General features: G+C 63.4%; 103 protein-coding genes and 1 pseudogene (2 of these 104 cut by a window edge). 52 read left to right on the top strand and 52 right to left on the bottom strand.

From position 1 onward, the window contains the following. The 3 genes from NKH78_RS17640 to NKH78_RS17650 form a co-directional block, all read left to right on the top strand. On the top strand, window positions 1–68 hold the 3' portion of the coding sequence (locus tag NKH78_RS17640; RefSeq protein ID WP_352883370.1) for an alpha/beta fold hydrolase. It extends 1,486 nt beyond the left edge of the window; only the last 68 of its 1,554 coding nucleotides appear in the window; its start codon lies off the left edge, out of view; it ends in the stop codon at window positions 66–68. 111 nt (window positions 69–179) lie between these two features. Continuing rightward, on the top strand, window positions 180–653 hold the full coding sequence (locus tag NKH78_RS17645; RefSeq protein ID WP_352448517.1) for a carboxymuconolactone decarboxylase family protein: 474 nt from the start codon (window positions 180–182) through the stop codon (window positions 651–653). Between the two features lie 85 nt (window positions 654–738). Next, the gene (locus NKH78_RS17650; RefSeq protein ID WP_352448516.1) at window positions 739–1,101 is read left to right on the top strand and encodes a nuclear transport factor 2 family protein; all 363 of its coding nucleotides are present in this window, start codon (window positions 739–741) and stop codon (window positions 1,099–1,101) included. A 435-nt stretch (window positions 1,102–1,536) separates the two neighbouring features. On the opposite strand, the gene NKH78_RS17655 is transcribed toward NKH78_RS17650, so the two are convergent. Both NKH78_RS17655 and NKH78_RS17660 read right to left on the bottom strand, forming a co-directional pair. Beyond that, a complete protein-coding gene (locus NKH78_RS17655) occupies window positions 1,537–2,037 on the bottom strand; it encodes an MmcB family DNA repair protein (protein ID WP_352739413.1) in 501 nt (166 codons plus the stop codon). A 77-nt stretch (window positions 2,038–2,114) separates the two neighbouring features. Next, window positions 2,115–2,414: a DUF1330 domain-containing protein gene (locus NKH78_RS17660; RefSeq protein ID WP_352476053.1), complete on the bottom strand. Its 300-nt coding sequence runs from the start codon at window positions 2,412–2,414 to the stop codon at window positions 2,115–2,117. A 153-nt stretch (window positions 2,415–2,567) separates the two neighbouring features. Between NKH78_RS17660 and NKH78_RS17665 the strand changes: the two genes are divergently transcribed. The 4 genes from NKH78_RS17665 to NKH78_RS17680 all read left to right on the top strand — a co-directional run bounded on the left by NKH78_RS17665 (window position 2,568) and on the right by NKH78_RS17680 (window position 4,266). Further along, a complete protein-coding gene (locus tag NKH78_RS17665) occupies window positions 2,568–2,894 on the top strand; it encodes a GYD domain-containing protein (protein WP_352739356.1) in 327 nt (108 codons plus the stop codon). Between the two features lie 160 nt (window positions 2,895–3,054). Next, window positions 3,055–3,183, top strand: coding sequence for a hypothetical protein (locus NKH78_RS17670; RefSeq protein WP_023676389.1), 129 nt, complete (start codon window positions 3,055–3,057; stop codon window positions 3,181–3,183). Then, on the top strand, window positions 3,184–3,309 hold the full coding sequence (locus NKH78_RS17675; RefSeq protein WP_023676388.1) for a hypothetical protein: 126 nt from the start codon (window positions 3,184–3,186) through the stop codon (window positions 3,307–3,309). It begins immediately after the preceding gene. A 339-nt stretch (window positions 3,310–3,648) separates the two neighbouring features. Beyond that, window positions 3,649–4,266 carry a L,D-transpeptidase gene (locus NKH78_RS17680; RefSeq protein WP_352739354.1) on the top strand — a complete coding sequence of 206 codons (618 nt, stop codon included), beginning with the start codon at window positions 3,649–3,651 and terminating at the stop codon, window positions 4,264–4,266. 156 nt (window positions 4,267–4,422) lie between these two features. Here the strand turns inward: NKH78_RS17680 and NKH78_RS17685 are convergent, their stop codons facing one another. From NKH78_RS17685 to NKH78_RS17705, 5 genes are all read right to left on the bottom strand, one after another. Continuing rightward, window positions 4,423–4,992, bottom strand: a complete 570-nt coding sequence (locus tag NKH78_RS17685; RefSeq protein ID WP_023676386.1) for a NifU family protein — start codon at window positions 4,990–4,992, stop codon at window positions 4,423–4,425. A gap of 278 nt (window positions 4,993–5,270) precedes the next feature. Continuing rightward, window positions 5,271–5,762: a universal stress protein gene (locus NKH78_RS17690; protein ID WP_023717912.1), complete on the bottom strand. Its 492-nt coding sequence runs from the start codon at window positions 5,760–5,762 to the stop codon at window positions 5,271–5,273. A gap of 183 nt (window positions 5,763–5,945) precedes the next feature. Further along, window positions 5,946–7,022, bottom strand: coding sequence for a tryptophan--tRNA ligase (gene trpS, locus NKH78_RS17695; RefSeq protein WP_352739352.1), 1,077 nt, complete (start codon window positions 7,020–7,022; stop codon window positions 5,946–5,948). Between the two features lie 281 nt (window positions 7,023–7,303). Next, entirely contained in the window at window positions 7,304–8,902 is a 1,599-nt protein-coding gene (gene murJ / locus NKH78_RS17700) for a murein biosynthesis integral membrane protein MurJ (protein ID WP_352739350.1), read from the bottom strand. 46 nt (window positions 8,903–8,948) lie between these two features. Then, window positions 8,949–11,747, bottom strand: a complete 2,799-nt coding sequence (locus NKH78_RS17705) for a [protein-PII] uridylyltransferase (RefSeq protein ID WP_352739348.1) — start codon at window positions 11,745–11,747, stop codon at window positions 8,949–8,951. 228 nt (window positions 11,748–11,975) lie between these two features. On the opposite strand from NKH78_RS17705, the gene NKH78_RS17710 reads away from it, so the two are divergent. The 3 genes from NKH78_RS17710 to NKH78_RS17720 all read left to right on the top strand — a co-directional run bounded on the left by NKH78_RS17710 (window position 11,976) and on the right by NKH78_RS17720 (window position 15,855). After that, complete coding sequence (locus NKH78_RS17710) at window positions 11,976–14,480, top strand: heavy metal translocating P-type ATPase (RefSeq protein ID WP_352739346.1); 2,505 nt, start codon at window positions 11,976–11,978, stop codon at window positions 14,478–14,480. Window positions 14,481–14,523: 43 nt separating this feature from the next. Beyond that, window positions 14,524–14,910 (top strand): CopM family metallochaperone, encoded by a 387-nt coding sequence (gene copM / locus NKH78_RS17715; RefSeq protein WP_352455040.1) that lies wholly within the window; start codon window positions 14,524–14,526, stop codon window positions 14,908–14,910. Window positions 14,911–15,009: 99 nt separating this feature from the next. Continuing rightward, window positions 15,010–15,855, top strand: a complete 846-nt coding sequence (locus tag NKH78_RS17720; RefSeq protein WP_352739344.1) for an aldo/keto reductase — start codon at window positions 15,010–15,012, stop codon at window positions 15,853–15,855. Between the two features lie 85 nt (window positions 15,856–15,940). On the opposite strand, the gene mutS is transcribed toward NKH78_RS17720, so the two are convergent. Next, window positions 15,941–18,589: a DNA mismatch repair protein MutS gene (mutS, locus tag NKH78_RS17725; RefSeq protein WP_352777921.1), complete on the bottom strand. Its 2,649-nt coding sequence runs from the start codon at window positions 18,587–18,589 to the stop codon at window positions 15,941–15,943. Window positions 18,590–18,791: 202 nt separating this feature from the next. Between mutS and NKH78_RS17730 the strand changes: the two genes are divergently transcribed. Then, entirely contained in the window at window positions 18,792–21,071 is a 2,280-nt protein-coding gene (locus NKH78_RS17730) for an NADP-dependent malic enzyme (RefSeq protein ID WP_352476062.1), read from the top strand. A 14-nt stretch (window positions 21,072–21,085) separates the two neighbouring features. Here the strand turns inward: NKH78_RS17730 and NKH78_RS17735 are convergent, their stop codons facing one another. Next, entirely contained in the window at window positions 21,086–22,078 is a 993-nt protein-coding gene (locus tag NKH78_RS17735; RefSeq protein WP_352644526.1) for an adenosine kinase, read from the bottom strand. Window positions 22,079–22,286: 208 nt separating this feature from the next. Between NKH78_RS17735 and NKH78_RS17740 the strand changes: the two genes are divergently transcribed. Both NKH78_RS17740 and NKH78_RS17745 read left to right on the top strand, forming a co-directional pair. Beyond that, window positions 22,287–23,177, top strand: a complete 891-nt coding sequence (locus NKH78_RS17740) for a DMT family transporter (protein ID WP_502899816.1) — start codon at window positions 22,287–22,289, stop codon at window positions 23,175–23,177. Window positions 23,178–23,260: 83 nt separating this feature from the next. Beyond that, window positions 23,261–23,956 (top strand): sulfate transporter family protein, encoded by a 696-nt coding sequence (locus NKH78_RS17745; protein ID WP_352738681.1) that lies wholly within the window; start codon window positions 23,261–23,263, stop codon window positions 23,954–23,956. On the opposite strand, the gene NKH78_RS17750 is transcribed toward NKH78_RS17745, so the two are convergent. The 4 genes from NKH78_RS17750 to NKH78_RS17765 form a co-directional block, all read right to left on the bottom strand. After that, entirely contained in the window at window positions 23,953–24,951 is a 999-nt protein-coding gene (locus NKH78_RS17750; RefSeq protein ID WP_352738679.1) for a proline racemase family protein, read from the bottom strand. The genes NKH78_RS17745 and NKH78_RS17750 overlap by 4 nt on opposite strands. A gap of 14 nt (window positions 24,952–24,965) precedes the next feature. Next, the gene (locus NKH78_RS17755; protein WP_352506934.1) at window positions 24,966–25,769 is read right to left on the bottom strand and encodes an isocitrate lyase/PEP mutase family protein; all 804 of its coding nucleotides are present in this window, start codon (window positions 25,767–25,769) and stop codon (window positions 24,966–24,968) included. Window positions 25,770–25,846: 77 nt separating this feature from the next. Then, complete coding sequence (locus NKH78_RS17760; RefSeq protein ID WP_352738678.1) at window positions 25,847–26,704, bottom strand: hypothetical protein; 858 nt, start codon at window positions 26,702–26,704, stop codon at window positions 25,847–25,849. A gap of 75 nt (window positions 26,705–26,779) precedes the next feature. Continuing rightward, window positions 26,780–27,190 (bottom strand): SRPBCC family protein, encoded by a 411-nt coding sequence (locus tag NKH78_RS17765; RefSeq protein ID WP_254816146.1) that lies wholly within the window; start codon window positions 27,188–27,190, stop codon window positions 26,780–26,782. 81 nt (window positions 27,191–27,271) lie between these two features. Here NKH78_RS17765 and NKH78_RS17770 point away from each other — a divergent pair, with 81 nt between their 5' ends. Then, on the top strand, window positions 27,272–27,856 hold the full coding sequence (locus tag NKH78_RS17770) for a TetR/AcrR family transcriptional regulator (RefSeq protein WP_352738676.1): 585 nt from the start codon (window positions 27,272–27,274) through the stop codon (window positions 27,854–27,856). Between the two features lie 26 nt (window positions 27,857–27,882). On the opposite strand, the gene NKH78_RS17775 is transcribed toward NKH78_RS17770, so the two are convergent. The 3 genes from NKH78_RS17775 to NKH78_RS17785 form a co-directional block, all read right to left on the bottom strand. Then, window positions 27,883–28,539 (bottom strand): HAD family hydrolase, encoded by a 657-nt coding sequence (locus NKH78_RS17775; protein ID WP_352738674.1) that lies wholly within the window; start codon window positions 28,537–28,539, stop codon window positions 27,883–27,885. Then, window positions 28,539–29,024 (bottom strand): dUTP diphosphatase, encoded by a 486-nt coding sequence (gene dut, locus NKH78_RS17780; RefSeq protein ID WP_254816143.1) that lies wholly within the window; start codon window positions 29,022–29,024, stop codon window positions 28,539–28,541. The genes NKH78_RS17775 and dut overlap by 1 nt, the downstream gene beginning before the upstream one ends. Before the next feature lie 84 nt (window positions 29,025–29,108). Then, window positions 29,109–29,579, bottom strand: a complete 471-nt coding sequence (locus NKH78_RS17785) for an Lrp/AsnC family transcriptional regulator (protein ID WP_254816142.1) — start codon at window positions 29,577–29,579, stop codon at window positions 29,109–29,111. A 115-nt stretch (window positions 29,580–29,694) separates the two neighbouring features. Here NKH78_RS17785 and NKH78_RS17790 point away from each other — a divergent pair, with 115 nt between their 5' ends. Then, on the top strand, window positions 29,695–29,910 hold the full coding sequence (locus NKH78_RS17790; RefSeq protein WP_352738671.1) for a DUF6356 family protein: 216 nt from the start codon (window positions 29,695–29,697) through the stop codon (window positions 29,908–29,910). A gap of 173 nt (window positions 29,911–30,083) precedes the next feature. Then, complete coding sequence (locus NKH78_RS17795) at window positions 30,084–31,457, top strand: amidase (RefSeq protein WP_352738688.1); 1,374 nt, start codon at window positions 30,084–30,086, stop codon at window positions 31,455–31,457. Here the strand turns inward: NKH78_RS17795 and NKH78_RS17800 are convergent. Beyond that, window positions 31,451–32,527: an NAD(P)/FAD-dependent oxidoreductase gene (locus NKH78_RS17800; protein ID WP_352738668.1), complete on the bottom strand. Its 1,077-nt coding sequence runs from the start codon at window positions 32,525–32,527 to the stop codon at window positions 31,451–31,453. The genes NKH78_RS17795 and NKH78_RS17800 overlap by 7 nt on opposite strands. Before the next feature lie 117 nt (window positions 32,528–32,644). Here NKH78_RS17800 and NKH78_RS17805 point away from each other — a divergent pair, with 117 nt between their 5' ends. The 3 genes from NKH78_RS17805 to NKH78_RS17815 all read left to right on the top strand — a co-directional run bounded on the left by NKH78_RS17805 (window position 32,645) and on the right by NKH78_RS17815 (window position 35,845). Then, entirely contained in the window at window positions 32,645–33,235 is a 591-nt protein-coding gene (locus tag NKH78_RS17805) for a TetR/AcrR family transcriptional regulator (RefSeq protein ID WP_352702454.1), read from the top strand. A 4-nt stretch (window positions 33,236–33,239) separates the two neighbouring features. After that, window positions 33,240–34,166 (top strand): haloalkane dehalogenase, encoded by a 927-nt coding sequence (locus NKH78_RS17810; RefSeq protein ID WP_352702456.1) that lies wholly within the window; start codon window positions 33,240–33,242, stop codon window positions 34,164–34,166. A gap of 86 nt (window positions 34,167–34,252) precedes the next feature. Next, the gene (locus tag NKH78_RS17815) at window positions 34,253–35,845 is read left to right on the top strand and encodes a peptide chain release factor 3 (protein WP_352738665.1); all 1,593 of its coding nucleotides are present in this window, start codon (window positions 34,253–34,255) and stop codon (window positions 35,843–35,845) included. Window positions 35,846–36,016: 171 nt separating this feature from the next. Here NKH78_RS17815 and NKH78_RS17820 read toward each other — a convergent pair whose 3' ends face one another. Further along, the gene (locus NKH78_RS17820) at window positions 36,017–36,490 is read right to left on the bottom strand and encodes a VOC family protein (protein ID WP_352702460.1); all 474 of its coding nucleotides are present in this window, start codon (window positions 36,488–36,490) and stop codon (window positions 36,017–36,019) included. Window positions 36,491–36,783: 293 nt separating this feature from the next. Here NKH78_RS17820 and ilvD point away from each other — a divergent pair, with 293 nt between their 5' ends. From ilvD to NKH78_RS17835, 3 genes are all read left to right on the top strand, one after another. Beyond that, window positions 36,784–38,628, top strand: coding sequence for a dihydroxy-acid dehydratase (gene ilvD, locus NKH78_RS17825; RefSeq protein WP_352777907.1), 1,845 nt, complete (start codon window positions 36,784–36,786; stop codon window positions 38,626–38,628). A gap of 27 nt (window positions 38,629–38,655) precedes the next feature. Further along, window positions 38,656–39,930, top strand: coding sequence for an amidohydrolase family protein (locus tag NKH78_RS17830; RefSeq protein WP_352506947.1), 1,275 nt, complete (start codon window positions 38,656–38,658; stop codon window positions 39,928–39,930). A 218-nt stretch (window positions 39,931–40,148) separates the two neighbouring features. Further along, window positions 40,149–41,072 (top strand): DMT family transporter, encoded by a 924-nt coding sequence (locus tag NKH78_RS17835; RefSeq protein WP_352506948.1) that lies wholly within the window; start codon window positions 40,149–40,151, stop codon window positions 41,070–41,072. On the opposite strand, the gene NKH78_RS17840 is transcribed toward NKH78_RS17835, so the two are convergent. Next, on the bottom strand, window positions 41,069–41,971 hold the full coding sequence (locus tag NKH78_RS17840; RefSeq protein WP_352506949.1) for a phosphotransferase: 903 nt from the start codon (window positions 41,969–41,971) through the stop codon (window positions 41,069–41,071). The two genes, NKH78_RS17835 and NKH78_RS17840, sit on opposite strands and share 4 nt — an antisense overlap. Window positions 41,972–42,076: 105 nt before the next feature. Here NKH78_RS17840 and NKH78_RS17845 point away from each other — a divergent pair, with 105 nt between their 5' ends. Next, entirely contained in the window at window positions 42,077–42,709 is a 633-nt protein-coding gene (locus tag NKH78_RS17845) for a class I SAM-dependent DNA methyltransferase (RefSeq protein WP_352506950.1), read from the top strand. An 18-nt stretch (window positions 42,710–42,727) separates the two neighbouring features. Here NKH78_RS17845 and NKH78_RS17850 read toward each other — a convergent pair whose 3' ends face one another. From NKH78_RS17850 to NKH78_RS17860, 3 genes are read right to left on the bottom strand one after another with little or no spacing between them, the layout of a single operon-like run. Then, the gene (locus NKH78_RS17850) at window positions 42,728–45,181 is read right to left on the bottom strand and encodes a GcvT family protein (RefSeq protein ID WP_352738659.1); all 2,454 of its coding nucleotides are present in this window, start codon (window positions 45,179–45,181) and stop codon (window positions 42,728–42,730) included. Beyond that, the gene (locus NKH78_RS17855; RefSeq protein ID WP_352479885.1) at window positions 45,178–46,062 is read right to left on the bottom strand and encodes a phosphotransferase; all 885 of its coding nucleotides are present in this window, start codon (window positions 46,060–46,062) and stop codon (window positions 45,178–45,180) included. The genes NKH78_RS17850 and NKH78_RS17855 overlap by 4 nt, the downstream gene beginning before the upstream one ends. Before the next feature lie 36 nt (window positions 46,063–46,098). Then, window positions 46,099–46,308, bottom strand: coding sequence for a hypothetical protein (locus tag NKH78_RS17860; RefSeq protein ID WP_352738658.1), 210 nt, complete (start codon window positions 46,306–46,308; stop codon window positions 46,099–46,101). A 189-nt stretch (window positions 46,309–46,497) separates the two neighbouring features. On the opposite strand from NKH78_RS17860, the gene NKH78_RS17865 reads away from it, so the two are divergent. The 7 genes from NKH78_RS17865 to NKH78_RS17895 all read left to right on the top strand — a co-directional run bounded on the left by NKH78_RS17865 (window position 46,498) and on the right by NKH78_RS17895 (window position 54,032). Then, complete coding sequence (locus NKH78_RS17865) at window positions 46,498–47,274, top strand: DeoR/GlpR family DNA-binding transcription regulator (protein ID WP_352479861.1); 777 nt, start codon at window positions 46,498–46,500, stop codon at window positions 47,272–47,274. A 66-nt stretch (window positions 47,275–47,340) separates the two neighbouring features. Beyond that, window positions 47,341–48,267: a LysR family transcriptional regulator gene (locus NKH78_RS17870; protein WP_254816127.1), complete on the top strand. Its 927-nt coding sequence runs from the start codon at window positions 47,341–47,343 to the stop codon at window positions 48,265–48,267. Between the two features lie 202 nt (window positions 48,268–48,469). Then, on the top strand, window positions 48,470–49,624 hold the full coding sequence (locus NKH78_RS17875) for an ABC transporter substrate-binding protein (protein ID WP_352738655.1): 1,155 nt from the start codon (window positions 48,470–48,472) through the stop codon (window positions 49,622–49,624). 189 nt (window positions 49,625–49,813) lie between these two features. Next, a complete protein-coding gene (locus tag NKH78_RS17880) occupies window positions 49,814–50,809 on the top strand; it encodes an ABC transporter ATP-binding protein (protein WP_352738653.1) in 996 nt (331 codons plus the stop codon). 14 nt (window positions 50,810–50,823) lie between these two features. Further along, the gene (locus NKH78_RS17885; RefSeq protein WP_352738687.1) at window positions 50,824–51,774 is read left to right on the top strand and encodes an ABC transporter permease; all 951 of its coding nucleotides are present in this window, start codon (window positions 50,824–50,826) and stop codon (window positions 51,772–51,774) included. After that, a complete protein-coding gene (locus tag NKH78_RS17890) occupies window positions 51,764–52,579 on the top strand; it encodes an ABC transporter permease (protein WP_352479858.1) in 816 nt (271 codons plus the stop codon). Before NKH78_RS17885 ends, NKH78_RS17890 begins: the two co-directional genes overlap by 11 nt. Before the next feature lie 25 nt (window positions 52,580–52,604). Then, window positions 52,605–54,032 (top strand): gamma-aminobutyraldehyde dehydrogenase, encoded by a 1,428-nt coding sequence (locus NKH78_RS17895; RefSeq protein WP_352738651.1) that lies wholly within the window; start codon window positions 52,605–52,607, stop codon window positions 54,030–54,032. Between the two features lie 44 nt (window positions 54,033–54,076). Here the strand turns inward: NKH78_RS17895 and nhaA are convergent, their stop codons facing one another. The 5 genes from nhaA to NKH78_RS17920 all read right to left on the bottom strand — a co-directional run bounded on the left by nhaA (window position 54,077) and on the right by NKH78_RS17920 (window position 60,966). Further along, window positions 54,077–55,270, bottom strand: a complete 1,194-nt coding sequence (gene nhaA / locus NKH78_RS17900) for a Na+/H+ antiporter NhaA (protein ID WP_352738648.1) — start codon at window positions 55,268–55,270, stop codon at window positions 54,077–54,079. 93 nt (window positions 55,271–55,363) lie between these two features. Further along, window positions 55,364–55,927, bottom strand: coding sequence for an ActR/PrrA/RegA family redox response regulator transcription factor (locus tag NKH78_RS17905; RefSeq protein WP_023676342.1), 564 nt, complete (start codon window positions 55,925–55,927; stop codon window positions 55,364–55,366). 63 nt (window positions 55,928–55,990) lie between these two features. Beyond that, complete coding sequence (locus NKH78_RS17910) at window positions 55,991–57,316, bottom strand: ActS/PrrB/RegB family redox-sensitive histidine kinase (RefSeq protein WP_352479855.1); 1,326 nt, start codon at window positions 57,314–57,316, stop codon at window positions 55,991–55,993. A gap of 100 nt (window positions 57,317–57,416) precedes the next feature. After that, a complete protein-coding gene (gene hrpB / locus NKH78_RS17915; protein ID WP_352738646.1) occupies window positions 57,417–59,999 on the bottom strand; it encodes an ATP-dependent helicase HrpB in 2,583 nt (860 codons plus the stop codon). Between the two features lie 76 nt (window positions 60,000–60,075). Continuing rightward, window positions 60,076–60,966: a DMT family transporter gene (locus NKH78_RS17920; RefSeq protein WP_352738644.1), complete on the bottom strand. Its 891-nt coding sequence runs from the start codon at window positions 60,964–60,966 to the stop codon at window positions 60,076–60,078. 27 nt (window positions 60,967–60,993) lie between these two features. On the opposite strand from NKH78_RS17920, the gene NKH78_RS17925 reads away from it, so the two are divergent. From NKH78_RS17925 to dhaK, 14 genes are all read left to right on the top strand, one after another. Continuing rightward, window positions 60,994–61,683: a PIG-L deacetylase family protein gene (locus NKH78_RS17925; protein WP_352738643.1), complete on the top strand. Its 690-nt coding sequence runs from the start codon at window positions 60,994–60,996 to the stop codon at window positions 61,681–61,683. Between the two features lie 208 nt (window positions 61,684–61,891). Further along, window positions 61,892–63,223 (top strand): ABC transporter substrate-binding protein, encoded by a 1,332-nt coding sequence (locus NKH78_RS17930; RefSeq protein WP_352738641.1) that lies wholly within the window; start codon window positions 61,892–61,894, stop codon window positions 63,221–63,223. A 128-nt stretch (window positions 63,224–63,351) separates the two neighbouring features. Further along, a complete protein-coding gene (locus NKH78_RS17935; protein ID WP_302893612.1) occupies window positions 63,352–64,299 on the top strand; it encodes a carbohydrate ABC transporter permease in 948 nt (315 codons plus the stop codon). Next, a complete protein-coding gene (locus tag NKH78_RS17940; RefSeq protein WP_254816115.1) occupies window positions 64,296–65,246 on the top strand; it encodes a carbohydrate ABC transporter permease in 951 nt (316 codons plus the stop codon). The genes NKH78_RS17935 and NKH78_RS17940 overlap by 4 nt, the downstream gene beginning before the upstream one ends. Continuing rightward, window positions 65,243–65,443 (top strand): hypothetical protein, encoded by a 201-nt coding sequence (locus NKH78_RS17945; protein ID WP_023676334.1) that lies wholly within the window; start codon window positions 65,243–65,245, stop codon window positions 65,441–65,443. The genes NKH78_RS17940 and NKH78_RS17945 overlap by 4 nt, the downstream gene beginning before the upstream one ends. 3 nt (window positions 65,444–65,446) lie before the next feature. Then, a complete protein-coding gene (locus NKH78_RS17950; protein WP_352738639.1) occupies window positions 65,447–66,559 on the top strand; it encodes an ABC transporter ATP-binding protein in 1,113 nt (370 codons plus the stop codon). Further along, window positions 66,552–67,565 carry an ABC transporter ATP-binding protein gene (locus tag NKH78_RS17955; RefSeq protein ID WP_352448469.1) on the top strand — a complete coding sequence of 338 codons (1,014 nt, stop codon included), beginning with the start codon at window positions 66,552–66,554 and terminating at the stop codon, window positions 67,563–67,565. The genes NKH78_RS17950 and NKH78_RS17955 overlap by 8 nt, the downstream gene beginning before the upstream one ends. Window positions 67,566–67,632: 67 nt before the next feature. Continuing rightward, window positions 67,633–69,276 (top strand): dihydroxyacetone kinase subunit DhaK, encoded by a 1,644-nt coding sequence (locus NKH78_RS17960; protein WP_352469939.1) that lies wholly within the window; start codon window positions 67,633–67,635, stop codon window positions 69,274–69,276. Window positions 69,277–69,357: 81 nt separating this feature from the next. Continuing rightward, a complete protein-coding gene (dhaL, locus tag NKH78_RS17965) occupies window positions 69,358–69,960 on the top strand; it encodes a dihydroxyacetone kinase subunit DhaL (protein WP_352469938.1) in 603 nt (200 codons plus the stop codon). Beyond that, complete coding sequence (gene dhaM, locus NKH78_RS17970) at window positions 69,957–70,346, top strand: dihydroxyacetone kinase phosphoryl donor subunit DhaM (protein ID WP_352469937.1); 390 nt, start codon at window positions 69,957–69,959, stop codon at window positions 70,344–70,346. Before dhaL ends, dhaM begins: the two co-directional genes overlap by 4 nt. Before the next feature lie 22 nt (window positions 70,347–70,368). Beyond that, complete coding sequence (locus tag NKH78_RS17975) at window positions 70,369–70,671, top strand: HPr family phosphocarrier protein (RefSeq protein ID WP_023676329.1); 303 nt, start codon at window positions 70,369–70,371, stop codon at window positions 70,669–70,671. Then, window positions 70,655–72,271, top strand: a complete 1,617-nt coding sequence (ptsP, locus tag NKH78_RS17980) for a phosphoenolpyruvate--protein phosphotransferase (protein ID WP_352738637.1) — start codon at window positions 70,655–70,657, stop codon at window positions 72,269–72,271. The genes NKH78_RS17975 and ptsP overlap by 17 nt, the downstream gene beginning before the upstream one ends. 8 nt (window positions 72,272–72,279) lie before the next feature. Next, entirely contained in the window at window positions 72,280–72,702 is a 423-nt protein-coding gene (locus NKH78_RS17985) for a hypothetical protein (RefSeq protein WP_352738634.1), read from the top strand. Window positions 72,703–72,728: 26 nt separating this feature from the next. Then, window positions 72,729–73,715, top strand: coding sequence for a dihydroxyacetone kinase subunit DhaK (gene dhaK / locus NKH78_RS17990; protein ID WP_352738632.1), 987 nt, complete (start codon window positions 72,729–72,731; stop codon window positions 73,713–73,715). Window positions 73,716–73,998: 283 nt separating this feature from the next. Here the strand turns inward: dhaK and NKH78_RS17995 are convergent, their stop codons facing one another. Next, a complete protein-coding gene (locus NKH78_RS17995) occupies window positions 73,999–74,796 on the bottom strand; it encodes a DUF2259 domain-containing protein (protein ID WP_352738630.1) in 798 nt (265 codons plus the stop codon). A 172-nt stretch (window positions 74,797–74,968) separates the two neighbouring features. Between NKH78_RS17995 and NKH78_RS18000 the strand changes: the two genes are divergently transcribed. After that, window positions 74,969–76,876: a propionyl-CoA synthetase gene (locus tag NKH78_RS18000; protein WP_352738628.1), complete on the top strand. Its 1,908-nt coding sequence runs from the start codon at window positions 74,969–74,971 to the stop codon at window positions 76,874–76,876. Between the two features lie 130 nt (window positions 76,877–77,006). Next, window positions 77,007–77,771: a metallophosphoesterase family protein gene (locus tag NKH78_RS18005; RefSeq protein ID WP_352738626.1), complete on the top strand. Its 765-nt coding sequence runs from the start codon at window positions 77,007–77,009 to the stop codon at window positions 77,769–77,771. A 15-nt stretch (window positions 77,772–77,786) separates the two neighbouring features. Here the strand turns inward: NKH78_RS18005 and NKH78_RS18010 are convergent, their stop codons facing one another. The 6 genes from NKH78_RS18010 to NKH78_RS18035 form a co-directional block, all read right to left on the bottom strand. Continuing rightward, on the bottom strand, window positions 77,787–80,207 hold the full coding sequence (locus NKH78_RS18010; protein WP_352883388.1) for a polysaccharide biosynthesis tyrosine autokinase: 2,421 nt from the start codon (window positions 80,205–80,207) through the stop codon (window positions 77,787–77,789). A gap of 149 nt (window positions 80,208–80,356) precedes the next feature. Continuing rightward, window positions 80,357–81,253, bottom strand: coding sequence for a UTP--glucose-1-phosphate uridylyltransferase (locus NKH78_RS18015; RefSeq protein WP_352649782.1), 897 nt, complete (start codon window positions 81,251–81,253; stop codon window positions 80,357–80,359). Window positions 81,254–81,323: 70 nt separating this feature from the next. Beyond that, window positions 81,324–82,274: a glycosyltransferase family 2 protein gene (locus NKH78_RS18020; RefSeq protein ID WP_254816101.1), complete on the bottom strand. Its 951-nt coding sequence runs from the start codon at window positions 82,272–82,274 to the stop codon at window positions 81,324–81,326. After that, window positions 82,264–83,214 (bottom strand): glycosyltransferase family 2 protein, encoded by a 951-nt coding sequence (locus NKH78_RS18025; RefSeq protein WP_352738686.1) that lies wholly within the window; start codon window positions 83,212–83,214, stop codon window positions 82,264–82,266. The genes NKH78_RS18020 and NKH78_RS18025 overlap by 11 nt, the downstream gene beginning before the upstream one ends. Next, window positions 83,214–84,206, bottom strand: coding sequence for a glycosyltransferase family 2 protein (locus NKH78_RS18030; protein WP_352506975.1), 993 nt, complete (start codon window positions 84,204–84,206; stop codon window positions 83,214–83,216). Before NKH78_RS18030 ends, NKH78_RS18025 begins: the two co-directional genes overlap by 1 nt. 11 nt (window positions 84,207–84,217) lie before the next feature. After that, a complete protein-coding gene (locus tag NKH78_RS18035) occupies window positions 84,218–85,390 on the bottom strand; it encodes a glycosyltransferase family protein (protein WP_352506976.1) in 1,173 nt (390 codons plus the stop codon). 302 nt (window positions 85,391–85,692) lie between these two features. On the opposite strand from NKH78_RS18035, the pseudogene NKH78_RS18040 reads away from it, so the two are divergent. Beyond that, window positions 85,693–86,745, top strand: a pseudogene (locus NKH78_RS18040) (polysaccharide pyruvyl transferase family protein); the annotation flags it as partial. A gap of 222 nt (window positions 86,746–86,967) precedes the next feature. On the opposite strand, the gene NKH78_RS18045 reads toward NKH78_RS18040, so the two are convergent. The 8 genes from NKH78_RS18045 to NKH78_RS18080 form a co-directional block, all read right to left on the bottom strand. Continuing rightward, a complete protein-coding gene (locus tag NKH78_RS18045) occupies window positions 86,968–88,431 on the bottom strand; it encodes a lipopolysaccharide biosynthesis protein (RefSeq protein ID WP_352883391.1) in 1,464 nt (487 codons plus the stop codon). Beyond that, window positions 88,428–89,597 (bottom strand): glycosyltransferase, encoded by a 1,170-nt coding sequence (locus NKH78_RS18050; protein ID WP_352738618.1) that lies wholly within the window; start codon window positions 89,595–89,597, stop codon window positions 88,428–88,430. Before NKH78_RS18050 ends, NKH78_RS18045 begins: the two co-directional genes overlap by 4 nt. A 187-nt stretch (window positions 89,598–89,784) precedes the next feature. After that, complete coding sequence (locus NKH78_RS18055) at window positions 89,785–90,864, bottom strand: glycosyltransferase (protein WP_352479830.1); 1,080 nt, start codon at window positions 90,862–90,864, stop codon at window positions 89,785–89,787. Window positions 90,865–90,895: 31 nt separating this feature from the next. Then, window positions 90,896–92,227: a UDP-glucose dehydrogenase family protein gene (locus NKH78_RS18060; RefSeq protein WP_254816094.1), complete on the bottom strand. Its 1,332-nt coding sequence runs from the start codon at window positions 92,225–92,227 to the stop codon at window positions 90,896–90,898. 85 nt (window positions 92,228–92,312) lie between these two features. After that, window positions 92,313–93,179, bottom strand: a complete 867-nt coding sequence (exoK, locus tag NKH78_RS18065; RefSeq protein WP_352479829.1) for an endo-1,3-1,4-beta-glycanase ExoK — start codon at window positions 93,177–93,179, stop codon at window positions 92,313–92,315. A gap of 132 nt (window positions 93,180–93,311) precedes the next feature. Then, window positions 93,312–93,713: a hypothetical protein gene (locus NKH78_RS18070; protein ID WP_352506980.1), complete on the bottom strand. Its 402-nt coding sequence runs from the start codon at window positions 93,711–93,713 to the stop codon at window positions 93,312–93,314. A gap of 269 nt (window positions 93,714–93,982) precedes the next feature. Continuing rightward, the gene (locus NKH78_RS18075; RefSeq protein WP_352506981.1) at window positions 93,983–95,005 is read right to left on the bottom strand and encodes a glycosyltransferase family 2 protein; all 1,023 of its coding nucleotides are present in this window, start codon (window positions 95,003–95,005) and stop codon (window positions 93,983–93,985) included. 455 nt (window positions 95,006–95,460) lie between these two features. Then, window positions 95,461–95,781, bottom strand: coding sequence for an exopolysaccharide production repressor protein (locus NKH78_RS18080; RefSeq protein WP_352506982.1), 321 nt, complete (start codon window positions 95,779–95,781; stop codon window positions 95,461–95,463). A 559-nt stretch (window positions 95,782–96,340) separates the two neighbouring features. Here NKH78_RS18080 and NKH78_RS18085 point away from each other — a divergent pair. Further along, complete coding sequence (locus NKH78_RS18085) at window positions 96,341–97,018, top strand: sugar transferase (RefSeq protein ID WP_352479827.1); 678 nt, start codon at window positions 96,341–96,343, stop codon at window positions 97,016–97,018. A 171-nt stretch (window positions 97,019–97,189) separates the two neighbouring features. Then, the gene (locus NKH78_RS18090; protein WP_254816387.1) at window positions 97,190–98,437 is read left to right on the top strand and encodes a polysaccharide biosynthesis/export family protein; all 1,248 of its coding nucleotides are present in this window, start codon (window positions 97,190–97,192) and stop codon (window positions 98,435–98,437) included. Between the two features lie 77 nt (window positions 98,438–98,514). Here NKH78_RS18090 and NKH78_RS18095 read toward each other — a convergent pair whose 3' ends face one another. Beyond that, window positions 98,515–99,786 carry an O-antigen ligase family protein gene (locus NKH78_RS18095; RefSeq protein ID WP_352738616.1) on the bottom strand — a complete coding sequence of 424 codons (1,272 nt, stop codon included), beginning with the start codon at window positions 99,784–99,786 and terminating at the stop codon, window positions 98,515–98,517. 329 nt (window positions 99,787–100,115) lie between these two features. On the opposite strand from NKH78_RS18095, the gene NKH78_RS18100 reads away from it, so the two are divergent. Continuing rightward, window positions 100,116–100,868, top strand: a complete 753-nt coding sequence (locus tag NKH78_RS18100) for an SDR family NAD(P)-dependent oxidoreductase (protein ID WP_352738614.1) — start codon at window positions 100,116–100,118, stop codon at window positions 100,866–100,868. Window positions 100,869–100,908: 40 nt separating this feature from the next. On the opposite strand, the gene NKH78_RS18105 is transcribed toward NKH78_RS18100, so the two are convergent. Next, a complete protein-coding gene (locus tag NKH78_RS18105) occupies window positions 100,909–101,490 on the bottom strand; it encodes a DUF1349 domain-containing protein (RefSeq protein WP_352506985.1) in 582 nt (193 codons plus the stop codon). A 38-nt stretch (window positions 101,491–101,528) separates the two neighbouring features. After that, window positions 101,529–102,965, bottom strand: coding sequence for an aldehyde dehydrogenase family protein (locus NKH78_RS18110; protein ID WP_352507006.1), 1,437 nt, complete (start codon window positions 102,963–102,965; stop codon window positions 101,529–101,531). Between the two features lie 176 nt (window positions 102,966–103,141). Between NKH78_RS18110 and NKH78_RS18115 the strand changes: the two genes are divergently transcribed. Beyond that, window positions 103,142–104,173 carry a hydroxyacid dehydrogenase gene (locus tag NKH78_RS18115; RefSeq protein WP_352738613.1) on the top strand — a complete coding sequence of 344 codons (1,032 nt, stop codon included), beginning with the start codon at window positions 103,142–103,144 and terminating at the stop codon, window positions 104,171–104,173. Between the two features lie 26 nt (window positions 104,174–104,199). Here the strand turns inward: NKH78_RS18115 and NKH78_RS18120 are convergent, their stop codons facing one another. The 5 genes from NKH78_RS18120 to NKH78_RS18140 all read right to left on the bottom strand — a co-directional run bounded on the left by NKH78_RS18120 (window position 104,200) and on the right by NKH78_RS18140 (window position 111,821). After that, a complete protein-coding gene (locus NKH78_RS18120; protein ID WP_352738611.1) occupies window positions 104,200–104,685 on the bottom strand; it encodes a hypothetical protein in 486 nt (161 codons plus the stop codon). 103 nt (window positions 104,686–104,788) lie between these two features. Further along, the gene (locus NKH78_RS18125) at window positions 104,789–107,650 is read right to left on the bottom strand and encodes a nitrate reductase (RefSeq protein ID WP_352738609.1); all 2,862 of its coding nucleotides are present in this window, start codon (window positions 107,648–107,650) and stop codon (window positions 104,789–104,791) included. Between the two features lie 3 nt (window positions 107,651–107,653). After that, window positions 107,654–107,983 (bottom strand): nitrite reductase small subunit NirD, encoded by a 330-nt coding sequence (gene nirD / locus NKH78_RS18130; protein WP_352738607.1) that lies wholly within the window; start codon window positions 107,981–107,983, stop codon window positions 107,654–107,656. 66 nt (window positions 107,984–108,049) lie between these two features. Beyond that, window positions 108,050–110,500, bottom strand: coding sequence for a nitrite reductase large subunit NirB (gene nirB, locus NKH78_RS18135; RefSeq protein ID WP_352738605.1), 2,451 nt, complete (start codon window positions 110,498–110,500; stop codon window positions 108,050–108,052). A gap of 19 nt (window positions 110,501–110,519) precedes the next feature. Next, the gene (locus NKH78_RS18140) at window positions 110,520–111,821 is read right to left on the bottom strand and encodes an MFS transporter (protein ID WP_352738603.1); all 1,302 of its coding nucleotides are present in this window, start codon (window positions 111,819–111,821) and stop codon (window positions 110,520–110,522) included. A gap of 163 nt (window positions 111,822–111,984) precedes the next feature. On the opposite strand from NKH78_RS18140, the gene NKH78_RS18145 reads away from it, so the two are divergent. Beyond that, a complete protein-coding gene (locus NKH78_RS18145; RefSeq protein ID WP_352506991.1) occupies window positions 111,985–112,176 on the top strand; it encodes a hypothetical protein in 192 nt (63 codons plus the stop codon). A gap of 281 nt (window positions 112,177–112,457) precedes the next feature. Here NKH78_RS18145 and NKH78_RS18150 read toward each other — a convergent pair whose 3' ends face one another. Further along, on the bottom strand, window positions 112,458–113,255 hold the full coding sequence (locus tag NKH78_RS18150; protein ID WP_352479817.1) for an ABC transporter ATP-binding protein: 798 nt from the start codon (window positions 113,253–113,255) through the stop codon (window positions 112,458–112,460). An 11-nt stretch (window positions 113,256–113,266) separates the two neighbouring features. Then, window positions 113,267–113,908: the 3' portion of a nitrate ABC transporter permease gene (gene ntrB / locus NKH78_RS18155; protein WP_352506992.1), read on the bottom strand. It continues 255 nt past the right edge of the window; only the last 642 of its 897 coding nucleotides appear in the window; the start codon falls outside the window, past its right edge; the stop codon is at window positions 113,267–113,269.

The following is a 113,908-nucleotide window of genomic DNA, read 5'->3' on the forward strand; positions in this document are numbered from 1 at the left end:
TGGACCTGCCGTCGCGGGCGGCGGCGGCGGCGTTCTCGGCTCGGCACGCTGGCCCGCACGGGCCATAGGAGCCATGGCGCTTTCGGGCGAAGCGGCCGGGCATGCGTAAGCGCTATCACTTCGTCCCATGCAGGCCAGGCGGATGTCGCCGGGAAAGGCGCTGCGAAGGGAGGAATAAAATGCTGAAGTCGACACTCAAATCACTGGTGCTGGCGGCAGGCGTTGGCGCGCTGTTGGCGATCGTTCCTGCCAAGGCCGAAGACGCCTCGGCGACGGCTGCCTACAAGGACATCCAGGCAACGCTCGGCTCGGTACCGGACATGTTCAAGACGCTGCCGGACGTCGCCGTTGCCGGCGCCTGGGCCGAGATCAAGGGCGTGCAGCTCAACCCGAACACCGCGCTCGACGGCAAGACCAAGGAATTGATGGGCCTCGCCGTCGCCTCGCAGATCCCCTGCCAGTACTGCATCTATTTCCACACGCAGGCGGCCAAGCTCAATGGCGCCAGCGACGAGGAGATCAAGGAGGCGGTGGCGATGGCGGCGATCGTGCGCCACTGGTCGACGATGCTCAACGGCAGCCAGGTCGATCTCGCCACCTTCAAGAAGCAGTCCGACGAGGTGTTCGCGGCCGTCAAGGCGAAGTCGCAGTGAAGAAGCCACTGCCCGGCGGCGAGCGCCGGGCAGTGCCTGATCAAGCAACCACCCGATCCGAGAAAACGGGCCTATGGAGGAAAAAATGCTGACCAAGACACAGACGATAGACGGCGCTGCGATCAAGAAGGCGATTGAGGGCCGTGATGGAAAATTGCTGGCGAGCTTCTATGCCGACGACGCATTGGTGCGGGTGATCGACCGCAACAACCCGCCGAGCAAGCCGCGCGAAATCCGCGGGCGCGCTGCGATCACTACATTCTGGGACGACATCTGCAGCCGGGCGATGACCCACAAGGTCGACACCACCATCGCCGACGGCAACAACCTCGCCTTCACCCAGGCCTGCTCCTATCCGGACGGGACCAAGGTATTCTGCGCGGCAATGCTGGAGCTGAAGAACGGCCAGATCGCGCGGCAGACCGTCGTGCAGGCCTGGGACGAATAAGGAAGCGGCGATGTTCAGTGCCAGATGGCAGATCGACGCCAAGTTCGGCCACAAGCAGACCGTGCTCGAACTGTTAAAGAATGAGAACGCGAGATCGGCTCGCAGGTCGGTCTCGACGACCTCAACTTCCAGATCATGACCGGATCGACCGGCGCGCGGGAAGCGACGGTCGGGTCACATACCAGGTCGAAAGCCTCGCCAGTTGGAGGCGTTCTTCGCCAGGATCGGCAAGATCGCCGCGCACGCCAAATGGGGCAAGGAGATGGAGCCCTATGTCGTGTCGGGCACCAGCCTATGGAACATCTACCGCATCGTGGAATAGCGGTTCTCATCCTCGCTTCCGCACGGCTATCGCATTTGGGAAGATGCCCCCTCACCCGCGCAGCGGCCGGATGAGGGGCAGCGCGACGTCTGAAATCACGACGAGCGCACCCCCTACTCGCTCTCGCCGTCCAGTGCCGGCACCGACACGCCGGCAAGCTCGGCGGCGAGCAGCCGCGACGCACCGGCGCGTGCGATCCGCAGCATCAGCGCCTTGCGCGTCACAGCTGCCATGCGGTGCTCGGGCGCATCGCGCAAAATCTCGGCACCGTAGCCGTCGGAGAGAATGAAGCCGCACTCCTCCGGAAAGATCTCCTGGGGTACGCCGGGATGGGTGGCGAAGAAGAAGCGGTCGGAATGCAGCCGGTAGTCCGGCCATTTGCGGTCGACCCTGAAATCCTCGATCGAGGATTTGATCTCGATGATCCAGATGTCGCCCTGGCGGGTCAGCGCCACGAGATCGGCGCGCCGGCCGGTGGCCAGCGACAGTTCGGGCAAGACATGCGCGCCCATCTGCCTGAGCAGCCGCTGCACGCCACGCCTGACCAGCATGGCGCGCTCCGACTGGCGGCCGTCGATGAGCGGATTGAGGGGTAGAGGTGAGATGATCGGCATGGCGACACCATGCCAGATTTTGTTCACGGTTTGAACCCGGTTTTTCAGGGTGATTTATCCGACTGGCCAGCCCGGCCTTAACTAACCGGCATCAAGCCCTCCAGAGCAATAATTCTCGTCTTTGCGCAGCGTTCGCGGATGGCTTTGAGGCGGCCGTATTCTGGAGAGTCGTACCATGCCAGGAGGGAAGCCATGTCCGGGAATTCGACAATGACGAGGCGATGAGGTTCCCAATCGCCTTCCAGAACTTTGGTGGCTCCGCCGCGAGCGATGTACCTCCCCCCATAGCGGGCTTCGGTTGCCGGCACATCCCGGCGGTATTCCTCGAAAACGGCGGCGTCGGTTATATCTACATCAGCAATGAGATATGCGGCCATTGACCTTACTCCCCTTGGGAAAGGCAATTGAAACAGGTCCATTAGCGGCCCTGCAACTAAGCCAGCGGTACTACGCCTCGGAAACGACTCGCGTTCTCCCGAATTGGGGCGCTTAACTGTCTTCGTGGGGGCAGCTCTGGGAGGAGACGAACCATGCCGATGTATCTCACGCGATTCAGCTACAGGCCCGAAACCTGGGCGCGCTTGATGGATAATCCCGAGGATAGACGCGAGGCTGCCCGGTCCTACATCGAGTCGGTCGGCGGAAAGCTGCACGGGTTCTGGTATGCCTTCGGAGAGTACGATGGCTGGAACCTGTGGGAGGCGCCGGACAACGTGTCGATGGCATCCGTCATGCTGGCCATCGGTGCGGGAGGCGCACTCAGCTCGTACCAGACCACCGTGCTGTTAAGTGTCGAAGAGACGATGGAGGCGCTTGGGAAAGCCAAGTCGATCCGCTATCGCCCACCGGGATCGTGACCGCCGCCCGCGCTTTGCGGAGTGTGGAAGGCTAGGTAACGCTTGCTCGCGAACGGCGCACGTTCCTAAACTTTTGCGCAAAAGAGTCCACTGCGGCTCTTGGCAGCGCCGGCAGCTAGCGCTTTCAATGTCGGCTACGGTGTTTTACGAGGAACATTAGATGACGGAAGATGACGACCGGAAATCGGCGACGCCGGAGGAAATCCGCCCGGCTATCAGAGGATGGGCGGTGCTTGGGGCAATTATCGTTGCCGTGTTTGGTGCGGCCTACGTCATGATCGATAGTTGAATGGCCGACGGTCCTGGTCGCCCCGATGGACTGCCTGAAACGATCGGCACGGTCCTTGGTGCATTGGTGGTGATCGGCACGTTCGGGCTTCTGGCCTGGACCGTGCTTCGCGGCGTCCTTTATTAAAACCCGGCCCGTCTGGACTTTCCCCTGCGGCGGCCGCGTCTCAGGCCGATCTCCTCGTAGCAACGGATGGTCTTGGCCGCAGGCCAGAGCGCCGGGCAGCGTCACCGACATTCATGGGTGATGTCCTCGTCTCCTGGTTCTTGTTCTTGGCCCATTGATTTTGCAACATAATCCTGCGGGGGCTGTTGCCGAAATACCATAGTCGCAGGTTTACCAGCACGCAAGTCCAAGGATATAGGCATCGCCCGCTTGGCAAGCAAAGCAAATGCCAGCATGAATGAAGATGAAAAAAGCGGCCGACTCGAGCCGCTGTTGTTTGGGCAGGCATCGGACCTTTTCATGCGCATGAAGTCACTTGCAATCGTCGCGGCCCTGGCGCTGTCGACGGCTGTCGCCGGTTGCAGCACCATCGGCTCGCAGATCTTCACCAACAACTACGGCGCGGTGACCGACGCCGGCTATCACCTGCCGCGCGTTCCGATCGAAAAGGTGCCGTTCAAATACCGCCGGCAGATCGTCGACTACGACACCAGGGAAAAGCCGGGCACCATCATCGTCGATACGCAGAACAAGTTCCTCTTTTTCGTCATGGGCGACGGCGAAGCGATGCGCTACGGCATCGGCGTCGGCCGTGAGGGTTTCGAATGGCACGGCACCGCCCGTATTGCGCTAAAGCGCGAATGGCCGACCTGGACACCGCCTTCGCAGATGATCAAGCGCCAGCCGGAGCTGGCCAAGTTTGCCGGCGGCATGGAGCCGGGGTTGAAGAACCCGCTCGGCGCGCGCGCCATGTACCTGTTCAACAAAGGCGGCGACATGGGCTACCGCCTGCATGGCAGCCCGGAATGGAATTCGATCGGCAAGGCGATGTCGTCGGGCTGCATCCGGCTAATGAACCAGGACATTATCGACCTCTACGACCGCACCTCGGTCGGCGCCAAGGTCATCGTTCTGTAAGACCATGATCAGTGGGATTCCGGACAAGACCATGGTCAGACAAGAAGAGCTTTATACGCGGACCGTCTAGGCAACAACACAGACGTCGCAAACAGAAAACCGGGCACTTTGGCCCGGTTTTTTGTTGTCTATCGACGTTGACGATGGAACGGTGCGTCAGGAGACCTGTTCGACGTGCTGCACTTCCGGCACAAAGTGCCGGAGCAGGTTCTGGATGCCGTGCTTCAGCGTCGCCGTCGACGACGGACAGCCGGCGCAGGCGCCCTTCATGTGCAGGAACACGGTGCCGTTCTCAAAGCCGCGGAAGGTGATGTCGCCGCCATCCTGGGCCACCGCTGGGCGCACCCGCGTGTCGAGCAGCTCCTTGATGGTGACGACCAACTCCTCGTCGGCCTTGTCGTAGAATTCGCCGGTCTGGCTGGTCTCGGCGGCGGGGCCGGCCTTGGCCATCACCGGGGCGCCGGACATGAAATGCTCCATGATGGCGCCGAGGATAGCCGGCTTCAGATGCTGCCAGTCGGGGCCGTCCTTGGTCACGGTGATGAAATCATAGCCGAAGAAGACGCCGGTGACGCCGGGGATTTCGAACAGCCGGCCGGCGAGCGGCGAAGCCGTCGCGGCGCTATCGGCATCGCGGAAATCGGCGGTGCCTTCTTGCAGCACTTCCTTGCCGGGCAGGAATTTCAGCGTCGCCGGGTTTGGCGTCGACTCGGTCTGGATGAACATGGCCGTCTCCGTGCCCATTTCGGGCAACTAGTTTGGAATAGTTCTAATTAGGCTTTATCCGCCCGACATTCAAGCGAAAGGCATCGCGGGGAACGGCTGGCTGGCGGAATGTTTTGCTAGCGCCCTGAAACGCTTGGAGATGTGTTGAGATTCAGGTCAGGCCGAGCCGAAAATGGTGGGTTCCGAGAACCGGAGCGGAGCGTACTTTTGGTACGTGAGCACCGGAAGCGCAGGAAGCCGCCAATTGCAGGCCGGCCTCACCTGAATATCAGCGCATCTCAGGCGAGGCTGTCGATCTCTTCGTCCGACAGGTTCTGCGGCACCACCGTGACGGGAATCGGAAAGGCGGCGCCCTTGCCGGCGACCGCGCCGACCAGCGGCCCCGGCCCCTCCTTGCCGGCGCCTGCCGCCAGCACCAGGATGGCGATGTCCTGGTCTTCCTCGATCAGCTTGTGAATCTCTTCGGTCGGCTTGCCTTCGCGCACCACCAGTTCCGGCTCGATGCCGAGCTTCTGGCGCACCTTGTTGGCATAGCTGTCGAGTGCGGCACGCGCCGTGGCGGTCGCCTCCTCGCGCATGATCTTCTCGACGCCCAGCCAGTGCTGGAAATCATCCGGCTCGATGACATAGAGCAGCACCAGCACGCCGCCTGTGCTTTGCGCCCGCTTCGAGGCATAGGCGACGGCGCGCTCGCATTCCGGCGTGTCGTCGATGATCGCCAGGAACTTACGGCGATGACCGGCTTCGCGGCTGAGGCGTTTGGAGACCATATTCACCCTGTTCGATGGTTTCGGTCGCAATCTGCCACCGCCACAGCCCGCCCGCAAGCGACAGGCGGCGGTGGCGATATTGGTGCGGCTTGAAGCGCGTCGCGTTCGACCAGCGACGCGCTTCAGGTTCTTGTTTTATGCATGTCGTTATCGCAAACCGCTACACACTTTGCGCGACATGCATCAGCCTTGCAGCAGGCCGATAATGTCGCGCACGGTCTTCATGGTCGCTTCGGCCAATGTGCCGGCACGCTCGCCGCCATCCCGCAGCACCGCGTCGACATAGGCGCGGTCGCCGGAGATGCGGCGCATCTCACCGGCGATCGGCGCCAGCTTTTCCACGGCGAGATCGGCAAGCGCCGGCTTGAACACCGAAAACTGCTGGCCGCCGAACTCTTGCAGCACCGCCTCTTTCGATATTTCGGCGAGGCCGGCATAGATGCCGACGAGGTTCTCCGCTTCCGGCCGGCCGGCAAGGCCGTCCAGTTCGCCGGGCAAAGCCTCCGGGTCGGTCTTGGCCTTGCGGATCTTCTTCGAGATGGCGTCGGCATCGTCAGTCAGGTTGATGCGCGACAGGTCCGACGGATCGGATTTCGACATCTTCTTCGAACCGTCGCGCAGCGACATGATGCGCGCCGCCGGGCCGCCGATGACCGGCTCGGTCAGCGGGAAATAGCCGTTCACCGTCTCTTCGCCGACCTGCATCTCGACGCCGACGCCAAGCGCTGCGATGCGGTCCGAAAAGTCGTTGTTGAATTTCTGCGCGATGTCGCGGGTCAGCTCCAGATGCTGCTTCTGGTCGTCGCCGACCGGCACGTGGGTGGCGCGGTAGACGAGGATGTCGGCGGCCATCAGGGAGGGATAGGCGAGCAGGCCGAGCGAGGCGTTCTCGCGGTCCTTGCCGGCCTTGTCCTTGAACTGCGTCATCCTGTTCATCCAGCCGATGCGCGCCACGCAGTTGAAGATCCAGGCAAGCTCGGCGTGCTGCATCACCCGCGACTGGTTGAAGACGATGTGCTTGGTCGGTTCGATGCCGGAGGCGAGAAACGCCGCGGTGATCGACCGCGTCTGGTCCTGCAGATCCTGATGGACGAGCTGTGCGGTCAGCGAATGCAGGTCGACGACGCAGTAGATGCAATCGGAGGTGTCCTGCAGGGCGACGAATTTCTTGATGGCGCCGAGATAATTGCCGAGATGCAGATTGCCGGTTGGCTGGACGCCGGAAAAGACGAGCTGTTTGAAGGCGGGCTGATCGGTCATGGTGTTTCCCTGGCTTGTGGAGGGCCGTTTCGCGCGCGGCGAAAGTCTTGCGACGGCGCGCTTATGGACGAGAGCGAGGAGACGATCAAGAGGGGCGTTGGCCAGGGCGCGCAGGCTTTGACGTCGGCCGAACAGACGGCTGTTTGAGGGATGGCGCCGACCAGAAATAAAAACCCGCCTCGGTGGGCGGGTCGTTGGAGCCAATTAGCACCATACCGAGATTAGTAGCATAGCTGCCGGCACAAAGCAAGAACAAAATTGGCGCTGATGAATTTTCCCCCTCACGGATCCGGAGAGTGCTCCTTGACCGGCTGGGACGCCTTCCGCCCGATATTGCGGCGGATCATGCCGAAATCGGCGCCGCCGGTGGCGAAGGCGGTGACGAAGTAAAGCAGCGCGCCGCCGGCGACGAGCGCAAGCAAGGTTACCGCCTTGATCACCAGCGGCGAGCCGGAGCCGAGACTTGCGGCGAACCAGTGTTCGGCAAAATAGAGCGCCGCGGCCATCACCGCCGCCGACAGCACCAGCCGCGGGATGCGTTTCATGAGCGGCACGTCGCGGCCCCAATGGCCGCGCCGGATCAGCACGGCGAGCAGCATCGCCGCATTGACCCAGCCGGCGACGGCGGAGGCAACGGCAATGCCGGGCGCGCCCATGATCGGAAACAGCGTCAGCGCCGTCGTAATGTTAACCGCCACCGAGATGGCGGCAAAAATCATCGGCGTGCGCGTGTCCTCGCGGGCGAAATAGCCTGGGGTGAACGCCTTGATCAGCACGAAGGCCGGCAGGCCGAGGCCGAAGATCGCCAGGATTGCCGCGACCGTCGGCGTCGAATTGTTGGCGGCGAAGGCGCCGCGCTCATAGACCAGCCGCACGATCGGCTCGGACATGACCAGCAGCGCGGCCGCCGCCGGCAACGTCATGAACAGAGTGAACTCGACCGAGCGGTTCTGCAGATTGGCGGCCTCGACCAGATTGCCCGATTTCAGCGCCCGCGACAGTTCCGGCAGAAGCACGATGGCGACGGCGACGCCGACGACGCCCAACGGCAGCTGGTAAACGCGGTCGGCATAGGCCAGCGACGACACCGCGCTGTCCTGCGCCGACGCGATCGCCGTGCCGATCAGCTGATTGATCTGGGTGATGCCGCCGGTGATAGCCGCCGGCAGCGCCAGGATCAGCAGCCGCTTGACGTTCGGCGTCATCTTCGGCCGGCGGAAGCCGATCGAGATGCCGGCATGGCGCACCGCCGCCCAGACGATCGCCAGTTGCACCAGGCCGGCCGCCAGCACACCCCAGGCCAGGCCGAAACCAACGGTGCGGGCGTCCGAACCCTTGTACCAGGCATAGGCGAGCACGGCGATGAGGATGACGTTGAGGAACACCGGCGCCACCGCGGCGGCGAAATAGCGGCGCAGCGAATTCAGCATGCCGGCCATCATGGCGCCGAGCGACATGCAGATCAGGTAGGGGAACATCACGGTCGCCAGTGCCACCGTCGTTTCGAATTTTCCCGGCGTGTCGGCAAAGCCCGGCGCCACCAGGTAGCGCACGATCAGCGGCATCGCCAGTTCCATGGCGATGGTCAGCGCCAGAAGCGCGGTGAACAAGACGCCGAACACCTCTTCGGAAAAGCGCTTGGCGCCGTCGGTGCCGTGCGTCTCGATCTCCTTGGCGAACAGCGGCACGAAGGCGGCGTTGAAGGCGCCTTCGGCGAACAGCCGGCGAAAGGTGTTGGGGAACTGGAAGGCGGCGTTGAAGGCGTCGGCGATCGGCCCGGTGCCGAGTGCGGCGGCCATCAGCATCTCGCGGCCGAAGCCGAGGGCGCGGCTCATCAGCGTGCCGGAAGCGACCGTGGCGAATTTCTTGACAAGGCTCATGCGCTTGAAGACTGCCTGTGGGATTGGGGCAAATGGAAGGTAACAGTCACTCGGCGGCCGTTTTGGTCTTGCCGCGCTCGGACGCCGTGCCCTCGAGCACCGCGATCAGCCTGTTGCGGATGGTCGCCGTACGCGACGGGCTGTCGATCTTCTGGCCGGTGAGATCGGTGACGTAGAACGTGTCGATGACCTTTTCGCCGAAGGTGGTGATGTGGGCCGAGGCGATGTCGAGCGACAGGTCCGACAACATGCCGGTGATCTCCGACAGAAGGCCCGGCCTATCCAGCCCCTCGACCTCGATCACCGAGAACCGGTTCGACAGCGTGTTGCGGATCTCGGCGCGTGGCGGGATGCGGAAAACCTTGGCGCCGCGCCGCGGCTTGGTGCGCTTCTCGATCATTTCAGGCAGCCAGCTCTTGCCCGACAGCACGTCCTCGATCAGCCGGCCGACGCGCTCGGCGCGGCGGCGCTCGTCCTCGTCGCGGTCGAACTCCCTCGAGATCAGGATGGTGTCGAGCGCGCGGCCATCCGAGGTGGTGAAGATCTGCGCGTCGACGATGTTGCCGCCGGCCGCGGCACAGGCGCCGGCAATCACCGAGAGCAGGCGCGGATGGTCCTGCGCCAGCACGGTGATCTCGGTCACCGCCTCGAACTGGTGGGTTTTCACCATGGTGGCGAGCTTCTTGCCGGCATGGTCGGCTTCGCGGATGAATTCGGCATGGCGGAGCTGGTCGGGAAGATCGACCGCCAGCAGATAGTTCTCGTAGTGCTGGCCGACATAACGCTTGCGGGCCTTTTCCGGCCAGTCGGCAAGCGCCTCGGCCAGTTCTTCGCGCGCCGCCGCCGTCCGTTTGGCGCGCGACACCTCCGAAAACCCGCCGGTCAACAAAAGCTCGGTCTCGTAGTAGAGCGTGCGCAGCAACTGGCCCTTCCAGCCGTTCCAGACACCAGGCCCGACGCCACGGATATCGCAGACGGTGAGCACCAAAAGCATCTTCAGCCGTTCGACCGACTGCACGGTGGCGGCAAAGTCCTCGATCGTCTTGCGGTCGTTGAGATCGCGGGTCTGCGCCGTCATCGACATGACGAGGTGGTTCTCGACCAGCCAGGCAACCGTTTCGGTGTCGGCCGGCGAGAGCCCCATATGCGGGCAGATGCGCCGGGCGATCCTGGCGCCGGCTTGCGAATGGTCCTCCGGCCTGCCTTTGGCGATGTCGTGCAGCAGCACGGCGACATAGAGCGCCTCGCGGCTCTTCTTCAGCCCCGGCATCAGCGAGTGGGAGAGCGGATGGACCTTTTCGCCGTCGCCGCGTTCGATCTCGGCCAGCACGCCGATGCAGCGGATCAAATGCTCGTCCACCGTGTAGTGGTGGTACATCGAGAACTGCATCATGGCGACGATCTTGCCGAAGTCCGGGATCAGCTTGGCAAGCAGTCCGGCCTCGTTCATGCGCCGCAAATTGAGCTCGGCATTGCGGTCCGAGGTCAAGATGTCGAGGAACAGCCGGTTGGCCTCCTCGTCGCGCCTGAGCGCCTTGCCGACGAGGCCGAGCGAACGCGTGAGAAGCTTCAGCGCATCAGGGTGGAATTCCAAGCCGTGCCTGTCGGCAAACCAGAACAGCCTGAGCAGGTTGACCGGATCGCGCTCGAACACCTCGTCGTCGGCAATGTTGATGCGGTGGTTGTCGACGATGAAATCGGCCGTGCCGGCGAGCTTGCGTTTGCGCCGCGAGAAGGTGAGGAAAATGCGGTTGAAGCCCGGCACATGCTTGGCCTGCTCCTCCTCGAGCGCGGCGCAGAAAATGCGGGTCAGGTCACCGACGTCCTTGGCGACGAGGAAGTAGTGCTTCATGAAGCGCTCGACCGCCGACAGGCCGGGATGGGTGGTGTAGCCGAGCCGCTCGGCAATGTCGCGCTGGATGTCGAAATGCAGCCGCTCCTCGGCCTTGCCGGTGAGGAAATGCATGTGGCAGCGCACCGCCCACAGGAAGTCCTCGGCCTTCTGGAATTCCCTGTATTCGGCGTCGGTGAAGACACCCTTGTCGACCAGTTCCTCGCCGGTGCGCACCCGGTAGAAATATTTGCCGATCCAGAACAGCGTCTGCAGGTCGCGCAGGCCGCCCTTGCCGTCCTTGACATTCGGTTCGACCAGATAGCGGCTCTCGCCGGCCTTGGCGTGGCGCTCGTCGCGTTCGGCGAGCTTGGCCTGGACATATTCGGGGCCGGTGGTGCGCACCACTTCGTGGTCGAAGCGCTGCAAAAGCTCGTCATAGAGTTTTTGCTCGCCCCATAGGAAACGCGCTTCCAGGATCGAGGTGCGGATGGTGACGTCGGTGCGCGACAGCCTGAGGCATTCGTCGATGTTGCGCGTGGCGTGGCCGACCTTCAGCCCCAGATCCCACAGCATGTAGAGCATGTATTCGACAATCTGCTCGCCCCACGGCGTCTGCTTGTAGGGCAGCAGGAACAGGAGATCGATGTCGGAGCCCGGCGCCAGCGTGCCGCGGCCGTAGCCGCCGACGGCGACGACCGCCATGCGCTCGGCGGATGACGGGTTTTTCACGCGATAGACGTGGGTGCCGGCGAAATCGTAGAGCGCGCGGATGATCTCGTCCATCAGATGCGACAGCCGGGCGGCGCAGGCGGTGCCGCTGCCGTCGTCCATCAGCATGCGTTCGGCGACCGTGCGGCCGTCGGCGAGTTGGCTTTTGAGGAGCTTGAGAACACCGCTGCGCGCGGCCTTGCCCGAACCGTCGCCTGCCATGGCCGCGGTCACTTCGGTCATCTCGCGACGCAAGGCCTCGCCGTCGACCAATTCCTCGAGCTTCAGTGATATTCTTGCCATAGATGCCGTTCGGCCTCGCCGTTTCGGCGGCGTCTATAGCGCGTTTTCGCGGCGCTGGGTATGGGGCTGACGGACGCGTTCTCCGCAGCGGTGGAACTGGACGATCGTCTCGTGCCCGCAGCCGGTTCGGTTTGGGATTGGCTGCGAAAAATCGAAAATCGGCCCTTGACCTTCCAGTTACTGGAAGCACTACCTCCGCCGCAACATCGAAATACAGGGGCTTTCGGCATGACGCATTCCGACCACCATCATCACGCCCATGGCAGCTGTTGCTCGGCAAAAGGCGCCACCTCTGCTGCGGACGCCGTCGTCCGCGATCCGGTCTGCGGCATGACCGTCGATCCGGCTGCCGGCAAGCCGACCGCCGAGCATGGCGGCCATCGCTATCATTTCTGCAGCGAAAGCTGCCGCTCGAAATTCATCGCCGAGCCGGAAAAATACCTGACGGCCACCGATCCCGTCTGCGGCATGAGCGTCGACCGCGCCACGGCCAGGTACTTTTTGCGGCACGCGGGCCAGGGTTTCTATTTCTGCTCCGCCGCTTGCCAGGCGAAGTTCGAGGCCGAGCCGGCAAAGTATCTCGGCGACAGGCCGGCGCCGCAGGCGATGCCGAAAGGTACGCAATACACCTGCCCGATGCACCCGGAAATCATCCGCGACAAGCCCGGCTCCTGCCCGATCTGCGGCATGGCGCTGGAGCCGATGGGCGTGCCGACCGGCGACGAGGGACCGAACCCCGAACTGGTCGACTTCACCAGGCGTTTCTGGGTGAGCGCAGTGCTGTCCGTGCCGTTGCTGGTCATCGCCATGGCACCGATGCTCGGCCTGACGTTCCAGGCTTTCATCGACGACGGTGCGAAGGTCTGGCTGGAACTGGCGCTGGCCAGTCCCGTGGTGCTGTGGGCGGCATTCCCGTTCTTCCACCGCGGCTGGGATTCGATCCTGAACCGCAGCCCCAATATGTGGACGCTGATTTCGCTCGGCGTCGGTGCCGCCTATCTCTACAGCGTCGTCGCCACCCTGTTTCCGGGCCTCTTTCCGCACCAGTTCCGCGGCCATGACGGCACCGTGCCGGTCTATTTCGAGGCGGCGGCGGTGATCGTCGCGCTGGTATTCCTCGGCCAGGTGCTGGAATTGCGTGCCCGCGAGAAAACCGGGTCGGCGATCCGTGCGCTGCTCGACCTGGCGCCGAAGACGGCGCGGCTGATCGGCGCGGACGGTTCCGAAAACGACGTGCCGCTCGATACGATCAAGGCCGGCGACCGCTTGCGCATCCGCCCCGGCGATGCCGTGCCGGTCGACGGCATTGTGCTCGAAGGACGCTCCTCCATCGACGAATCGATGATCACGGGCGAGCCGCTGCCGGTCGAAAAGACCGAAGGCGACAACCTCACCGGCGGCACGCTCAACAAGAACGGCTCCCTGGTCATGCGCGCCGAAAAGATCGGCGCCGAGACGACGCTGGCACGCATCGTCGAGCTGGTCGCCAAGGCGCAGCGTTCACGCGCACCGATCCAGGGGCTGGCCGACCGCGTCTCGTTCTACTTCGTCCCGGCTGTCGTGCTGGTTGCGATCATTGCGTTCGTCGCCTGGGCGATCATCGGACCGCAACCCAGCCTGGTCTTTGCCATCGTCGCGGCGGTCTCGGTGCTGATCATTGCCTGTCCGTGTGCGCTCGGCCTTGCCACGCCCATGTCGATCATGACCGCCACCGGACGCGGCGCGCATGCCGGCGTGCTGATCAAGGAAGCGGCGGCGCTCGAACGTTTTGCCTCGGTCGACACGCTGATCGTCGACAAGACGGGAACGCTGACGGAAGGCCGGCCGCGACTGACCGACGTCGTCGCCGTCGAAGGCATGGCACAAGACGATCTGCTGGCGCTCGCCGCCGGGCTGGAAAAAGGCTCGGAGCATCCGCTGGCCGAGGCTATCGTCGACGGCGCCCACGAACGCGACGTGAAGGTCCCCGACGCGAGCGGCTTCGAGGCCGTCACCGGCAAGGGCGTTTCCGGCACGGTCTCGGGACAGAAAGTGGCGCTCGGCAATGCCGCGATGATGGCCGATCTCTGCATCGACACGGCATCGGTCCTGGCCAGTGCCGAGGCGCTGCAGGCCGATGGCAAGACCGCGATGTTCGTCGCTGTCGCAGGCAAGCTCGCCGGCCTCGTTGCCGTCGCCGACCCGATCAAGGCGACGACCGCCGAGGCGATCAGGGCGCTGCATGACAGTGGGCTGAAGATCGTCATGGCGACCGGCGACAATGAGCGCACCGCCAAGGCCATCGCAGCCAAGCTCGGCATCGACGCGGTGCGTGCCGGGCTTTTGCCCGAACAGAAGAACGCGCTGGTCGAGGAATTGCGTGCCGGCGGTGCGGGCATCGCCATGGCCGGCGATGGCGTCAATGATGCGCCCGCACTTGCCGCCGCCGATGTCGGCATCGCGATGGGCACAGGCGCCGATGTTGCGGTCGAAAGTGCGGGGATAACGCTGGTCAAGGGCGATCTCAACGGCATCGTCAGGGCCAGGACGCTGGCCCGCGCGACGATCCGCAACATCCGCCAGAACCTGTTTTTCGCTTTCCTCTACAATGTGCTTGGCGTGCCGGTCGCTGCCGGCGTGCTCTATCCGCTCACCGGCACGCTGTTGTCGCCGATGCTCGCGGCGGCGGCGATGAGCCTGTCTTCGGTTTCGGTCATCGCCAACGCATTGCGGCTCAGGACGTTGAAACTCTGAGTAAAACTTCCAGATAGACCCTGTTCAAAAAAGGAGACGATGAATGACCTTGGCCAAGAAGATCGTGCTGCTGATGATGGCGGCGGGAATGCTGCTTGCTGTTTTCCTCGAAAGCGTTCCGGCACAAGCCGAGGAGATGAAGCACGACATGGGCGCAATGGGCGCGCAGAGCCCCTCGACCGAGGGCTACAAGGCGGCGATGGACAAGATGCATACCGACATGATGGCAATCGAATATTCCGGCAATGCCGATGTCGATTTCGCCCGCGGCATGATCCCGCATCACCAGGCGGCCATCGATATGGCCAAGATCGAGCTCGCCAATGGCAAGGATCCGGAAATCCGCAAGCTGGCGGAAGCAGTGATCGCCGCGCAGCAAGCCGAGATCAAGCAGATGCAAGACTGGCTCGCCGCCCATCCGGTGAAGTAGGCGTCACGCTGTCGGCGAGAGGCTTCACCTGGATTTCTGCTACACCTGGATTTCCCTAGGCGGCTATGGTGCTATCCGGGCCTCGGACTGGAGCATGCCATGGCATCGACGATAAGAACGACCACCCTGCCCTGCGGCGAAGCCGTGCCGGTGCTCGGCCAGGGCACCTGGAAGATGGGCGAGGATACCCGCCGCCGCGCAGACGAGGCCAATGCCCTGAAGCTAGGGCTGGATCTCGGCATGACGCTGATCGACACCGCCGAAATGTATGCCAGCGGCGGTGCCGAGCAGGTGGTGGCGGAGGCCATCGCCGGGCACCGCGACGAGGTTTTCCTGGTCTCCAAAGTGCTGCCGTCCAATGCCTCGCGCGCCGGCGTGAAACGGGCCTGCGAGAACAGCCTGAGGCATCTCGCCACCGACCGCATCGATCTCTATCTCCTGCATTGGCCGGGCAGCGTTCCTTTGATGGAAACGGTAGAGGCGTTCGAAGCGTTGAAGGCGGCCGGCAAGATCCGCCATTGGGGCGTCAGCAATTTCGATACCGATGAGATGGAAGAGCTGGTTCGGTTGCCGGCCGGCGGCAATGTCCAGACCAACCAGGTGCTCTACAATCTGTCGCAGCGCGGCGTCGAGTTCGACCTCGCCCCGTGGAGCCGGCAACGCGGTATGCCGCTGATGGCCTATTCGCCGGTCGATCAGGGGATATTGGCGCGCAACGCCAGGTTAGATGCCATCGCCGCCCGCCACGGTGCGACGCCGGCGCAGATCGCACTTGCATGGGTGATGGCGCAGGAGGGCGTGATCGCGATTCCCAAAGCTAGCCGCGCGGAGCATATCCGGCAGAATGTCGCGGCATTGGACATCGAGCTCACAAGCGAAGATTTCGCCGAAATTGACCGCACCTTCCCACCGCCGAGGCGGAAGTCGGGCTTGGCGATGATTTGAGGGTGAAGCTGCCAATCTCCCCCCCCCGTGGGTCCCTCGTGCGGGAGATTGCGGTTTCGGCGACGCCGCTCCGATTGCAGAAGCCCTACTTCGCCAGCATCCCCTTCAATCTGTACAGCGCCTCCAGCGCCTCCCTTGGCGTCATCTCGTCGGGATTGATCTCCGCTAGCGCCAAACCCAGCCCATCACTCTTCGCCGGCTTCGACGCTTCCCGCTGCGCCGCCACAGAAAACAGCGGCAGGTCGTCGACCAGACGGTTGGCCTTGCCCGAGACCTCGCCCGCTTCGAGCTGGTGCAGCACTTCCTTGGCCCGGCCGACGACGGCTTCCGGCAGGCCGGCCAGCCGCGCCACCTGGACGCCGTAGGAACGGTCGGCCGCACCCTTGCCGACCTCGTGCAGGAAGACCACGTCGCCTTCCCATTCCTTGACCCGCATGGTGACGTTGTGGAGCCGTGTAAGTTTCCCGGCCAGCGCCGTCATTTCGTGGAAATGCGTGGCGAAGATCGCCCGGCAGCGGTTCTTCTCGTGCAGATATTCGACCGCCGCCCAGGCAATCGACAGGCCGTCGAAAGTGGCGGTGCCGCGGCCGATCTCGTCGAGGATGACCAGTGCGCGCTCGCCTGCCTGGTTGAGGATCGCCGCCGTCTCGACCATCTCGACCATGAAAGTCGAGCGGCCGCGCGCCAGGTCATCGGAGGCGCCGACCCGCGAAAACAACCGATCGACGACGCCGATATGGGCTGATGCCGCGGGCACGAAGGAACCGGTCTGGGCAAGGATGGCGATCAGCGCGTTTTGCCTGAGGAAGGTCGACTTGCCGCCCATATTGGGGCCGGTCAGCAGCCAGATCGCGCCGGTCTTGGCATCGCCTTGCGGCGACAGATCGCAATCATTGGCGACGAACGTGCCTTCGTCGGAACGCCGCAGCGCCTGTTCGACCACCGGGTGGCGTCCGCCCGAAATCTCGAAGGCAAGGCTCGCATCGACCAACGGCCGGCACCAGGCCTCGCTCTCGGAAAGCAAGGCAAGTGCGGCCGAAACGTCGAGCACGGCGAGCGCTTCGGCGCCGGCACGGATCCTGTCGGCGTGGCCGACCACTTGCGCCGTCAGCGCCTCGAAAGCGGCAAGCTCGATCGCCAGCGCCCGGTCGGCCGCATTGGCGATCTTGGTTTCCAGCTCGGCGAGTTCGGTGGTGGTGAAGCGCATGGCGTTGGCCATGGTCTGGCGATGGATGAAGCGCGCCCTGGCGCCGTCGCTGCCGGTCATCAGCGCATGATGATTGGCGGTGACTTCGATATAATAGCCCAGCACATTGTTGTGCCTGATCTTCAGCGAGCGGATGCCGGTCTCGTCGATCAGCGAGCGCTCCAGCCCGGCGATCACTTTCCGCGACTCGTCGCGCAACGCCCGCATCTCGTCGAGTTCGGCGTGGTAGCCGCCGCGGACGAAGCCGCCGTCGCGCTTGAGCAACGGCAGCTCGTCGCTCAGCGCCTGCGCCAGATGCGCCGCCAGTTCATTGGGCAGCGCCTTAATAGCTCCCAATGCCGCGGCCAGTTCGCCCGGCAAGGCGATTTGGCCGAACAGTTCGGCGATGGCGCCGGCCGCTTCGAAACCGGCGCGCAGCGCGCCGAGGTCGCGCGGGCCGCCGCGGTTGAGCGCCAGCCTGGACAGCGCGCGCGGCATGTCGCCAACGCTTTTCAGGCTTGCCCGCACCGCCTGGCAAAGGCGCGTCTCGGAGCGGAAGAACGACACCGAGTCCAGCCTTGCAGCGATTGCCGCCGGATCGGTCAGCGGCGCCATCAGCCGGTCGGCGAGCAGCCTTGCCCCGCCGCCGGTCACCGTGCGGTCGATCGCCTTGAACAGCGATCCGTCGCGGCTGCCGGACAGCGTGCGCAGCAGTTCCAGGTTGGCGCGCGTCGCCGGGTCGATGAACAGCGTCGAGCCCTGCTCCTCGCGCTCCGGCCGCGACAGCGGCGGCCGCTCGGCTTTCTGCGTCTTTTCGACATAGGCGATGACGCCTGAGATCGCCGACAGCTCGGCGCGCGAAAACGAGCCGAAACTGTCAGGGGTCGCCACCTCGAAGAAGCGGGCGATGCGGCCGGCGGCCGAAGCCGAATCGAACAACGACGGCGGCTGCGGGCTGGCGACACGGCCGAGCACGTCGAAGACCGGTTTCAGCTCCGGGTCGTAAAACACCGGCTCGGCGACGATCAGCTCGCGCGGGTCGACGCGGAAGACATCGGCGAGCAGCCGGTCGGCGGTGGTCTCGGCGACGCGGAAGACACCGGTCGAGATCTCGATCCAGGCCAAGGCAAAGGAATGCTCGGCCCCGCCCTTGACCCGTCCCAGCGCCATCAGAAAACTCGATTCCGACGGCGCCAGCAATTTGTCTTCGGTGATGGTGCCGGGCGTTACCAGCCGCACCACGTCGCGGCGCACCACCGATTTGCCGCCGCGCTTCCTGGCCTCCGCCGGATCCTCGATCTGCTCGCAGACGGCGACGCGGAACCCCTGGCCGATCAGCTTCTGCAGATAATCGTCGGCGGCATGCACCGGCACGCCGCACATCGGGATGTCGAGCCCCTGGTGCTTGCCGCGCTTGGTCAGCACGATGCCGAGCGCCCGGCTTGCTTTCTCGGCGTCGTCGAAGAACAGCTCGTAGAAATCGCCCATGCGGTAGAACAGCAGCGAATCCGGGTTCGCCGCCTTGATCTCGATATACTGCTCCATCATCGGCGTCGCCGGCGCGAAGGCCGGCGTGGCATTGTCGCTTCGAATGGGCGTCTCGTCGTTCAAGAAGCTGCTTCCAAAATTTTCCAGGCCATGCTTGGCGGTTTACAGCGGCGAAGTGTAGCCTTAATCCCGAACCTTCCACAAAAGAAAGCATGCGCACCCATCTCAAGCGGTGCCGTACGGGCGAGGAACCGAAAGCATTATGGCCAAGAAATCCGAAAGCAACGGGCCCTCCGTCAGCGCCCAGGAGGCATTGGAATTCCATGCCATGGGACGTCCGGGCAAGCTGGAGATCGTCGCAACAAAACCGATGGCGACGCAGCGCGATCTCAGCCTCGCCTATTCGCCGGGCGTTGCCGTGCCGGTTCTCGCCATCGCCGAGGATCCGAGCCGCGCCTTCGACTATACGGTTCGCGGCAACATGGTCGCCGTCATCTCCAACGGTACCGCCATCCTTGGCCTCGGCAATCTCGGCGCGCTTGCTTCGAAGCCAGTGATGGAAGGCAAGGCGGTGCTGTTCAAGCGCTTCGCCGACGTCGATTCCATCGATCTCGAGGTCGACACCGAGGATGCCGACGAATTCATCAACTGCGTGCGTTTTCTCGGCCCCTCCTTCGGCGGCATCAACCTCGAGGACATCAAAGCGCCGGAGTGTTTCATCATCGAGCAGCGGCTGCGCGAGCTGATGGACATACCGGTCTTCCATGACGACCAGCACGGCACCGCCATCATTTCGGCCGCCGGCCTGATCAATGCGCTGGAAATCACCGGCCGCGACATGAAGACCACGAAAATGGTCTGCAACGGCGCCGGCGCTGCCGGCATCGCCTGCATCGAACTGATGAAGGCGATGGGCTTTGCGCCAGAAAATATCATCCTATGCGACACCAAGGGCGTGGTCTTCCAGGGTCGCACCGAAGGCATGAACCAGTGGAAATCGGCGCACGCCGTGAAAACCGGTGCGCGCTCGCTGGCCGAAGCGCTGGACGGCGCCGACGTGTTCCTCGGCCTCTCGGCCAAGGGCACGCTGACCACCAGGATGGTGCAGTCGATGGCCAAGAACCCGATCATCTTCGCCATGGCCAATCCCGACCCCGAGATCACGCCGGAGGAGGTCGCCGAGATCCGCACCGACGCCATCATGGCGACGGGGCGGTCCGACTATCCCAACCAGGTCAACAACGTGCTTGGCTTCCCCTACATCTTCCGCGGCGCGCTCGATGTGCGGGCAACCACCATCAACGACGACATGAAGATCGCCGCGGCCAAAGCGCTCGCCGAACTGGCGCGCCAGGACGTGCCCGACGACGTCGCCGCCGCCTATCAGGGCATGCGGCCGAAATTTGGTCCAAACTACATCATCCCGGTGCCGTTCGATCCGCGCCTGATCTCGGCGATCCCGATCGCGGTCGCCAAGGCGGCGATGGACTCCGGCGTCGCCCGCAAGCCGATCCTCGATCTGGACCGCTACGCGCAGGAGCTTTCCGCCCGCCGCGACCCGATCGCATCGACGCTGCAGCGCATCTACGACCGGGTGCGCCGCCAGCCCAAGCGCATCGTCTTTGCCGAGGGCGAGGAGGAGCAGGTGATGCGCGCCGCCGTCTCCTATGTGAACCAGCGGCTCGGCACCGCCATCCTGCTCGGCCGCGACGACATCATCAAGGAAAACGCGCGCAACGCCGGCATCGACCTCGGCAAGCAAGGCATCGAGATCATCAATGCGCGGCTGTCGCGGCGCAACTCGGTCTACGCCGACTATCTCTACGAGCGCATGCAGCGCAAAGGCTTCCTGTTCCGCGACTGCCAGCGGCTGATCAACAACGACCGCAACCATTTCGCCGCCTGCATGGTGGCGCTGGGCGATGCCGACGGCATCGTCACCGGCGTCACCCGCAACTATTCGACGGCCCTCGATGACATCCGCCGCGTCATCGACGCAAGGCCCGGGCACTGCGTTATCGGCGTGTCGATCGTGCTGGCGCGGGGCCGCACCGTCCTCGTTGCCGACACCGCCGTGCACGACATGCCGAATGCTGAACAGATCGCCGACATCGCCGAGGAGGCCGCCGGCTTTGCCCGCCGCATGGGCTACGAGCCGAGGCTCGCCATGCTCGCTTATTCGACCTTCGGCCATCCGCAGGGCGAGCGCTCCGAGCGCGTCCAGGAAGCGGTGCGCATCCTCGACAAGCGCCGCGTCGATTTCGAGTATGACGGCGAAATGGCCGCCGACGTGGCGCTCAACGCCCGCGCCATGGCGCAATATCCGTTCATCCGCCTCACCGGTCCGGCCAATGTGCTGATCATGCCGGCTTTCCACTCGGCCTCGATCTCGACCAAGATGCTGCAGGAGCTCGGCGGCTCGACCGTCATCGGCCCGCTGCTGGTCGGCCTGAACAAGCCGGTTCAGATCGTCTCGCTCAATGCCAAGGACTCAGACATCGTCAATATGGCGGCGATCGCGGCGTATAGCGCGGGAGCTTGAGGAGCGCGTAGCGGCTACAACAACCCCGCCTGCTCGGCCTCTCGGCGCAAATTCTGCCTTGGCCTTGGGCCGATCTGCTGGATGACCAGTCCGGCGGCCAGCGAGCCGAGATCGCCGCAATCCTTGAGGCTGCGGCCTTGCGTATAGCCGTAGAGGAAGCCGGCGGCGTAGAGGTCGCCGGCGCCGGTGGTGTCGACCAGCTCGCGGATCCTGGTCGCCTCGATGGTGACGGTCTCGTCGCCGCGCACGATCACCGAGCCCTTTTCCGAGCGGGTGACGGCGGCGATCTTGCAGTCCTTGCGGATCTGCGCCAGCGCCTCGTCGAAGGACGATGTCTGGTAGAGCGACTTGATCTCGTGGCTGTTGGCAAAGACGATGTCGACGGTGCCGGAGCGCATCAGATCGAGGAACTCGTCGCGGTAGCGGTCGACGCAGAACGAGTCCGACAGGGTCATCGACACTTCGCGCCCGGCGGCGTGGGCGAGTTTCGCCGTCTGCCGGATCGCTTCCTTGGCGCGCGGCGGGTCCCACAGATAGCCCTCGAAATAGGTGACGGCGGCGCCCGACGCCTTGTCGGCCTCGACGTCCTCCGGGCCGAGCTCGACGCAAGCGCCGAGATAGGTGTTCATCGAGCGCTCGCCGTCCGGCGTGACGAAGATCATCGAGCGCGCCGTCGGCGGTTCGCCGTTGAGCGGCTTTGTGTCGAAGGCGACGCCCTGGGCATGGATGTCATGCGCGTAGATTTCGCCGAGCGCGTCGTTGGAGACCTTGCCGAAGAAGGCGGCGCGGCCGCCGAAGGAGGCAATGCCCGCCGCCGTGTTGCCGGCGCTGCCGCCCGAGGCTTCGATGGCCGGGCCCATGCGGCTGTAGAGCAGTTCGGCGCGCCTTGTGTCGATCAAATTCATCGCGCCCTTGATGATGCCGTTGGTCTCCAGGAACGCCTCGTCGCACTGGGCGATGATGTCGACGATGGCATTTCCGATACAAAGCACGTCATAGTCCGGCATCAATTCATGTCTCCGACAAAAGCCACCGGCTTTCTGCCACGCCGGGCGCGGGCGGGTCTAGCGGTTTGATGCGGCTTTGCCTAGCGGCGATCCGACGAATGTCAGCATAGCGACCATCGTTGGATGGCGGCCGAAGCATTTCCCGCGTGCCTGGCTTACAAGCATCGCTGAGATGAGCGATGCCCAGAGGTTCCAGCCGGCCATGTCCATGAAAACCGACACGAGGATCGAACTGCTGCTGCTCGTCGTATTGGCGCTGCTGTGGGGCGCATCCTACAGCTTCATCAAGATCGGCGTCGCGACGATCCCGCCGGTAACGCTGATCGCCGCGCGAACCCTGGTCGCGGGTGGCATCCTGTTCGCCCTGATCCGCTGGCGCGGGCTGGCCTTGCCGGGTGATGCCGCAAGCTGGCGCCGGTTTGCATTCCAGGCATGCCTGAACAGCGTCGTGCCGTTCACGCTGATCGCTTGGGCCGAGCGCTCGCTGGATGCCGGGCTGGCCACGATCCTGAATGCGACCTCGCCGATCTTCACCTTCTTGCTGACCGCCCTCATCACCCGCCATGAACCGGCGACCATGCGCAAGCTGTTCGGTGTCGCGGCGGGAATCGCCGGAATATGCCTCGTTGTCGGCGCCCCGGCGCTAGGCGGCCTCGGACAGCAATTATTGCCGCAACTTGCCGTGGTCGCAGCGACGATCTGCTACGCCGGCGCCGCCGTTTTCGGCCGCGGCTTCAGGGGGCTCGACCCGATGGTGCCGGCCGCCGGTTCCATGCTCTGCGGCGCCGCGATGCTGATCCCGTTGAGCCTTGCGTTCGACCGGCCATGGACCCTGGCGCCATCGACAACTTCGGTCCTTGCGCTGCTCGGGCTTTCGGTGTTTTCGACCGCGCTGGCCTTCTCGATCTATTTCCGCCTCCTCCATACGCTGGGCTCCGTCGGCACCACCTCGCAAGCCTATCTGCGGGTGCCGATCGGCGTTGCTATCGGAGCCGTGTTCCTTGGCGAAAGCCTTGGTCCGAGCGCGTGGTGGGGAATGGCCCTGGTCGTCGTCGGCGTGGCGGCGATGACCATTCCCCAGGCGAAGGTCGCGCGCTAGGAAGCCACGCTTGCGACTCGGGCGGTCTCCGCCTATTCGGAGATATCAGCCACGGGCATGTTTGACATGGAATTGGAAACGCCGTGATCCTCGACGCCGCCCGCGCCGCCTTGAGCCGGCTGTTCTCGCCCGAATTCCGTTCCGTGTTCGTGAAGACGCTGGGGCTGACCTTGCTGGCGCTGGCGGCGCTGTGGTTCGGGATAAAGAGCCTGTTCGAATGGCTGGCCTGGCCGTGGATCGATGCATGGCTGCCCGCCCTTCCCTCCTGGGCCGGATGGCTGGGCGCCTTCGTCGCCGGCGTCGGCCTTGCGCTGGGGCTGGCGCTTTTTATCGCGCCGGTGACGGCGATCATCGCCGGCCTGTTCCTTGACGACGTCGCCGAAGTGGTCGAGCGCACCGACTATCCCAACGATCCGCCCGGCCGCGCCGTGCCGGCGCTGCGCTCGCTGGTGCTGGCGATCAGGTTCTTCGGCGTCGTCATCCTCGGCAACATCATCGCTCTGCTGCTTCTGCTGGTGCCGGGCATCAACATCGCCGCCTTTTTCATCGTTAACGGTTATCTGCTCGGGCGCGAGTTCTTCGAGTTCGCCACCATGCGCTTTCGCCCGGAGGCCGAGGCCAGGGCGCTGCGCAGAAAGCACGCAGTCACCGTATTCCTGGCCGGGCTGGTCGTCGCCGCTTTCCTGGCCGTGCCGCTGCTCAATCTTTTGACACCGCTGTTCGCCGCCGCCATGATGGTGCATCTGCACAAGGCGATCTCGGCGCGAGAAGCGAGCTAGCGCAGCAGGAAACCACTGCCCAGTTCATCATCGTCCTCGACGATGAATTCGGCCCGTCCTGAGTAATAGGCGCGGCCGCCGACGCGGGCGATGATGGCATCATGCGGCCCGGCTGTGGCCGTGCGTGCGACGGCGCCGGAAAAGCGCGAGCCGGCGATGCTCTCGAACAGCCGCGCCCGGCCAATCTCGATTTGCCCCTTGGCGTGCATGGCCGCCAGCCGCGCGGTGACGCCCGAGCCGGTCGGCGAACGGTCGACCTCGGCTTCGGCGAAAACGCAGATGTTTTTGGTCGGCGTATCGGAGAACGCATCCTGTCCGTCGGTCAGGATGGTGCCGTAGAGAAAGGCGAGATCGGCATGGTCGGGATGCGACAGCCGCAATTCGGCCTTGAGCTTATTGGTCAGCGCGGTCGCTGCATCGACGAAATCGCGCACCCGGTTCCTGCCGAATTCCAGCCCGAACTGGCGGCAGTCGGCGAGCGCATAGAAGGCGCCGCCATAGGCGATGTCAAAGCCGACCGGACCATAGCCCGGCAGCTCGATCCGCCGGTCGCGGGCGAACAGAAACGCCGGCACGCTTTCGAAGGACACCGCACCGGCCTTGCCATCTCTCACCTCGACCGCAGCCGAGATCAGCCCGCACGGCGCCTCTATGTTTACGGTCGTCAACGGCTCGCGTGGCGCCACCAGCCGCTCGTCGACGGCGTAGCGGCCGAGCGCGACGATGGCGTGGCCGCACATCGTCGAATAGCCCTCATTGTGCATAAACAGCACCGCGAGGTCGGCGCCCGGCAGGTCGGGCTCCACCAGCAGCGCGCCATACATGTCATAATGGCCGCGCGGCTCGAACATCAGGATCTTTCTGAGATGATCGAGATGGTCGCGCACATAGGCACGCTTTTCGAGGATCGTGCCCTTGGGAATGTCGGGGTAGCCGCCGGTGACGATCCGCAGCGGCTCGCCGCCGGTGTGCATGTCGACGACGGTGAGGGTCATTCGCCGGGCCCGACCTAGGCTGAAGATTTGGCAAACAGCGCCTGCAGCTTGCCGAACGGCATGGCGGCGCGGGTGAAGCCGAAGGTGCCATCCTGCTGGATCTCGCGCGCCGCGGTCTCCAGCATGCCGAAGGCGAAATTGGTGAGCCATGGACCGAGCGAGACCCGCTTTACCCCCGCCGTGGCCAGGTCGGCGATGGTGAAGCCGGGCCTGGCCATGACGTTGACCGGCTTGGTCAGCGCCGAGCAGACGGTTCGAACCATCTCGATGTCGCCCAGCCCCGGTGCATAGAGCACGTCGGCGCCGGCCTTCTCGAAGGCCTGCAGCCGCTTGATCGTATCGTCAAGATCGGGCTTGCCCCACAGGAAATTCTCGGCCCGCGCGGTGAAGACGAAATCGCGTTTCAGTGCCCGTGCCGCTTCTGCCGCCGCCGCGACGCGCTCGACGGCATGCGCAAAATCATAGATCGGCTTGTCGGGCTCGCCAGTATGGTCCTCGATCGAGCAGCCGGCGAGGCCAGCCGCCTCGGCGGCGAAGATGGTCTCGCCAGCACTTGTTGCGCTGTCGCCCTTGCCCTTTTCGAGATCGGCCGAAACCGGCAGCCCGGTCGCCGCCGACACTTCACGGCAATGATGGATCATCGCCTCGAACGTCACCGCACCATCGGGCAGGCCCCGCGAAAAGGCAAAGCCGGCGCTGGTCGTGGCCAGCGCCTTGAAGCCGAACGAGGCCAAGAGCTTGGTCGTCCCGACGTCCCAGGAATTGGCCATGACGAAGATCGAGGCATGCAGGTCGCGAAAAATCTTACCCTTGTCCATGGATGCTCCCCTCCAGTACAGAATGTGAGGCAAATTCTAGCCCGGCGGAAGGCGCCGGGCAAACAAATGCGGTTGGCTCAGAAGCGTTTGGCGTTGTCATCTGCCAATCGGTCCAGCGCATCGGAATCCTTGACGTAGCGCGAAGCATTTTTGTCCCAATGATAGGTGACGGAAATGTCGCGCGAAGACGCCTTTGGCGGCTGCTGGCCGTCGCAGCTTTCTTCTCCCGGTAGCGTCGCGTCGGTCACTGTGACCTTGATGGCTGCATAAGGCTGGCCGTCGGCGATCACCTGGAACGCCGCAGTCTGTGTCCTCCTATGAGTGCAGAGGTTTTCGTCGAACGTGTAGATCATGTCGATCAGCTCGAACCTGTCGTTGCGGACCATGATCAGCGGCGTGATCCCATAGCCCTGGCTCGAATTGAAATGCATGCTCATGCTGATGATAGCGTCGTCACCAGGCCCGATCGGCAGCTTGCCCGGATCGCGAAGATAGGTGATGCGGTCGACGGCGACATTGACCGCGTCGAGCAGCGCCGGCTTGCCGGTGATGTCGTAGAGTGCCAGCACGGCATAGCCCTCGGCGCTGTCAGGCGAGTCGCCGAGGTCGAACAGCATGGTCAGCCGCTCCTTGCCGCCGGCCTTGATGCCGAGCACGCCGGCGTTGGAAAGACCCGACGTCGCCGGCGGGGAGCCGCCGTAGTCCGGACCAGCGATGTGGCGCATCTCGATCGGCGTCGAACCCCGGAAAAAGCCGTCCTTGTCCGCGGCCAGATCGGGAATGACCATCCTGGCGAGGTCGAGATAGGTGACATCGCCGTGGCCGGGGACAGCGCTGCCGAGCTCCGGGAAACTGACGGCCTCGGCGCTGGCCGTCGTCCAAAGACAAGGCAGCAGCAGGCAGGCAAGGATGAAACGAACCAGCGAGAAGGCCATGCGCGCGCTCGTTATGTCGGGCGCGCGCAAGCTAGAGCATTTTGCGGCCAAGAGGAAACACCTGGCGTTACCCCGCTATGTTGGTTTGGCTTCGGTCGCCAAGGTCTGCTGGAAAACAGGCACCAGCTGATCCATGGCGGCTGCGAGCCACGCGCCGAGTTCGTCTGGCAGAGTGTCATGGATCCAGACCAGGCGGCTCCGGCCCTCGCCCTCGGCAAAGACCTGCATGGAGGTGTTATCGTGGGTGACCTCATCGCCGAGCCATCCCCACACGATGCGCCGGCTCTGCTCGTCGCGGGCGATGAGCCGCTCTCGCACAATCTTGCCGTCGGCGAAAGTAAGGGCCCGTACGTCGTCCTCATCCACCCTGCAGTCGACGAAAACGCCTGGGGCTATCCGTTGGGCGCCGCCGGCGAAGTCGCCGACCGTCGCCCATACGCTTTCCGGTGAAGCATCTACGATGATTTCCCTGACTATCGAAGCCATGTTCGCCTTTCCTTCATTAGTAGGTAGACCTGTCTGTCTACATATGGATGTATACAGACCTGTCTGCTATATAGTCAAGGCATGTCCGCAGCCCGAATCAACGATCGTCCCGAAAGTCTTGCGCGCCGTCGCATCCTCGATACGGCGACCGCGCTGTTTTCTCTGGAGGGGGTGCGCGCAGTCGGCATCGACCGCATCATCGCCGAGGCCGGCGTTGCCAAGGCGACGTTCTATCATCATTTCGCAGCCAAGGACGATCTCGTCCGCGCCTACATCGAGGAGCTCAGCAAGGGAGGACGGGCGGCAATCGCGCGCCTTGGCCGGCGGCCACCTCGCCCGATGATCCTTGCGATATTCGATCTCATCGCTGATGCGGCAGATCAGCCGGGCTACCGCGGCTGCCCGTTTCAGAACGCCGCTGCTGAATATCCCGACCCCAGCAGCCCGGTTCGCCAGGCGATCGATAAGCATCGTCACTGGAAGTGGGGTATCCTCAGGGATCTGCTGATCGCGGACGCAAATCCCGATCCGGACCGCACAGCGGACGCGCTAACGGTGGCGGCCGACGGCCTCCTTGTCGTCAGTCATCTCGACAGGCCGGCCAATCTGCGCAGCCTCATACGCGACACGGTCGACCGAGTACTTGGAGCCCCACGCCCGGTCTGAGACCGGATGCGCATGCAGCCTGCCGGTCAGTGGATCGGCACCAGCCCGGCCAGTTCACGCATGTCATCGAACAGGATGCCGCCAGCTTCGATCAGTCCATCGCGGTCGGAAAGCGGGTCGCCGTGGTAGGAATAGACGCGCATGCCGGCGGCGATGCCGGCTGTCGTCCCGGCGACGCTGTCCTCAATGACGATGCAGTCGGCGGGCGCGAAGCCCATCGTCGCTGCCGTATGCAGGAAGAGGTCGGGGAACGGCTTGCCGCGCGAGACCATGGTCGAGCTGAACAGCGCATGTTCGAACAGCGGCAGCAGCCCGGTCTGGCCGAGTGTGATGTGCATTTTCGACACCCGTGCCGACGAGGCGACGCAGGTGGCGATGCCGGCGGCGTGCACGGTTTCGATGAACTCGCGAACGTAGGGGATGGCCTCGACGCCATGTGCGAACAGGTCCGGCAGGCCGGCGTTCCAGCGCTCGACAAAATCGGCGCCAAGGCTGACGCCGGTCGCCTCGACTTCCTTCTGCACCGAGACCATGCTGCGGCCGGAGAAATACTTGCGACAATATTCGAAGCTGGCCGGAAAGCCTGCCGCGGTCAACCATTCGGCGAGGCGCCGATTGGCCAGGTTCTCGGTATCGACCAGAACCCCGTCGCAATCGAAGATGACGAGTTTGGGTATTTTCATCAAGCAGTGCCGGTCGATCCGAAGCCGCCCGAGCCGCGCGCCGTGCCGCCGGCCAATGTGCGCTCCTCGACGGTCGCCTGCGTTACCGGGGCGAAGACGATCTGGGCGATCCGCATGCCGCGCGTCACCGCGAAATCCTCGTCGCCGAGATTGATCAGCAGCACCTTGACCTCGCCGCGATAGTCGCTGTCGATGGTGCCCGGCGTGTTGAGGCAGGTGAGCCCGTGCTTGAAAGCGAGGCCCGAACGCGGCCGGACCTGGCCTTCGACGCCCTCCGGAATTTCCAGGACCAGCCCGGTCGGCACCAGCGCGCGCTTTCCGGGCAGGATCAAAAGCGGCCTGTCGTCGGGGACGGCGGCGCGCAGGTCCATGCCGGCGGCGCCCGAGCTCTCATAGGCGGGAAGCGGCAAGCCCTCGCCATGCGGCAGCCTGACGAAACCGACAGCCGGACCGATGACGGAGGTAGGATAAGGTGCTGCGCGCATAAGGCTGATCCTATCGTCGCGAACGCTGGTTCAGTCAACTCGGCGGCAATGCTATCAACGGCTTTCTTTCAGCGCAGTTCCGCCTCAGCGCAGTTCCATCGGAACGACCGTGGTCTCCTTGATCTCCTCCATGACGAAGGAGGCCGAAACGTCCGACAGCGCCACCTTGGCGATCAGCCGCTGGTAGAGCCGGTCATAGGCCTTCACATCGGCGACGCGGGCGCGCAGCACATAGTCGAGATCGCCGGACATGCGGTAGGCGCCGGTGATCTCGGCAAAGCCGGTCACCGCCGCCCGGAATCTTTGCAGCCAGTCGGGATCGTGGTTCGAGGTGCGGATCAGGATGAACACCGAAAGGCCGAGTCCGAGCTTGTCGGCGTCGACCAGCGCCACCCGACCGGTAATGACGCCGTCTTCCTCCAGCCGCTTGACCCGGCGCCAGCAGGCATTGCGCGACAGCGATATTCTTGCCGAGAGCTGGTCGACGGACAGCGTGCCGTCGCGTTGCAGCTCGGCCAGCAATCTCCGGTCAATTTCGTCGATTTCCGCCATCATGTGGGATGTTTGTCCCAAAATTTGGCTTTAGACAAGGACAATTTGAGACCGATGAACCTGATAGCCGTGGCAGGATATTCATCGCTGGCTCTTCATGCCGGCAGGAGGGATCGACATGACAGCACGGCTTGCAAGACTTTTCACCTCTCACCCGGCCGCGGTCGGCGAGAGCTATTTCGGCCATATGGCTTTCGCCGCATGGTTCTCGTCACGATTGTTCATGGCGGCCTTTGCCGCGCTCATTCATGCTTTCTTGCCGTTTCTGTTCGAGACCACGGCAAGCGAAATCATCCGTGAGCTCTACGAACGGACGCATAACCGGGGACGGTAAGCCATAGAGGTGCCGATCGCGGCGAGGCCCGCTGGACAGCGCCGACGCTCAACGGATCCCGGCAGCGCAATCCCGATCAAGCGCCGCCGTCGTCGAAATGCCGAGCCAGGCTTGAAGCCGCGCCGCAATCCGCCATTTTGAGGAGCGCGACGCGGTAGCCCGGAGCACTCATGATGGATATCGTCTTTTCCTCGACCACCAAACTGGCCGCGGCCATCCGCGACCGTACGGTATCCGCAATAGAAGTGCTGGACGAGCATCTGGCGCAGATCGACAGGCACAATGAGGCGGCCAATGCCGTCGTCACGCTCGACAGGGAGGGGGCTCACGCTCGAGCGAAGAAAGCCGACGAAGTGCAGGCGCGCGGCGAGGCACTTGGGCCGCTGCATGGCCTGCCGTTCACACTGAAGGACACGCACGAAACCGCTGGCATGAGGACCACCGTCGGCTTCCCGGCCTTCGCCGACTATGCCCCGAGGGCAGACAGTTCGGTCGTTGCCCGGCTAAAGGCGGCAGGCGGCATACTGGTGGGCAAGACGAACGTGGCGACAATGCTCGGTGACTGGCAGTCGAGCAATCCGCTATTCGGCCGCACCGGCAATCCCTGGGATCTCCAGCGCACCGCCGGCGGCTCCAGTGGCGGTGCGGCGGCGGCGCTCAGCACCGGAATGACGCCGTTCGAGGTCGGCACCGACATGCAGGATTCGATCCGGCTGCCGGCCGCCTTTTGTGGCGTCTACGGCCTCAAGCCGACCGAGCACCGCGTCTCGCTCGCCGGCGCCTTCCCCGATCCAGGCGGGGCGCCGCGCAGCGTGCGGCTGATGTCCTGCCTCGGACCGCTGGCGCGCAGCGTCGAGGACCTGGCGCTCATCTATGGCCTAATTGCCGGGCCGGATGGAAGCGATACCGACCTTGCGCCGGTACCGGTCGAAACCATGCCGGAGCTGGACCTCAAAAATTTGCGCATTGCAGTCGCGCCGTCCTTTCCGGGCTTTCCAGTGGCCGGCGAGATCAGCGCGGCGGTCGAAAGTCTGGCAAAAGAGCTTCAGGCTGCGGGCGCCATCGTCGAGGAAGCCGAATTGCCGGAGCTCGACCTGCACGACGACCTGAAGCAGGGCGGCGTCCTGATCGGCATGATGCTGGAGGCGGCGCAGCCCGAACCACCGGAGAATCCGACGCCGGTCTCGCGCTGGTTCGAGGCGCTCGCCCGCCGCGACCGCTCCATCCTGGCATGGGAACGGTTCTTCGACGGTTGCGACGCCTTGCTGTGCCCGGTCGCCATGGTCACCGCCTTCCCGCATTGCGAGCCGGGAACGCCGATCGAGGTCGACGGCGAGAAGCAAAGCTACTGGATACTGCCGGCCTATGGCGCGGTGTTCAACTACAGCGGCCATCCGGCACTGTCGCTGCCCTGCGGACAGGATCGCGACGGCCTGCCCATCGGACTACAGCTTGTTGGCAAACGCTGGTCGGAGTCGCGCCTGCTCGGGATCGCCAGCGCAATCGAGCCGCTGGCCGGCGGCTTTCGCCGCCCGCCCGGTTATTGAGTAAACCGCGCCAGCCCGTAGGGATCAAGCAGCGGATCGCGCTCGCCGTCGAGGATTTCGTGGGCGGCGAACAGGCCGACGGCCGGCGCCAGCGTGATGCCGGAATGCATAACGGCGACGTAGACGCCGCCCGTGCCTTCGGCGCGGCCTATGATGGGAAAGCCATCGACCGGCGTCGGCCGGTAGCCAATGGTGTGGAAATCGAGTTCCAGCCCATCCGCGCCGCGCAGCATCGCCTTCATCGCCGCAAACAGGGCGCGGGCGGTGGCCGCGGCATCCATGCCGGGATCGGCGCCGCCGAAATCCGAGCCGGCGATGACGCGGCCTTCCGCCGTCTGGCGCATATGCAGTCGGTCGCCGATCACCAGCCCGTTGAGCAGCTTTTCGTAGGGGCGCGAATGCACGATCAGGCCGGGTGGCGTCTCGATCGGCAGTTCTATTCCGGCTGTTGCCGCTAGTGCAGGAGAGCCGGCTCCGGCCGCGATCACCACCTCGTCGGCAGCAATCCGCCCGCCGGATGTATCGACGCCGGCAATCCTGCCGTTGGCCTGCACAAGCGCGGTCGCGGTAACTCCCGTCAGCAGCCGCGCGTCGCGCCGTTCAGCGTCGGTCAGCAGCGCTTGCGTAGCAGCGACCGGTTCGGCGACACCTTCCTTGGCGACATAAAGGGCGAAGTCGGGAAGCTCGGTCAGGTTTGGCTCGATGCGTGCTGCGGCGGCGCGGTCGACACGCTCGATGCCATAGCCCCATGAGGAATGTTCGGCGGCATAGGCTTCCAGTTCGGCCGCGGGCAGGTCCCAGCACAGGCCGCCGCACCATTGCAACGGGACGCCGGGCACTTCGTTCGCCAGCCGCGTCCATTCGGCCATCGATCGAGTCCGTAGCCGGAAGTAAGGCTGCGGATTACCCCAGCTGGCGTTGATCCAGGCAAAGGAATTCGGCGTCGCGACGCCGCCGGCGCCGCTGCCGGCAATGACCGTCACCTTTGCTCCTGCTCTGGTCAGGTGCCAGGCGATGGAGGCGCCGATGATGCCGGCGCCGATGACGATGACTTGTTTCGCCGCTGCCATGCTTCACTCCTCGTTCCAACGCCACCACTGCGATGCCATTGCCCGTGGGTTCTGCCAAGAGCGCGCGGTATAAAATATGCCTCTTGACTTTAATACGTACGTACGTATTGTATCGCCATGGCTAGACACTCACTTCGCGAAAAGCTTCTCGACGCCGGTTTCAAAACCATCTGGAGTTCCGGCTATTCGGCCGCCGGCGTACGCGACATCGTCGCCGCGGCCGATGCCCGTCCGGGGTCCTTCACCAATCATTTTGCATCCAAGGAGGCGTTCACCGGCGAGGTGCTGGACCGCTATTTCGCCTATGTGAGCGGTTTGGTGGAGCAGGCCCTCGCCCGGGACGGCACGCCTCCGGTCGGGCGCTTGCGCCGCTATCTCGAAATCATCACGTCGAAACTGGAGGCGCATGATTGGGCACGGGGCTGCATGATCGGTAATCTCAGCCTCGAGACGGCGGCTCACAGTGAGGCGCTGAGGCTGCAACTCGTCGCAATTTTCGAACGCTGGCGCAAGCCCTTCGCCGAATGCATCGCCGAGGGCCAGGCGGCCGGCGATATCACCGACGCATTCGATGCCGAGGACCTCGCCGATTTCCTTTTGAGTTCCTGGCAAGGCGCGATGCTGCGCATGAAGGTGGAGCGCAGTCCCGAACCGCTCGAGCGCTTCAAGAACATCGTCTTCAAAACAGTCTTCGCAAAAAGGAGCTGATCCGATGAACCCGAAATTCGAAAAGCAGCAATCCCGCACAATGCTGCGACGGTCGCAAATCGCGGTACTCGATTCCACCATCTCCTATGTCGAGGCAGGCACGGCTGGCCCGACAGTGCTCTTCCTGCACGGCAACCCGACGTCGTCCTACATCTGGCGCGACATCATCCCGCATGTGGCGCCATTCGGCCGCTGCATCGCGCCCGACCTGATCGGCTATGGCCAATCCGGCAAGCCGGACATCGACTATCGCTTCTTCGACCACGTCCGCTATCTCGACGCCTTCATCGAGACGCTTGGCATCACCGAACTGGTGGTCATCGCGCAGGACTGGGGCACCGCGGTCGCCTTCCATCTCGCCGCACGGCGGCCGCAGCGGATCCTCGGCCTCGCCTTCATGGAGTTCATCCGCCCCTTCGAGAGCTGGGACGATTTTCACCAGCGTTCGCAGGCGCGCGAATTGTTCAAGGCAATGCGCACGCCCGGCATCGGTGAGAAGCTTGTTCTGGAAGACAACGTCTTCGTCGAAAAGGTGCTGCCGGCCTCGGTTCTGCGCACGATGAGCGATGCTGAAATGGCCGCCTACCGGGCGCCGTTCCCGACACCGCGATCACGCAAGCCGATCCTGCGGCTGCCACGCGACCTGCCGATCGAAGGCCAGCCCGCCGATGTCGCCGCCATCAGTGAGCACGACCATCGGGCGCTCCGGGCTTCCTCCTACCCGAAGCTGCTTTTCTCAGGCGATCCGGGCGCCCTCGTCTCGCCGCAGGCGGCACGGGAATTCGCAGCCGGCCTAAAGAACTGCCGGTTGATCGATCTCGGACCCGGCGCGCATTATCTGCAGGAGGACCATGCCGACAGGATCGGTACCGCCATTGCCGAGTGGATTCCCGAGATAGCCTTCGAGAGCCATGCCGCCGAACCGGCGTGAAGCCGGGAGCGTGGCCACTCCGCCGGAGAGGTCGACAGCTCTGCACTCCGCTGCTAGAAGCCCGGCCTCACACGGAAATCCTGAAAATGTCCGAAACGATTACAGATGCGGTATCGCGCCGCCGCACTTTCGCGATCATTGCTCACCCCGACGCCGGCAAGACGACGCTCACCGAAAAGCTGCTTTTGTTCGGCGGTGCGATCCAGCTTGCCGGCGAGGTCAAGGCCAAGAAGGACCGCATCCAGACCCGGTCCGACTGGATGAAGATCGAACGCGAGCGCGGCATTTCGGTGGTCACCTCGGTGATGACCTTCGAATATGAGGACACTGTCTTCAACCTGCTCGACACGCCCGGCCACGAGGATTTCGCCGACGACACTTATCGCACGCTGTCGGCGGTCGACAGCGCGGTGATGGTCATTGACGCCGCCAAGGGCATCGAGCCGCGCACGTTGAAACTGTTCGAGGTCTGCCGGCTGCGCGATATCCCGATCATCACCTTCGTCAATAAGATGGACCGAGAAAGCCGCGACCCGTTCGACATCCTCGATGAGATCGAGCAGAAGCTGGCGCTTGATACCGCACCGATCACCTGGCCGATCGGCCGCGCCAAGACCTTTTCCGGGACCTACCATCTGGCGCTGAACGCGGTTCGCAAGGGCGACGCCGAAAAGGAGCGCACGCCGGTCAACGGCCCCGATTCCAACCGTGTCGCCGGTCTCTTGCCGGAGAACGACCGGGAGGCTTTCATCGAGGAGCTGGAGCTGGCGCGCGAGGCCTGCCGCCCGCTCGATCTGGAAGCCTTTCGCGAAGGCCATCTGACACCGGTCTATTTCGGCTCGGCGCTGCGCAATTACGGCGTGCGCGACCTGATCGAGGCGCTCGGTGCCTATGGGCCGCCGCCGCGCGCGCAGGAGGCCGACACGCGCAAGGTCGAGGCGACCGAGGACAAGATGACCTCCTTCGTCTTCAAGATCCAGGCCAATATGGACCCCAACCACCGCGACCGCATCGCCTTCGTCCGCGTCTGCTCCGGCAAGCTCGAGCGCGGCATGAAGGCCAAGCTGGTGCGCACGGGCAAGCCGATGAGCCTGTCGGCGCCGCAATTCTTCTTCGCCCGCACCCGCGTCACCGCCGACGAGGCGTTTGCCGGCGACGTCGTCGGTATTCCCAATCACGGCACGCTGCGCATCGGCGACACGCTGACCGAAGGCGAGGAGATCCTGTTTCGCGGCGTGCCGAATTTCGCGCCGGAAATCCTGCGCCGCGTCCGCCTCGGCGACGCGATGAAGGCCAAGAAGCTCAAGGAGGCGCTGCACCAGATGGCCGAGGAAGGCGTCGTGCAATTGTTCTCGCCGGAGGACGGCTCGCCGGCCATCGTCGGCGTCGTCGGCGCCCTGCAGCTCGATGTCCTGAAAGAGCGGCTGAACTTCGAATACACACTGCCGGTCGATTTCGAGATGTCGCGCTTTTCGGTCTGCCGCTGGATCTCGGCCGACGACAAGGCCGAGCTCCAGCGCTTCATCGAGGCGCATCGCGGCGACATTGCCCGCGACCTCGACAACGACCCGGTGTTCCTCGCCCAGCACGCCTTCTCGCTCAATTACGAGGCTGAACGCTGGAAGGCGATCCGCTTTGCGGCGGTAAAGGATTATCAGGTCCGCGACAAAGCGGCCTGATGCGCCCCTTCCCTTCTCCCCTTCTTGTGGGAGAAGGTGTCGCCGAGGGCGACGGATGAGGGGTGTTCCAGGAAACACCAACGTCTCATTCCGTCCAGCACCCCTCAACCGTCTCGGCGCTTCGCGCCGATCCACCTTCTCCCACAGGGGAGAAGGAAAGATCGCGTTCGTTCACCCTTTCGCTGCCTCTTCGATCTTGGCGATGTCGATTTTGCTCATCTGCATCATCGCCTGCATCACCCGGCCGGCCTTTTCCCTGTCGGGGTCCAGCAGCAGCTTGGGCAACTGCTCGGGAACGACCTGCCAGGAGAGGCCGAACTTGTCCTTCAGCCAGCTGCACTGGCTGGGCTCGCCACCGCCCGCGATGAGCCTGTCCCAGAAATAGTCAACCTCTTCCTGCGTCTTGCAGTCGATGGAGAGCGAGACTGCCTGGGTGAACTTGAATTGCGGCCCGCCGTTGAGCGCCTGGAACTGAACGCCGTCGAGCTCGAATGAGACCATCAGCACCTTGCCCTCATTATCGCCGCTGCCCTTGGGCCAGCGCATCACGCTCAGCACCTTCGAATTCTTGAAGATGGAGATGTAATGGTTCATGGCCTCCTCGGCCTGGTCGTCGAACCACAGGCAGGGGGTGATCTTTTGCATTCTCTTGCTCCTCGGACTGGTTTTGGCTTTGTTTTTACTGGCAAAACGGCCGGCTGGCGAATGTTGCCCAGCCCCGCCGTCTGCCCAAGGACGCTCGAGCAAAACCCGATCCGACAGCACCTCTGACTTTTTTTCGGTCGGTCTGGACCGGCTGCGTCTTTGGCTGGCGCTCGTTCCGCGCCCTGGCGCAGCGCAAAATTGTGGCCAGACCAGAGCTTGGCGCCTATAAGGCCTGCGGCTCAATTCCGGTTTTCCGCGCCTGTGCGGCGCGAGCAGACAGCAAGGACAGTTCAATGCCCGCCTACCGTTCCCGCACCACCACCCATGGCCGCAACATGGCCGGCGCCCGCGGCCTGTGGCGCGCCACCGGGATGAAGGATTCGGACTTCGGCAAGCCGATCATCGCCGTGGTCAATTCCTTCACCCAGTTCGTGCCCGGCCATGTCCATCTGAAAGACCTAGGCCAGCTGGTTGCCCGCGAGATCGAAAAGGCCGGCGGCGTCGCCAAGGAATTCAACACCATAGCCGTCGACGACGGCATCGCCATGGGCCATGACGGCATGCTCTATTCGCTGCCGTCGCGAGAATTGATCGCCGACTCGGTCGAATACATGGTCAACGCGCATTGCGCCGACGCCATGGTCTGCATCTCGAATTGCGACAAGATCACGCCGGGCATGCTGATGGCGTCGCTGCGCCTCAACATCCCGACCGTCTTCGTCTCCGGCGGACCGATGGAGGCCGGCAAAGTGGTGCTCGCCGGCAAGAGCCAGGCGCTTGACCTGGTCGACGCCATGGTCGCGGCCGCTGACGACAAGGTGTCCGACGAGGACGTCAAGATCATCGAGCGATCGGCCTGTCCGACCTGCGGCTCGTGCTCGGGCATGTTCACCGCCAATTCGATGAACTGCCTGACCGAGGCGCTCGGCCTGTCGCTGCCCGGCAACGGCTCGACGCTGGCGACGCATGCCGACCGCAAGCGGCTGTTCGTCGAGGCCGGCCATCTGATCGTCGATGTCGCCCAACGCTATTACGAGCAGGACGACGACACCGCGCTACCGCGCAGCATCGCGTCGAAGGGCGCCTTCGAGAACGCCATGACGCTCGACATCGCCATGGGCGGCTCGACCAACACCGTGCTGCACATCCTCGCCGCGGCACATGAGGGCGAGGTCGACTTCACCATGGAAGACATCGACCGGCTGTCGCGGCGGGTGCCGGTGCTATGCAAGGTGGCGCCGGCCAAGGCCGACGTCCACATGGAGGACGTCCACCGCGCCGGCGGCATAATGGCGATCCTCGGCCAGCTGGATAGCGCCGGGCTGATCAAGCGCGACCTGCCGACGGTGCACACCGCCAGCCTCGGCGAAGCGCTCGACCACTGGGATATTTCGCGCACGAGCAGCCAGAACGTCCGCGACTTCTTCCTCGCGGCACCCGGCGGCGTGCCGACGCAGGTCGCTTTCAGCCAGGACCGCCGCTGGGACGATCTCGATCTCGACCGCGAGACGGGCGTCATCCGCTCGGCCGAACATCCTTTCTCAAGGGACGGCGGCCTTGCCGTGCTGAAAGGCAATCTCGCGCTCGACGGTTGCATAGTGAAGACGGCCGGTGTCGATGAATCGATCCTGAAATTCACCGGTCCGGCAAGAGTGTTCGAAAGCCAGGATGCCAGCGTCAAGGCGATCCTGTCGAACGAGATCAAGGCCGGCGATGTCGTCGTTATCCGTTATGAAGGCCCGCGCGGCGGCCCCGGCATGCAGGAAATGCTCTATCCGACCAGCTATCTCAAATCGAAGGGCCTCGGCAAAGCCTGCGCACTGATCACCGACGGTCGTTTTTCCGGCGGCACCTCCGGCCTGTCGATCGGCCACGTCTCGCCGGAAGCGGCTGAAGGCGGTCTGATCGGGCTGGTCAGGGAAGGCGACACGATCGAGATCGACATCCCCAACCGCACCATCAGGCTTGCCGTCGACGACGCCGAACTCACCGGCCGTCGTGCGGCGATGGAGGCCAGGGGACCAACTGCCTGGAAGCCCGAGGAAAAGCGCAAGCGCAAGGTGACGACGGCCTTGCGCGCCTATGCGGCGATGGCGACAAGTGCCGCCAAGGGGGCGGTGCGGTACGTGCCGGAATAGGCATACTCTTCAAAGGGGTAACGATAGATGGATTTCGACCTTGTGGTGCGCGGCGGCACGCTGCCCGACGGCAGGATCGCCGATATCGGCATCGTCGGCGAAACGATCGCAGCGATAGAGCCCGAGCTGAACGTCAGCGCCGGCACGGCGATCGATGCCCGTGGCAATCTGGTCTCGCCGCCCTTCGTCGATCCGCATTTCCATATGGATGCCACGCTTTCGCTCGGCATTCCCCGCATCAATGTCTCGGGCACGCTGCTCGAAGGCATCTCGCTTTGGGGCGAGCTGAAGCCGCTTCTGACCCACGAGGCGGTGCGCGACCGTGCGCTTGCCTATTGCGACTGGGCGGTGTCGATGGGCCTGCTCGCGATCCGAACCCATGTCGATGTTTGCGACGACCGCCTGCTGGCGGTCGAAGCGCTGCTCGACGTGAAGAAGACCGTTGCGCCGTATATCGACCTGCAATTGGTCGCCTTCCCGCAGGACGGCTTCTATCGCTCGCCGACGGCGCGCAGCAACACCATCCGGGCGCTCGACATAGGCGTCGATGTCGTCGGCGGCATTCCGCATTTCGAGCGCACCATGGCCGACGGCACGCGCTCCGTCACCGAGCTCTGCGAGATCGCGGCCGAGCGCGGCCTGATGGTCGACCTGCATTGCGACGAGACCGACGATCCGCTGTCGCGCCACATCGAGCAGCTTGCCTATGAGACGCAGCGGCTTGGATTGCAGGGCAGAGTGGCCGGCTCGCACCTAACATCGATGCATTCGATGGATAATTACTACGTCTCGAAACTGTTGCCGCTGATTGCCGAGGCCGGCGTTTCGGCGATCCCCAATCCGCTGATCAACATCATGCTGCAGGGCCGCCACGACACCTTTCCCAAGCGCCGCGGGCTGACGCGGGTCAAGGAGATGCTGGCGCACGGCATCCGCGTCGGCTGGGGCCAGGATTGCGTGCTCGACCCCTGGTATTCGCTGGGCACCGCAGACATGCTCGACGTCGCCTTCATGGGCCTGCATGTCGCCCAGATGTCGAGCCCGGCAGAGATGGCGCGCTGCTTCGACATGGTCACCAACGTCAATGCCGCCATCATGGGCCTCGACCACCTTGGCCTGGCGGTCGGCAAGCGCGCCAGCCTGGTCGTTCTCGATGCCGGCAACCCGGTCGAGGCGCTGCGGCTGCGCCCAGAGCGTCTCTGCGTCATTGCCAGGGGCAAGGTGGTGGCCGAGCGCAGCCGGCAGGACACGCGGCTTTCGATCGCCGGAAGGCCGGGCACGGTGAACCGGCGCCACGCTTAAAGCGCGTCGCGCTCGACCGGCCTCATGCGACGCGCTTAAGTTCCTGTTTTGATGCATGTCGTTGTCGCAAAACCGCTGCACACTTTTGCGCGACATGCATTAGTCCAGCCGATTTCCGGCGCTGGTCTTACCGAATTCTCGATTTTCGCCTCGTCACGGCCGCAGCTTGCGACTACGACGCGGGTCACCGTACCCCACGGCGAGGAACCGGTAACGGAATGGCGCAGCCCGCAGCCCATAATTCGACGATCAGGAACGTGCTGCTGGCCGGCATCCTGCTGATGCTCGCCGGCGATTTCCTGTTTGCGCTGAACGATGCGATGGGCAAGTGGCTGGTTGCCAGTTTTTCCGTCGGCCAGGTCGTGCTGATCCGCTCGATCGGCGCGTTTTTCATACTTGGGCCGATGATTGCCCATCAGGGTGCGGCCAAGCTGTTTCTCATGGAGCGGCCGGAGCTGCAGCTGCTGCGCGTGGTGATGACGACGCTTGACACGGCGCTGTTCTACGCGGCGGTCGTCTATCTGCCGCTCGCCGATGTGATGAGCTTCTACATGGCCGGGCCGATCTACGTCGCGGCGCTGTCGCACTTTTTGCTCGGCGAAAGGGTCGGCTGGCGCCGCTGGGCGGCTATCCTGCTCGGTTTCTGCGGTGTGCTGATCATGCTGAAGCCGTCGTCGGCCGCGTTCTCGCTGTCCTCGATGTTCGCGCTCGCCGGCAGCATTTCCTTTGCCTTCGCCATCATCCTCAATCGGCGGCTCCGCGGCACCAGCGACACTTCGCTGGTCACCTGGCAAACCATCGGCACGCTGCTGGTCGGCGCTGCGCTGACCCTCGGCAGCTGGAGGACGCCGTCCTCGCTCGACTTCGGCGCCATGCTGCTTCTCGGCATCGTCTCCTGCGGTGCGCATCTGATGATCACCAGGGCGTTGAAGCTGGCGCCGGCCTCGACCTTGGCGCCGCTGCATTACAGCCTGCTGTTGTGGGCAGTGGTCTTCGGCCTCGCCTTCTTCGGCGATGTGCCTGGGCCGCGCATCCTGATCGGCTCGGCCATCGTCGTGCTGGCCGGCCTGTTCATTTTCCATCGCCAGAAGGTGGTCGAAACCGTGGTGCCGCCCGAGAACGTGCCGAAGGGTGTGAATTAACCCCGGCGCACCGCTGCGAGATGCCGCGAAAATTCCGGCATCTCCATCAGTGCCTTGCAGCGCGCAAACCGGCCGTCTGCATAGGCGCGAAAGTCGTCGGCCGGATTTTTGTTGGCAAGCTGGATCAGTCCCCACAGCGTCCACAAAAGGTCGCACATCGCCTTGTAGATGACGATGCGGGCGCGCTCCGCCGGTCTCGGCTCGCCGCCGAAATAGGCCAGCATCATTTCCTCGTCCTGCGCGGCGTCGAATTGCCCTTCGACGCTGAGGTCGCCGAGATCCCAGAGCGGATCGTTCATGCCGGAATATTCCCAGTCGACGATCCACATCCTGTCGCCCGTATCGAGAAAGTTTTCGCAGAGCGGGTCGCAGTGGCAGGCGACGATCGGCAGAGGTTGAGCTGCAAGTGCTGAGCGCACTGCCTCCGCCTCGCGGACCACATCGTGGTAGCCGGCAGGCAGGGCGACGTCCTTGGTTGACAGCACTTTCAGATAATCGTCGATCATCGCGAACAGCTCGAAGCGGAAGGGGAACACCGCGCCGGATGTGTGCAGCTTGCGAAAGGCCTTGCCGGCGCGTGCCGGGCTGCCCGGTCGGGTCTTGAATTTTTCCGGCGACATCGTCTCGGCGCCGGCGATGAAGCGGGTCACCAGCACGCCGGTCTCGGCATCGACATGCAGCACTTCCGGGCTGACGCCGGCCTTCGCCGCTTCCCGGGCCGCCACTGCCTCGTTGGCGCGGTTGATGTATTCCTCGGTATCCTTGCCGGGGATACGCAGGCAGAAATCCTTACCTCTGAAGACGAGGTTGGTCAGGCCGCCGAGCCGTTCCAGCGGGCCGTCATAGCCGGCCAGCATCGGAATTGCCGCAAGCGCGGCGCGTGCCTGGTCATCCGCCATGGCTTTCGCTCCTTTTCCCATCTTTATTGTCGCGACGACGGTTCCACAGTTTTCACCGTTTGGCTATCATCGCGTAGCGGATCAATACCGGGCGACGAAACAGCAATGACGGACAGCAAACAGCAGAGCGCACTCGCCGCAGCCTATGCGGCGAAGCGGCCGGAAGACGTAGCCGCGCTCTACGACAGCTGGGCCGGCACTTACGACGCCGACATGTCGGCGGCCGGCTATCGCCATCCCACCATCTGCCTTGCCTTGCTGGCCCGCCATCTGCCGCGCGGCGCCGCACCTCTCCTCGATGCCGGCGCCGGCACCGGGCTCATCGGCGAGTGGCTCGCCATCACCGGTTATCCGCAGGTCGAGGCGCTCGACATCTCGGAAGGAATGCTGGCGCAAGCGGCGCGCAAAGGTATCTATTCGGCGCTGCACTGCCTGGCGCTTGGCGGGCCGCTGCCCTTCGTGGACGATGCCTATGCCGGGATCATCTCAGCCGGCGTCTTCACGTCGGGCCATGTCGGAGCCGAGGGGCTGGACGAGCTGATCCGCATCTGCCGGCCGGGCGGAGTGATCGTACTGACGGTGAAGAACACGCTGTGGGACACGGGCTTTGCCGCGCGGATCGCCGAGCTCGAGGCGCAAGGCATCGTCACCCGCGCCGAGGAGACGCCGCCCTATGTCTCGATGCCAGGCGAGGCCGATACGGTGCCTAGCCGGGGGCTGGTGCTCATCGTGAACTGAGGCTGAAATCGGAACGCTCTACGCCTTCACCTTTACTCCTGCCGGATCGTAAAGCGGCTCGAGGTGAATCTTCGCCGGCGTCCGTTCCATTGCCACAACCAGCTCGTAGTCGCCGGAGGTGAGGAAATCATCGCTGACGCCATAGGCATTGCGCACATAGCCGTAGCCGATGTTCCTGCCGATGGTGTAGCCATAGCCGCCGCTGGTGAGGTAACCGACCGCCTCGCCGTTGCGCAGGATGGTCTCGCGCCCGAGCAGCACGACGTCGGGATCGTCGACAGTGAAGCCGGCAAAGCGTTTCCTGAGCGTCGAGCCACCGAGCTTTTCAAGCGCCCGTCGGCCGAGGAAATCGGTGTTCTTCCTGAGCTTCACCGCCCAGCCGAGGCCGGCCTCCTGCGGCGTGTCGTTGGGCGTGATGTCGGCGCCCCAGGCGCGGTAGCCTTTTTCCAGCCGCAGCGATTCCAGCGCCCGGTAGCCGACCGGGCGGATGTCGTGGGTAGCGCCCGCCGCCATCAGCGCGTCGAAAACCTCGCCTGTCGCCGCGATCGGCGCATGCAATTCCCAGCCCAGTTCGCCAACATAGGTGACGCGCAGTGCCCGCACGGCGTGGCCGGCAATGGCGATCTCGCGAACATGGCCGAACGGAAAGGCGGCATTCGAGACGTCAGCATCGGTCACCGCCGACAGCACGTCACGTGCGCGCGGCCCCATCAGCGACAACGTGCCAAAATCCTCGGTGACGTCGGTCAGCGTCACGTCGAACTCCCTGCCGATATGATCGGCAATCCAGGAGAAATCGTGCGTGCGGAACCCGGTGCCGGTGACGATGTAGAATTTTTCCTCACCGAGCCTCGCCACGGTCAAATCGGCCTCGATGCCGCCGCGCGTATTGAGGAGCTGTGTGTAGGTCAGCCGGCCGACCGGCTTGGCGACGTCATTGGCGCAGATCCAGTCCAGCGCCTTCAGCGCGTCGGCTCCGGTCATTTCGTATTTGGCAAACGACGATTGGTCGAAAATACCGATCTTTTCGCGCACATGGCGATGCTCGTCGCCGACGGGTGAAAACCAGTTCTGCCGGCCCATCGAATAGACGTCCTTCGGCTCGATGCCTGCCGGCGCGAACCAGTTCGGCCGCTCCCAGCCAAGTTTCGAGCCGAACACGGCGCGATGTTTTTGCAGCCGCTCGTACAAAGGTGAGACGATGCGCGGCCGTCCGCTGGCATATTCCTCATGCGGGAAGCCGATCGTGTAGTGCTTGCCGTAGGCTTCCAGCGTGCGGTCGCCGACCCATTTCCGGTCGCGGTGCAGGTCGGAGAAGCGGCGGATGTCGACCACCCACAAATCGAGCGGCGCCTCGCCGTCGACGACCCATTGCGCCAGCGCCCAGCCGGCGCCGCCGCCGGACGCGATGCCGAAGGCATTGAAGCCGGCGCCGACGAACATATTGGGGCATTCCGGCGCCACGCCGAGGATGAAATTGCCGTCCGGCGTAAAGCTCTCCGGCCCGTTGATCATCTGCTTGACGCCGACATTGGCAAGCGCCGGGACGCGCTCGATGGCCTGGCTCATATGCTGCTCGAAATGATCGTAATCATCGTCGAACAGCCGGAACTCCCAATCGTCCGGCACATCGCCGCCGGGCAGGCCGGTCGTCCACGCCTGCGGGTTCGGCTCGTAGCCGCCCATCACCAACCCGCCCACCTCCTCCTTGAAATAGGTGCGGCGATCGGGGTCGCGAATTGTCGGCGCGTCGGTCGCCAGGCCGACGATCCTCTCGGTGATGATGTACTGGTGCTTCACCGGCTGCAGCGGCACGTTGATGCCGGCCAGCGCACCCACCTGCCGCGCCCATTGCCCGGCGCAGTTCACCACCTTGTCGCAGGCGATATCGCCCCTGTTCGTCCTAACCTTAACGATCCGGCCGTTGGTCATTTCAAAGCCGGTGACCCGCACCTCCTCGAACAATTTTGCGCCATGCATGCGCGCGCCCTTGGCCAGTGACTGGGTGATGTCGGAAGGGCTTGCCTGACCGTCGGTCGGCAGCCAGGACGCGCCGACGAGGTCGCCGGTTTCCAGCAGCGGCCACATTTCCTTGACCTCGGCCGGCGACAGCAGATGCATGTCCATGCCGAAGCTCTTAGCCGTCGTTGCCAGCCGCTCATACTCGGTCCAGCGGTCGGCATTGGTGGCGAGGCGCAGGCAGCCAGTCATCTTCCAGCCGGTGGCGAGGCCGGTTTCGGCTTCTAGCCCCTTGTAGAGATCGACTGAATATTTGAGCACGCGCGTGATCGACGCCGACGAGCGTAGCTGGCCGACCAGCCCGGCAGCATGCCAGGTCGAACCCGAGGTCAGTTTGCCCTGTTCGAGCAGCACGATTTCGGCCTTGTGGTCGCGCGCCAGATGATAGGCCGTCGAACAGCCGATGATGCCACCGCCGATGACCACGATCCCGGCCTGGGCGGGCAAGGTCACGTCCGCGTCCCGTATTTTGTCCTGTAGTTTTCCAGGGCGGCTTCGAGCCGCGCCAAGTTTTCGTCGGCGTAGGCGGCGTAGTCGACGCCGGGCGCATCGAGGTAGAGCTCGGAAACCATGCCCCACATCGCCTCACGCAGCAGCGACGCGCATTGCATGGCGGCGTGCGAGCGCCGTATCGCCGGGTCCGGCTCCTTCATGAAATAGGCGGTCAGGAAGGCGAAGGATTCCTCGTCGCTCATGCCGGCGTTCGAAGCCGCACCGGCAAGGTCGAACATCGCGGTGTTGAAGCCGGCATATTCGAAGTCGATGAGCCACAGCCTGTGACCGTCGTCGATTATGTTGGCCGGCAGAAGATCGTTGTGACCGAAGACGATCGGCAGCAGTTTTTGCGCGCGCTCGAGCTCGTCCGCCAGGGTCAAAAGGCGTGGCAATTCGTCCAGCTTGCGGCTGCGGCCTTCCTCCAGCGTGCGCGCATAGTCGCGAATGACGTGGAACACCCAGAACATGAAGCCGGCGCCGGAGATGTGACTGGGCATCTCCCGGTGGAAGCCGCGCAGCAACGCGGCAACGCGGCCGAGATCAGCGCGCACGTCCTGCGCGACATAGGCCTTGGCGCCGAGATACTCCGTCACCATGACGCCGGGTCCGGTGTAGTGGACGGCCGGAGCGAAGCCTGCCGCGTGCGCTGCCCGCGCGGTCATCATCTCGCGCTCGCGAAAGACATGGTGGAACGGATAATCCTGGCCGATCCGCACGACGTGCCGCCCGGCCGCGTCCTTGACCAGATAATTGGCATTGCTCAACCCGCCCGGCAGCGGCGCGATATCGATGCCGCCGGTCCAGCAAGGCAGCGCACGGATGCGGTCTTCGACAGTCACGATCTCGTCCAACATCGGGTCAATTTTCCACGCATGTCACGGCTGGCCAGCGATGACAATCGGACGGAGGAATGGCGGCAACGCGAAGATCTCGTCGGTGCAGATCTCGGGATCGGTATCCCGCACCGCACCGACGAGCCCCTTTTTGCCGGGTTCTTCGACGCCGGCATCCGCCCCCGCGGATCCTGAATTTCGGTACCCTTGCACCCGACGATCTCCCGGGCATTCGGGCAGGCGATTTTTCATGCGGCTCAGCCGTCGTCCTCCGTTCCGAGCCTGTCACGGCGATAATGTCGCGCCACGCTGGAGGCGTTGTCAACGCGAAATTGTGGTGTTTTCTGGTTTTTTGCCCGAATTTTGCTAAATTTCCTGGAGTTAGTGGCATTTATGCCGTAGAATCGGTCAATGGTGCAACAATCCGACCGGATGGAACTGATGCTCCACTCGAAGCGGCATGGCGAAATCCTGCGCCTCCTCAAGGAGGAAGGCACCGTTACCATTGCCAGCCTGGCTGATCGGCTGGGCGTCTCGCTGGAGACAGTACGCCGCGACGTCAAGCCACTGACCAGCGACGGTTCCATCCTCAAGATGCACGGCGCCGTCGGCCTGCCGTCGATTGCCGGCGAAGCGCCGTTCGAGCGGCGCATGCGCGAGAACGCCGATGCCAAGCGAGCTATTGCCCGCATGGTCGCCGCCACCATCCGCGACGGCGAATCGATCATGCTCGACACCGGCACCACCACCTCATTCCTGGCCCGGGAACTGCTCGGCCACCGGCGGCTGACGGTCGTCACCAACTCCTCCGACATCGCCCGCACACTGGCCACCGTCAACGGCAACAAGGTCTATATGGCCGGCGGCGAGCTGCGCAGCGATTCCGGTGCTGCCTTCGGCGTCTCGGCCATCGAATTCGTCAGCCGTTTTTCCGTCAGCCATGCAGTGATATCGACCGGTGCGGTCGATGCTGTCACCGGCGTCATGGACTATGATCTGGAAGAGGCCGAATTCGCCCGCATGGTGCTGTCGCGCGGTCAGCGTTCGCTTGTCGTCACCGACCACAGCAAGTTCGGCCGCCAGGGCCTTGTTCAGGTCTGCGGCTTCGGCGGCTTTTCCGAACTCGCCACCGACCGGCGGCCGCCGCACGACATCGCCGCCGCCCTCGTCCAGGCCGGCGCGCGGCTCAGCATTGCGGACGGCGGAAGCGAGGGCTGAGCTCTATCGGCAGATCGGCACCAGCACCCACTTCCCAGCGCCGCCTCTGCCGTGTTTAGTCCGGCCATGGCTTTCACCATCCGCCAATTGCAGTTCTTCATCGCCGTGGCCGAGCAGGGCACAGTGTCGGGCGCCGCCCAGAACCTGTCGATCTCGCAATCCTCGGTCACCGAAGCGATCAAGGAGCTGGAGCACGATCTCGGCGTCGAGCTGTTCGAGCGCCACCCGCGCGGCTTGAATATCACCCACAAAGGCCACCAGTTCCTGCGCCATGCGAGGAAGATCCTGGCCGACGTTTCCGATGCGCGCCGCGCCTTCTTCGGCGAACGGATCGCGGCAAGCGGGCGGCTGCAACTTGGCGTCACCTCGTTGGTCGCTGGCTATGTGCTTTCCGATCTTCTTGCCCGCTACCGCCGCGCCTATCCGGGTGTCGAGGTCTCGGCGATCGAGGACAATGGCGACTATCTCGAGCATCTGTTGATCGGCGGCAAGCTCGACATTGCCGTCATGGTCACCTCGAACCTGCGCGACCGCACCGCGCTGCAGTCCGAAATCCTCGAAGTCTCGGCCTACCGGCTGTGGCTGCCGCTCGGCCACCCCTTGGCCGGTGCCGACATCATCGGCATCGGCGACATCGCCTCGGAACCGCTGATCATGCTGACCGTCGACGAGATCGAGGAGAATACCGGAAAGCTGCTGACGGCAATCGGCGCCAAGCCGCATGTGGCCTTCCGCACCCGCTCGGTCGAAGCGGTGCGCAGCCTCGTCGCTACCGGCGCCGGCGTGGCGCTGCTGCCCGATCTCGTCTACCGGCCATGGTCGCTGGAAGGCGACCGCATCGAATCGCGCGATATTTCGGGGTCGTTGCCGGTCGTCCAGGTCGGCATGGTCTGGCGGCGCGGCTCCGGTCTGCCGCAGGCGGCGCGCGACTTCATCGGACTTGCCCAGTCGCAGCGCATGGTGCGCCAAAGGCCCGAGAAGATTGGCCGCTGACGTATCGGAAAAATCGATATCGGGTTTCTGATAAATGAATTTGCGAAACCGGAAATTTCGCAGCACTTTTCGGTCAGGGAACAAAGCTGCCGCCGGAGCACGGCCCCTCAGAGCCGCGCATCCAACGTCTTTGAACGGGCGCATGATCTTCTTCCGAAAACCGAAACCGGTTTCGAGGTCATGCAAAAATGGGAGATCGACGATGAATTCATTGCTGAAATCATGCACTGCTTTGACGGTCGCGCTGAGCTTCTCCGGCCAGGCCGTCGCCCAGGTCAAGGAGCTCGGCAAGGGCGAAGGCGAGGTCAATATCGTCGCCTGGCCGGGCTATATCGAGCGCGGCGAAACCGACAAGGGCTATGATTGGGTCACTTCGTTCGAGAAGGAAACCGGCTGCAAGGTCAACGTCAAGACCGCCAACACCTCCGACGAGATGGTCTCGCTGATGAACGAGGGCGGCTTCGATCTCGTCACCGCCTCGGGCGACGCTTCGCTGCGCCTTGTCGCCGGCAAGCGCGTCCAGCCGATCAACACCGACCTCATACCGAGCTGGAAGACGGTCGACGACCGGCTGAAGGATGCGCCCTGGTTCACCGTCGGCGGAGTCCATTACGGCGTCCCCTATCAGTGGGGGCCGAACGTGCTGATGTACAACACCGAAGTGTTCAAGGAGGCGCCGAAGAGCTGGAACGTGGTCTTCGAGGAAATGAAGCTTCCCGACGGCAAGTCGAACAAGGGCCGCGTCCAGGCCTATGACGGGCCCATCCACATCGCCGATGCCGCCAATTACCTGATGGCCCACAAGCCGGAGCTCGGCATCAAGGATCCGTACGAACTGACCGAAGACCAGTACAAGGCCGCGCTCGACCTTCTGCGGGTCCAGCGTACGCTGGTCGGACGCTATTGGCACGACGCCGCCATCCAGGTCGACGATTTCCAGAACGAAGGCGTCGTCGCCTCCGGCTCCTGGCCCTACCAGGTCAACACGCTGATCGCGGCCAAGAAGCCGGTCGCCTCGACCATCCCCGAGGAGGGCGTTACCGGCTGGGCCGACACCACGATGATGGAGGCCGATGCTGCCCACCCGAACTGCGCCTACATGTGGATGGAGCATTCGCTGTCGCCGAAAGTGCAGGGCGACGTCTCCGCCTGGTTCGGCTCGCTGCCAGTGGTGCCTGCCGCCTGCAAGGGCAACGAACTGCTCGGCGAAGAAGGCTGCAAGACCAACGGCTACGACAATTTCGACAAGATCAAGTTCTGGAAGACGCCGGTCTCGAAATGCGCCACCCAGAAGGACCAGTGCGTACCCTACTACCGCTGGGTGTCGGACTATATCGGCGTCATCGGCGGGCGGTGAGTTCGCCTCACCTACGAAGCCCGGCGCTGCCCGTCACCCTTACCCTCTCCCGGTGAAGAACGGGGGCCGCCAGCGTTGGAGCGTCTCCCTTCTCCCCGTCCACCCTACGGGGAGAAGGTGCCGGCAGGCGGATGAGGGGCGGCGCAACCGCATGAAAATTTGATGAGCCTGACAGATCAGGACAGCCCCATGACCTCCGCCGTTTCCTTCCAAAAAGTCTCCCGCCATTTCGGCAGCGTGCGTGCGGTCGACGCGATCGATCTCGACATCGTGCCGGGCGAGTTCTTCGCCATGCTCGGGCCTTCCGGCTCGGGCAAGACGACGTGCCTGCGCCTCATTGCCGGTTTCGAGCAGCCGACGGCGGGGTCGATCTCGATCTTCGGCGAACGTGCCGAGGGCGTGCCGCCCTATCGCCGCAACGTCAACACCGTGTTCCAGGATTATGCGCTGTTCCCGCATCTCAACGTGCTCGACAATGTCGCCTATGGGCTGATGGTCAAGGGCATCGGCAGACCGGAACGGCAAAAGGCGGCGGAAGACGCGCTGGCGCTGGTGCGGCTTCCCGGCTATGGCGCGCGTCGCCCTGGCCAGCTTTCCGGCGGCCAGCGCCAGCGCGTCGCGCTCGCCCGTGCGCTGGTCAACCAGCCCAAGGTGCTGCTGCTCGACGAGCCGCTCGGCGCGCTCGACCTCAAGCTTCGCGAAAACATGCAGGAGGAGTTGAAATCGCTGCAGAAGGCGCTTGGCATCACCTTCGTGTTCGTCACCCACGACCAGGGCGAAGCGCTGTCGATGGCCGACCGCGTCGCCGTGTTCAACGATGGCAAGATCATGCAGATCGGCACGCCGGAAGACATCTACCAGCGCCCCAAGACCCGCTTCGTCGCCGATTTCGTCGGCTCGTCCAACGTGCTGCCGCCGGATTTCGTCCAGCGCTATGCCGGCCAGCATCGCTGGGGCAGCCTGCGGCCCGAATCCATCCGTATTGGCCGGGCCAACGGCGAAGGCGTTGCCGCCCGCCTTGTCTCGACCAATTATCTCGGCGCCACGACTAGACTGGCGCTCGATGCAGAGGGCTTGCGGCTGCATGCCATCGTCCCGGCGGGTGCTGCCTTGCCCCGGGAAGGCGAGGCGGTGGCGCTCACCTTCAACCGCGAGCAGTTACATCTGATGGACGATCTCGGATGAGCCTGGACGCTGCCATGCCGCGGGCCACGGCGCCCGCCATCCTGCCGGGAAGCGGCGGCCTGCGTGGCGCGCTCTCCGACCTCTTCTGGCGCCGGCCGCAATTCCTGCTTCTGCTCATGCTGCTGCCGCCGGTCCTGTGGCTCGGCATCGTCTATATCGGCTCACTCTTCGCACTGCTTTTGCAGAGCTTCTTTTCGATCGACGAGTTCTCCGGCCTGATCAACCGGCAGTTCACGCTGAAGACTTATGGCGACCTGCTGCAGGCCGCCAATCTCGACATCATCCTGCGCACGGTGACGATGGCGGCGCTGGTGACGCTGGCGGCGGCGGTCATCGCCTCTCCCATCGCCTATTACGCGGCGCGCTATGCGCGCGGCCGTTGGAAGGCGCTGTTTTATCTCGGCGTCATGCTGCCGCTGTGGTCGAGCTACCTGGTCAAGATCTATGCCTGGAAGCTGATTCTCGCCAAGGAAGGCATCCTGACGTGGCTACTGGCCAAATTGCATCTTCTGTGGCTGCTCGACGCCTGGCTGTCGCTGCCGGTCGTCGGCGGCAACTCGCTGTCGGTCTCCTCAACCGGCACCTTCATCGTCTTCGTCTATGTCTGGCTGCCGTTCATGATCCTGCCGGTGCAGGCCGCACTCGAGCGCGTGCCGGGCAATTTGGTCGAGGCTTCGTCCGATCTCGGTGCCTCGCCCGGGCAGACCTTCCGCAACGTGCTGTTCCCGCTGGCGCTGCCCGGCATCGTCGCCGGCTCGATCTTCACCTTCTCGCTGACGCTCGGCGACTACATCATCCCACAGATCATCGGCACCTCGCGGCTGTTCATCGGCCAGGCCGTTTATTCGCAGCAAGGCACCGCCGGAAACATCCCGCTCGCCGCCGCCTTTACCGTGGTGCCTATCGTCATCATGGGCTTCTATCTCTGGGGCGCCAAGCGCATGGGGGCCTTCGATGCGCTCTGACCGTGGCCCATCCGCGCCGATCGGACTGAAGCTCGCTGCCACCGGCGGCCTGCTTTTCCTGCATTTGCCGATTCTGCTGATCTTCGTCTATGCCTTCACCACCGAGGAGAAGAGCTTCGTCTGGCCGCCGCCGGGCCTGACCACGCAATGGTTCGCCGTCACCTGGAATCGCCCCGACGTCTGGCAGGCGCTATCGCTGTCGGTGCGGGTCGCGGCGATCTCGACCGCCATCGCGCTGGTCCTCGGCACGCTGTGCGCCGCTGCCGTGTCGCGCACAAAATTCTTCGGCCGCGAAACCATCTCGCTGCTGGTCATCCTGCCCATCGCACTGCCCGGCATCATCACCGGCATCGCGCTGCGCTCGGCCTTCGCGCTCGCCGAAATCCCGTTCTCGTTCTGGACGATCGTGCTCGGCCACGCCACCTTCTGCGTGGTCGTCGTCTACAACAATGCGGTCGCCCGTTTCCGCCGCACGTCCGGCTCAATGATCGAGGCGTCGATGGACCTCGGCGCCGATGGTTTCCAGACCTTTCGGCATGTCGTGCTGCCCAACATCGCAACCGCGCTGCTGGCCGGCGGCATGCTTGCCTTTGCGCTGTCCTTCGACGAGGTCATCGTCACCACCTTCACCGCCGGCCAGCAGCAGACGGTGCCGATCTGGATGCTGGAGGAATTGATCCGTCCGCGCCAGCGTCCGGTCACCAATGTCGTGGCCATGGTCGTGGTGCTGGTGACGCTGCTTCCCATCCTCGCTGCCTATTACCTGACCCGCGACGGCGACCAGATCGCCGGTTCGGGCAAATGATCTCGTTCATAAGGGAGAGACTTCCATGGACACGCAGATGCTGATCGGCGCGAAATTCGAAAAAGGCACCGAGACCGAGGAACCGATCCTCAACCCGAAGACCGGGGCGACCATCCTCAATCTGCCCGAGGCCAGCCCGGCGCAGATCGAGGCGGCAGTGCTTGCCGCCGAAAAAGCCTTCGTCACCTGGTCGCGCACCACGCCGGCGCAGCGCGCCGGCTATCTCCTGAAGATCGCCGATCGCATCGAGGCCGCGGCACAGGATTTCGCGGCGCTCGAGGCGCTGAACTGCGGCAAGCCGATCAATGCCGTGCTCAATGACGAGATCCCGGCGATCGTCGACTGCTACCGTTTCTTTGCCGGCGCGGTCCGCTCGATGCCTGGCCAGGTCGCCGGCGAATACATTCCCGGCCACACCTCGATGGTCCGCCGCGACGCCATCGGCGTTGTGGCGTCGATTGCGCCGTGGAACTATCCGCTGATGATGATGGCCTGGAAGCTGGCGCCGGCGATTGCCGGCGGCAACACGGTCGTCTTCAAGCCGTCGGAACAGACGCCGCTGACCGCGCTGAAGCTGGCGAAAATCCTTGTCGAGATCCTGCCGGAAGGCGTCGTCAACGTCGTGCTCGGCCGCGGCGACAGCGTCGGCAACACGCTGATCAACCATCCGAAGGTCAACATGATCTCGATCACCGGCGACGTCGCCACCGGCAAGAAGGTGCTGCAGGCCGCCGCTAAATCGGTCAAGCGCACACATCTCGAGCTCGGCGGCAAGGCGCCGGTCATCGTCTTCGACGACGCCGATCTCGGTGCGGTGGTCAACGGCCTGCGCGCCTTCGGCTATTACAATGCCGGCCAGGATTGCACCGCTGCCTGCCGCATCTATGCCGGCAAGAAGATCTATGACAAACTTGTCGCGGACCTCTCCGCTGCGGTCTCGACCATCAAGTATGATCGCCCCGATGATACCGAGAACGAGATCGGCCCGCTGATTTCGCGTCGCCAGCGTGACCGCGTCTCGAGCTTCGTCGAGCGCGCCTCGGAGCTCAAGCACATCGAGATCACTACGGGCGGCATGCCGGGCGAGGGCTCCGGCTTCTTCTACCAGCCGACCGTCGTCGCCGGCGCGCTGCAGGAGGACGAGATTGTGCGCCGCGAAGTGTTCGGCCCGGTGGTCTCGGTCACCCGCTTTTCCGAAGTCGACGAAGCGGTGAACTGGGCCAATGATTCTGACTACGGCCTGGCGTCGTCGGTGTGGACCAAGGATGTTTCGCGCGCCATGGCGACGGCCGCGCGCCTGCAATATGGCTGCACCTGGATCAACACCCATTTCATGCTGACCAACGAGATGCCGCATGGCGGGTTGAAACAATCCGGCTACGGCAAGGACATGTCGCTATATGCGCTGGAGGACTATACCGCAGTCCGCCACGTCATGATTGCGCACGGATAGCGCCCTCGGGGAGACGGTGGCCTCAGGCCGAAGGCGCCACGCGATTATTCTTCCGCCTCCTCCGCCCCGCTCGCGGCCGGCGCAACCAGCAGCACAGCGGCGCCGAGGATCGCTGCGATGAAAGAGCCGGCGAGGATGCCGACCTTGACCGCGTCCTGCAGAGCGACGTCGCTGGCGAAGGCGAGCAGGCCGATGAACAGGCTCATGGTGAAGCCTATGCCGCAGAGCAGCGAAATGCCGATCATGTGCAGCCAGCCGGTATTGACCGGCAGATCAGCGAAGCCAAGCCGGATGGCAAGCGCGGAAGACCCGAACACGCCGACCAGTTTGCCGGCGACGAGACCCGCGGCGACGCCGAGCGTCAGCGGCTCGACCAGGGCGGCAGCGCTGAGACCGCCGAGCGAAACGCCGGCGTTGGCAAAACCGAAGATCGGGATGACGAAAAAGGGTACGATTTTGTGCAGGCCGTGTTCGAGCCGGTGCAGCGGCGAATGGTCGAGATCGTGGCCGCTGCCCGACGAGATCTTCAGCGGTATGGTGAGAGCCAGCGCGACCCCGGCGAGCGTCGCATGGACGCCCGATTTCAAAACCAAAACCCACAGCACGACACCAAGCACGATATAAGGCAGCAGCGTCAGCACCCGCATGCGGTTGAGCACCACCAGCAGCGCGATGACGGCGAAGGCGGCGCCGAGATAGGCGAGCGACAGGCCGCTGGTATAGAACACCGCGATGATGAGCACGGCGCCGAGATCGTCGATGATGGCGAGCGCGGTAAGGAATATCTTCAACGAGCCCGGCACGCGGCTGCCGAGCAGCGATAGCACGCCGAGCGCAAAGGCGATATCGGTGGCGGTCGGGATCGCCCAGCCGGACAGAGCGGCTGGATTGTTGCGGTTGATGGCGACGTAGACCAGTGCTGGCACCGCCATGCCACCGGCGGCGGCGATGCCGGGCAGCACGCGGCGCGGCCAGGTCGAGAGTTGGCCGTCGAGCATCTCGCGCTTGATCTCGAGGCCAACCAGCAGGAAGAACACCGCCATCAGGCCGTCATTGATCCAGTGCGAGACGCTGAGCGGTCCGAGATAGGCATGGAGGGCGGAGAAATAAGCTTCGGCCAGCGGCGAATTGGCGACGATCAGGGCCAGGGCCGCCGCAGCCATCAGGATGAGGCCGCCGGCCGCCTCGCTGTCGAGGAATTCGCGCAGCATGGAGACCAGCCGCTTTTCGTCCTGCATGTCGCCTCCGTCGTATCAGCGGCAAGGTCCGACGCACCGCCCAGCGATGATGCGCAAACGGCGCTGGCCGGGCAAGCCTGCAGTCAGAACCTTTTAGCGCGGCGCGCGCTTGGCGAGGATGCGTTGCAGCGTGCGGCGATGCATGTTCAGGCGGCGTGCGGTTTCCGAGACATTGCGGTCGCACATTTCGTAGACGCGCTGGATGTGTTCCCAGCGCACGCGATCAGCCGACATTGGATTTTCCGGCGGCGCGGCACGTTCGCCCGCCGTGCGGGTCAGGGCTGCAAAGATGTCGTCGGCATCGGCCGGCTTCGATAGATAGTCGATGGCGCCGAGCTTTACCGCCGTCACCGCAGTGGCGATGTTGCCATAGCCTGTAAGGATTATGGCGCGAGCATCGTCGCGCTTCTCGCGAATGGCAGCGACGACGTCGAGGCCGTTGCCGTCGGCCAGCCGCATGTCGACCACCGCATAGGCCGGCGGATTGGCGCGCGCCTTGGCAACCGCCTCCTCGACGCTCTCCGCCGTCTCGACCACGAAACCCCTGGTTTCCATGGCGCGGGCAAGCCGCGTCAGGAACGGCTTGTCGTCGTCCACGATCAGCAGCGAGGTGTCCTCGCCTTCGACCATTGCGCCAATCGTTTCGTCAGTACTCATCGTGCTGAAAATCCTGCTGCCTGATTTTTACGCAAATATAGTTTCGCAACGCTATTGTCCAATTTAGGCCGTGTCGAACATGGTGGCCGAAGCCTGCTCGGGATTAAGGAAGACGCTGCGCGGCCACGATATCTGCACGATAGCGCCCTCGCCGGGCTCGCTCGAATTGCGGAAATCGAGCGTCGCGCCGGAGCGTTCGAGCAAGGTCTTGGCGATGAATAGGCCGAGGCCGAGGCCGCCGCCGGCTTCGGTGCCTTGTCGGGTCGACATATAGGGTTCGCCGATACGGTCGATGATCTCCGGCGGAAAGCCCGGCCCGTCGTCGATGATCGAGAAGCTGACGGCGGCCTCGTTCCATTTCCAGCGTATGGTGACGTTCTTGCGGGCGAAGTCGACAGCGTTCTCGACCAAATTGCCGAGCCCGTAAATGACGCCGGGATTGCGCCGGCCCACCGGTTCCGGGCCGATGCGCTCGCCCGGCCGAAGCTTGATCGAAATGCCGAAATCGCGGTGCGGTGCCGTCACTTCCTCGACGAGCGAGGTCAGCGGCAGGCGCGAGAGGTGCACTTCGCTCTCGGAGGAAAGGCTGGTCAGGCGCTTCAGGATTTCGCGGCAGCGCTCGCTCTGCGAACGCAGCAGCTTCACGTCCTCGCCGTATTTCGGATCTTCGCCAAGCGCCTTCTCCATCTCCTTGGCGACAAGCGTGATGGTGGCGAGCGGCGTGCCGAGTTCGTGCGCGGCGGCCGCGGCGAGGCCGTCGAGGGCCGAGAGATGCTGTTCTCGCTGAAGCACCAATTCCGTGGCGGCAAGCGCGTTGGCAAGCAGCCGCGCCTCCTCTGCCACCCGGAAGGCATAGATCGCGGTAAAGGCGATGGAGCAGAACACCGCCATCCACATGCCGGCGACATAGATGAACGGCATCGCCAATGGCGCCCCCTCATGCCAGGGCAGCGGCAGGTGGTAGAAGACCAGCAGCGTCGCCGCCACGATCACCAGCGCACCGAGCAGAGCCGTCAATCGCAGCGGCAGCGACGTCGCCGAGACGACGACGGGCACGGTCATCAGCAGCGAAAACGGATTGGTAAGGCCGCCGGTCATGTAGAGCAGGCCGGCAAGCTGCAGGCTGTCGAAGGTCAGGATGGCAAAGGCCGAGAACGGGGTAAGCCGATGCGCCGCCGGATAGCGGAAGGTCAGCAACAGGTTCATCCAGGCCGAACAAGCGATCAGCGCAAAACACATGCTGACCGGCAGCGGAAATTTCAGCCCGTAGGCGACGACAAGCACGGTCAGGCTCTGGCCGACAATGGCAAGCCAACGCAGCCTGATCAGCGTGTTGAGGCGCAGCCGCTGGCTTTGCTGGAAGTCGGGCGCGTGCAGAATGTTTATCATGGCGGGATTATAGAGGGGAAACCGCTGGAGGTCTTTCCGAAAACCGGGACCACTTTCCCCTGACGCGGACCTTCGGGTTGTGATCATGGTCCGGGAAGCATCAGGTACCGCGCGGCTTCGCGCGGCTGGTGGCGGCGGCGAGAAGCGGGTTCTCCGGCCAGACATGCCTGGGATAGCGGCCACGCATGTCTGCCCGCACATCGGCCCAGGAGCCGCGCCAAAAGCCGGGCAGGTCGCGCGTCGTCTGGATCGGCCGGTGCGCCGGCGACAGCAATTCGAGGGTCAGCGGCACAGTGCCGTTGGCGATCGCCGGATGCCGGTCGAGGCCGAACAGCTCCTGCACGCGCGCCGCCAGCACCGGCCATTCGCCGTCATAGCGGATCGGTAGCCGGCTGCCCGACGGCGCGTCGAAATGGGTCGGCGCCAATGTGTCGATCTTGCGCTGCAATTCGTGCGGCACCAGCGTCATCAGGCCTTGCGAAAGCACGCTAGGATCAATCGCCGTAAAGGCTGTGGCACCGGAAAGGAATGGCAGCAGCCAGTCGTCGAGGCGCTCGACGAGCGCGGCATCGGAGACATCGGGCCATGGCGCGCCGAGGCCGCGATGCAGCCATCCGAGCCGCTGCCGCAACGTCTCCGCCTCCCTGGTCCACGGCAACAGGGACAGGCCGTGTTCGCGCAAGGCGTCGAGGATGGCGCGATCCGCGTCGGCACCGGTCGGCGCCGGCAGCATGCGTTCGGACAACGTGATGGCCCCGAGGCGAACCGTTTCGCGCACCCGCACCGCGCGCCTGTCGCGGTCGAAGCTGACCTCGCGGCGCGTCTCGATCCTTTCCGCCAGCGCGGCACGGATATCGGTCTCATCGATGGCTGCCGCCGCGGTGATGCGGGCGTTCTGCGCCTTGCCCTGCAGGTCGGCGACGACGAGCCAGGTCTCGCCGGCCAGCGGATCGGAGGCGTCGAGCATGGCGCCCGAGCCGTTGGCAAGCACGAAGCGGCCACGCTCGCCGCGCGCCCTGGCTACCCGATCCGGCCAGGCATGGATGAGGAGCGAGCCGGCGGTGCTGCCCTCCCCCTTGAGGGGAGGGTTGATCCGCGTAGCGGATCGGGGCGGGGTCGGTTCGGGCACGCCATCGGCGATCCCGCCCCGTCTCCCTCGTCTCGCTGCGCTTGGCTCGTTCGCCGACCCTCCCCTGGAGGGGGACGACGAAGCCTGCTTTGCCAACCTCTCGGCCAACTGCCGGGCAGCGGTGGAACGCGGCGATCTTTCGGCGTGAAAGCGCATTAGCCGCCGTTCGAGATCGGCACCCTCGCCGCCAAGGCCACGCTCGGTCAATAGCACGGCGAGCATCGCCGCCTCGAGCGTCTGTCCGGTCCTTGCCGCCTCGGCAACCATGTGGGCGAGCCGCACCGGTAACGCCAGCCTGCGCATCGCGGCACCGGCTTCCGTCAGGCGTCCTGCCGCATCGACCGCATCGAGCGCACGCAGCAGCGCCCTCGCCTCGGTGAGCGCCGCAGCCGGCGGGGGATCGAGGAAGGACAGGCTGGTCGGATCGGCGACGCCGAACGCGGCGCAATCGAGCAACAGGCCGGAAAGATCGGCCTCGAGGATTTCCGGCGGCGTGAAGGCCGGCAGTGCCGCCGTCTGCTCGGCCCGCCACAACCGGATGGCGACGCCGGGCTGCGTGCGCCCGGCACGGCCGGCGCGCTGGTCGGCGGAAGCGCGCGAAGCACGCACCGTCTCCAGCCGCGTCAGGCCGCTCGCCGGCTCATAGCGCGGCAGCCGCGACAGGCCGGAATCGATGACGACGCGCACGCCGTCGATGGTGATGGAGGTTTCGGCGATCGACGTCGCCAGCACCACCTTGCGGCGGCCGGGCGGCGCAGGCTTGATCGCCGCGTCCTGCGTCTTGTTGTCGAGCATGCCGTAGAGCGGCACGATATCGGTGTCGGCGCCGACCTTGCCGGCCAGCCGCTCCGCGGTGCGCTCGATCTCGCGCTGGCCGGGCAGGAAAGCGAGCACGCTGCCCACCTCCCCGGCAAGCGCCGAGCGGATCGCCCTGGCCATCGCGTCCTCGATGGCGATGCCGGCCGGCCGCTCGTCATAGCGGATGTCGACCGGGAAGGCGCGGCCCGCGCTCTCGATCACCGGCGCGCCGGACAGCAATTTTGCGACACGCGCGCCATCGAGCGTCGCCGACATCACAAGCAATCTGAGGTCGGGCCTCAGCGCACTTTGCACGTCGAGCGCCAGCGCCAGCCCGAAATCGCCGTCGAGCGAGCGTTCGTGGAACTCGTCGAACAACACCGCCGCGACACCGGGCAGCTCGGGATTGTCGAGGATCATGCGGGACAGCACGCCTTCGGTGACGACGAGAATCCTGGTCTTCGCGGACGTGCGGTTTTCCATGCGCATGGCATAGCCGACGGTTTCGCCGGGCTCTTGGCCAAGCAATTCGGCCATGCGGCGGGCGGCAGCGCGGGCGGCGAGGCGGCGCGGCTCGAGCAGAATGATTTTTCCGGCGCCTAGCCATTCAGCGTCGAGCAGCGCCAGTGGAACCAAAGTCGTCTTGCCGGCGCCGGGCGGCGCCACCAGCACGGCGCTGTTACCATGGCTCAGCGCTTCATCGAGCGCCGGCAAGACAGCGGAGACCGGCAGGTCCGGCAAGAGTTTTGTGGTCATTGTGCTAATGCTGTGCAGCCAGTTGGCGCCGATCGCATATCAGCGGTGACGGTCGCGGCGCAACCTCGGCGCCGATTCAAAGCCTGGTCCGCGAAAACGGGTTCCAGCGCACCGTGCCGAGCCGCACCTCCTCGCGCACCATCGTCAGCAGGCCGGAACCGCCGACCACGGCGAGCCCGACCAGCGACAGAAAATCCGGATATTCCCTGAAGAACAACGCACCTAGAAGCACCGCCCAGACGATCTGCGAATAATGCGTCGGCGCGATACGGTTGGCCGGTGCGTATTTGACCGCCAGCAGATGCAGCAGCTGGCCGCCGGCGGTGAAGGCGCCGGCCAGCACCAGCCAGGCCCATTGCCTGCCATCCGGCAGCGAGAACGAGGTGGCCGCCGCACCGACGCCGTTGAAGAACAGGCCGTAGCCGATCAGCACGCCGAGCATCGTCGTGCGCTTTTCCTGAGCGGCGAGCGAACGCATCAGGATGACATTGGCGGCGGCCAGGAAAGCGATGATGAACGCCGCCAGATGGCCAAGATGCAGCTCGCGAAAACCAGGCCTGACAACCAGCATAACCCCGGCAAAGCCAGCGACCACCGCCAGCCACCGCCAGGGTCCGACCTTCTCCTTGAGGACCAGCGTGGCCAGGATGGTGACGAATAGCGGCGCCAGGAAGATCAGCGCATAGACTTCCGCCAGCGGGATGGTGGTGAAGGCATAGACGCTGAGCACGCCCGACGCGATGCCGGCCCAGGCGCGGGCCTGTACCGCCCAGGGCCGGGTCGTGTGCCAGAAATCGCGCCAGCGCTCGCCTGGCGGCCTGGCAAAGAGCAGAAAGCCGCCGGCAAACAATGTCGAGAAGAAGCCGATCTCGAAGACGTTGAACTGCCCGCCCAGGCTTTTGACAACGGCGTCGCTGCACGAATAGCTTGCATAGGCGATGAGAGCGAGCAGAATTCCGTTGGGCACGTTTTTCCGTTTCCGGGAGAGATGAGAGTGAAGATATTGGCGCTTGGCGCGCATCCGGACGACATCGAGATCTTCATGTTCGGTACGATGGCGGCCTATGCCGCGCAAGGCGCAGAACTCTTTTTTGCCATAGCCACGGATGGCACCAGGGGCGGCTATGGCGATCCGGCCGCGCTGGCCCGCACGCGCCGCAAGGAGGCAACCGCGGCGGCCGGTCTGCTTGGCGTGACGCCGCGCTTCCTCGACTTTCCCGATGGCGCGCTGGTGGCGGACGCCGCCCTGATCGCGGCGCTGAAAGCAGTGATCGGCGAGATAGGGCCGGATCTGGTGATCACACATGCGTCGAACGACTATCATGGCGACCACCGCGCGCTGTCGGATGGCGTGCGCATCGCAGCGTCATTCACGGTGCCGGTGCTGCATGCCGACACGTTCGGCGGCACCGGGTTTTCGCCAACGCACTACGTCGATACATCCGGGCATTTCGATCTCAAGGCGGAGGCGATCCGGGCGCATCAGTCGCAGGATCCCGAGCGTTTCGTCGACGCGGCGCGCACGCTGAACGCCTTTCGCGCCGGCCAGTGCAACGGCCTAGCCGAGGCGTTCGCGGAGGCCTTCCGCTTCGAGCCGGTCTTCCCCTTCGCCGACATCCGCGCCCTGCTGCCGCCGGCCCCAGTGATCCGACCGGTGACGGTCAGCAACAAGACGGTCACATAGACCGGCACCGCTGCTTCTCACATCGCTCTCGTCCGTCATGCTGCGGCGCAGCAACGAATTCGCTTGCGTTGTTTAGTAAAAATTGCATCACTAAACAAATTACTAAACATCCGGGCGTTGCCGCCATTGTGTTTAGGCCCCGGAGGAGAGGGGTTTAGCGGGCTCTTGAAACCGTCATCCGGACGCGTTTCGCAAATGGGAGGAAGGCATGAAATCGACCTTTAAATTGGCGTTGGGACTGGCTTCGACACTTTTGGCGTCGACAGCCGTTTCGAACGTCGCGCAGGCAGAAGATCTGACGCTTTGCTGGGCAGCCTGGGACCCAGCCAACGCGCTTGTGGAATTATCCAAGGACTTCACCAAGGAAACCGGCATCGGCATGAAATTCGAATTCGTGCCGTGGACCAACTATGCCGACCGCTTTCTCAATGAGCTGAATTCGCACGGCAAGCTGTGCGACTTGATCATCGGCGACAGCCAGTGGATCGGCGGCGCCGCCGAGAACGGCCATTACGTCAAGCTGAACGACTTCTTCGACAAGGAGAAGATCAGCATGGACGATTTCGTGCCGGCGACCGTCGTCGGCTATTCGGAATGGCCGAAGAACTCGCCAAATTACTGGGCGCTGCCGGCGATGGGCGATGTCGTCGGCTGGACCTACCGCAAGGACTGGTTCTCCAAGCCGGAGCTGCAGAAGGAATTCAAGGAAAAGTATGGCTGGGATCTCGGCCCGCCGACGACCTTCGACCAGCTGAAACAGATCGCCGAATTCTTCCAGAAGCGCGAGATCGACGGCAAGACCGTCTATGGCGCGTCGATCTATACCGAGCGCGGCTCGGAAGGCATCACCATGGGCGCCATGGACGTACTCTACAGCTTCGGCTTCCAGTACGAAAACCCGAAAAAGCCCTACGAGATGGAAGGCTTCGTCAACTCCGATAAATCGGTGAAGGGCCTGGAGTTCTACAAGGCGCTCTATGACTGCTGCACGCCTCCCGGCGCCTCGAACAGCTACATGGGCGAAGGCGTCGATGCCTTCAAATCCGGCCAGGTGGCGATGCACATGAACTTCGCCTTCACCTGGCCAGGCCTGCAGAAGGACGAGAATGTCGGCGGCGACAAGATAGGTTATTTCGTCAATCCCAAAGGTCCGGACGGCGACCAGTTCGCCCAGCTCGGCGGCCAGGGCATCTCGGTGGTCTCCTATTCCGACAAGCAGGAAGCCGCGCTCAAATACATCAAATGGTTTGCCAACAAGGACGTGCAGTCCAAATGGTGGTCGCTCGGCGGCTATTCCTGTCTCAACGCGGTCGTGAAGGACCCGGGCTTCCCGGCCAGCCAGCCCTACGCGCAGACCTTCCTCGACTCGATGGCCATCGTGAAGGACTTCTGGGCCGAGCCGAGCTATGCCCCGCTGTTGCAGGCATCGCAGAAGCGCTTCCACGACTATGTCGTTGCCGGGCAAGGCTCGGCCAAGGATGCCCTCGACGGCCTCGTCAAGGACTGGACCGAGGTCTTCCAGGACGATGGCAAGATGTAACCGGGGCAAGATGTAACCGGCTCCTCCCGAGCCCATGACCGAACCGTCCCGTGCCGCCCTTGGCACGGGACACAGTTCAGATAAATTCCATTGTCGAGACGAGCCAAGTGACCGAAGCAGGACTGACCATGCTCAATCGGACTGCGGACAGCGTGGCCCGGGCTACACCCGAGCCGTTGGCCCGCAAGGTCCGGGGCATCAGCGACAAGGGCCTCGCCTGGCTGTTCATCTCGCCGACGATCCTGTTGCTTTTAGCCATCAACATCTTCCCGCTGTTCTGGGCGATCTATCTGTCCTTCACCAATTTTCGCGCCAATCGTCCCAATGAGGTGGTGAAGAACCTTGGGCTCGCGAACTACAAACGCATTCTCGCCGACCAGGACATCTGGATCGCCATGCAGACGACGGCGCATTTCGTGTTCTGGACCATCCTGCTGCAGACGCTGATCGGCTTTACGCTGGCCTGGCTGATCGACCGCAAGTTCCGCGGGCACGCCTTCTGGACGACCATCATCCTGGTGCCGATGATGCTGTCGCCGGCGGTGGTCGGCAATTTCTGGCGCTTTCTCTATGAGCCGCAGATCGGGCTGTTCGCCTACGCCGTCTCGTTCGTCACCGGCATTCCGGCAACGCAGATCAGCATGCTCTCCAACGTGTCGCTGGCGCCATGGTCGATCATCATCGTCGACACCTGGATGTGGACGCCTTACGTGATGCTGATCTGCCTCGCCGGCCTGCGCTCGATCCCCGAATACATCTACGAAGCGGCCGAGGTCGACCGCGCCTCCAACTGGCGGCAGTTCTGGTCGATCACGCTGCCGATGGCGCTGCCCTTCATCATGCTGGCGGTGCTGTTCCGCGGCATCGAGAACTTCAAGATGTTCGACATGGTCAATTTGCTCACTGGCGGCGGGCCAGGATCGACCACCGAAGTGGCCTCGATCACGCTAAAGCGGCAGGCCTTCGAAAGCTGGCGGACGGGCTATTCCTCGGCCTTCGCCATCATCCTGTTCGTCGCGGTGTTCGGGCTGGCCAACATTTACGTCAAGGCGCTGAACAAGGTGAAGCAGAGATGAGCCTGACGTCAGCCCATTCCGTTGTCGCACCCTCGGCCACGTCGAAGCGCGTCGCCGGCACGATCATCGTTGCCTACGCGCTGATCTCGATCGTGCCGCTGCTGTGGATCTTCGCCACCAGCTTCAAGACGCCGCCGGATTCGATCGCCTATCCGCCGAAGATCCTGTTCCAGCCGAGCCTCGAGGGCTACTGCAATTTGTTCTCGACCCGGACTCGGCAAACCCCGGAATACATCAACTCGCTGGGACCGGCGACCGGGGTCTGCGACGAGACGGTGCGCAAGCGCAACATGGTGATCGCCGGCCCGTCGAACTTCATGCCGCGCTTCGTCAACTCGCTGATCATCGCCTTCGGCTCGACGTTTTGCGCGGTGTTCCTCGGCACGCTGTCGGCCTATGGTTTTTCGCGCTTCAAGGTGCCGCTCGCCGACGACCTGCTGTTCTTCATCCTGTCGACGCGGATGATGCCGCCGATCGCCGTCGCCATCCCGATCTACCTGATGTATCGGGAGCTCGGCCTGTCGGACACCGCGCTCGGCATGATCCTACTCTACACGGCGGTCAACGTGTCGCTGGCAGTCTGGCTGCTGAAAGGCTTCATCGACGAGATCCCGCGCGAATATGAAGAAGCGGCGATGATCGACGGCTACACCAGGCTGCAGGCGTTCTGGCGCACGGTGCTGCCGCAGGCGACCACCGGTATTGCCGCAACCGCCATCTTCTGCCTGATCTTTGCCTGGAACGAATATGCCTTCGCTGCGCTGCTGACCTCGGGCACGGCGCAGACCGCGCCGCCCTTCATTCCGACCATCATCGGCGAAGGCGGTCAGGACTGGCCGGCGGTCGCGGCCGGCACGACGATCTTTCTGGTGCCGATCCTGGTCTTCACCATCCTGCTTCGCAAGCAATTGCTGCGCGGCATCACCTTTGGCGCGGTGCGTAAATGAGCATGACCGCAAAACGCAAATCGCGCTGGCCCGTCTGGGCCAGGCGCGGGCTGATGGAAAACGTCGCCACCGCGATCATCGCCATCGGCTTCCTGATGCTGTTTCAGCCCTTCGCACTGGTGCTCTACACCTATTCCTTCATCACCATGCTTGCGGGCACGGCGATGTTCATCATCGTCTCGAAATTTCCGGAGTAGACGATGGCCGAGATCAGGGTCGAACATCTGAGGAAGGCATTCGGCGATTTCGTCGCCGTGCAGGATTCCAACTTCGTCGTCGAGGACGGCGAATTCTTCGTCATGCTGGGGCCGTCCGGCTGCGGCAAGACGACGACGTTGCGCATGATCGCCGGGCTCGAACTGCCAACCGGCGGCAAGATCCTGCTTGGCGGCGAGGACGTCACCATGCGGCGTGCCCGCGAGCGCGACATCGCCTTCGTCTTCCAGCTGTTCGCGCTCTATCCGCACATGAATGTGCGGAAGAACATCGGCTTTCCACTGCTGGCGCAAGGCGTGCCAGGCGCTGAAATCCGGAGCCGAGTGGAGGAGACGGCGAAGCTTTTGCGGATCGACCATCTGCTCAACAAATCGGTCTCCGGGCTTGCCGGCGGCGATCGCCAGCGCGTGGCGCTCGGCCGCGCCATCGTACGGCGGCCAAAATGCTTCCTGATGGATGAGCCGCTCGGCACGCTCGACACCGAATTCCGCGACCTGATGGTCCATGAATTGCGAGAACTGCACAACCGCATTCACGCCACCACCGTCTATGTCACGCATGACCAGATGGAAGCGATGTCGATGGCCGACAAGATCGCGGTGATGAACCACGGCGTCATCGAACAGTTCGGCACGCCGCGCGAGATCTACGACCGGCCGGCGACGATGTTCGTCGCCGACTTCATCGGCTCGCCGCCGATGAATTTCCTCGGCTTCGGCGGCGGGCTTTCAAAGGGCGCCAGGGAAATTGTTGTGCAAGGCGCGAAGGTGGCCGTGCCGGAGATCCGCGAGGACGTCGCGCCGGCCGAGATGGCGCTTGGCATCCGACCGGAGCACATCCGCTTCGATGACGCTTCGAAGCTGCGCGGTGCTATTTACGGCACGGAATATCTCGGCACCACTCAGATCGTCGCGGTGGAGACAGCGGACGGCATCATCAAGGCCAGGGTGCCGGCCGAAATCCGGCTCAATCCGGGCGATCATGTGGGCCTGGCGCTGAACAGCGCGCGGCTGTCGCTGTTCGCAAAAGGATCCGGGCGTGCGGTGCGCACCGAAATCCATGACTCGGCCTCCCAGGGGAGAGCACATCATGGCTGACGTTCACATCAAAAGCGTGACCAAGGCTTTTGGCGAGCATGTCGCCGTCGACAATCTCGACCTGCATATCGCCGACGGGGAATTCGTCGTGCTGCTCGGGCCGACCGGCGCCGGCAAGACGACGACGCTCAGGCTGATCGCCGGGTTGGAGCGTCCGGAAGCGGGCTCGATCCATATTGCCGGCCACGACACGACGACGCTGTCGCCGGCCGAGCGCGACACCGCTTTCGTATTCCAGCAATATTCGCTCTATCCGCATCTGTCGGTTTACGACAACCTCGCCTTTCCGCTGCGCTCGCCAGCACGGAAAATGCCGGAGGATCAGATCCGCCGCCGCGTCGAGGACGTGGCCAAGATGGTGCGCATCCACCACAAGCTGAATAATCGCTCGACCAAACTCTCTGGCGGCGAGATGCAGCGCGTCGCCATCGGCCGCGCCTTGGTGCGCAAGCCGTCGATCTACCTGATGGACGAGCCGCTGTCGTCGCTCGACGCCAAGCTGCGCGCCGATCTCAGGCTAGAGCTGAAGCGCATCCAGGCGGAACTCGGCGCCACAATGCTCTACGTCACGCACGACCAGATCGAAGCGATGACCATGGCCGACCGCATCGGCATTCTCGCCGACGGCGTGCTGGTGCAGATCGGTTCCCCGCGCGCGATCTATTCTGAGCCGGCAAACCTACACGTCGCCGCACGGCTCGGCCAACCGGCAATCAATTTGTTGCCGGTCGGACTGCTGCCGGATGGCGGCGCGCCGGCGGGAACAAAGACGATCGGTGCTCGCACCGAACATCTTTCGATCGAGAAGGCGGCGAACGGCCATGCCGACGGCGTCGTCGATTGGGTCGAGCATCTCGGCGACCAGAACCATCTGCATGTGACGGTGGGGACCAGGAAGCTGGTGACGCTAACCGACCCCGACACCGACCTGGCTCAGGGCGACAAGATCATGATCCGCTATCGCTCGCCGCTGTATTTCGGCCCCGATGGGCGACGGCTGATGTGAGCGCTGCGCGAGTGTTTTCCTGGCACCTTTCAACCGGCAATTTCGGGCACCGGACTGGACCAATTCGATGAAGCATTTTTTCAATCGCAGGGATACGATCGTAACTGAGGCCCTGGACGGCTTCCTCGATACTACCGGCGCCGGCGATCTCGCTCGCCTCGACGGCTATCCCGAGATCAAGGTCATTCTCCGCGCGGACTGGGATAAGACCAAGGTTGCGGTCATTTCCGGCGGCGGGGCCGGGCACGAACCTGCCCATGCCGGCTTTGTTGGCATTGGCATGCTGACGGCGGCGGTTTCGGGCGAGATCTTTGCTTCGCCGAGCGTGGAAGCGGTATTGGCCGCCATCCGCGCGGTGACCGGTCCCGCCGGGTGTCTGCTGATCGTCAAGAACTATACCGGCGATCGCCTCAACTTCGGCCTGGCAGCCGAGAAGGCGCGCGCCGAAGGCTTCCGGGTCGAGATGGTGATTGTCGCCGACGATATCGCCCTGCCGGACATTGCCCAGCCGCGTGGCCTGGCCGGCACCTTGTTCGTGCACAAGATCGCCGGCCACCAGTCGGAAGCCGGCATTGACCTGGCGGCGATTGCCGGGGCGGCGCGGGCAGTGGCGGCGGATATCGTTTCGCTCGGCATATCGCTGTCATCCTGCTCGATCCCCGGCCAGAGCCATGAAGAAAGATTCGGGGCGGACGATGCCGAACTCGGCCTCGGCATCCATGGCGAACCGGGCGTTGAGCGGATTGCGGTGCAAAGTGCCGAAAGGCTGGTTGCGATCATGTCGGAGCGCCTTGCCGCGCGGCTTGATCCGGTCAGCCACTACGCCTTGCTGATCAATAATCTCGGTTCGGTGCCACCGCTGGAAATGTTGCTTGTCGCCAATGCGGTACTGGCTTCACCGCTGGCGCAAAAGGTGACGCTGACAATCGGGCCCGGGCAGCTTATGACCGCGCTCAACATGAACGGCTTTTCCCTGTCGCTGATCCGGCTCGATGCGTCGCGCGAAGCGGCGTTGCGGGCGCCGGTAGGCCCCCACGCCTGGCTGCCGGCAAGAGCCGTTCGCCAAGCCAGCGTCGTGCCGATGGCCAAAGCCGCCGGCCCGAACAACGCGTCGAAAGCCAGCCAGGACGCACGCACCGACCGGTTGGTTGTCGCGGTCTGCGAACGGCTGATCTCGCTTGAAGGCTCGTTGAACGGACTGGATGCCAAGGCGGGAGACGGTGACACCGGATCGACAGTGGCGGCCGGTGCGCGCAGTGTGCTTGGCCGCATTGCAACACTGCCGCTCGCTGACCCTGCCGCAACGCTCGCCGTCGTCGGCGACATCCTGAGCGCCAGCATGGGCGGCTCTAGCGGCGTGCTGTTGTCGATCTTCTTCACCGCCGCCGCGCAGGCGCTGGAGTCTGGCGAAACGCTTCCCAAGGCGCTTCTCGCCGGCCTCGATCGGATGTCCTTCTATGGTGGAGCGAGGGTCGGCGATCGCACGATGATCGATGCCCTGGAACCCGCCTTGAGGGCGCTGGATAGGGGGAGTCTGGAAGATGCGGCGGTCGCGGCGCAACGCGGCGCCGAGGCCACCGCTGCCATGCGCAAGGCCAAGGCCGGGCGGTCCGCTTATATTGGCAGCCAGCTCGACGGCGTGGTCGACCCCGGCGCCTTTGCCGTCGCCGAGGTCTTCACTGCCCTCGCTGCGTTGCTCGAACCCGCTTGACTGGGGAAAAGAATGCTTCAATTGCCGGATATGCAATTTTCTCGTACTGCCGGCAGCGCAGGGGCCAGGAGCATGGGTGATATGGCGGCAGCGGATATTTCCAGGCTGATCGAGGCGGCGGCAAACACGATCGCCGCACATGCCGACGAGCTGACCAGTCTCGACCAGGCCATCGGCGACGGCGACCATGGGCTCAACATGAGACGCGGCTTCGAGGCAGTGCGGGCCGAGGCCGGCGCGTTTGCGACAAAGCCGTTGCCCGAGGCGCTGAAGGCGATCGGCACCAAACTGGTGATGACCGTCGGCGGAGCCTCCGGTCCGTTGTTCGGCACGCTGTTCATGGCGCTCGGCAAGGAGATTTCCGCCGCGCCGGGTCGCGCCGACCTGGCGGCGGCCTTCGGCAAGGCGATCGAAGCGGTTGCCGCCAGAGGCAAGTCGCAGGCCGGGCAAAAAACCATGTTAGATGTGCTGCAGCCGGTGCATGAGGCCCTGCTGCAGGGAAAGACGGCAGCGGACATCGTCGAGATCGCCGACAACGCGGCCGACGCGACCGTGCCGATGAAGGCGCTGCGTGGGCGCGCCTCGTTCCTTGGCGACCGTTCGATCGGTCATATGGATGCCGGCGCACGCTCGACTGCGCTTCTGGTGCGGGCCGTAGCCGAGGCAATCGAGAGGCGCGCATGAGCAATGTCGGCATCGTCATCGTATCGCATTCGCCGCTGGTCGCCGAAGGCACCGCCGACATGGTGCGGCAGATGGTCGGCAACGAAGTGCCGCTTGCATGGTGCGGGGGAAACGGCCATGGCGGGCTGGGAACCAATGTCGAGGCGATCATGGACGCCATCGACAAGGCCTGGTCGGAGGCGGGGGTCGCGATCCTCGTCGATCTCGGCGGTGCCGAGACCAATAGCGAGATGGCGGTCGAGATGATCGGCGAACCACGCGCCCAGAAGATCATTGTCTGCAATGCGCCGATCGTCGAAGGCGCGGTGATGGCGGCGACCGAGGCTTCCGGCGGCGCCTCGCTCAGGGAAGTGGTGGCGACGGCGCACGAATTGTCGCCGTCGTGAACGAACGGGAATTTTGACAAGCATGTCCGCAGCAGCCGAAGCCAGCGTCCTGATCACCCATGAGGTGGGACTGCATGCGCGTCCTTCGGTGAAGTTCACCAAGCTTGCCAAGACGTTTTCGGCCGACGTCGAGATTGCGCTCGCCGCCAACGGGCCATGGTTCGACGCCAAGAGCATCGTCAAGGTGATGGCGGCGAAAGCGCCGAAAGGCACTGTCCTGCATATCAGAGCCAAAGGGGACGGCGCCGGCGAGGCGGTCGGCGCACTGGTCGAGCTGGTGCGGCGCGATTTCGACGAAGGCAAGGACCATGCCCGAACCGCTTAGGCTGCAGGGCATTTCGGCATCGGCCGGCTATGCCGAGGGGCCGCTGTTCAATCTGGACCAGGCTGCTGTGCGTTATGTCCGCAAGGCGACTGCCGCGGACGAGAAGGCGGCGCTTGAGGCCGCCATCTCCATTGCCGCAGGCCGGCTCGCGACATTGATGGAAACCAGCGACAGCGAGGCGGCCGGTATCCTCGAATTCCAGCTCGCCATGCTGGAGGACGACGCGCTGACCGGCCCGGCCTTTGAGCGAATTGCCGAGGGCATGGCTGCTGATGTGGCTTGGCGAAAAGCGCTCGACGCCGAGATAGCCGGCTATGAAACATCCGAGCAGGACTATTTCCGGGCGCGCGCGGCCGACATGCGCGACATACGCGACCAGGTGCTACGCGCGCTTGCCGGGGGCGGCGACATTGCCGCGCCGGCAGGTGCGATCTTCTACGGCGAGGATATCGCACCGACGCGCTTCCTCGAAACCGACTGGAGTGCCGGCGGCGGCATAGCACTTACGGCCGGAAGTGCCGCAAGTCATGTCGCAATGCTGGCACGCTCACGCGGCGTGCCAATGGTGGTGGGGTTGGCGCTCGTAGCGCGTGGGGTAGCCGGGCCCGGTGCTTCGCCGGCTCACCTTGCCGGAATCGCACTGCTCGATGCCGAACATGGCGGCATCGTGTTGGCGCCTTCGAAAGTGGAGATCGACGCATTCCGGCGATCGTCGTCGTCTTTCGCGGCGCATCGCGACAAAGCGGCAGCCTATTTGACAAGGCCGGCAGCAACGAAGACCGGCATAGCGGTCCACGTGCAGGTGAATATTGCCGATCCGTCCGATGTCGACCGCATCGATGCTGCGGCGTGCGACGGTGTCGGGCTGATGCGGACCGAATTCCTGTTCGGCAAGACGCTGCCGGACGAGGAGACGCAATATCGCGCCTACCGTAGAGTGCTGGAATGGGCAGGCGACAGGCCGGTGACGATCCGTACTGTCGATGCGGGCGGCGATAAACCTGTGCCGGGCCTGACCGTCGAGGAAGGTAATCCATTCCTTGGCCTGCGCGGGATCAGGCTGTCGCTGATGCGTCCGGAGATCTTTGGTGTGCAGATCCGCGCCTTGCTACGTGCCGCCATGCACGGCAATCTGAAGGTGATGTTCCCGATGATCGCCGTTCCGGAAGAGTATGAACACGCCACCGCGCTGTTCGCTGAGGAGCAGGCTGACCTTTTGGCGCGCGGCATCGCGCACAAAATGCCGCCGCTTGGCATCATGGTCGAGGTGCCGTCGGTGGCCATCGCACCGGAGGCATTCGCCAAGGCCGCTTTCTTCTCGATCGGTTCGAATGATTTGACCCAATACGTGATGGCCGCCGCGCGCGACAATGCGTCGGTCGCACATTTGAATTCCGTCAGGCATCCGGCCGTGCTCCGGCTGATCGCCTCGGTTGCCGCCTTCGGCCGCGAGCATAATATCCCGGTCAGCCTGTGTGGCGATGCCGGCGGCGACCCCGCCTCGATCCCGGCGCTGCTCGAAACCGGCCTGCGTGACCTCTCCGTCGCTCCCGCCCAACTCGCGATGGCCAAGGCGGCCATCGCGGACGTTTCGATCTAGGCCCCGGTATGGCAGACAAGGCGCCGCAATCCGGCCCCGAAGAGGCGATCCGCGCCTACAAGACGATCCTGTCGCAGGTGATCGACCAGCGCCCGTCCGGCATGCGCCAGCGCCTCGCCGATGCGCTTGGCAAGCACCGCAGCTTCGTCACGCAGATTTCAAGCCCTGCCTACTCGACGCCGATCCCATCGAAGCATTTGCCGGCTATCTTCTCCGTTTGCCATTTCAGCCCGGTCGAACGCGACCATTTCCTTGAGGCCTACCATCGGGCGCATCCGGGAAAGATGTCGCTGGCCGCAGGCCTGCGCAAGACACGTCATGTCTCGCTGATCGTTCCCGATTTCGGCGACGACAAGCAGAACGCGGCGCTCGACCGGGCGGTCAACGATTTCATCCAGAAGATCACCAGCATCGCCGGCAAGGGCAGCTGACGCTGGGCTATTTCGGGAGAACAGCCATGAAGAAATTTCTGAATTCGGTCGATACGGTGCTGACCGAGAGCCTCGACGGCTTCGTTGCCGCGCATGCCGATATCCTGGCGCTTGGCGAGGAACACAAATTCATCCGCCGCAAGCTGCTCAAGCCGGGCAAGGTGGCGCTGATCTCCGGCGGCGGCTCGGGTCACGAGCCGCTGCATGGCGGGTTCGTCGGGCACGGCATGCTGGATGCGGCCTGCCCCGGCCAGGTATTCACCTCGCCAACGCCTGACCAGATGATGGCGGCGGCCGAAGTCGTCAATACGGGCGCCGGCTGCCTGTTCATCGTCAAGAACTACGAGGGCGACGTGATGAATTTCGACATGGCCGCTGAAATGTCGGAAGGCGTGATGCAAATCGTGACCAATGACGACGTTGCGGTCGAAAACTCGTCCTACACCACCGGCCGGCGCGGCGTCGCCGGCACGCTGGTGGTCGAGAAAATCGTCGGCGCGGCGGCCGAACAAGGCATGGCACTGGAGCCGTTGAAGGCGCTCGGCGAGCGCGTCAACGGCGCGACGCGCTCGATGGGCGTGGCGCTGACCAGTTGCACCGTGCCGGCGGCGGGCAAGCCGACCTTCGATATCGGCGACGGCGAGATGGAGTTCGGGGTCGGCATCCATGGCGAGCCCGGAAGGCGGCGCGACACATTGAAAAGCGCCGACGCCATCACCGACGAGATCTGTACCGCAATCCTGGGTGACCTGGGCGACGGTGCCAGAGGCCAGGCGCTGCTCTTCGTCAACGGCTTTGGCGGCACACCGTTGATGGAGCTTTACCTGATGTACAACAGCGCCCGCAAAATCTTCGAGAAGCACGGCGTCACAGTGACCCGGTCGCTGGTCGGGTCCTATGTGACCTCGCTCGACATGGCCGGCTGTTCGATCACGCTGAGCATGCTCGACGACGAGGCGGCTGTTTGGTGGGATGCACCGGTACATACGGCCGCACTGCGCTGGGGCATGTAGCGGCGGAGAATGCCCCAGAAATAGCCGGTGATAGGACCGACATCGGCAACGCCGCGTATCGTCAGACAGTTGCCCTCCTCACCCTGCGTAAGATAAAGAATCTGCGGGTTTGGGGAGTTCGAGCATGCGTTACAATTGGGATCGGGCGCCGACGGGTTTCGAGCGCCATGGAAAGATGCTGGCAGCCGCCTTGCTGATCGCCGGCGGGGTCGGACTTATGCTCGCTGCCCTCCCGCTTTAGGGACAACAACTCGGGTAGCGGACTACTTCCCAGCGCGTTGCCTCAGTTCACCTGGCCTGTCACGGCGAGAAAACGGCGGTCACGCCCTTCAAATCCCTGGCTGAAGCGCTGCACGAGCACGACAACCACGCCCGCTTTGCCGTCTGGGGTGAAGGTGTAGGATTCCGACACGCTGTAGGAGGTCGGGCAATTCCTCGAACCGGGTACGGTCTTGTCCTCGTGCAACACCTTGATCGGATGACCGTCCTGGCCCTGCAGCGTCAGGCGAAAGCCGAGCGCCTTGCCGGTCGTCTCGCCCTGCTGCGCCCCGTCGAAACTCGCTGAACAATCCGCCGTGCTATCGGCAAGAATCTGCTCGAGCTGAATGGTCGAGATGCCAAGCTCGTCATAGGTCGGCGAAAGCCATTGTTGCGAAACCTGCTCGAGGCGCGCAATGTCGTTGTAGGCGACCATGTCGTCGGGAAAGGTGAACCTGTCCAAGGCAGTCCGCTCGCCACGCGGCGCTATGTAATATTTGGCCAGCAAGGGCGCCGCCTGCTCCGCGGCCTGTGCCCTCGCCTGCGCAAGTGTCAGCGTCGAATCCTCCGTCTCGTCGACGATGAGGATCGGCTTGCCGCCGACAAACTGATCGGTGCGGGTGTCGATGAGGTCGATCTCCGACCAGCCCGAATCCGAAGCACCAGCGTCGAGCGTGCCATACTGCTCGAAGGCGAAATAGTTGCCGTCGGGCGAAAAGCCGATGATACGCCGTGCCGCCGCATCGCCGGCCTGAGCAGCTGAAGCGAGCCCCACAGCCAGCGTCGCAACCGCGGCAAACCCAAGCTCATACCGCAATCTCATCGCGCCCTGCCCCCAATGTCGAAAATTCGGTCGATACCAGCCCCGCAGACCACGACGGCCTTGCATTTGCCGCCGAATTAGAACGACGGCAAACGAAACGCACAAATACATGGTTACACAAACCAGCATACGCTATTTCAAGGACAGCAAACATTCCTGGGGAGGAAGCTGGATGGCGTCACGCTACCACGAGGTTTATGACGGCTGGAAACGCGACCCGGAAAAGTTCTGGGCCGATGCCGCGGGCGCTATCGAATGGTTCTCGCCCTTCGAGACCGTGTTCGACGCCAATGCCGGTGTCTATGGCCGGTGGTTCAACGGCGCTTCCTGCAACACCTGCTTCAATGCCGTCGACCGCCACGTGGCGGGCGGCCGTGCCGACCAGATCGCGTTGATTCATGACAGCGCGATTTCGGGCACAATCAGGAAATTCACCTATGCCGAGTTGAAGCGCGAGGTGGTCGCGCTGACCTCGGTGCTCAAGAATCGCGGCATCCAAAAGGGCGATCGCGTCATCATCTACATGCCGATGGTGCCGGAAGCAGCCTTCGCCATGCTTGCCTGTGCGCGGATCGGCGCCGTACATTCGGTGGTCTTCGGCGGCTTTGCCTCGCATGAGCTCGCCACCCGCATCGACGACGCCAAGCCGAAGCTGATCATCTCCGCTTCCTGCGGCGTGGAGCCAGGGCGCGTCGTTGCCTATAAACCGCTGCTTGACAAAGCGATCGAGATGTCGCGGCACCAGCCCGAAGCCTGCCTCATCCTGCAGCGCGACCAATTGCGCTGCGAGTTCAGGGAAAATCACGATATCGACTATGCCGACGCCGTGGCGCGTGAGCGGGCCGCCGGCGCCAATGTCGACTGTGTTCCGGTGCTTGCCACCGATCCGCTCTACATCATCTACACGTCGGGCACGACCGGCCAGCCGAAAGGCATCGTGCGCGACAATGGCGGCCATATGGTCGCGCTGAAATGGTCGATGGAAAACGAGTTCGGCGTCAAGCCGGGCGAAGTGTTTTGGGCGGCTTCCGACGTCGGCTGGGTGGTCGGCCATTCCTACATCGTCTACGGCCCGCTGCTGCATGGCTGCACGACCGTGCTGTTCGAGGGCAAGCCGGTCGGCACGCCCGATGCCGGCACCTATTGGCGGGTGATTGCCGAGCACGGCGTCGTCGCGCTGTTCACCGCGCCAACCGCCTTCCGCGCCATCAAAGGACAGGACCCGAAGGGCGAATTCGTCCCGAAATACGACCTGTCCAAATTCCGTACTTTGTTCCTGGCCGGCGAGCGCGCCGATCCGGAAACCATCAAATGGGCGGAGCAGAAATTGAACGTGCCCGTGATCGACCATTGGTGGCAAACCGAGACCGGCTCGCCGATGACCATCAACCCCGCCGGACTGGGCCTGCTGCCGGTCAAATACGGCTCGCCCGGCGTGCCGATGCCCGGCTATGACATCCGCGTGCTCGACGATGCCGGGCATGAGGTCAAGCGTGGTACGCTTGGCAATGTCGTGGTGAAATTGCCGCTGCCCCCCGGCTGCCTGCCGACGCTGTGGAATGCCGACGAGCGGTTTCGCCAAGCCTATCTCGAGGAATTCCCCGGCTTCTACAAGACCGCGGATGCGGGCATGATGGACGAGGACGGTTATCTTTATGTCATGGCCCGCACTGACGACATCATCAATGTCGCCGGCCACCGGCTCTCGACCGGCGCCATGGAGGAGGTGCTGGCCGCGCATCCCGACGTTGCCGAATGCGCCGTCGTCGGCATTGCCGATGCGATGAAGGGGCAGGTTCCACTCGGCTTCGTCGTGCTGAATGCGGGCGTCGACCGCGATGCAGGGATCATCGAGAGCGAGGTGGTCACGCTGGTGCGCGAACGGATCGGCCCTGTCGCAGCCTTCAAGACGGTAGTGACGATCAAGCGCCTGCCGAAGACGCGCTCCGGCAAGATCCTGCGCGGCACCATGCAGAAGATCGCCGACAAGGAGGAATGGGCCATGCCGGCGACGATCGACGACCCCGCCATCCTCGACGAGATCACCGCAGCACTGAAGGGCCGCGGGATCGGCCTGTAAGAACGCCGAAGCCGAGTTGCGTTCGAAGCTCCGGGTATGGAACGACCGGTGCCAGACATGGTATCCACGCGCTGCGTCGCAATGTTGTTTCGAGATCGAGGCGCATTCACAGCCATACGGGACGCCATTCGTGACCTTGTTCCAGCGATCGAGAAACACCCGGACCGCGGCGCGCCAGCGGCTCGAGATCGATATCCGGGAATCAGTCGTCTACGCGATCGGCGACGTGCATGGCTGCTATAAGGAGCTTCGCTCCCTGGAGCAGAACATTCTGCTCGATTCTGCGTCTTTCGAGGGACGCAAGCTCATCATCATGCTTGGCGACTACGTCGATCGTGGTCCGCAGTCGGCGCGCGTGCTCGATCATCTGCTGGCGCCGCCACTCCAAGGCTTCCAGCGTATCTGTCTTGCCGGTAACCACGAAGTCGTGATGCTGAACTATCTCGACGGGATCATTTCGAGAGAGTCGTGGCTGGCGATAGGCGGCCTGCAAACGCTGTTTTCCTACGGCGTCGACCCGGAGCGCATGGCCGATCTCTACGGTTCAAACGAGGAGGTCGACGGGCGCATTCGAGAGATCATTCCCGCCGACCACGTCAGTTTCATGCGTGCGCTGCCGGTCATGGTCTGTTCGGCGAAATTCGTATTCGTTCATGCCGGCATCAGGCCGGGCATCGACCTCGCCGCACAAGATGAGGACGACCTGCTCAACATCCGCTCGGAGTTCTTCGAAGCCGCACATCTTCTCGACCGCTATGTGGTGCACGGGCATACGCCGGTCGAGTTTCCGAAGCTCGAGGGACGCCGGCTTGGCATCGACACGGGCGCCTTCCAAAGCGGCCGGCTGACCGCAGTCAGGATCGCCGACAAACGCGCCAGGTTGATATTTTCCTGAGCGCGATATCGTCGCTCAGGCAGCCGCCTTTGTGCGTGCTTCCGATTTTTCCAGATAATAGCTCGAATATTTGTCGAAGAATCTTTCGGAGCCGCCGATCGAGCCATACTTGGCCAGTTTCTTCAATTCGACCTTGTTCAGAACCGCGCCGACGATCTTCTTGGCGATATAGGGTTCTGAGCTCAGCACGGACTGCACCATTGCCCGCGGCGTGCGTCCCCACTCGGCGACCAGCACGAAACCGTCGACAAGCGGGGCGAAGGCCTTGGCGTCGACGACTGGCCCGAGCGGCGGCAGATCGACGATGATGTATTCGAAAGTTTCCTTGGCATTATCAATGAAGCGCCGCATGCCGGCCGAAGACAGAAGCTCGCTGGTGTGCGAAAAATGGCCACGCAGGACGGCCGGGATGATCGCCAGCTTGGTCTGCCGGTCGATCTTGCCGACCGACTGCCAGGTCCGCCCGCTCACCACCGCTTCCATCAGGCCTTGCTCGGCCTCCATGCCAAGGCTGCGGCTGAGGCCGGGGTTGCGCAAGTCACCGTCGATCAGCAGCGTTTTCGATCCGTTGGCCGCAAGCAGCCCGGCAAGATTGGCGGCAACCGTCGACTTGCCTTCGCCGGGCAGCACCGAGATCACACCAATGACCCGGCTGCCCTGGCCTTCCATCACGACATCGAAGGCGATCTTGGCGTTGCGCAGCGTCTCGGAGAACATTGATGCCGGGGCATCGACGGTTACCCGCATGCGCGCACGTTTTTCGGCTGCCGACAATGTTTTGGAGGACTGGGATTTGGAGGACTTGGCGGTCCTGGTTTCGGCGGCCTTGACGTCGGGCTGACCGTCGTCGCGCTGATCGTCCTTCCCAGCCTTGCCGATGACCGGCAGGTAGCCGAGGAATTTGAGGCCGACGCGGTCGCGCACATCCTCGCCGGTCCTGAAGAACCGTTCCCTGAATTCATTCAGGCCGCCAACCCCGGCCCCCATCATTATGCCAAGCGCCAGCGAAAGCCCCAGCACGATGGCCGTCCGCGGGGTTGCGGCCGACTGCGGCATCGTCGCATCGGAGATGACCCGGATCTTGCCGACCGGGAAGGATTGCTGCTGCGCAGCCTCCTCATAGCGGTTCAGGAATGTCTGATAGAGCGTCGAGAGCGCCGTCGCCTTCTGCTCCAGCTCACGCAGCTTGACCTGCGACTGGTTGTCGATAGAGCTCTTGCCTGCCGCCAAGGCGACATTTGCGCGGAGCGCGGTCTCGCGCGCCAAAGCGACCTCGTATTCGTTGCGGTAGCTTTCGGTGAGCTGCTTCAGCTCGCCGAAAATCTGCGCCGATATGTCGGCCTTCTCCTTGGCGAGCGCGACGGCCTGCGGATGTTGCGGGCCGAAATTGGCTTCGACATCCTGCTGCCGCTTGGCGACGGTGAGATAGCGGTTCTTGAGCGTCGTGATGACCGAGCTGCTCGGCTGGTCGTTCGATATCGCAGCGTCCTTGAATGCATTGTCCGAGCCGCTTTCGACGATCGACTTGTACTGCTGATAGCGGGCGCCGGCACGTGCGGTATCGGCCTGCGCGACGATCAGCTGGGTGTTGAGATCGGACAGTTGCTTGTCGCTGATCAGCTGGCCGTCATTAACGGCCAATCCATGTTCGGCCCTGAACTTTTCGACCGCCAGTGCGGCCGCCTGGGAGCTCTCACGAAGCTCGGTCAGCCGGCCTTGCAGCCAGACCGCCGCCCGCTCAGTCGCGTCGAAGCTGGCATCGAGCTGATCGGCGAGATAGGCGTCGGCATAGGCCTTGGTGATGGCGGTCGCAAGCGCCGGATCCGTCGCCTGGAAGGAGATGCTGATGACAAAGCTTCGGCCGATCCGCTCGGCGTCGAGTTGGTTCTGCAGTTTGAAGATTGCGTAGTCACGGGGCGACGACGATGCGGTGATCGCGTCACGCGTCGCAGCATCAAGCTGAGTGACGTCGGTCGTGCTAGCGGCGCGCTTGGGGCGGACAGACTGGATGAGACCGCGTACAAAGCCTGCGACCTTCGACAGGGCCGACGTCGGAGGGTTCATGAAAGCGTCGTTCTGATCGAGCTTCAGCTTGTCGACGACCACCCCCGCCAGCCTGGCCGACTGCAGAATTTCGATCTGGCTCAGAACGGCGGAGTCGGTCTGCATGCTGACCGACGCCGCCGAAATGTCGTCGACGACCTTGTTCCATCCTTCGTCGATCAGCACGCTGCTCGTCGCCACATAGGTAGGAGGCGTCGTCTGCAAGTAGAGGACGCCGAGAAAGAGACCGATGACGGCACAGGCGGCAACCACTTTCGCCTGCCGCGCGGCCATGCCAAGCAGGCGCTCGATGTCGATGAAGTCTTCGGCGTTTGCCGCACTCGAAGCCGGCAATGGCGTCCTCTTCTCGACAGGAAAATTGGCATAGTTCATCTTCGGTCCAATTCTAGTTTGCAGGCGCTACCGCCTCGAAGGTCGGGACATAGGGTGCAAACCTTGCGCCGGACAGTGCGCGTTACGCGCGGCGCAATGGCCTGTCCTGCGTCATCAGCCGCGCCCACAATGCCTCAAAAAAATGGACATTATGCGGCTTCTTCCCGACGCTGGTGCGACCGGACGAATTCCTGCAGCATATCGAAGATCTGGCCCTTCATGTCCTCCCGCGCCAGCGCGAAAGCGATATTGGCCTGGATAAAGCCCTCCTTCGAACCGCAGTCGAACATGCGGCCGTCGAAAGGCTGGGCGAAGAAGGCTTGCGTCTGTGCGAGGCGCACCATCGCGTCGGTCAGCTGGATCTCGTTGCCGGCGCCGCGTTGCTGGCTGCCCAGCAGCGAGAATATCTCGGGCTGCAGGATGTAGCGGCCGTTGATGTAAAAGTTCGACGGGGCGTTGGCCGGAGCCGGCTTTTCGACCATGGCCGTCACCTCGAAGCCAGTGCCGACATCCGCGCCGCGGCCGACAATGCCGTATTTGCTGGTCTCGGTCGGGTCGCAACGCTCGACGGCGATGACGTTTGCGCCGGTCTGTGCATAAAGATCGGCGACTTCGGCGAGACAGCCGCGCCCGCCAAAGGACACCATGTCCGGCAAAAGCAATGCAAAGGGCTCGTCGCCGATGACTTCGCGCGCGCACCACACGGCATGGCCGAGGCCCTGCGGCGACTGCTGGCGGATGAAACTTGTCGCGCCGGCGACGGGAAGCAGGCTTTCGAGCGCTTCAAGCTGCGCCTTCTTGCCGCTCTGCTCCAGGGTTCCGATCAGTTCAGGATGCAGGTCGAAATAGTCCTCGATCACCGCCTTGTTGCGGCCGGTAACGAAGACGATGTGCTCGATACCTGCCTCGAACGCCTCATCCACCGCATATTGCACGACAGGCCTGTCGACCACCGGCAGCATTTCCTTCGGCATGGATTTGGTCGCCGGCAGGAACCGCGTTCCAAGCCCTGCCACCGGTATGACTGCCTTCCTGACTTTTTTCATTGCATATTCCTTCTGATCGATTTCAACCCGTCGCAGGCGGCGAAAACTATCTTCATTCGCCCGCAGCCCTTCACCTCCCCGCCACCACGGCAAACTGTGCCGCTACCCTTCGCAGCCGGACGGCGATCGGCATGCTCATATGCCGAACCGCCGCCGGATCGCTGAGCGCCGTCCATATCGCCTTAAGCGGGGACCGCGCCTTGATGTGCTGAACCAGCGACAGGAATGACGCCGCCCGCCGCAGGCTGCGAGCGCGCCTGGCAAACGCCGCCGCGGCCGCAGCATCCATGGAATGGGTTCCGGCGAAGATGGCATCGGCCCTGCGCATCGCCTCGACGTGATGAAGCTCCAGCACCCGGGAAATGGAGCCGGTGCGGATGTGGTAGACATAGCCTGTCGTCGGTTCGACCACGCATTTGCCGCCTTTGGCCAGAGCATTGGCCAGGAGGATATAGTCTTCGCCGATGATCAAGCTTTCATCGTAGCGCAGCCCGTTTTCGTTCAGGAACCGGCGCTGGAAGATCGGCTTGAGATAGCCGAGATTGAATCTCGATTCGAAGACCACATTGCCGGCGATGTAATCCGCCAGCGAGATTTCACCGAGCCCTTCCAGATAGTCGGCCGGGAACATCGTCTCTTCGGCAACGCCATCCTCGCGAACGACCTGCAGATTATCGACCGCGATCTCGGCGCCCGCCTTCTCCGCGCGTTCGATCATGGTGCAGATTCGCCCGGGATAGACCGCGTCGTCGGAATCGAGGACCGCGACCCACCTGCCGCGGGCAAGTTCAAGGCCGGCGTTCCTGGCGCCGCCGGGGCCACGGTTTTGCTCAAGCGCGACCACGCGTACGATGCCTTCGGGGTAGGATCTCGCCAGATCGAGCGTCCGGTCGGCCGACCCGTCGTCGACGACGATGACCTCGACGCTGACATTGCGCTGGGCAATGGCGCTGGCGATCGCCCGATCGATGGTCGCCTCGGCATTGTAGGCGGCAATCACGAAGCTCACGTCAGGCTGCACGCTTGCCCCCTTGCTGCGGCGAAGACAGACCGTATTGGCGGATTTCACGAACCCCGACGAGGCCGGTGACGACGCCGACATGCATAATGCCGCGAAGCAGGCTGCGGTTCCGGCGCACGGGGTCGATGGCGACCGGAATTGCCGACAGGAAACTGTAGGCGGCCTTTGCCGCGGCAATGCCGACCTGCTTGAGCCGGGCAAGGCCGTGTACATTGCGCCCCAGAAGATGACCGTGCGTCTGCCCGACGCGGAACCGGCGGCGGCCGAGCCAGTCGAATGCCGCCCTGGCAGGTGGCACCGCTTCGTCGACCCAAGCCTCCGGCGAAAAGGCGATGCGGCCGCCGGCCTTGACCATCTGGTCGAAGAATTCCGTATCTTCGCCACCGGTCTGGCCACGTGCCAGGCTGAAGCGCTGGCCGCGCAGGCTCTCAGCCCCAATCCTGAGCAGGACGTTGCAGGTATAGCCGGTGCGGATCTCGCCGCGGACCCAGACCGGTAGGGTCGAGTGGAAATCACCCTTGCGCATCCAGGCGGGCGCATCCGCCCGGTAACGGGCTCGCACCGGCCCGAGAACGGCCGCAGCACCAGTTGCTTCCGCCGTCGCCACCAGTTCGGCAAGCCAGCCGGCGGTGGCCGTCTCGTCGTCGTCGATAAAGGCGACGAAATCCCTCGCACTGGCATCGAGGCAAGCGTTGCGCGCGATCGAGATGTTGCGGGCCGGGGCGTGCCGATAGGTCACCGGCAGCTTCAACTCCCCCGCCAGCCTGGCGACCAGCGTTTCGGCCGTCGGCGTATCGTCGTTGTCCGCAACGATGACACCGACGTCGAATCCCACGGGCATATCCATGGCCGCTATGGAGCGAAGCGTGTCGGCAAGCTCCGGCCGGCGAAATGTGCAGATGCAGATATCGATGCTTCGATTTTTCCTGACCGGCTCCATCACGCTACCTCGCGCTGCGGTCGCGGTGCGAGCAGTTGCAGCCAGAAACCGACCGACCAGCCGAAATGCATAACCATCGCCGAGACCCCGGCAAGCGCAATGTCGGGTTTGCGCTGGCTGACGGCGGTCAAAAAGCCGTAGCCGAGGCAGACCGACGCCCATAGCAAAAGCGGCACGGCCGCCAGCCAGTGGACGAAGGAAAAGGCGGCGAGAAGAACCACGGGGAACACCAGAAGCGGCACCATTTGCCGGATCTTCGGGATCATGCGGTGCTTGAGAACGTTCTTCGCCCGGCCACGGCCATAGCCGAGATACTGAAAATAGAGGCCCTTTAGCGAGGAGCGCGGGTAGTAGACCATCTGCGTCTTGCCGGTCATCCAGATGCGGTAGCCGGCCTGGCGGAGCCGATAGTCGAGTTCGGCATCCTCATTGTGGCTGAACGTCTCGTCATAGCCGCCGACCGCGGTGAAGGCCGATATCCGCATCAGCGCATGGTGGCCATGATCGACCCATTCCCCCGCCGAAAGGTGCCGGTGCTTGGAGCCGCCGGTGCCGAGCCTGGAATTCTGCGCCGCTGCCGCTGCTTTCTGAACCATGCCGCTGCCACTGGTCAGCATCGAGACGACGACCGAATCCGCGCCGGTGGCCTGCGCTTCTTCGATCAGCCGGTCGCAATAATCCGCGGGATAGCCGCCGTGCGCATCGATGCGAATGAGATAGTCGACGCCTTCCCCGAATCTGGCGACGGCGAGATTGATCGCCGCGCTCTGCAAGCGCTTTTCATTGTGCAGCAGGGTCACCCGCTGATCTTTTGCGGCGATATCCGCGACGATCGTCCTGGTGCCGTCGGTACTGCCGCCATCGGCAACGATGATCACGGCGCCCAGCCTCTCGGCCGCAGGGCGAAGCTCTCGAAGCAATGCGCCGATATGGGCCGCTTCGTTCAGGCACGGAACCACGATCATGCAGGATGGAATGTCGGTTTGCGTCATCGGCAGTCCTTCTATGCCAATGCTTCGGCAGCATATGGACCGGGAGCCGCAGTCAGCCCGCGGAGCTTTTCCACAAACGCCCGGCAATCGGCGCGGTCGTGGCTCCAGGTGCGCGGATTGCGGGCAAGAACACGCGCCCTCAATGTCTCGAACCGATGCTGCTCCATCGTGCCGACTGCGGCTTCGAGCGCCTCGGGGGTGGCTTCTGACAATAGAACCCCGATGCCTTGCCGGTCGAGGAACCGGCCGGTTTCGGTGGTTCCCATCGAAATCGGCACAGCTCCGAAGCGGCAGCCTTCATAGAGCCGGTTCGGCAGCAGCCATTCGGAGTTCAGGCCCTGCTCAAAAAAGTCGATGGCCCAGGAAAAGTGAACCTCGTGGTAGATCGCCGCCATGTCCTCGGGATTGCGGTAGGGCCCGCCAAACGACAGCCAGGGTTCCGATTGAACAAAACCATGGAAATCGGGAAATTCGGACAGCGCCGGCCGGCCTCTGAGGACGATTTCAAAGCGGCCGTCGAGGCGGCGCGAAAATTCGGCCAGAAGCTCCAGGGAGCGACGGCAGCGGAGCGCACCGAACCAGCCGATCCGCCACGGCGGCGCAACGGGATTCTCCGCCGTAATGCGGTCATCCAGCGAAGCTGCGGCCGGCTCGAAATGCTTGTTTTCGAGCAGTTCGACCGGAGCGGCAACCTGTCCGAACGGCTTGAAATAGTTAGCGATGAAGGCCGGAGAGCTGGTCACCAGAAGCTTCACATCCCTGGCTAGGAAGCGTTCCGCACCGCGCATCGCCCAGCCCAGCGAATCGTCGCGAAGCAGCAGGCGATGGATGTCCAGGCACTCGTAGACGATCGGCACTGTTGCCTGGAAAGCCGACCTGGCGCGGCGGGCAAGCGCCAGCATTTCCAGATTGCGCGCGATAATGAGATCGGGCCGTGGCATTGAGCCCAGCTTCGAGCCGGTCGAGACCACCGCCTTCATGATCGCGGCCAGACGTTGGGCGAATCGGCCATCACGAGTCGGGCCGAGATCGATCGGCTGCAAGCCCTCGACATCAGCAACTGCGCTTGCCGTACGACGAAAGCCCGCCAGCGTAACCTGGGCGCCGCCTGCCTTGAGCATTATGATCCGCCGGCGCACTGCCGGGTCGGAGACGTCGTGTACCAAGTACAAGACATGCAGCATGAAAACTCGACCGCTGTTGGCCCGCCCGCGACGATGCTAGTACACCTCTTGCTGCATCGCAACATTTTTGGTTGCAGCGTAGCAAAGATCCACGTTTTTTGTTGCACTGCAAAATCGATGGGTTAATCTCGCTCTGCTTGGGCCGCATGGACCGCGCGCTGGCCTGCCATCGGACTGCGCGCCAATAATCACGACGCGAGGACCATCCTTGGCGTGCAGCATTTTCGGCCAACCCGCCTGCAATTCGCCCCTTCGCGCCCGTCGATGGAAGCACGGGACTACTCACGAAATGAGGTCATTCCATGAAGATCGCGGTTGAAAACACCGTCTGCCTGAATACCGGGGATGCAGCGATTCTCCTGGCGATTCGCCATGTTTTCAAGACGATCGTGCAGGACGATATCCAGTTCTACGTCTTCGACAGCCAGCCGGAGGTGGCGGCGAGGCTCTACACGAAGAAGGACTATCCGGACCTCGAATTCCACAAGCTGTTGTCGGAATCGCTGTTCCGCTACAAATACGGCAGCGGGCTGAAGAACCTGTTCAAGCCGATCTACAATCGGCTCGTCCTCAATGCCCTGCGGCGGTTCGGCATCCGCGGCGTTGTCGGGCGTTTGTTCAGCTCAAGCAATCGCCGTGGTCTCGAGATCTACAAAGACGCCGATCTCGTGGTCACGACAGGCGGAACCTATCTCGTCGAGACCTACAATCTGGAGCGGCGCCTCAAACAATTCAGGATCGACGCGATTCTGGGCAAGGACCCGGTCTTCTTCACACAATCGCTCGGCCCGTTCAACAAAAGTTACAATCGCCAGGAGTTGAGCCCGATCTTCGACCGGAGCCCGCTCATCCTGCTGCGCGACGAACGTTCGCGGGGCCACATTGTGGACATGGTGAAAAACCCCGGCAAATGCCACGTCGTGGCCGACGCCGTCTTTGCCCTGGCCGACACTGACAGGATCGGAACAATTCTGGCCTCCGGCCAGTCGGCCACCGTCACCGGCCGCGTCGCCATTTCCGTCCGTCACTGGAACTATGTCAGCGACGGCGAGGGCGGCATGCGCCGCTACATCGACTCGATCCGCGAGATCGCGACTATCCTGGTCAGGGACCACGCCAAGGAGGTCACCTTCGTCTCCACCTGCCAGGGCGTGCCGGAATACGCCCATGACGATTCCAAGACGGCGAGGGCGATCGTTGCCGAACTCGATCCGGAGATCGCCGAACATGTCAGCGTGGACGCTTCGTTCCACACGCCGGAGCAATTGATGGCCCTGGTGAAAGGCTTCGACTTCGTCGTCGCAACACGCATGCATATGATGATCATGTCGCTCTGCGTCGGCACGCCGGTGCTGCCGATCGCCTATGAATTCAAGACCAAGGAACTTGCCAAGCGGATCGGCGTCGCCGACCTGCTGCTCGACATCGATACGGTGACGCCCGAGGAAGCGAGCGAGAAGCTCGGCAGACTTACCGCCAATCTCGACCTCTATCGCAGGACGAGTCTTCAGGCAGTGCTTGAGGAGCATGCGTCGGCAATGTCGGCAGGTGAGCTTTTGAGGCCGGTGATTGCCGGCCTAGCGGGCGTTGCGCATGGCGCTGGAAAGCGTGGTGAACAGGGCGCTGCGCGACTGGCGAAGGGCAATCATGAGGACCAGGCCGATCGAATAATTGAGGGCAACCGCCAGGACCACCGCGAGCAGGTCTGACTGGCCAGTCAGCGATGCCGGCAGCTCGCGGTAGACGGACCAGGCAAGCAGCGACGACGCGATGAAAAGCCCCTGCATGACCAGGAAGTCGGCTGCGGTCACCGGGCCGACCCGGTGGACAAGAACGGCAAGTACCGGAACGCGCAGCACATAGCCGCTGATTGCATAGGCCGCCGCGACACCGACGGCGCCCCAGTGCAGGCCGATGATGAAGGCGGCGACCGTCGTCAGCGACGAGTAGATGCCCCAGTGGAACATGGTCTTGGTCTTGCCCTGGCAGATGAAGATCCATCCCGTGGTGCTCGAGACGGACTGGATCAGGCTGGCGATGCCCAGCCAGGCGAAAATCGGCGCCACCGCCGCCCAGCGCTCGCCGAAGAGAAGCCCGACGACCTGGTCCGACGTTAGCGTCAGCGCCGCGATGCCGGGCATGGTGACGGCCGCCAGCATCCAGTTGGTTCGCACATAGATGTCGCGAAACCGCGCCTTGTCCTCATGGATGCGGCTCAGCAGCGGCACCATCACGCGTGTCAGCGGCTGGTTGATGTTCTGCAGCGGGAACAGCAGGAGCTTATAGGCGCGGTCATAATAGCCGAGCTCGATCGCGCCCGAATATTTTCCGATCAGGATGTTGTCGAGATTGCGCGAGAAGAAGTTGGCCAGATTGAAGCCGGTCAGATTGGCGCCGAAGGACAATATGTCGGTATCGACCTTCAGGTCCGGCCGCGACGGCGTCCAGCGCGCCACCTGCCATGCCGCGGCCAGCGCGACAACAGCCGATACCGCCGGGCCGATGACCAGCGACCAGTAGCCCAGCCCCGCATAGGCCGCGGCTGCTGTAGTCGCAAGTCCGGCAGCAGCGGTTATCATGTCGTTCAGCGCGAGCTGGCCAAAGCGCAAGTGACGGTTCATCAGCGCCAGCGGCACCGCGGCGAGGCTGCCAAGCAGCAGCGGCAAGGCAGAGCCGATGGTGATCCCGACCATGCGTTGATCGCCGTAGAAGGCGGCGATGGCGGGTGCCAGGCATGCCACCATCACGGCACTGCCCAGCCCGACCAACGCACTGATCCAGAATACCTGGTTGAGCTGCTCGGTGCTGATATCCTTGCGCTGGACCACAGCCTGCTGCAGGCCAAGGTTTTGAAGCAGCCCGACAAAGGCCACGATCGGCCCGACGGAAGCGACCAGGCCGAAATCCTCGGGCACGAGCAGACGCGCAAGCACGATGACGGAGAGAAACTGGATCGCCATCTTGAAGCCTTGCGCGCCGATCGTCACCACGCCGCCGCGCAGGGCGACACGACCGAACTGGGGGGGCGGGTTGGCGTTCATGCCGGGCGCCTGGCTTCGGCCAGCTGGGCAACGATCTGCGCAAAACGTTCGTTGAGCACGTCCGCGTTGAAATCCTGCTCGATCTTACGGCGCGCCGCACGTGCGATGCGCTCGCATTTGCCCGGGTTCTCGGCCACCCAGACAAGCTTGCGGGCCAACGCCGCAACATCTCGCTCCGGTGCGAGGAAGCCTGTCTCCTGATCTTCGATCAGTTCGGGAATGCCCGAGTGATAGGTACTGACGACGATCAGCCCGGCGGCCATAGCCTCCATCAACGCCACCGGAATACCCTCGAGATCACCGTCTCGCGCGGTAACGCTCGGCAACAGGAATACGTGGGCATCACGCAGGCGCTGCTTGACCTCGGCGTGTGGACGCGGCCCGAGGAAAGTCACCCGGTCGGCAATGCCGAGACTTGCGGCGAGCTTCTTCAACTCTTCCAGCAATTCGCCGCCGCCAATCACCGCATAGACCCAGTCGCGCCGCGGCAGGCTGGCGAGCGCCCGAAGGGCGAATTCGATGCCCTTCTTTTCGGTCAGCCGGCAGACCGAGATGAAGGACAGTGTGTCCCGTTCCCAGGAACGCCAATGGTAGCCGATCTCACCGGGCCGCACGCCCATATGGTGAACCATGACTTGCGCCGGGGGTGCTCCGACGCCGATCAGGGCATCGCGGAAAAACGCGTTCACCGGGAGCTGGAGAACGCCCTTGTCGAAGACAACCTTGTAGCGCGTGAGCGTGTTGTCATGCAGCGGTTCCCCCACATCGCGGCCGTGGAATATGGTCACCAAAGGAGCGGAAATCCGGCCTCGTTTCATGGCGCGGGCGACGCGCATGCCGTTATTGCCGAAATGCGCGACGATCACATCGGCGTTCTGCAATTTGCGCGCAAAAGCGATGTCGACGGCGGTCGAGAGCTTATCCCAGAACCTGCCCGACCATTTCCTGAGCGTCGGGCGAAAGCGCCCCAGCCCGCCCCACCAGCAGACGACCTTGCCAGGGAGAGCCTGCCAGCGGCGATCGTCGATGTTGCTGTCCTTGCCGAAGGACGTCTCGTTGCAGACGACGCCGACTTGCATGCCGCGCTCGAGGCACCCTTCTATCTGGTCAAGGACGAAGGTCTCCGACAAAGAGGGGAACTTATCAACTACGAAGCAAATCTTCATCGAATGGACGATCTTTCGAGGCCGGTCGGCGATCTGCTCGCACGGATGAGGGCTGACGCCCGTCGTCGCCGTGCGAGGCGCTTCAAGCGTCTGGTGTTGTGCATGTTGTTGTCCCAAAGTCGCTCACACCCCGGTCAGGCGCAAAAGCGGGCTGTTGGGCGACATAAACGGTTTTGGACGAAATGCATCAGGCGGCACGCTCCAGCGCGCCTTGCCTGGCGTTGTCGAGAACGCCGAGGAAGGTCGTGAACTGACTGTCGGGGTTCATTTGCGGCCGCTCCGAAAACAGCTGCGCCGCCGCCGACAGCCGATCGTACTCGGCCTTGTCGCTCCATAGTCGCCTGACCGCGGCGACCCAGTCGTCGAGCGGTGCGTCATAGTCGAGCACAACGCCGCCGGCGCCAATCGCTTCCGGCAGACCGCCGCGGCGGGATCCGACGACTGGAATGCCGCTGCAATGGGCCTCGGATGCCACCCGCCCCCAAGCTTCTTCCCATTTGCTGGGCGCCAGCAGGATCTTGGTGCGGCCATAGACGGTCTTCATGTCGCTGGTGCGGCTTTCCAGCCTGACGTTGCGTAGCGGCGCGATGATCCGTTCGATCTGCGCCCGGTGGTCGTCGTCGAGCTTCCAGCTTTCGACGAACAGGAACGGGATTTCGGGGCATTGGCCGGCGATGCGCACGGCGAGTTCGAACCCTTTTTCATTGTAAGGATTGATCAGCGTGACGAATTCACCGGTGGTCGGCGTGCTGTAGAGCCCGGGATTGATGGTCGGCGGGATTACGGTCGAGTCGATGCCGAACTTTTCCTTATAGGTGCGCGCCGTGAATTCGGAGTTGGCGATATAAAGCGCCGAATGCAATTCGCGCAGGTCGCCGGCCAATTCGTGGAATTCGACGTTCCGCAGATAGACCACCAGCGGCACGCCGAGCGCCTGCAGCGCCTTTCCGATCGGCACCGATTTGTGGCACTGCACGACGGCGACATCGGGATCGAGCCGTTCGACGGCGAAGCGGGCCGCCTCCCAGGGAAACCACGCCCGCACGACAGGATAGCCGGGATAGCTGTCGATGACCGCGCGCTGGCGAAGGAGCTTCATCTTGGCGCGCGCCTTGAAACCGAACATGCCGTCACCGAACAGCGCCGCCAGCACCGAGGCGTCATGACCGTGCTCGCGCAGCTGCTCGACCAGATGGTGCGTGCTCGACTGAACGCCACCGCTGAACTGCGGTGTGTAGCCGTTGCCGCCTGCAAACAGAACTTTCATGGACCTGGCTCCTTGCTGGACCGCCCTAGCGTCACGCCGCCATTCTGCCGATGCTGTGGTATTCGATGCCGTGGCGGGCGATGACCTTGGGGTCGTAGAGATTGCGTCCGTCGAAGATGACGGGCCTGGTCAGCGCGTTCTTCAATGCATCGAAGGACGGCGCGCTGAAACTCTTCCACTCGGTCACGATCAAGAGCGCGTCGGCGCCTCGCAGCGCGGCCTCCTTGGTGCCGCACAGTTGCAGGTCGTCGCGCAGCCCGTAGATCGCCTGGCATTCCTGCATCGCCTCCGGATCATAGGCCTGGACATTGGCACCGGCGGCCCAGAGCGCTTCCATCAGCGTGCGGGCCGGGGCCTCGCGCATGTCGTCGGTATTGGGTTTGAAGGCGAGGCCCCACAGCGCAAAGGTTTTGCCTTTGAGATTGCCCTTGAAATAGCGGTGCACCTTCTCGAACAGGACCGACTTCTGCTGGTTGTTGCGCTCCTCGACGGCACGCAGCAGCTTGGCGTCGAACTTGACAGCCTCGGCGGTCTTGATCAGGGCACGCACATCCTTCGGGAAGCACGAGCCGCCATAGCCGAGGCCCGGATAGATGAAGTGGTAGCCGATCCGCGGGTCGCTGCCGATGCCCTTGCGGACCTCCTCGATGTCGGCGCCCAGTTGCTCGGCCAGGTTGGCCATTTCATTCATGAAGCTTATCTTGGTCGCCAGCATGCAATTGGCCGCGTATTTGGTGAACTCGGCACTGCGCACGTCCATCACGATCATCTTTTCGTGGTTGCGGTTGAACGGCGCGTAGAGCTCGCGCATCACCGCCTCGGTGTCCTCGTTGCTGGTGCCGACGATAATGCGGTCGGGCTTCATGCAGTCGCTCACAGCGGACCCTTCCTTGAGGAATTCCGGATTGGAGGCGACGTCGAAAACCAGATCCTCGCGCCCGCGCGCCTTCAGCGTCTCGGCGATCCTGGCCTTTATTCTTTCGCAGGTGCCGACCGGCACGGTCGACTTGCCGACGACGATCTTGGGCGCGTCCATCTCACGACCGATGGCCTCGGCGACGGCCAGCACATATTTGAGGTCTGCCGAACCATCCTCGCCCGGCGGCGTGCCGACGGCGATCATCTGGATCTGTCCATGTTTGATCGCCGCCGCGGCGTCGGTGGTGAACTTGATGCGGCCGGCGGCATGGTTCTCCTTGACCATGTTTTCGAGCCCGGGCTCGAAAATCGGGACATGGCCCTGGTTGAGCCGTTCGACCTTTTTTGCATCGATGTCGACACAGACCACCTGATGGCCGACTTCGGCAAGCACCGCCGCCTGTACAAGACCGACATAGCCGATTCCAAAGACAGTCAAATTCATTCGGTTTCATTCCTGTTCAAGGCTTCGGGCGTGTTCAAGCTTCGGTTTTCCGACCACCTTCGGCCCGGCCGGTTCAGATGCGCTTCTAGTTTGTGTTGCATGCCAGCGATTCCGGGAATTGGCAGGGCTGGCCGAGTGCGGTGAACGCAACGCGATCCACCTGCATGGTGAGCTTGCGGCCCGGATCCGAGAACGGCCCCATCCAGCCCTTCATCGTGTCGCTGCCCCACAGGCTGAAATAGATCCTTTGCGAATGGGTGGGCAGCTTCGCCGGATCGGTGATCTCGTGGACAAGCTTGCCGTTGACGTACCAGCGCAGCCGGTCTTTTTCCCAGACGAAGGCGTAGTCGTTGAAGGCCTTGTCGGTGCCGCCGGCGACGTCGACCAGTTTCTCGTTCTTGCCTTTGCCGGCTATGTAGGCGTTGACCTGAACCTTGGACGTGTCCTTGGTCAGCACCTCGAAGTCGATTTCATCATGCGGCTGCTTGTCGGCATCGCCGACGAAGCTGAAGAATGCCGCGTTGACGCCGGAGCCCGTGTCGGTCTTCATCCGCGCCTCGTAGGTGCCGTAGCCGAAGCGCTGCTTGGTCTGGATCTCGGCGCAGGCGAATTCGCGATCCTTCAGCTTGCGCTTCTCGAAACCGAGCGTCAGCATGCCGTCGGAAAGCCCGATCAGGTTTTTGGACCAGGTGCAGTTCTGATGCTTGCCGTTCGTCCAGCCGTCGGAAATGTACCAGCGCGCGCGACTGAGGCTGGTGAAATCATCGACAAAAGACGGCGCGGTTGGCAGATCCTGGGCACGGACGGGTACAAGGCCCGCAACCAGACTGACGAGAACGATCAGCAGAAACGCGCCGTCTGAACGGAGCGGCCGCAGCTTGCCTGAGATCGGGCGCGTGAACGGGGTGCCGCGGGGTGCCGGGGCGGACGTGCTTTTAAGATCTGCATTCATATCAAAACTCACCTTGTGCTGTGCGCCCCCAAAGCGATCGTTCGAACCGTGACGAAACAACCTGATCTTGACCTCTGTCGCTCCCAAGCTCCGTGTTGTGCCTAAACCATTGCGCCGACCCAGGGTGTTCGCTCAGCCCGTGCCGGAATCGGCGGGCTTCACAAAATCAGTCCTCATGTCGGGACCGTTCTGCCGCTTCGGCTCGAAGATTTCATCCAGCGAATGACGGAGATCCTTCATCATCTGCATCTGGCGCGACAGCGCTGTGATGCGCCGCTCGCAATTCAGAATCGACCTGGTCAGTTCGCCGACTTCGGAAGACCTGCGCGAGGAGACCGAACCGTTCTCCATCGCCTCGACCAGAAAGGCGGCATTGGTGGCCGTTGTCCTGTAGCGGTTCTCAAGTCCGCTCTTCTCCGCCTCGACTTCGGCCGCGATCTGGTCCAGCAGCTTTGCCAAGCGATCGAGGCGCGAGGTGTCGGTCTGCGTGTCGCGCGCCGGATCTCTCGATCGGAAGCGAAAGATCGAGGCCATGTAGTCAGCGCCCCGTCATCGTCGAGCTGGTGAACGGCCTTAGAGCCCGTCCACATTCAAAAGACATTTCTTGCATCGTCCAGCTCCTCCGACAGGGTATGTCTCGGGCCAGTTCGGTTGGCCGTCCAAAATTGCTGCACCGCAACATAGATTGCCATTCCCTGCGCGCATAGGCAACCACCTAGATCGTAAACTCATGAATCTCGTTGAAATGGTGCGAGCCGACCTAAGGGTAACGGAGTGGCTACCGCCATCGCACGTTGACGGGCCTAGCTATCGCTGGCCGTGCTGGTTCCGGCCATGAGGAAGCGCAGCGGCGGCACATGCTGACGCTTCGCGGCGAGGCCAGCGCGGCGAAACAGCGCATCCAGCTTGTCGGAGGCAACGCCGCGGACGACGGCTGTGAGGTTGGACGAGCCGGCCAAGGCGTAGGCCGCGGCCGGTGCCAACCCGCGCTCAGCCTTCACGTCTAAAAACTTCCGCAACCGGTATTTGTCGCGGATGTGCCGCTCGTGCCTTCTCAGCGCAGCCTTCGATGCCTCCGGCAAACTGTCGATCGCAAGCAGTGCCAGGTCGGCATCGGCCAGATGCTTCAGGTCCTGGGTCTTGTGCCGTCCGCTCAGCGAGTCGGCGCGCACGATCGCGCCGTAGCCACAGGATTTGATGACCTTGAAGCGCGCGCCATGGGCAACCGCGCGCGCATACAGTTCATAGTCTTCACCCAGGCGCAGCTTCTCGTCGTAGCGCAGCCCATGCCGATCGAGGAAGGCGCGGCTGATCACTGGCTTGAGGAAGCCCAGTTCCCCTCGTTGCACACGGCGCCTGGAGATATTGCCATCGACGAAGCCCTCGAAATCGAGGAATTCCGGCTCGGGCGAGAACGGTGGAGCAACGATTTTCGAAACGTCGGTTGCCGCGTCATCCCTGACAAGCATGATGTTGTCTGCGGCGAAATCCCAATCGGTGCTGGCGAACAGTCTGTGAAACCTGCCTTCGAAAAAGAAATCATCAGCGTCCAGAATGCTGATGAACGGCGACCTGGAACCGGCTATCGCGGCGTTGCGTGCAAAGGAGGGGCCGCGATTGACGTCGAAGCGGATGACGGACAGGCGGCCCGTGCCGTCGCCGGCTGCGTGGGCGACTTTCGCCGTATCGTCGGTGGACGCGTCATCGACGACGACAACTTCCGCAACCTCAGGTTCGCGTAATGCCGATGCAATGGCAGCCGGGATTGTCCGCGCCGCATTGCGTGCGGCGATGATCACGCAGACCTGGAATGATGTCATGGACATGCCTCTCGATTGCAGAAGTCGTTGCGGATTTCCTCGCCCCGACCGCTCAATGACCCACCGCCCAACCTGAAATGCATCGGCCCAAACGCCTATGCTGCAAGTGCGAAGCAAGCATCGCCAAAATCATCGGCGCCGTCCAGTTTTTCATTCTGCTGGGTGTCATGGCCCGGCTGGGCAGGCGGCGAGCCTCAATCGGGATGGCTCCAGAAATGCGCCGCTTGGCAGAGCCGTTCCTACACGCTCCATCAGAGCGCTCGACTGGCGGAAAACCAGTTGCTGGTCCTGGCCGACCGGACTGCGGCGGGGCGGAGCGAGCGCGTCGAGGCCCGCAGTGTCAAGGAAACGAAAGAACAGGAATGCCGACTGCCGGTGTTGTCGAGGCGAGCAATTCGTCAGAGGACCGGCGAGCTTAACCATAGGTCACATGGACATCGCAGACCCGGCCAGGCCCGAAATCAGTGAAGGCCTCTCCTTGCGCTGAATTTCTCGCCTTCGGCCGCCTCGTTCGAACTCAGCTTTCGTTCAGCGTCGCGAATTTTGTCGGCCGGGGTCGGGGCATTTCTGGCGACCATGGCAAAGACCAGTAGAAAATAACCCATTTGGATGACTATGGCACAGCCGATGACGCGAAACAGCGTCGTACCGAGCGAGGCGCCGCCCAAATAGGACCAGACGATCACGATCGCCAGCGCAAAACACATTCCGATAATGAACTTTGGCAGTGACATACCCGATAGCCCATCCACCGGCTCGGGAAAAAATGTCGACAAGCCCACCCCGAGCACCTCCCTTAAACTCTGCGAGCTTATTTAGGTTGCCCGCTTCTGGCCGGTTGCTTCCGGCCTAGCCCAATCTGTCCATTAGTCCGACAGAAACAATTTGCAACTCTATTGAGCCGCGCAATAGCCGGCAAGGGCAGCTGCGGAATAAATTTTAAACGAATCCTCGGGATCGACTCTGCCATGGTGCAATGCACACGTCGGCATCACCACTGATTGCCGGATATCGACTCGCTCCAGTAAGATTTATGATATCGACTAGTATTTTATCACAACATCAGTCGTTATTTCGAAATTCTAAATGACGACAAAGCTCCACAACAGGGTATAATGAGCGATTCGCCTAAAATCAGCCTCAAAATTGGACTAGCTTTTCCAAAATTGCCCATAATCCGTCTCTTTTGCGACATAAAGGCAAAATTTTGTGCAGGACGAGTTTATTATTTAGTCAGTTCATGACGTGACTATTACAGCCGTCTGGGAAATTGTGTGTTGCGCTGCAGCATTTTTTTGGTATCGTGCGGTAAACCATCCGTTCAACGTATGGAGTTTACGCATGAGGGACGTAGCCAAGCCGGCCGATGCGGATTTTTCGCAGGCCGGTGTCGATTTTCCGCCACCGATCGGCGGCCTGCTCAAACGCAGCTTCGATATTGCCGGTTCGCTGATCGGCCTGGTCGCTCTCAGCCCGCTGTTCGTGATGATAGCGCTGCTTGTCAAGTTTTCCGATGGCGGGCCGATTTTCTATGGTCATAGCCGGATCGGCCGCGGAGGACGGATTTTTCCGTGCCTCAAGTTCCGCACCATGGTTCCAGACGGCGAGCGGGTGCTTGCTGCCTATCTCGCCGCGAATCCGGAGGCCAGCGCCGAATGGATCGCGACCCGCAAGCTGAAGAACGACCCGCGGATCACCCGCGTCGGAGCGGTGCTGAGGAAGCTCAGCCTCGATGAGTTGCCGCAGATCATCAACATCCTGCAGGGGGATATGAGCCTGGTCGGGCCTCGTCCCGTGGTGCGCGACGAGCTGGAGATTTATGGCAATTCGGCCGTCTATTACCTGAAATCGCGCCCCGGCCTGACCGGGCTATGGCAGGTCAGCGGACGCAACGACGTTTCCTACGACAGCCGCGTCGCGTTCGACAGGCACTATGTCGAGAACTGGTCGATGTTCGAAGACATTCGCATCATCATCAAGACCGTACCTGCGGTCTGGATGTCGCGAGGCTGCTACTGACGGCCGCTTGCTGGCCGTACATCGAGGAGCAGCTGTCCAGAATTCGGGCCCGAAACTCAGGCCCCTAACTCAGGCATCGGCAGTTCATCGGGCGGGGCAAACCAGATCGGAAACGCTCAGTTGAAAGCAGATATAATCGATATTTTTTGCACCGGCATTCTCTCCAGACGCATGCGGCGAGTACGACTTTTGACGACTTGCCTTACAGTGGCGACCGGCCTGACGCTGTCGCTAGCCCTGCCACAGTTTGCCTTCGCCGACGACTATCGGCTTGGAGCACAGGACAAGCTGACCATCCGCGTGGCGGAATGGCAGACCGTCGAAGGCACGTTCCGCGACTGGTCGGCCATCAATGGAGAATACACGGTCGGGCCCGCTGGAACCTTGTCGGTTCCCTTCGTCGGCGAGATGCCCGCATCCGGCAAGACGACTTCGGAGATCGCCGCATCGCTCGGCGAGGCGCTGCAGCGCAAGCTCGCTCTGGCCGACAGGCCGGAGGCTTCCGTCGAAATGGCGCAGTACCGGCCATTCTACATCTCCGGCGAGGTGCAAGCGCCTGGCCAGTATCCTTGTGTGCCTGGGTTGACCGTGCTGAAAGCGATGAGCATTGCCGGCGGAGCCCGGCGGACCCCGGAGAGCGGACAGCGCTACGATCGCGACCTGATCAATGCCAAGGGCAATTTCGACGTACTACAAGACCAATTGGTCAGGCTGACCGTCAAGCGCGCCCGCATCGAAGCGGAACTGGCGGACAAGCCGACATTCGCGGTGCCGAAAGAGGTGGCCGACGATCCGAAGCTGCCCAGCATCGTTGCCGATGAGACGGCGATCCTGGCAGCCGACCAGAAGAAACTCAAGCTGCGCTTGCAGGCGCTCGACGATTTGAAGGCGCTGCTGCAGAGCGAGATCGATTCGCTGCAGAAAAAGATCGTCAACCAGCAGAAGCAGGTTGATCTGGCGAAGGAGCAGCTCAACGGCATCGGCTCGCTGGCGCAAAAGGGCCTGGTCGTCAACACGCGCGTTTTGAACTCGCAGCAAACCATCGCCGACCTTGAGGGCCAGATCCTGGATTACGAAACGGCGATTCTCACGGCCAAGCAGTCGATCAGCAAGGCCACCCAGGACGCCATCGATCTCGAGAACACCCAGAACTCCAGCCTCGCGACCGACCGGCAACAGACGGAAGCCGATCTCAACGAGGTGACGCTGAAGCTGAATATGGAAAAGGCCTTGATGTCCGAAGCCTTGTCGGGCAGCCCCATGCCGCAATTCTATGGCAACAACGAACCAGCGGCCTTGTCTTTTTCCCTGGTGCGGGTGGTCGACGGCAAGACCAGCGAAATCACCGCCGACGAAGACACGCCGGTGCTGCCAGGGGACGTGATCAAGGTTAAACCGGCGCCCCTGGCCATCCAGTAGCTTCTTTCGACCGGAGCGAAGCACCAACCCCGTGGGCAGCGGTCTGCGGGGTTTTTGCCGTTTGGTATCCGCCCGCTCTAGCCTCGCACGGCGTCCGGTTCCTCCAGATGGTCCGCGGCGCTCCACCGGGAAGCAGCGACGGCCGGCACCCTCACCAGCTTGAAGTAGCTATAGTACAGCAGGAACGATCCCATGATGTAGGGATTGAGGGTCTCGACCTCGACGAAGGATCGGATGAACAGAAGCACCATGACGCCGGCAAGAATCACGGAGTCGGCTTGCCATGTCCTGAATATCAGCGCCGAGACGTGACCCCAGAGCGTTCGCAGGATAATCAGCGAAAGCAGTGTCGCGCCGACGAAGCCGAGTTCCACCAAGGTCTCGATGTAGGTGTTGTGGAAGTGGAAGCCGCTTCGCGCGGCGATGTAGAATTCGTTCCACAGCCGCTCGGCCTCGGAGAAGCCCTGCACCCAATAGGCCGCGTAGCCGACGCCGAGCATGGGCGATTGCTGCGCAGCATTCCAGCCCTGCTGCCAGAGGTAGGTTCGTCCGGTGAGCGTCGAATCCTTGCCGAAAAGGCCAAGGACAAAGTCCATCAGCCCGAGATTCAGCGCAATCACGGTGCAGGCGACCAGCCCGCCCGCACCGATCATGAAAATCACCCGGCGATGGCGGAGCGAAAGCACCTTGCCGATGGAAAGCAGGGCGACCAGAGCGAGAACCGCCGGGGTCGATGCCATCGAAGTGGCCGAATGCGACACGACCAGTAGATAGCCTGATAGAAGGACAATCGGTACGATCAACAAAAAGCTTGTCCGGCCCCGCCTGAGAAAGGCGAGGTAGACAACGCAGAAATAAATGCCAAGCGATGCGACAAAGCCGATCTGGTTCTTGGAGCTGAACGCGCCGACGAAATTGTACGTCCCATCGAGAACGTCGTAGGAATAACTCGCGACCTTGAGCGAGTAGAGCAGGACGATGAAAATCCCGATCAGGGCGCCTATGGTCAAGGTCCGGACGCTGACGGTGCGTGCGGCAATGTAGGCGCAGGCGATATGGGAACAATATTGGACGGCCGTCCTTGCCGTGGTGCCGGGAGCTGCCGACCAGAACACCGAGAAGCAGACATAGGTTGCAAAGGCCAGCGGAAGCCAGGCGCTGGAAGCGTGCCTTAATATCTTGCGGTAGTCGACCAGGATGAGCGGCAGCCAGACTGCATAGTAGGCCAGGATCATGGCCTGGCCGAAAATGGTCGAGTAGGAGAACGCCCAGATCGAGACGGCAACGGCAAAGCTGCCATAGACCGTGTTCTTGTCCGGATCGATCAACAGAGATTTTGGAATCTTCATCTCGGTATCGGTTTTCCGTCCTTGCAGCTCAATGCCGTTTCATGGGCCGATTTCGTGGGCCGATTCATCGGATCGATGGGAGCCTCGCCTGCAGGTGCTCGCATTGTGCAGTGCAATATAACGCATCCGGCGCCGCCTGTCACCCGAATGCCAACTGGGCGCGTCGTTCCTGCAGTTCTCGCAATACCGGACGCGACGATTTGGCCAGGAGGCAGTGCCGTCCAATTGCCCGGTGCTGGCCCATCACAAGCTGTTCTGAGGCTGCGAGTCCGTGCTTGAACTTGTCCGCCGTTGACTTCACATTCGCCGCCGATTGGGAGGAAGACGACATGCCGATGAGTTTCGCGGGACGATTTGCCGGACGATCCGCTGTTATCACCGGCGGCGCCTCAGGCATCGGCCTGGCCGTCGCGCAAAGGATCACTGACGAAGGCGGACGTGTTTCGGTCTGGGATCGCGATGCCGCTCAGATCGAGCAGGCCAAGGCCATTGTTACAGGCCTGCACAGCGTCACCCTCGACGTCGCCGACCCCATAGCGGTCGAAGCCGCCGCAGGAGAGACTATCGAAGCGCTGGGCGCGGTCGATATCCTTGTCACCAGTGCTGCCATCACCGGGCCTAACATGACGACCTGGGAGTATTCCGTAGAGGATTGGCGCCGGGTCATCGACATCAATATCAACGGCGTCTTCTTCTGCAACAAGGCGCTGGTCCCGCATATGCTCGAACGCAATTACGGCAGGATCGTCAACATCGCCTCGATTGCCGGCAAGGAAGGTAACCCGAACGCCTCGGCCTACAGCACCTCCAAGGCGGCGGTGATCGGGATGACCAAATCGCTCGGCAAGGAACTGGCCAAGACCAAGGTGACGGTGAACTGCGTCACGCCGGCGGCTGTGCGCACCGCGATCTTCCAGCAGATGAGCCAGCAGCACATCGACTTCATGCTGTCCAAAATACCGATGGCGCGCTTCGGCGAGGTCGGGGAGGTGGCGGCGCTGATTTGCTGGATCGCCTCCGAGGAATGCTCGTTCACGACGGCTGCCGTCTTCGACGTCTCCGGCGGCCGGGCGACCTACTGAGGCCGGCCCGACGCAAACCGCCCGACGGCATCGCGGCGCCTCAGTCGTGAAGCTCCCGCGAGATCGGCGGGCCGATCGAAAAATCGCTGAATGTCACTTCGAAACCCTCGCGCTGCGGCGAACAGCACATCATGCCGACATCGACCGTTTTCGACGGCGGGAAATAGGCAAGCCGCACCGGTTTCCAGTGCTTGTCGGACGCGTCCAGATACTGGACGCGGATCGTCTCGGCATGGCGGGTCAGGCGGATCCTGACCCCGTCGGGGTCGGCTGGAATGCTGGCCAGCGACCAGTCGGAGGCATCGTTGGTGACGACGACGGAAAAATACGTCAGCCCGTCGGTGTATTCGATGCCGGCCTTTATCCAGTGCGTCTCGCTCAGGCGGACCATAAGCCCGGCCTGATCGTAAAGCACCTCATAGTGCCCCTTGACCGTGACTTCGGCGCTGAAATCGCCCTCGACCTCACGATAGAGGAAATGGCCATTGTCGCGCCAGAAGCCGTAGAATGTCTCGCGCCAGAAGTCGGTCTCCTTGCCGGTCCGTACATGCACCGTATTGTTGCCGAAGGCGTGGTGCGGCGGCGGATTGAGCCAGGTCAGGGCCGTATTCTCAGATGTCATCGATTTGCTCGCCTGCCTGGCTGGTCTGCCGCCTTTTCTTAGCCGGCAAACGTGTAAGCGGTCTTCACCGTGGTGTAGAACTCTGCGGCATAGCGGCCCTGCTCGCGCGGGCCGTAGCTCGATCCCTTGCGTCCGCCGAAAGGCACGTGGAAGTCGACGCCGGCCGTCGGCAGGTTGACCATGACCATGCCGGCTTCCGAATTGCGCTTGAAGTGCGTGGCATGCTTGAGGCTCGAGGTGCAGATACCGGACGTCAGCCCGAACGGCGTGTCGTTGGCCACCGCCAGCGCCTCGTCATAATCCTTGACGCGGATGACGTTGGCGACCGGTCCGAAAATCTCCTCGCGCGAGATGCGCATGGCGTTGGTGGTTTCGGTGAACAGCGCCGGCTGCAAATAGAAGCCGCGGGTTTCACGATCGAGCCGCTCGCCACCGAAGGCAAGGTCCGCACCTTCCTGACGGCCGATGGCGATATAGTCTTCGTCCTGTTTGAGCTGGCTCTGGTCGACAACCGGCCCGATCTGGGTCTTGGCGTCGAGAGCGTCGCCGACGACTAGCTTGGCCATGCGGTCCTTGAGCGCCTCGACGAAGCGGTCGTGGATGCCGTCCGTCACCACCAGCCGGGACGACGCCGTGCAGCGCTGGCCGGTCGAGAAGTAGGCACCGTTGATAGCGCAGTCGACGGCGACGGCAAGGTCGGCATCGTCGAGCACTACAAGCGGGTTCTTGCCGCCCATTTCGAGCTGGAACTTGCGCATGTGCTCGACACTGGCGGCGGCGACGCGTTTGCCGGTGCCGACCGATCCGGTGAAGGTGATCGCGTTGAGGTCAGGACTGTCGAGCATGGCCTGGCCGACCACCGAACCTTTGCCCATGACCAGATTGAGCACACCCTTGGGCAGCCCGGCGCGGTGCAGGATGTCGACAATAGTCCAGGCGCTCTCCGGAACGAGTTCCGCCGGCTTGAAGACGACGGTGTTGCCGTAGGCCAGCGCCGGAGCGATTTTCCAAGCCGGAATGGCGATCGGGAAATTCCACGGCGTGATGATGCCGACGACGCCGACCGCTTCGCGGGTGATCTCGACGCCGACGCCGGGCCGCACGCTCGGCACCAGCTCGCCCGACAGGCGCAACGCCTCGCCGGCGAAAAAATCGAATATCTGGGCGGCCCGCACGGTCTCGCCGATGCCCTCGACCAGCGTCTTGCCTTCCTCGCGCGCCAACGCCCGGCCGATTTCATCTTTCCGCGCGGTGATCTCGTCCGACGTCTTCCTCAGCACCGCATGGCGGGCCAGCAGGCCCGATCGAGACCATGCCGGAAATGCCGCTTTCGCCGCCGCGATGGCCTGCCGAGCGTGCTCCGCGCCCCCCGATGCATATTCGCCGACCACGTCGTCGAGATTGGACGGGTTGATGTTGCGGGAGCCGGCATCGCCTACCCACTCGCCATCGATGAGGTTCTTTCGAAACGGGATCATGTCGCTGTCTTCCTTGTCGTCTTTCGATCGCCGTCTATCTGGACCACCGACCGCCGCACCGCAAGGCCGAAGAAGGCAAACTTCTCCTTCTCGACAGGCATGTGATAGGTGTCGGGGCGGGAAAAGACGATTCTAGTGTGGTGCGACGCGGATCGCACGGGAGGTGAAGTATCATGTCCGACAGTGCCTTGCCCCTGGTGATCAGCGCACCCGAACCGCGCACGCTCGACCTGATCTTCACGCCGGCCGCGCTGGCGAACTTTCGATCGAAATACCGCATCGTCGAAACATCGCCCGAAGCGGTGGCGGCGCTGCCGGCCGATATCCTTGGCGAGGCGCGCTACATCGTCGGCCAGCCACCTATCGCGCCGGAGACGCTGGAAAAAATGAAGGCGCTGCGCTGCATCTTCAATGTCGAGAGCAACCTCATCAACAACATGCCCTACGAGACGCTGTTTTCGCGCGGCATCCATGTCGTCACCACCGGGCTGGTGTTTGCCGAACCGGTGGCCGAACTCGGCCTTGCCATGGCCCTCAACCTCGCCCGTGACATCGTCGACGCCGACCTCGCCTTTCGACAGGGCAAGGAGCGTTGGGGCGGCGACAGCAACCGGACGGCGCGGCTTCTTTCCGGCGCGGACGTCGGCATCATCGGCTTCGGCGATCTTGGCCGTGCGCTCAACCGGCTGCTGTCGGGCTTTCGCACGCGGACAAAAGTCTTCGACCCGTGGCTGCCGCCGTCGATCCTGATCGAAAACGGCGTCGAGCCGGCCTCTCTCGACGACGTTCTGTCGAACAGCGATTTCGTCTTCGTCGTCGCTTCGGTGACTAGCGAAAACCAGGGCTTCCTCGGCGCCGAGGCGTTTGCCAAGATGCGCAAGGGAGCCGCTTTCATCCTGCTCAGCCGAGCCGGCGTGGTCGATTTCCCGGCACTGATGGATGCTGTCCGCAGCGGCCATATTCTCGCCGCCAGCGATGTTTTTCCTGAGGAGCCGCTGGCCCAGGATCACCCGGTCCGCACATTGCCGGGGTTCCTGCGCTCCGCCCACCGGGCTGGCGCGCTCGACATGGCTTTCAAGCGGATGGGCGACATGGTGCTGGAAGACATGGACCTGGTCGACCGCGGCCTGCCGCCGATGCGTTCGAAGCGGGCCGAGCGTGAGACCGTTTCGCGAATGCGCTCAAAGCCGGTCGACAAGAATTAAGCCGCCTGCCGACGGGTCGCACATGCTCAGACGGTGAAGGACCAAAACAGGCAGGCCAGTGTCGCTGCGGCGAAGACGACGAAGAACAGGCTTCGCAACAGGATGTTGCGGCGCAGCTCGTTGATGAAGAGATGGCATCCGACGACGGCTGCGACAAACAGGAACCGCCAGTTCAGCAGTGCCGGGAGCACATCGCGCTGACCGAAAGCAAACCTCGCGGCGAGACATCCAACGATGACCGCAAACAACACGATGACCGTCCAGAAGATCGCATCGGCGGCATGTGTCAGGACGATGCCGGCGAGCCTGATCGGCAGAACCATCATCAGGAGTGCGCTGAAAAAATAGACCGCCGCGAGCGGAATGAACCTCCCCGCATCGGCGACGTCGCTCAAGCGCTTGGCGCCGATCGCGCCATAGGGATAGCCATGCCTGGCCACCGTCAGGCTGAGCGCCATCAGCAAGGCCGTCAGCACGGCGGCAAGCGCGAATGAGGTCAGGGCTTTGCTCATGAGGCTCCCGTTCCGAGCGAATCGAAGTCAGAACGTTGGTAGCCCATGGTTTGTAAATTGCTAGTAAGCATCATGCGGCGGCGCGGCAGAGTTCCTCGGCGCATCACTCCGCAGCTTGCAGACGCCGCCCGTCGATAATGGTCTTGATCTCGGCGCGGCAAGAGCCGCAATTGGTGCCGGCGTGAAGGGCGGCGCCGATTGCCGCGACGCTGGTACAGCCGCCGCGTACCGCTTCCGCGATCTGGTTGGCACCGACCCCGAAACAGGCGCAGACGATGGCACCGCGGTCGACGCTGTTGCCGCCCGGCCGCCCGGCGACAATCGCCAGTCGCGCCTGCCGATCGGCATGGTCAGCACCAAGTTGTTCGACCGCCCAGCCGCGCGACACCGCTACCGGCGTAGGCGCAAGATAGAGCGCGCCGACCAGCCGATTGCCTGCGAAACGGGCGAAGCGATGGTGCCTGCCGGCGATGTCGTGATAGGCGAGCGTCTCGCCTTCCATGCCTAACAGCGCGGCGGCCAACCCGGTCCAGTCGCGGCTGTCCTGCAGCGCAATTTCAAGCCGCCAGCCGGCGGGGCTGCGGGCGAGGCTCCAGTAATCGGCGTCGATCGATGCGGGCCGTTCGGCAAGCACGGCGAAGCCGAAGGCTGTGGCGGCGAACCGCTCAATGCGGGCAGCAACATTCTTCGAGGCCGGTTGGCCTGAAATCGCATCGGTCGTCGGCGCGACCAATGCATCGACGCGCGCGCGGGCGGAGAACTGATCGGTCCAGTGCATCGGTACGAATACAGAGCCTTGGCGTTGACGCACCGTCACCAGGGCGCGGACCAGCACCTCGCCATGGGCAGTCGAGACGCGGACGATCTCGGCATCGCCGATGCCGAAGTGCTGCGCATCCGACGGGTGGATTTCGACGAACGGTTCGGCCATGTGCTGCGACAAGCGCGTGCTCCTGCCGGTCCGCGTCATGGTGTGCCAATGGTCGCGCACGCGCCCGGTGTTGAGCACCAACGGGTAGTCCAGGCTGGTGCGGGTCTGTGCGGCTGGGCGGATGGCAATGAAGCGCGCCTTCCGGTCGGGCGTGTAGAAATTGCCGTTGGCGAAGAAGCGGGTGGTAAGTGAGGCTCGTCTTGCCTGAACCCCCAAGTCTTTTTCACTTTCAGCCTGAGCACCCCCCTCTGGCCTGCCGGCCATCTCCCCCGCAAGGGGGGAGATTGGCAGCTTTGGCGCCGGCTCTCCCCTTGCGGCATTGGAGATTAGCGAAGGCCCTGATGATAGCCGATCTCCCCCCTTGCGGGGGAGATGGCCGGCAGGCCAGAGGGGGGTGGCTTGGCTCGGCGCTGGCCACTGGAATGGCGCCAACTCCTCATAGGTCTCTGCATCCACATCGGCATAAGCGCCGATGTCGAAATCGCGAGCACTATCATTCTCGAATGCCGACAACGCCGCGTGCTCGGCGAAGATGTCGGCCGGCGACACATGCGAAAACGCCTCGCCAAAACCCATCCGCTTGGCCACTTCGGCGATGATCCACCAGTCGGCTCTTGCCTCGCCGGGTGTGGTCAAAAAGGCGCGCTGGCGCGAGATGCGGCGTTCCGAATTGGTGACGGTGCCGTCCTTCTCGCCCCATGCCGCCGCCGGCAGCCGGACATGGGCGTGGCGGACCGTGTCGGTCTCGCCCAGCACGTCCGACACCACGACAAACGGGCAGGCCTTGATCGCCGCTTCGACGGCATCGGCATCCGGCATCGAATCGACGGGGTTGGTCGCCATGATCCACAGCGCCTTGATGCGTCCGTCGGCCACCGCCTCGAACATCTCGACCGCTTTCAGGCCGGGTTTTTCGGCGACGGCTGGCGCGTTCCAGAAGCGCTGCACGCGGTTGCGGTGCTCGGGGTTTTCGATCTCCATGTGGGCGGCCAGCATGTTGGCCATGCCGCCGACCTCACGGCCGCCCATGGCGTTGGGCTGGCCGGTCACCGAGAACGGCCCGGCGCCGGGCTTGCCGATGCGGCCGGTGGCTAGATGGCAGTTGATGATGGCGCTGACCTTGTCGGTGCCCGAAGACGACTGGTTCACGCCCTGGCTGTAGACGGTCACCGTCTTCGCCGTCGCGGCAAACAGACTGTAGAAGCGGCCCAGTTCATCCTCGCCAAGGCCGGTGGCCGCAGCGATGCCGGCCAGGTCGAGCGCCGAGGCGGCGAAAAGCGCTTGCCCGAAGCCGGTGGTGTGTGCCGTGATATAGGTGCGGTCCAACGCGTTGTGCTGGCCGAGATAGGCGAGCAGACCGGCGAACAAAGCGACGTCGCCATCGGGCGCGATCGCCAGATGCATGTCGGCGATGTCTGACGTCATGGTGCGGCGTGGGTCGATCAGCACCACCTTCATCTCGGGCCGCTTTTCCCGGGCCGCGGCGATGCGCTGGTAGAGCACCGGATGGCACCAGGCGAGATTGGAGCCGACCAGCACGATCAGGTCGGCAAGTTCCAGATCCTCGTAATTTCCCGGAACGGTGTCCGAGCCAAAGGCGCGGCGGTGGCCGGCGACGGACGATGCCATGCACAGGCGCGAATTGGTATCGATATTGGCCGAGCCGATGAAACCTTTCATCAGCTTGTTGGCGACGTAATAGTCCTCGGTCAGCAACTGGCCGGAGACGTAGAGGGCGACCGCGTTGGGGCCGTGCTCGGCAATGGTTTGCGAGAAGGTCGAGGCGACGAGGTCGAGCGCTTCGTCCCAGCCGGTGCGGCGACCGTGGATTTCCGGATGAAGCAGCCTGCCTTCGAGATCGGTGGTCTCGGCCAGCGCCGAGCCTTTGGAGCAGAGCCGGCCGAAATTCGCCGGGTGGTCCGGGTCGCCACGAACGGTTATTTCACCGTCCGCGGCGACCTTCGCCAGCACGCCGCAGCCCACCCCGCAATAGGGGCAGGTGGTCCTCACCTCGCGCGCTTCATCAATCTGCATGGTTCACGCCGCGCGGCTGGCCAGCGCTTCCAGCGCAATGAACAGCCGCTCGCCGTCGATCCGCACCGTGATGGTGCGCACCGCGCCCTCGTCGGCGCCAAGCGCCTTGCCTGTCTCCAGCGAGATCACCCAATTGTGCAAGGGACAGGTCACCGCCGTGCCATGGACGATGCCCTGGCTGAGCGGCCCACCTTTGTGCGGGCAATGGTCATCAATGGCAAAGACCTGATCGTCGGCCGTACGAAAGACGGCGATCTTGCCTTCGGGCGTTGCGACGCAGCGCGCACCGCGACGCGGAATGTCAGACAGGGAGCCGATCGATACCCAATTCATGTGGCCATTCCTCCTTTGCGGGTATTCTTGTCCGAAAACCGCATTCCACTTTTCGGGGACACGCGCCTACTCCGCCGCCTGCGCAAAGCCGACCGAAGCCATCGGCCGGAATTCATGCTTGTCCTTGCCGGAAGCACGTTCCGACCACGGGTCGACCTGCGCGAATTTCTGCGAAAAGACGAAGCGGTCGAAATAGGCCCTGCGCTTCTCGCCATCGTCCATGATCTGACGCTTGATCTCGGCGATGCCGATGCGCTTGGCCCATTTGTAGATGCGCTCGAGATAGCGGCCCTGCTCGCGATACATCTGCGTCAGCGCCACGATATGCTCCAGCGCCTCGTCCTCGGTCTTGACCTGGCCAAGCACTTCGGTGCCCTTGATGTCGAGGCCGGCGGCGCCGGCGAAATGGATCTCATAGCCGCTGTCGACGCAGATCACGCCGACATCCTTGCAGGTCGCCTCGGCGCAGTTTCGCGGACAGCCCGACACCGCCATCTTGACCTTGGCCGGCGTCCACGAGCCCCACATGAATTTTTCGATACGGATGCCCAAGCCGGTCGAATCCTGCGTGCCGAAGCGGCACCAGTCGGAGCCGACGCAGGTCTTCACCGTGCGCAGCCCCTTGGCATAGGCGTGGCCGGAGACGAAGCCGGCCTGTCCGAGATCGGCCCATACCGCCGGCAGGTCTTCCTTGCGGATGCCGAGCATGTCGATGCGCTGGCCGCCGGTGACCTTGACCATCGGGATGTCGAACTTGTCGACGACGTCGGCGATGGCGCGCAATTCGGCGGCGTTGGTGACGCCGCCCCACATGCGCGGCACCACAGAATAGGTGCCGTCCTTCTGGATGTTGGCGTGGACGCGCTCGTTGATGAAGCGTGACTGGTAATCGTCGGCGTATTCGTCGGGCCAGTCGCAGACGAGGTAATAATTGAGCGCCGGCCGGCATTTGGCGCAGCCGCAGGAGGTTTTCCACTCCAGCTCCTGCATGACGGCGGGAATGGTCTTCAGGCCCTTGGCCTTGATCAGCCGGCGGACCTCGTCATGGCCAAGCGTGGTGCAGCTGCACATCGGCTGGACCGCCGCGGGGTTGTATTTGTCGCCGATGGTCAGCACCATCAGCCTTTCGACCAATCCGGTGCAGGAACCGCACGAAGCCGACGCCTTGGTGTGTGCGCGCACGTCATCGAGCGAGGTCAGGCCCTTGGCCGTGATCGCGCCGGTGATCTTTCCCTTGCATACGCCGTTGCAACCGCAGATTTCCGCATCATCCGGCAAGGCTGCAACGGCCGCCATAGGGTCCAGGGGGGCGCCTCCCTGGTAGGACTGGCCGAAGATGAGCGTGTCGCGCATCTCGGATATGTCGGTCTGCTTCTTCTTGAGGTCGTTGAACCAGGCGCCGTCCGCCGTCTCGCCATAAAGCACAGTGCCGATGATGCGGTCATCCTTGAGCACCAGGCGCTTGTAGACGCCGGCGGCGGCATCGCGCAGCACGATCTCCTGGCGGTCCTCGCCCTCGGCGAAGTCGCCGAGCGAGAACAGCTCGATGCCGGTGACCTTGAGCTTGGTCGGCGTGTCCATATGGACGAAAGCTGCCGCCTCGTTCCCAGCCAGCTGGCTGGCGGCGACGCGCGCCATCTCATAGAGCGGCGCGACCAGCCCGTAGACCTGGCCGTTGACCTCGGCGCATTCGCCGATTGCGTAGATGTCCGGGTCGTTGCTGCGCATGCCGGCGTCGACGACGATGCCGCGATTGACGGCAATGCCGGCTTCTTTTGCCAGCACCGCGTTCGGCCTGATGCCCACCGCCATGACGACGAGCGTTGCGGGAATGACGGTGCCGTCGGCAAGCTCCACCCGCTCGACCTTGCCGTTGCCGGTGATCGCCTGCGTGTTGGCCTTGGTGATGACCTTGATGCCGCGCTGCTCGACGGCACGCTGCAGGAGATAGCCTGCGGCCGGATCGAGCTGACGCTCCATCAGCGTCGGCATGACGTGCAGCACGGTGACGTCCATGCCTTGCGAGTTCAAGCCCGCTGCCGCCTCGAGCCCAAGCAGGCCGCCCCCAATGACGACAGCCTTGGCCCGCGACTGGGCGGCAAGCATCATGGCCCGGACGTCGTCCAGATCGCGATAGGTGAGCACGCCCGGCAGGTCATGGCCGGGCACCGGAATGATAAACGGCACCGAGCCGGTGGCGATGACGAGTTTGTCATAAGGTTCGGTCACGCCATGATCGGAGGTGACGGTCTTTGCCTGCCGGTCGATGGCGACGATCTTGTGGCCCTTGTAGAGGGTGATGCCGTGCTTGATGTACCAGCCGTCGCCATGGATGATGATCTCCTCATAGGCCTTTTCGCCCGACAGAACCGGCGACAGCATGATGCGGTCGTAGTTCACGCGCGGCTCGGCGTTGAAGATGGTGACCTGGTAGCGCCCAGGCGCCTTTTCCAGGAGATGCTCCAGCATGCGCCCGGGGGCCATGCCGTTGCCGATGATGACGAGTTTCTCGGTCATGTCCTGATCCACTCCGCTCTCACTCAGCCGCGTAGGAAAGGCCTGAAGCTTCGGCAGACGCCGTGCGCTCCATCCGCCGGATGGAAAAATGCATCCAGGCAAAGCAGGTGGCGACGATGACGAAGAGCAGCATGAAGCAGCTGGACCAGACGCCGGTGAGGTCGTTGAGCACGCCGAAGGCGATTGGCAGGATAAAGCCGCCGAGCCCGCCAATCATGCCGACAACGCCGCCGACCGCGCCGACACTCTGCGGATAGTAAGCCGGGATGTGCTTGTAGACGGCGGCCTTGCCAAGGCTCATGAAGAAGCCGAGCACACAGGCCACGGCTATAAAGGCGAGCGGGCCGATCTCGAAATGGAAGGCGATCGGCCCGCTGATACCGCGCACGACGTAGTCTGCCGAGGGGAGAGACAGAACGAGAGTCGCGACGGCACTGACAGCGAAGGTGCAGTAGAGCACGGTGCGGGCGCCGATCCGGTCGGAAAGCACGCCGCCATAGGCGCGGAAAATACTTGCCGGAATTGAATAGGCCGCGCCGATCATGCCGGCGGTCGCAAGCCCGAAGCCGTAGACGCCGATCAGGTAGCGGGGCAGCCACAGCGACAGCGCCACGAATGCACCGAAAGCGAAGAAATAATACAAGGCGAAACGCCAGACCTGCAGGTTCTTGAGCGGCGCGAATTCCTGCAAGAAGCTTCTCGCGGGTGCAGCCTTGCCGTCGCGGCGCTCGCGAATGACCGGATCGTCGCCGGTCGTGAACCAGAAGACGGCGGCCATGACGACAAGTGCTGCCGCCCAGATCAGCGCGACCGACTGCCAGCCCCAGGAGAGAAGCACGAACGGTGCCAGGAACTTGGTGACCGCGGCACCGACATTGCCGACACCGAAAATGCCAAGCGCCGTACCCTGCTTGCCGGCCGGGAAGAAGCGCGAGACATAGGCGACACCGACGGCGAAGGAACCGCCGGCGAGCCCAACGCCTAGCGCAGCGACCAGCATCTGCCCGTAGGTGTGCGCAAAAGCGAGCAGGAAGGTCGCGACCGCCGCCGCAAGCATGGTCGCGGTGTATACCAGCCGACCGCCAAAACGGTCGGTCCAGACACCCAGCACCATGCGCACGAGCGAGCCGGTGAGGATCGGCGTGCCGACGAGCAGGCCGAACTCCGTCTCGTTCAGCCCCAGCTCCTGCTTTATGCGCACGCCGATGATTGAAAAGATCGTCCACACCGCGAAGCAGACGGTGAAGGCGATGGTGGACATCACAAGCGCCTGCCGGGGAGCAGTGTCCTGGCTGCGCGCGGCTGGGAGATTTGCGGTCATTTTCTGGCTCCGGTTTGCGGCGAGGGAGGCACCGCCCTTGGCTGTTCGTTCGCGACTGTCAGCGGCGCAGCATCGGCGAACTGGTTGAAACCGAGCTGTGCACGGTCACTGGAAACCTTTGCCGTCAGTCTTGGCGCCAGCGGGAAAGAGCACGAGCGCGGCGGTGAACAGCACGCTGCTGGCCAGAAAAATGGCGGCGCGTGAATTCCGCGAGGCACGCGCCAGTTCCGATCCGTTTCGTCATCGTCGTCTCCGGTTGGCGCCGCTTGGGACCAGCGCCGTCGATTGCGTCAAAACAAAAAAGCCGCCGGCCAGGTCTTCGCGTCCGGGATTCCGGGAGCGCGTGTGGACCTGAGCGGCAGCTTTGCCTGTGGCGCCCGCCATTGGACGCCGTGTCACTTGGCCCTTGCGGGCCTTACATTTTGGAAAGCAGGAAGCGTGCCAATTCGACAGCGCTCTTAATTATCGAATGAAATCAATATGAACCGCAGCCGCGCGACTTTTGACCAAGCTCGGCAGCGGATCAAAGATTAGTCAAGATGCCTTGCACAGCAGCATAATATTTGTGCAATGCGGTAGATTGCCCATTGCCGATGCAGATTTCCAATGATGATGACGCGTTAGCCCGTTATGGCCTCACTCCGCGGCTTCGACGAAGCGGTGGCGTTCGTAGAGGAATTTCAGCACCGCCTCGCGGCAGCGTAGGAAGGTGCGGTCGGAGGAAAGCTCGATGCGCCGACGCGGCCGGGCCAGCGGCACGGGAAGAACCTCGCCGATGGTGGCCGCCGGCCCGTTGGTCATCATGACGATGCGGTCGGACAATAGCACCGCCTCGTCGACATCGTGAGTGATCATGATCGTCGTCGAGCCGAGCCTCGAATGGATATCCATCACCGCGTCCTGCAGATGCGCACGGGTCAGCGCGTCGAGCGCCCCGAACGGCTCGTCGAGCAAAAGAATCTTCGGCTCCATCGCGAGCGCGCGCGCAATGCCGACGCGCTGCTTCATGCCGCCCGAAATCTCCGCTGGGCGCTTGTCTTTCGCATGCGCCATCTGCACGAGATCGAGATTGCGCATGATCCAGTCATGCCGTTCGGCCCGGCTCTTTTTGCCGCCGAAGACCTTGGATACCGCGAGGTTGATGTTTTCGTACACGGTGAGCCATGGCAGCAGGCTGTGGTTCTGGAACACCACGGCGCGTTCGGGACCGGGGCTGTCGACCTCCTTGTCCTCCAACAGAACCGCGCCGGCCGAGACCTTGGTCAGCCCGGCGATTAGATTGAGCAAGGTCGACTTGCCGCAGCCGGAATGGCCGATGATCGAGACGAATTCGCCCTTGTCGATGGTCAGTCTTATGTCCTTCAGGACGTCGCTGACCTGGCCGCCGCGCATGAAGGATTTATCGATATGGTCGAGTTTCAGATAGGCCGTCATCGTCCCTCTCCTCACTTTGCCGTTGTGCCGCGGGTGACGAAGACGCCGACCGACGCGACCAGGCGGTCGAGGCAAAAGCCGGTGACGCCGATATAGGCGAGTGCGACGATGATGTCGGGCAGCCGCGACGAATTCCAGGCATCCCAGATGAAGAAGCCGATACCGACGCCGCCGGTCAGCATTTCGGCGGCGACGATGGCAAGCCAGGACAGACCGATGCCGATGCGCAAGCCGGTGAAGATGTAAGGTGCCGCGGCCGGCACCATGATTTTCACGAAGAATTCGAGCTGGTTGAGCCTGAGGATGCGGGAGACGTTGCGATAGTCCTCTGGAATGTTGCGGACGCCGACGGCGGTGTTGATGATCACCGGCCAGATCGAGGTGATGAAGATGACGAAGATTGCCGACGGGCTGGAATCGCGGAACGCCGCCAGCGACAGCGGCAGCCAGGCGAGCGGCGGTACCGTGCGCAGAATCTGGAACACCGGATCAAGGCCGCGCATCGCCCAGATCGACTGGCCGACCAGAGCGCCGAGCGCGACGCCGACGACCGCCGCAAGGCCAAAGCCGATGGCGACGCGCTGCAGCGAGATCAGCACCCGCCAGGCGAGCCCAATGTCCTGCGGGCCATTGTTGAAGAACGGATGGGCGAT

It is taken from the genome of Mesorhizobium sp. M0910 (assembly GCF_040319465.1).
Taxonomy (GTDB): Bacteria; Pseudomonadota; Alphaproteobacteria; order Rhizobiales; family Rhizobiaceae; genus Mesorhizobium.

What these genes read in the sequence shown, in the direction of transcription:
- NKH78_RS17645 (WP_352448517.1), top strand. Translation starts at nt 180, where the DNA reads ATGCTGAAGTCGACACTCAAATCACTGGTGCTGGCGGCAGGCGTTGGC.
- NKH78_RS17650 (WP_352448516.1), top strand. Translation starts at nt 739, where the DNA reads ATGCTGACCAAGACACAGACGATAGACGGCGCTGCGATCAAGAAGGCG.
- NKH78_RS17655 (WP_352739413.1), bottom strand. Translation starts at nt 2,037, where the DNA reads ATGCCGATCATCTCACCTCTACCCCTCAATCCGCTCATCGACGGCCGC.
- NKH78_RS17660 (WP_352476053.1), bottom strand. Translation starts at nt 2,414, where the DNA reads ATGGCCGCATATCTCATTGCTGATGTAGATATAACCGACGCCGCCGTT.
- NKH78_RS17665 (WP_352739356.1), top strand. Translation starts at nt 2,568, where the DNA reads ATGCCGATGTATCTCACGCGATTCAGCTACAGGCCCGAAACCTGGGCG.
- NKH78_RS17670 (WP_023676389.1), top strand. Translation starts at nt 3,055, where the DNA reads ATGACGGAAGATGACGACCGGAAATCGGCGACGCCGGAGGAAATCCGC.
- NKH78_RS17675 (WP_023676388.1), top strand. Translation starts at nt 3,184, where the DNA reads ATGGCCGACGGTCCTGGTCGCCCCGATGGACTGCCTGAAACGATCGGC.
- NKH78_RS17680 (WP_352739354.1), top strand. Translation starts at nt 3,649, where the DNA reads ATGCGCATGAAGTCACTTGCAATCGTCGCGGCCCTGGCGCTGTCGACG.
- NKH78_RS17685 (WP_023676386.1), bottom strand. Translation starts at nt 4,992, where the DNA reads ATGTTCATCCAGACCGAGTCGACGCCAAACCCGGCGACGCTGAAATTC.
- NKH78_RS17690 (WP_023717912.1), bottom strand. Translation starts at nt 5,762, where the DNA reads ATGGTCTCCAAACGCCTCAGCCGCGAAGCCGGTCATCGCCGTAAGTTC.
- trpS (WP_352739352.1), bottom strand. Translation starts at nt 7,022, where the DNA reads ATGACCGATCAGCCCGCCTTCAAACAGCTCGTCTTTTCCGGCGTCCAG.
- murJ (WP_352739350.1), bottom strand. Translation starts at nt 8,902, where the DNA reads ATGAGCCTTGTCAAGAAATTCGCCACGGTCGCTTCCGGCACGCTGATG.
- NKH78_RS17705 (WP_352739348.1), bottom strand. Translation starts at nt 11,747, where the DNA reads ATGGCAAGAATATCACTGAAGCTCGAGGAATTGGTCGACGGCGAGGCC.
- NKH78_RS17710 (WP_352739346.1), top strand. Translation starts at nt 11,976, where the DNA reads ATGACGCATTCCGACCACCATCATCACGCCCATGGCAGCTGTTGCTCG.
- copM (WP_352455040.1), top strand. Translation starts at nt 14,524, where the DNA reads ATGACCTTGGCCAAGAAGATCGTGCTGCTGATGATGGCGGCGGGAATG.
- NKH78_RS17720 (WP_352739344.1), top strand. Translation starts at nt 15,010, where the DNA reads ATGGCATCGACGATAAGAACGACCACCCTGCCCTGCGGCGAAGCCGTG.
- mutS (WP_352777921.1), bottom strand. Translation starts at nt 18,589, where the DNA reads ATGATGGAGCAGTATATCGAGATCAAGGCGGCGAACCCGGATTCGCTG.
- NKH78_RS17730 (WP_352476062.1), top strand. Translation starts at nt 18,792, where the DNA reads ATGGCCAAGAAATCCGAAAGCAACGGGCCCTCCGTCAGCGCCCAGGAG.
- NKH78_RS17735 (WP_352644526.1), bottom strand. Translation starts at nt 22,078, where the DNA reads ATGCCGGACTATGACGTGCTTTGTATCGGAAATGCCATCGTCGACATC.
- NKH78_RS17740 (WP_502899816.1), top strand. Translation starts at nt 22,287, where the DNA reads ATGAAAACCGACACGAGGATCGAACTGCTGCTGCTCGTCGTATTGGCG.
- NKH78_RS17750 (WP_352738679.1), bottom strand. Translation starts at nt 24,951, where the DNA reads ATGACCCTCACCGTCGTCGACATGCACACCGGCGGCGAGCCGCTGCGG.
- NKH78_RS17755 (WP_352506934.1), bottom strand. Translation starts at nt 25,769, where the DNA reads ATGGACAAGGGTAAGATTTTTCGCGACCTGCATGCCTCGATCTTCGTC.
- NKH78_RS17760 (WP_352738678.1), bottom strand. Translation starts at nt 26,704, where the DNA reads ATGGCCTTCTCGCTGGTTCGTTTCATCCTTGCCTGCCTGCTGCTGCCT.
- NKH78_RS17765 (WP_254816146.1), bottom strand. Translation starts at nt 27,190, where the DNA reads ATGGCTTCGATAGTCAGGGAAATCATCGTAGATGCTTCACCGGAAAGC.
- NKH78_RS17770 (WP_352738676.1), top strand. Translation starts at nt 27,272, where the DNA reads ATGTCCGCAGCCCGAATCAACGATCGTCCCGAAAGTCTTGCGCGCCGT.
- NKH78_RS17775 (WP_352738674.1), bottom strand. Translation starts at nt 28,539, where the DNA reads ATGAAAATACCCAAACTCGTCATCTTCGATTGCGACGGGGTTCTGGTC.
- dut (WP_254816143.1), bottom strand. Translation starts at nt 29,024, where the DNA reads ATGCGCGCAGCACCTTATCCTACCTCCGTCATCGGTCCGGCTGTCGGT.
- NKH78_RS17785 (WP_254816142.1), bottom strand. Translation starts at nt 29,579, where the DNA reads ATGATGGCGGAAATCGACGAAATTGACCGGAGATTGCTGGCCGAGCTG.
- NKH78_RS17790 (WP_352738671.1), top strand. Translation starts at nt 29,695, where the DNA reads ATGACAGCACGGCTTGCAAGACTTTTCACCTCTCACCCGGCCGCGGTC.
- NKH78_RS17795 (WP_352738688.1), top strand. Translation starts at nt 30,084, where the DNA reads ATGGATATCGTCTTTTCCTCGACCACCAAACTGGCCGCGGCCATCCGC.
- NKH78_RS17800 (WP_352738668.1), bottom strand. Translation starts at nt 32,527, where the DNA reads ATGGCAGCGGCGAAACAAGTCATCGTCATCGGCGCCGGCATCATCGGC.
- NKH78_RS17805 (WP_352702454.1), top strand. Translation starts at nt 32,645, where the DNA reads ATGGCTAGACACTCACTTCGCGAAAAGCTTCTCGACGCCGGTTTCAAA.
- NKH78_RS17810 (WP_352702456.1), top strand. Translation starts at nt 33,240, where the DNA reads ATGAACCCGAAATTCGAAAAGCAGCAATCCCGCACAATGCTGCGACGG.
- NKH78_RS17815 (WP_352738665.1), top strand. Translation starts at nt 34,253, where the DNA reads ATGTCCGAAACGATTACAGATGCGGTATCGCGCCGCCGCACTTTCGCG.
- NKH78_RS17820 (WP_352702460.1), bottom strand. Translation starts at nt 36,490, where the DNA reads ATGCAAAAGATCACCCCCTGCCTGTGGTTCGACGACCAGGCCGAGGAG.
- ilvD (WP_352777907.1), top strand. Translation starts at nt 36,784, where the DNA reads ATGCCCGCCTACCGTTCCCGCACCACCACCCATGGCCGCAACATGGCC.
- NKH78_RS17830 (WP_352506947.1), top strand. Translation starts at nt 38,656, where the DNA reads ATGGATTTCGACCTTGTGGTGCGCGGCGGCACGCTGCCCGACGGCAGG.
- NKH78_RS17835 (WP_352506948.1), top strand. Translation starts at nt 40,149, where the DNA reads ATGGCGCAGCCCGCAGCCCATAATTCGACGATCAGGAACGTGCTGCTG.
- NKH78_RS17840 (WP_352506949.1), bottom strand. Translation starts at nt 41,971, where the DNA reads ATGGCGGATGACCAGGCACGCGCCGCGCTTGCGGCAATTCCGATGCTG.
- NKH78_RS17845 (WP_352506950.1), top strand. Translation starts at nt 42,077, where the DNA reads ATGACGGACAGCAAACAGCAGAGCGCACTCGCCGCAGCCTATGCGGCG.
- NKH78_RS17860 (WP_352738658.1), bottom strand. Translation starts at nt 46,308, where the DNA reads ATGAAAAATCGCCTGCCCGAATGCCCGGGAGATCGTCGGGTGCAAGGG.
- NKH78_RS17865 (WP_352479861.1), top strand. Translation starts at nt 46,498, where the DNA reads ATGCTCCACTCGAAGCGGCATGGCGAAATCCTGCGCCTCCTCAAGGAG.
- NKH78_RS17870 (WP_254816127.1), top strand. Translation starts at nt 47,341, where the DNA reads ATGGCTTTCACCATCCGCCAATTGCAGTTCTTCATCGCCGTGGCCGAG.
- NKH78_RS17875 (WP_352738655.1), top strand. Translation starts at nt 48,470, where the DNA reads ATGAATTCATTGCTGAAATCATGCACTGCTTTGACGGTCGCGCTGAGC.
- NKH78_RS17880 (WP_352738653.1), top strand. Translation starts at nt 49,814, where the DNA reads ATGACCTCCGCCGTTTCCTTCCAAAAAGTCTCCCGCCATTTCGGCAGC.
- NKH78_RS17885 (WP_352738687.1), top strand. Translation starts at nt 50,824, where the DNA reads ATGCCGCGGGCCACGGCGCCCGCCATCCTGCCGGGAAGCGGCGGCCTG.
- NKH78_RS17890 (WP_352479858.1), top strand. Translation starts at nt 51,764, where the DNA reads ATGCGCTCTGACCGTGGCCCATCCGCGCCGATCGGACTGAAGCTCGCT.
- NKH78_RS17895 (WP_352738651.1), top strand. Translation starts at nt 52,605, where the DNA reads ATGGACACGCAGATGCTGATCGGCGCGAAATTCGAAAAAGGCACCGAG.
- nhaA (WP_352738648.1), bottom strand. Translation starts at nt 55,270, where the DNA reads ATGCAGGACGAAAAGCGGCTGGTCTCCATGCTGCGCGAATTCCTCGAC.
- NKH78_RS17905 (WP_023676342.1), bottom strand. Translation starts at nt 55,927, where the DNA reads ATGAGTACTGACGAAACGATTGGCGCAATGGTCGAAGGCGAGGACACC.
- NKH78_RS17910 (WP_352479855.1), bottom strand. Translation starts at nt 57,316, where the DNA reads ATGATAAACATTCTGCACGCGCCCGACTTCCAGCAAAGCCAGCGGCTG.
- hrpB (WP_352738646.1), bottom strand. Translation starts at nt 59,999, where the DNA reads ATGACCACAAAACTCTTGCCGGACCTGCCGGTCTCCGCTGTCTTGCCG.
- NKH78_RS17930 (WP_352738641.1), top strand. Translation starts at nt 61,892, where the DNA reads ATGAAATCGACCTTTAAATTGGCGTTGGGACTGGCTTCGACACTTTTG.
- NKH78_RS17935 (WP_302893612.1), top strand. Translation starts at nt 63,352, where the DNA reads ATGCTCAATCGGACTGCGGACAGCGTGGCCCGGGCTACACCCGAGCCG.
- NKH78_RS17940 (WP_254816115.1), top strand. Translation starts at nt 64,296, where the DNA reads ATGAGCCTGACGTCAGCCCATTCCGTTGTCGCACCCTCGGCCACGTCG.
- NKH78_RS17945 (WP_023676334.1), top strand. Translation starts at nt 65,243, where the DNA reads ATGAGCATGACCGCAAAACGCAAATCGCGCTGGCCCGTCTGGGCCAGG.
- NKH78_RS17950 (WP_352738639.1), top strand. Translation starts at nt 65,447, where the DNA reads ATGGCCGAGATCAGGGTCGAACATCTGAGGAAGGCATTCGGCGATTTC.
- NKH78_RS17955 (WP_352448469.1), top strand. Translation starts at nt 66,552, where the DNA reads ATGGCTGACGTTCACATCAAAAGCGTGACCAAGGCTTTTGGCGAGCAT.
- NKH78_RS17960 (WP_352469939.1), top strand. Translation starts at nt 67,633, where the DNA reads ATGAAGCATTTTTTCAATCGCAGGGATACGATCGTAACTGAGGCCCTG.
- dhaL (WP_352469938.1), top strand. Translation starts at nt 69,358, where the DNA reads ATGGCGGCAGCGGATATTTCCAGGCTGATCGAGGCGGCGGCAAACACG.
- dhaM (WP_352469937.1), top strand. Translation starts at nt 69,957, where the DNA reads ATGAGCAATGTCGGCATCGTCATCGTATCGCATTCGCCGCTGGTCGCC.
- NKH78_RS17975 (WP_023676329.1), top strand. Translation starts at nt 70,369, where the DNA reads ATGTCCGCAGCAGCCGAAGCCAGCGTCCTGATCACCCATGAGGTGGGA.
- ptsP (WP_352738637.1), top strand. Translation starts at nt 70,655, where the DNA reads ATGCCCGAACCGCTTAGGCTGCAGGGCATTTCGGCATCGGCCGGCTAT.
- NKH78_RS17985 (WP_352738634.1), top strand. Translation starts at nt 72,280, where the DNA reads ATGGCAGACAAGGCGCCGCAATCCGGCCCCGAAGAGGCGATCCGCGCC.
- dhaK (WP_352738632.1), top strand. Translation starts at nt 72,729, where the DNA reads ATGAAGAAATTTCTGAATTCGGTCGATACGGTGCTGACCGAGAGCCTC.
- NKH78_RS17995 (WP_352738630.1), bottom strand. Translation starts at nt 74,796, where the DNA reads ATGAGATTGCGGTATGAGCTTGGGTTTGCCGCGGTTGCGACGCTGGCT.
- NKH78_RS18000 (WP_352738628.1), top strand. Translation starts at nt 74,969, where the DNA reads ATGGCGTCACGCTACCACGAGGTTTATGACGGCTGGAAACGCGACCCG.
- NKH78_RS18010 (WP_352883388.1), bottom strand. Translation starts at nt 80,207, where the DNA reads ATGAACTATGCCAATTTTCCTGTCGAGAAGAGGACGCCATTGCCGGCT.
- NKH78_RS18015 (WP_352649782.1), bottom strand. Translation starts at nt 81,253, where the DNA reads ATGAAAAAAGTCAGGAAGGCAGTCATACCGGTGGCAGGGCTTGGAACG.
- NKH78_RS18025 (WP_352738686.1), bottom strand. Translation starts at nt 83,214, where the DNA reads ATGGAGCCGGTCAGGAAAAATCGAAGCATCGATATCTGCATCTGCACA.
- NKH78_RS18030 (WP_352506975.1), bottom strand. Translation starts at nt 84,206, where the DNA reads ATGACGCAAACCGACATTCCATCCTGCATGATCGTGGTTCCGTGCCTG.
- NKH78_RS18035 (WP_352506976.1), bottom strand. Translation starts at nt 85,390, where the DNA reads ATGCTGCATGTCTTGTACTTGGTACACGACGTCTCCGACCCGGCAGTG.
- NKH78_RS18045 (WP_352883391.1), bottom strand. Translation starts at nt 88,431, where the DNA reads ATGAACGCCAACCCGCCCCCCCAGTTCGGTCGTGTCGCCCTGCGCGGC.
- NKH78_RS18050 (WP_352738618.1), bottom strand. Translation starts at nt 89,597, where the DNA reads ATGAAGATTTGCTTCGTAGTTGATAAGTTCCCCTCTTTGTCGGAGACC.
- NKH78_RS18055 (WP_352479830.1), bottom strand. Translation starts at nt 90,864, where the DNA reads ATGAAAGTTCTGTTTGCAGGCGGCAACGGCTACACACCGCAGTTCAGC.
- NKH78_RS18060 (WP_254816094.1), bottom strand. Translation starts at nt 92,227, where the DNA reads ATGAATTTGACTGTCTTTGGAATCGGCTATGTCGGTCTTGTACAGGCG.
- exoK (WP_352479829.1), bottom strand. Translation starts at nt 93,179, where the DNA reads ATGAATGCAGATCTTAAAAGCACGTCCGCCCCGGCACCCCGCGGCACC.
- NKH78_RS18070 (WP_352506980.1), bottom strand. Translation starts at nt 93,713, where the DNA reads ATGGCCTCGATCTTTCGCTTCCGATCGAGAGATCCGGCGCGCGACACG.
- NKH78_RS18075 (WP_352506981.1), bottom strand. Translation starts at nt 95,005, where the DNA reads ATGTCCATGACATCATTCCAGGTCTGCGTGATCATCGCCGCACGCAAT.
- NKH78_RS18085 (WP_352479827.1), top strand. Translation starts at nt 96,341, where the DNA reads ATGAGGGACGTAGCCAAGCCGGCCGATGCGGATTTTTCGCAGGCCGGT.
- NKH78_RS18090 (WP_254816387.1), top strand. Translation starts at nt 97,190, where the DNA reads ATGCGGCGAGTACGACTTTTGACGACTTGCCTTACAGTGGCGACCGGC.
- NKH78_RS18095 (WP_352738616.1), bottom strand. Translation starts at nt 99,786, where the DNA reads ATGAAGATTCCAAAATCTCTGTTGATCGATCCGGACAAGAACACGGTC.
- NKH78_RS18100 (WP_352738614.1), top strand. Translation starts at nt 100,116, where the DNA reads ATGCCGATGAGTTTCGCGGGACGATTTGCCGGACGATCCGCTGTTATC.
- NKH78_RS18105 (WP_352506985.1), bottom strand. Translation starts at nt 101,490, where the DNA reads ATGACATCTGAGAATACGGCCCTGACCTGGCTCAATCCGCCGCCGCAC.
- NKH78_RS18115 (WP_352738613.1), top strand. Translation starts at nt 103,142, where the DNA reads ATGTCCGACAGTGCCTTGCCCCTGGTGATCAGCGCACCCGAACCGCGC.
- NKH78_RS18120 (WP_352738611.1), bottom strand. Translation starts at nt 104,685, where the DNA reads ATGAGCAAAGCCCTGACCTCATTCGCGCTTGCCGCCGTGCTGACGGCC.
- NKH78_RS18125 (WP_352738609.1), bottom strand. Translation starts at nt 107,650, where the DNA reads ATGCAGATTGATGAAGCGCGCGAGGTGAGGACCACCTGCCCCTATTGC.
- nirD (WP_352738607.1), bottom strand. Translation starts at nt 107,983, where the DNA reads ATGAATTGGGTATCGATCGGCTCCCTGTCTGACATTCCGCGTCGCGGT.
- nirB (WP_352738605.1), bottom strand. Translation starts at nt 110,500, where the DNA reads ATGACCGAGAAACTCGTCATCATCGGCAACGGCATGGCCCCCGGGCGC.
- NKH78_RS18140 (WP_352738603.1), bottom strand. Translation starts at nt 111,821, where the DNA reads ATGACCGCAAATCTCCCAGCCGCGCGCAGCCAGGACACTGCTCCCCGG.
- NKH78_RS18150 (WP_352479817.1), bottom strand. Translation starts at nt 113,255, where the DNA reads ATGACGGCCTATCTGAAACTCGACCATATCGATAAATCCTTCATGCGC.